The organism is Bacillus tequilensis KCTC 13622 (assembly GCF_000507145.1).
Classification (GTDB): Bacteria; Bacillota; Bacilli; order Bacillales; family Bacillaceae; genus Bacillus; species Bacillus tequilensis.
In genome coordinates, this window is the sequence record NZ_AYTO01000034.1 from 401,363 (window position 1) to 514,439 (window position 113,077).

131 protein-coding genes, 1 pseudogene and 2 riboswitches (1 of these 134 only partly in view) are annotated in these 113,077 nt (G+C 44.0%); of the genes and pseudogenes, 111 read left to right on the plus strand and 21 right to left on the minus strand.

The window, feature by feature from the left end; genetic code table 11:
* The first annotated feature begins 40 nt into the window (after positions 1-40).
* Genes mce through V756_RS0113640 form a run of 3 tightly spaced genes read left to right on the plus strand, consistent with a single transcriptional unit; the run spans position 41 to position 3,112 of the window.
* A complete protein-coding gene (mce, locus tag V756_RS0113630) occupies positions 41-463 on the plus strand; it encodes a methylmalonyl-CoA epimerase (RefSeq protein WP_024715136.1) in 423 nt (140 codons plus the stop codon).
* Positions 456-1,979: an acyl-CoA carboxylase subunit beta gene (locus V756_RS0113635; protein WP_081719883.1), complete on the plus strand. Its 1,524-nt coding sequence runs from the start codon at positions 456-458 to the stop codon at positions 1,977-1,979. Before mce ends, V756_RS0113635 begins: the two co-directional genes overlap by 8 nt.
* Positions 1,980-1,996: 17 nt before the next feature.
* Positions 1,997-3,112, plus strand: coding sequence for a M20/M25/M40 family metallo-hydrolase (locus tag V756_RS0113640; protein ID WP_024715138.1), 1,116 nt, complete (start codon positions 1,997-1,999; stop codon positions 3,110-3,112).
* A gap of 48 nt (positions 3,113-3,160) precedes the next feature.
* Here V756_RS0113640 and V756_RS0113645 read toward each other — a convergent pair whose 3' ends face one another.
* The 3 genes from V756_RS0113645 to mifM all read right to left on the minus strand — a co-directional run bounded on the left by V756_RS0113645 (position 3,161) and on the right by mifM (position 5,173).
* Complete coding sequence (locus V756_RS0113645; RefSeq protein ID WP_024715139.1) at positions 3,161-3,889, minus strand: YqjF family protein; 729 nt, start codon at positions 3,887-3,889, stop codon at positions 3,161-3,163.
* Positions 3,890-4,028: 139 nt separating this feature from the next.
* On the minus strand, positions 4,029-4,856 hold the full coding sequence (locus V756_RS0113650) for a membrane protein insertase YidC (RefSeq protein ID WP_024715140.1): 828 nt from the start codon (positions 4,854-4,856) through the stop codon (positions 4,029-4,031).
* A 29-nt stretch (positions 4,857-4,885) separates the two neighbouring features.
* On the minus strand, positions 4,886-5,173 hold the full coding sequence (mifM, locus tag V756_RS0113655) for a membrane protein insertion/folding monitor MifM (protein ID WP_081719884.1): 288 nt from the start codon (positions 5,171-5,173) through the stop codon (positions 4,886-4,888).
* Positions 5,174-5,245: 72 nt separating this feature from the next.
* Here mifM and V756_RS0113660 point away from each other — a divergent pair, with 72 nt between their 5' ends.
* Together V756_RS0113660 and gnd are read left to right on the plus strand one after the other, a co-directional pair.
* Positions 5,246-6,490, plus strand: a complete 1,245-nt coding sequence (locus tag V756_RS0113660) for a DNA polymerase IV (protein WP_024715142.1) — start codon at positions 5,246-5,248, stop codon at positions 6,488-6,490.
* Positions 6,491-6,599: 109 nt separating this feature from the next.
* A complete protein-coding gene (gnd, locus tag V756_RS0113665; protein WP_003230365.1) occupies positions 6,600-8,009 on the plus strand; it encodes an NADP-dependent phosphogluconate dehydrogenase in 1,410 nt (469 codons plus the stop codon).
* Positions 8,010-8,109: 100 nt separating this feature from the next.
* On the opposite strand, the gene zwf is transcribed toward gnd, so the two are convergent.
* Positions 8,110-9,579, minus strand: coding sequence for a glucose-6-phosphate dehydrogenase (gene zwf, locus V756_RS0113670; protein WP_024715143.1), 1,470 nt, complete (start codon positions 9,577-9,579; stop codon positions 8,110-8,112).
* Between the two features lie 225 nt (positions 9,580-9,804).
* Here zwf and rnz point away from each other — a divergent pair, with 225 nt between their 5' ends.
* Both rnz and rpmG read left to right on the plus strand, forming a co-directional pair.
* A complete protein-coding gene (gene rnz / locus V756_RS0113675; protein WP_024715144.1) occupies positions 9,805-10,728 on the plus strand; it encodes a ribonuclease Z in 924 nt (307 codons plus the stop codon).
* Positions 10,729-10,809: 81 nt separating this feature from the next.
* The gene (gene rpmG, locus V756_RS0113680; protein ID WP_003226511.1) at positions 10,810-10,959 is read left to right on the plus strand and encodes a 50S ribosomal protein L33; all 150 of its coding nucleotides are present in this window, start codon (positions 10,810-10,812) and stop codon (positions 10,957-10,959) included.
* Positions 10,960-11,000: 41 nt separating this feature from the next.
* Here rpmG and V756_RS0113685 read toward each other — a convergent pair whose 3' ends face one another.
* Both V756_RS0113685 and namA read right to left on the minus strand, forming a co-directional pair.
* The gene (locus tag V756_RS0113685; protein ID WP_024715145.1) at positions 11,001-11,762 is read right to left on the minus strand and encodes an alpha/beta fold hydrolase; all 762 of its coding nucleotides are present in this window, start codon (positions 11,760-11,762) and stop codon (positions 11,001-11,003) included.
* A gap of 109 nt (positions 11,763-11,871) precedes the next feature.
* Positions 11,872-12,888, minus strand: coding sequence for an NADPH dehydrogenase NamA (namA, locus tag V756_RS0113690; RefSeq protein WP_024715146.1), 1,017 nt, complete (start codon positions 12,886-12,888; stop codon positions 11,872-11,874).
* A 172-nt stretch (positions 12,889-13,060) separates the two neighbouring features.
* Between namA and V756_RS0113695 the strand changes: the two genes are divergently transcribed.
* Positions 13,061-14,695, plus strand: coding sequence for a M20/M25/M40 family metallo-hydrolase (locus V756_RS0113695; RefSeq protein ID WP_024715147.1), 1,635 nt, complete (start codon positions 13,061-13,063; stop codon positions 14,693-14,695).
* Between the two features lie 35 nt (positions 14,696-14,730).
* Here V756_RS0113695 and proC read toward each other — a convergent pair whose 3' ends face one another.
* Positions 14,731-15,564 (minus strand): pyrroline-5-carboxylate reductase, encoded by an 834-nt coding sequence (gene proC / locus V756_RS0113700; protein ID WP_024715148.1) that lies wholly within the window; start codon positions 15,562-15,564, stop codon positions 14,731-14,733.
* A gap of 400 nt (positions 15,565-15,964) precedes the next feature.
* Between proC and V756_RS0113705 the strand changes: the two genes are divergently transcribed.
* From V756_RS0113705 to V756_RS0113725, 5 genes are all read left to right on the plus strand, one after another.
* On the plus strand, positions 15,965-16,924 hold the full coding sequence (locus tag V756_RS0113705) for an MBL fold metallo-hydrolase (protein ID WP_024715149.1): 960 nt from the start codon (positions 15,965-15,967) through the stop codon (positions 16,922-16,924).
* 5 nt (positions 16,925-16,929) lie between these two features.
* Positions 16,930-17,709, plus strand: coding sequence for an SDR family NAD(P)-dependent oxidoreductase (locus tag V756_RS0113710; protein ID WP_024715150.1), 780 nt, complete (start codon positions 16,930-16,932; stop codon positions 17,707-17,709).
* A gap of 78 nt (positions 17,710-17,787) precedes the next feature.
* The gene (gene dsdA, locus V756_RS0113715) at positions 17,788-19,134 is read left to right on the plus strand and encodes a D-serine ammonia-lyase (RefSeq protein ID WP_024715151.1); all 1,347 of its coding nucleotides are present in this window, start codon (positions 17,788-17,790) and stop codon (positions 19,132-19,134) included.
* Between the two features lie 71 nt (positions 19,135-19,205).
* Positions 19,206-20,165, plus strand: coding sequence for a type I pantothenate kinase (coaA, locus tag V756_RS0113720; protein ID WP_024715152.1), 960 nt, complete (start codon positions 19,206-19,208; stop codon positions 20,163-20,165).
* 4 nt (positions 20,166-20,169) lie between these two features.
* On the plus strand, positions 20,170-20,556 hold the full coding sequence (locus V756_RS0113725; protein ID WP_024715153.1) for a VOC family protein: 387 nt from the start codon (positions 20,170-20,172) through the stop codon (positions 20,554-20,556).
* Between the two features lie 143 nt (positions 20,557-20,699).
* Here the strand turns inward: V756_RS0113725 and V756_RS0113730 are convergent, their stop codons facing one another.
* Both V756_RS0113730 and V756_RS0113740 read right to left on the minus strand, forming a co-directional pair.
* Positions 20,700-21,932: an MDR family MFS transporter gene (locus V756_RS0113730; protein ID WP_024715154.1), complete on the minus strand. Its 1,233-nt coding sequence runs from the start codon at positions 21,930-21,932 to the stop codon at positions 20,700-20,702.
* Between the two features lie 648 nt (positions 21,933-22,580).
* Complete coding sequence (locus tag V756_RS0113740; RefSeq protein WP_024715155.1) at positions 22,581-22,787, minus strand: YqzH family protein; 207 nt, start codon at positions 22,785-22,787, stop codon at positions 22,581-22,583.
* A 167-nt stretch (positions 22,788-22,954) separates the two neighbouring features.
* Between V756_RS0113740 and V756_RS0113745 the strand changes: the two genes are divergently transcribed.
* The 7 genes from V756_RS0113745 (at position 22,955) to V756_RS0113775 (ending at position 27,122) form a co-directional block, all read left to right on the plus strand.
* Positions 22,955-24,193: a DNA polymerase IV gene (locus V756_RS0113745; RefSeq protein WP_081719862.1), complete on the plus strand. Its 1,239-nt coding sequence runs from the start codon at positions 22,955-22,957 to the stop codon at positions 24,191-24,193.
* Entirely contained in the window at positions 24,190-24,528 is a 339-nt protein-coding gene (locus V756_RS0113750; protein ID WP_024715157.1) for a YolD-like family protein, read from the plus strand. Before V756_RS0113745 ends, V756_RS0113750 begins: the two co-directional genes overlap by 4 nt.
* Positions 24,529-24,701: 173 nt before the next feature.
* Positions 24,702-25,172: a GNAT family N-acetyltransferase gene (locus tag V756_RS0113755; protein WP_024715158.1), complete on the plus strand. Its 471-nt coding sequence runs from the start codon at positions 24,702-24,704 to the stop codon at positions 25,170-25,172.
* Positions 25,173-25,181: 9 nt separating this feature from the next.
* Positions 25,182-25,526: an antibiotic biosynthesis monooxygenase family protein gene (locus V756_RS0113760; protein ID WP_032682107.1), complete on the plus strand. Its 345-nt coding sequence runs from the start codon at positions 25,182-25,184 to the stop codon at positions 25,524-25,526.
* The gene (locus tag V756_RS0113765) at positions 25,519-26,550 is read left to right on the plus strand and encodes a GNAT family N-acetyltransferase (protein WP_024715160.1); all 1,032 of its coding nucleotides are present in this window, start codon (positions 25,519-25,521) and stop codon (positions 26,548-26,550) included. Before V756_RS0113760 ends, V756_RS0113765 begins: the two co-directional genes overlap by 8 nt.
* Positions 26,547-26,870, plus strand: a complete 324-nt coding sequence (locus V756_RS0113770) for an iron-sulfur cluster biosynthesis family protein (RefSeq protein ID WP_024715161.1) — start codon at positions 26,547-26,549, stop codon at positions 26,868-26,870. Before V756_RS0113765 ends, V756_RS0113770 begins: the two co-directional genes overlap by 4 nt.
* Positions 26,871-26,882: 12 nt before the next feature.
* Positions 26,883-27,122: a YqkC family protein gene (locus tag V756_RS0113775; RefSeq protein WP_024715162.1), complete on the plus strand. Its 240-nt coding sequence runs from the start codon at positions 26,883-26,885 to the stop codon at positions 27,120-27,122.
* Positions 27,123-27,161: 39 nt separating this feature from the next.
* Here V756_RS0113775 and V756_RS0113780 read toward each other — a convergent pair whose 3' ends face one another.
* On the minus strand, positions 27,162-28,079 hold the full coding sequence (locus tag V756_RS0113780) for an alpha/beta hydrolase (RefSeq protein ID WP_024715163.1): 918 nt from the start codon (positions 28,077-28,079) through the stop codon (positions 27,162-27,164).
* Positions 28,080-28,225: 146 nt separating this feature from the next.
* Here V756_RS0113780 and V756_RS0113785 point away from each other — a divergent pair, with 146 nt between their 5' ends.
* Entirely contained in the window at positions 28,226-28,450 is a 225-nt protein-coding gene (locus tag V756_RS0113785) for a YqkE family protein (RefSeq protein ID WP_024715164.1), read from the plus strand.
* 31 nt (positions 28,451-28,481) lie between these two features.
* On the opposite strand, the gene V756_RS0113790 is transcribed toward V756_RS0113785, so the two are convergent.
* On the minus strand, positions 28,482-29,402 hold the full coding sequence (locus tag V756_RS0113790; RefSeq protein WP_024715165.1) for an aldo/keto reductase: 921 nt from the start codon (positions 29,400-29,402) through the stop codon (positions 28,482-28,484).
* Between the two features lie 63 nt (positions 29,403-29,465).
* Complete coding sequence (gene mciZ, locus V756_RS0113795) at positions 29,466-29,588, minus strand: Z-ring formation inhibitor MciZ (protein ID WP_024715166.1); 123 nt, start codon at positions 29,586-29,588, stop codon at positions 29,466-29,468.
* Between the two features lie 74 nt (positions 29,589-29,662).
* On the opposite strand from mciZ, the gene nudF reads away from it, so the two are divergent.
* Entirely contained in the window at positions 29,663-30,220 is a 558-nt protein-coding gene (gene nudF / locus V756_RS0113800; RefSeq protein ID WP_024715167.1) for an ADP-ribose pyrophosphatase, read from the plus strand.
* Positions 30,217-31,380, plus strand: coding sequence for a TIGR00375 family protein (locus V756_RS0113805; protein ID WP_024715168.1), 1,164 nt, complete (start codon positions 30,217-30,219; stop codon positions 31,378-31,380). Before nudF ends, V756_RS0113805 begins: the two co-directional genes overlap by 4 nt.
* An 8-nt stretch (positions 31,381-31,388) precedes the next feature.
* Here the strand turns inward: V756_RS0113805 and V756_RS0113810 are convergent, their stop codons facing one another.
* Entirely contained in the window at positions 31,389-31,739 is a 351-nt protein-coding gene (locus V756_RS0113810; protein ID WP_024715169.1) for a helix-turn-helix domain-containing protein, read from the minus strand.
* A 181-nt stretch (positions 31,740-31,920) separates the two neighbouring features.
* Here V756_RS0113810 and ansA point away from each other — a divergent pair, with 181 nt between their 5' ends.
* The 23 genes from ansA (at position 31,921) to lysA (ending at position 51,795) form a co-directional block, all read left to right on the plus strand.
* Positions 31,921-32,910, plus strand: a complete 990-nt coding sequence (gene ansA / locus V756_RS0113815; protein WP_024715170.1) for an asparaginase — start codon at positions 31,921-31,923, stop codon at positions 32,908-32,910.
* Positions 32,911-32,955: 45 nt separating this feature from the next.
* Entirely contained in the window at positions 32,956-34,383 is a 1,428-nt protein-coding gene (gene aspA, locus V756_RS0113820; RefSeq protein ID WP_024715171.1) for an aspartate ammonia-lyase, read from the plus strand.
* A gap of 142 nt (positions 34,384-34,525) precedes the next feature.
* Complete coding sequence (gene mleN / locus V756_RS0113825; protein ID WP_024715172.1) at positions 34,526-35,932, plus strand: malate-H+/Na+-lactate antiporter MleN; 1,407 nt, start codon at positions 34,526-34,528, stop codon at positions 35,930-35,932.
* Positions 35,933-35,949: 17 nt separating this feature from the next.
* Positions 35,950-37,269 (plus strand): NAD-dependent malic enzyme, encoded by a 1,320-nt coding sequence (locus V756_RS0113830; protein WP_024715173.1) that lies wholly within the window; start codon positions 35,950-35,952, stop codon positions 37,267-37,269.
* 102 nt (positions 37,270-37,371) lie between these two features.
* Positions 37,372-37,587, plus strand: a complete 216-nt coding sequence (gene brfA / locus V756_RS0113835; protein ID WP_024715174.1) for a ribosome rescue factor BrfA — start codon at positions 37,372-37,374, stop codon at positions 37,585-37,587.
* A gap of 100 nt (positions 37,588-37,687) precedes the next feature.
* The gene (spoIIM, locus tag V756_RS0113840) at positions 37,688-38,332 is read left to right on the plus strand and encodes a stage II sporulation protein M (RefSeq protein ID WP_024715175.1); all 645 of its coding nucleotides are present in this window, start codon (positions 37,688-37,690) and stop codon (positions 38,330-38,332) included.
* Between the two features lie 112 nt (positions 38,333-38,444).
* Positions 38,445-38,894, plus strand: a complete 450-nt coding sequence (gene fur, locus V756_RS0113845) for a ferric iron uptake transcriptional regulator (protein WP_003223972.1) — start codon at positions 38,445-38,447, stop codon at positions 38,892-38,894.
* 124 nt (positions 38,895-39,018) lie between these two features.
* Positions 39,019-39,246, plus strand: a complete 228-nt coding sequence (locus V756_RS0113850; protein ID WP_024715176.1) for a YqzK family protein — start codon at positions 39,019-39,021, stop codon at positions 39,244-39,246.
* 7 nt (positions 39,247-39,253) lie between these two features.
* Entirely contained in the window at positions 39,254-40,144 is an 891-nt protein-coding gene (xerD, locus tag V756_RS0113855) for a site-specific tyrosine recombinase XerD (protein WP_024715177.1), read from the plus strand.
* Positions 40,145-40,303: 159 nt separating this feature from the next.
* Positions 40,304-41,488 (plus strand): phosphopentomutase, encoded by a 1,185-nt coding sequence (gene deoB / locus V756_RS0113860; protein ID WP_024715178.1) that lies wholly within the window; start codon positions 40,304-40,306, stop codon positions 41,486-41,488.
* 12 nt (positions 41,489-41,500) lie between these two features.
* Positions 41,501-42,316, plus strand: a complete 816-nt coding sequence (locus V756_RS0113865; RefSeq protein WP_024715179.1) for a purine nucleoside phosphorylase I, inosine and guanosine-specific — start codon at positions 41,501-41,503, stop codon at positions 42,314-42,316.
* 158 nt (positions 42,317-42,474) lie between these two features.
* On the plus strand, positions 42,475-43,644 hold the full coding sequence (gene dacF / locus V756_RS0113875; RefSeq protein ID WP_024715180.1) for a D-alanyl-D-alanine carboxypeptidase DacF: 1,170 nt from the start codon (positions 42,475-42,477) through the stop codon (positions 43,642-43,644).
* A 95-nt stretch (positions 43,645-43,739) separates the two neighbouring features.
* Complete coding sequence (gene spoIIAA, locus V756_RS0113880) at positions 43,740-44,093, plus strand: anti-sigma F factor antagonist (protein WP_024715181.1); 354 nt, start codon at positions 43,740-43,742, stop codon at positions 44,091-44,093.
* Positions 44,090-44,530 carry an anti-sigma F factor gene (gene spoIIAB, locus V756_RS0113885; protein ID WP_003223955.1) on the plus strand — a complete coding sequence of 147 codons (441 nt, stop codon included), beginning with the start codon at positions 44,090-44,092 and terminating at the stop codon, positions 44,528-44,530. Before spoIIAA ends, spoIIAB begins: the two co-directional genes overlap by 4 nt.
* Positions 44,531-44,541: 11 nt before the next feature.
* Positions 44,542-45,309 (plus strand): RNA polymerase sporulation sigma factor SigF, encoded by a 768-nt coding sequence (gene sigF / locus V756_RS0113890; protein ID WP_024715182.1) that lies wholly within the window; start codon positions 44,542-44,544, stop codon positions 45,307-45,309.
* Positions 45,310-45,436: 127 nt separating this feature from the next.
* Positions 45,437-46,057, plus strand: a complete 621-nt coding sequence (gene spoVAA / locus V756_RS0113895) for a stage V sporulation protein SpoVAA (protein WP_024715183.1) — start codon at positions 45,437-45,439, stop codon at positions 46,055-46,057.
* The gene (gene spoVAB / locus V756_RS0113900) at positions 46,047-46,472 is read left to right on the plus strand and encodes a stage V sporulation protein SpoVAB (RefSeq protein ID WP_024715184.1); all 426 of its coding nucleotides are present in this window, start codon (positions 46,047-46,049) and stop codon (positions 46,470-46,472) included. Before spoVAA ends, spoVAB begins: the two co-directional genes overlap by 11 nt.
* A 13-nt stretch (positions 46,473-46,485) precedes the next feature.
* Positions 46,486-46,938, plus strand: coding sequence for a stage V sporulation protein AC (gene spoVAC / locus V756_RS0113905; RefSeq protein WP_019714841.1), 453 nt, complete (start codon positions 46,486-46,488; stop codon positions 46,936-46,938).
* A gap of 12 nt (positions 46,939-46,950) precedes the next feature.
* A complete protein-coding gene (spoVAD, locus tag V756_RS0113910; protein ID WP_024715185.1) occupies positions 46,951-47,967 on the plus strand; it encodes a stage V sporulation protein AD in 1,017 nt (338 codons plus the stop codon).
* A gap of 1 nt (position 47,968) precedes the next feature.
* Positions 47,969-48,319: a stage V sporulation protein AE gene (spoVAE, locus tag V756_RS0113915; RefSeq protein WP_014664475.1), complete on the plus strand. Its 351-nt coding sequence runs from the start codon at positions 47,969-47,971 to the stop codon at positions 48,317-48,319.
* 7 nt (positions 48,320-48,326) lie between these two features.
* A complete protein-coding gene (gene spoVAEA / locus V756_RS0113920; protein WP_024715186.1) occupies positions 48,327-48,938 on the plus strand; it encodes a stage V sporulation protein SpoVABEA in 612 nt (203 codons plus the stop codon).
* Positions 48,889-50,370 (plus strand): spore germination protein SpoVAF, encoded by a 1,482-nt coding sequence (gene spoVAF, locus V756_RS0113925; RefSeq protein WP_024715187.1) that lies wholly within the window; start codon positions 48,889-48,891, stop codon positions 50,368-50,370. Before spoVAEA ends, spoVAF begins: the two co-directional genes overlap by 50 nt.
* 105 nt (positions 50,371-50,475) lie before the next feature.
* Positions 50,476-51,795 carry a diaminopimelate decarboxylase gene (gene lysA / locus V756_RS0113930; RefSeq protein ID WP_024715188.1) on the plus strand — a complete coding sequence of 440 codons (1,320 nt, stop codon included), beginning with the start codon at positions 50,476-50,478 and terminating at the stop codon, positions 51,793-51,795.
* Between the two features lie 29 nt (positions 51,796-51,824).
* Here lysA and V756_RS0113935 read toward each other — a convergent pair whose 3' ends face one another.
* Positions 51,825-52,697 carry a DUF1002 domain-containing protein gene (locus tag V756_RS0113935; RefSeq protein WP_024715189.1) on the minus strand — a complete coding sequence of 291 codons (873 nt, stop codon included), beginning with the start codon at positions 52,695-52,697 and terminating at the stop codon, positions 51,825-51,827.
* A 256-nt stretch (positions 52,698-52,953) separates the two neighbouring features.
* Between V756_RS0113935 and V756_RS0113940 the strand changes: the two genes are divergently transcribed.
* A complete protein-coding gene (locus tag V756_RS0113940; protein WP_024715190.1) occupies positions 52,954-53,385 on the plus strand; it encodes a peptidylprolyl isomerase in 432 nt (143 codons plus the stop codon).
* A gap of 160 nt (positions 53,386-53,545) precedes the next feature.
* Here the strand turns inward: V756_RS0113940 and V756_RS0113945 are convergent, their stop codons facing one another.
* Both V756_RS0113945 and V756_RS1000000123940 read right to left on the minus strand, forming a co-directional pair.
* Positions 53,546-53,758, minus strand: coding sequence for a spore germination protein (locus V756_RS0113945; RefSeq protein ID WP_024715191.1), 213 nt, complete (start codon positions 53,756-53,758; stop codon positions 53,546-53,548).
* Positions 53,759-53,827: 69 nt separating this feature from the next.
* Positions 53,828-54,001, minus strand: a complete 174-nt coding sequence (locus V756_RS1000000123940) for a hypothetical protein (RefSeq protein WP_155906216.1) — start codon at positions 53,999-54,001, stop codon at positions 53,828-53,830.
* A gap of 423 nt (positions 54,002-54,424) precedes the next feature.
* Between V756_RS1000000123940 and V756_RS1000000124470 the strand changes: the two genes are divergently transcribed.
* The 3 genes from V756_RS1000000124470 to V756_RS01000000122420 all read left to right on the plus strand — a co-directional run bounded on the left by V756_RS1000000124470 (position 54,425) and on the right by V756_RS01000000122420 (position 56,052).
* On the plus strand, positions 54,425-55,111 hold the full coding sequence (locus V756_RS1000000124470) for a DedA family protein (protein WP_081719863.1): 687 nt from the start codon (positions 54,425-54,427) through the stop codon (positions 55,109-55,111).
* A gap of 14 nt (positions 55,112-55,125) precedes the next feature.
* Positions 55,126-55,734 (plus strand): phosphatase PAP2 family protein, encoded by a 609-nt coding sequence (locus V756_RS1000000124475; RefSeq protein ID WP_255210033.1) that lies wholly within the window; start codon positions 55,126-55,128, stop codon positions 55,732-55,734.
* 117 nt (positions 55,735-55,851) lie between these two features.
* On the plus strand, positions 55,852-56,052 hold the full coding sequence (locus tag V756_RS01000000122420) for a zinc ribbon domain-containing protein (RefSeq protein WP_032682108.1): 201 nt from the start codon (positions 55,852-55,854) through the stop codon (positions 56,050-56,052).
* Here V756_RS01000000122420 and V756_RS1000000123545 read toward each other — a convergent pair.
* A pseudogene (locus V756_RS1000000123545) lies at positions 55,995-56,232 on the minus strand (hypothetical protein). The gene V756_RS01000000122420 and the pseudogene V756_RS1000000123545 sit on opposite strands and share 58 nt — an antisense overlap.
* A 123-nt stretch (positions 56,233-56,355) precedes the next feature.
* Here V756_RS1000000123545 and V756_RS1000000123950 point away from each other — a divergent pair.
* The 8 genes from V756_RS1000000123950 to ribT all read left to right on the plus strand — a co-directional run bounded on the left by V756_RS1000000123950 (position 56,356) and on the right by ribT (position 62,069).
* Positions 56,356-56,505 carry a hypothetical protein gene (locus V756_RS1000000123950; protein ID WP_155906219.1) on the plus strand — a complete coding sequence of 50 codons (150 nt, stop codon included), beginning with the start codon at positions 56,356-56,358 and terminating at the stop codon, positions 56,503-56,505.
* 94 nt (positions 56,506-56,599) lie between these two features.
* Positions 56,600-57,151 (plus strand): signal peptidase I sipS, encoded by a 552-nt coding sequence (sipS, locus tag V756_RS0113970; protein WP_024715193.1) that lies wholly within the window; start codon positions 56,600-56,602, stop codon positions 57,149-57,151.
* Positions 57,152-57,390: 239 nt separating this feature from the next.
* Positions 57,391-57,735 carry a hypothetical protein gene (locus V756_RS0113975; protein WP_024715194.1) on the plus strand — a complete coding sequence of 115 codons (345 nt, stop codon included), beginning with the start codon at positions 57,391-57,393 and terminating at the stop codon, positions 57,733-57,735.
* 120 nt (positions 57,736-57,855) lie between these two features.
* Positions 57,856-58,001: riboswitch (FMN riboswitch) on the plus strand.
* Positions 58,002-58,130: 129 nt separating this feature from the next.
* Positions 58,131-59,216, plus strand: a complete 1,086-nt coding sequence (gene ribD / locus V756_RS0113980; protein ID WP_024715195.1) for a bifunctional diaminohydroxyphosphoribosylaminopyrimidine deaminase/5-amino-6-(5-phosphoribosylamino)uracil reductase RibD — start codon at positions 58,131-58,133, stop codon at positions 59,214-59,216.
* Positions 59,217-59,226: 10 nt separating this feature from the next.
* Complete coding sequence (gene ribE / locus V756_RS0113985) at positions 59,227-59,874, plus strand: riboflavin synthase subunit alpha (protein WP_024715196.1); 648 nt, start codon at positions 59,227-59,229, stop codon at positions 59,872-59,874.
* A 14-nt stretch (positions 59,875-59,888) separates the two neighbouring features.
* The gene (locus V756_RS0113990; protein WP_024715197.1) at positions 59,889-61,085 is read left to right on the plus strand and encodes a bifunctional 3,4-dihydroxy-2-butanone-4-phosphate synthase/GTP cyclohydrolase II; all 1,197 of its coding nucleotides are present in this window, start codon (positions 59,889-59,891) and stop codon (positions 61,083-61,085) included.
* A gap of 32 nt (positions 61,086-61,117) precedes the next feature.
* Entirely contained in the window at positions 61,118-61,582 is a 465-nt protein-coding gene (gene ribH / locus V756_RS0113995) for a 6,7-dimethyl-8-ribityllumazine synthase (RefSeq protein ID WP_003223915.1), read from the plus strand.
* Between the two features lie 112 nt (positions 61,583-61,694).
* Positions 61,695-62,069 carry a GNAT family N-acetyltransferase RibT gene (gene ribT / locus V756_RS0114000; protein WP_024715198.1) on the plus strand — a complete coding sequence of 125 codons (375 nt, stop codon included), beginning with the start codon at positions 61,695-61,697 and terminating at the stop codon, positions 62,067-62,069.
* A 13-nt stretch (positions 62,070-62,082) separates the two neighbouring features.
* Here the strand turns inward: ribT and V756_RS0114005 are convergent, their stop codons facing one another.
* The gene (locus tag V756_RS0114005) at positions 62,083-62,607 is read right to left on the minus strand and encodes a DUF309 domain-containing protein (RefSeq protein ID WP_024715199.1); all 525 of its coding nucleotides are present in this window, start codon (positions 62,605-62,607) and stop codon (positions 62,083-62,085) included.
* Between the two features lie 292 nt (positions 62,608-62,899).
* Between V756_RS0114005 and V756_RS0114010 the strand changes: the two genes are divergently transcribed.
* From V756_RS0114010 to aroD, 15 genes are all read left to right on the plus strand, one after another.
* On the plus strand, positions 62,900-63,655 hold the full coding sequence (locus V756_RS0114010; RefSeq protein WP_024715200.1) for a segregation/condensation protein A: 756 nt from the start codon (positions 62,900-62,902) through the stop codon (positions 63,653-63,655).
* The gene (gene scpB, locus V756_RS0114015) at positions 63,645-64,238 is read left to right on the plus strand and encodes an SMC-Scp complex subunit ScpB (RefSeq protein ID WP_024715201.1); all 594 of its coding nucleotides are present in this window, start codon (positions 63,645-63,647) and stop codon (positions 64,236-64,238) included. Before V756_RS0114010 ends, scpB begins: the two co-directional genes overlap by 11 nt.
* Positions 64,239-64,292: 54 nt before the next feature.
* Positions 64,293-64,832, plus strand: a complete 540-nt coding sequence (locus tag V756_RS0114020; RefSeq protein ID WP_024715202.1) for a YpuI family protein — start codon at positions 64,293-64,295, stop codon at positions 64,830-64,832.
* Between the two features lie 124 nt (positions 64,833-64,956).
* On the plus strand, positions 64,957-66,105 hold the full coding sequence (locus V756_RS0114025) for a D-alanyl-D-alanine carboxypeptidase family protein (RefSeq protein WP_024715203.1): 1,149 nt from the start codon (positions 64,957-64,959) through the stop codon (positions 66,103-66,105).
* Complete coding sequence (gene spmA / locus V756_RS0114030; RefSeq protein WP_024715204.1) at positions 66,093-66,683, plus strand: spore maturation protein SpmA; 591 nt, start codon at positions 66,093-66,095, stop codon at positions 66,681-66,683. The genes V756_RS0114025 and spmA overlap by 13 nt, the downstream gene beginning before the upstream one ends.
* Positions 66,684-66,687: 4 nt before the next feature.
* Positions 66,688-67,224, plus strand: a complete 537-nt coding sequence (gene spmB, locus V756_RS0114035; RefSeq protein WP_024715205.1) for a spore maturation protein SpmB — start codon at positions 66,688-66,690, stop codon at positions 67,222-67,224.
* Between the two features lie 90 nt (positions 67,225-67,314).
* The gene (gene rluB / locus V756_RS0114040; RefSeq protein WP_024715206.1) at positions 67,315-68,049 is read left to right on the plus strand and encodes a 23S rRNA pseudouridine(2605) synthase RluB; all 735 of its coding nucleotides are present in this window, start codon (positions 67,315-67,317) and stop codon (positions 68,047-68,049) included.
* A 94-nt stretch (positions 68,050-68,143) separates the two neighbouring features.
* On the plus strand, positions 68,144-68,683 hold the full coding sequence (gene resA, locus V756_RS0114045) for a thiol-disulfide oxidoreductase ResA (protein WP_024715207.1): 540 nt from the start codon (positions 68,144-68,146) through the stop codon (positions 68,681-68,683).
* Positions 68,680-70,308 carry a cytochrome c biogenesis protein ResB gene (gene resB / locus V756_RS0114050; protein ID WP_024715208.1) on the plus strand — a complete coding sequence of 543 codons (1,629 nt, stop codon included), beginning with the start codon at positions 68,680-68,682 and terminating at the stop codon, positions 70,306-70,308. The genes resA and resB overlap by 4 nt, the downstream gene beginning before the upstream one ends.
* A 19-nt stretch (positions 70,309-70,327) precedes the next feature.
* Complete coding sequence (gene resC / locus V756_RS0114055; RefSeq protein ID WP_024715209.1) at positions 70,328-71,503, plus strand: cytochrome c biogenesis protein ResC; 1,176 nt, start codon at positions 70,328-70,330, stop codon at positions 71,501-71,503.
* Between the two features lie 80 nt (positions 71,504-71,583).
* Positions 71,584-72,306, plus strand: coding sequence for a DNA-binding response regulator ResD (resD, locus tag V756_RS0114060; RefSeq protein WP_024715210.1), 723 nt, complete (start codon positions 71,584-71,586; stop codon positions 72,304-72,306).
* Positions 72,303-74,072: a sensor histidine kinase ResE gene (gene resE, locus V756_RS0114065; RefSeq protein ID WP_024715211.1), complete on the plus strand. Its 1,770-nt coding sequence runs from the start codon at positions 72,303-72,305 to the stop codon at positions 74,070-74,072. The genes resD and resE overlap by 4 nt, the downstream gene beginning before the upstream one ends.
* A gap of 205 nt (positions 74,073-74,277) precedes the next feature.
* Positions 74,278-74,862 carry an RNA polymerase sigma factor SigX gene (gene sigX / locus V756_RS0114070; RefSeq protein WP_024715212.1) on the plus strand — a complete coding sequence of 195 codons (585 nt, stop codon included), beginning with the start codon at positions 74,278-74,280 and terminating at the stop codon, positions 74,860-74,862.
* Positions 74,798-75,904, plus strand: a complete 1,107-nt coding sequence (locus V756_RS0114075) for an RsiX family anti-sigma factor (RefSeq protein ID WP_032682109.1) — start codon at positions 74,798-74,800, stop codon at positions 75,902-75,904. The genes sigX and V756_RS0114075 overlap by 65 nt, the downstream gene beginning before the upstream one ends.
* A 111-nt stretch (positions 75,905-76,015) precedes the next feature.
* Positions 76,016-76,783: a type I 3-dehydroquinate dehydratase gene (aroD, locus tag V756_RS0114080; RefSeq protein WP_024715214.1), complete on the plus strand. Its 768-nt coding sequence runs from the start codon at positions 76,016-76,018 to the stop codon at positions 76,781-76,783.
* 45 nt (positions 76,784-76,828) lie between these two features.
* Here the strand turns inward: aroD and serA are convergent, their stop codons facing one another.
* The gene (gene serA / locus V756_RS0114085; protein ID WP_024715215.1) at positions 76,829-78,406 is read right to left on the minus strand and encodes a phosphoglycerate dehydrogenase; all 1,578 of its coding nucleotides are present in this window, start codon (positions 78,404-78,406) and stop codon (positions 76,829-76,831) included.
* Between the two features lie 203 nt (positions 78,407-78,609).
* Positions 78,610-78,744: riboswitch (FMN riboswitch) on the plus strand.
* 152 nt (positions 78,745-78,896) lie between these two features.
* On the opposite strand from serA, the gene fmnP reads away from it, so the two are divergent.
* Positions 78,897-79,469 (plus strand): riboflavin transporter FmnP, encoded by a 573-nt coding sequence (fmnP, locus tag V756_RS0114095; protein WP_024715217.1) that lies wholly within the window; start codon positions 78,897-78,899, stop codon positions 79,467-79,469.
* Positions 79,470-79,507: 38 nt separating this feature from the next.
* Here fmnP and V756_RS0114100 read toward each other — a convergent pair whose 3' ends face one another.
* Entirely contained in the window at positions 79,508-79,756 is a 249-nt protein-coding gene (locus V756_RS0114100) for a ferredoxin (protein WP_003225461.1), read from the minus strand.
* 265 nt (positions 79,757-80,021) lie between these two features.
* On the opposite strand from V756_RS0114100, the gene V756_RS0114105 reads away from it, so the two are divergent.
* The 17 genes from V756_RS0114105 (at position 80,022) to fni (ending at position 95,940) form a co-directional block, all read left to right on the plus strand.
* The gene (locus tag V756_RS0114105) at positions 80,022-81,080 is read left to right on the plus strand and encodes a YpbB family protein (RefSeq protein ID WP_024715218.1); all 1,059 of its coding nucleotides are present in this window, start codon (positions 80,022-80,024) and stop codon (positions 81,078-81,080) included.
* Complete coding sequence (locus V756_RS0114110) at positions 81,073-82,563, plus strand: RecQ family ATP-dependent DNA helicase (RefSeq protein WP_024715219.1); 1,491 nt, start codon at positions 81,073-81,075, stop codon at positions 82,561-82,563. Before V756_RS0114105 ends, V756_RS0114110 begins: the two co-directional genes overlap by 8 nt.
* Before the next feature lie 26 nt (positions 82,564-82,589).
* A complete protein-coding gene (locus tag V756_RS0114115) occupies positions 82,590-83,192 on the plus strand; it encodes a CPBP family intramembrane glutamic endopeptidase (RefSeq protein WP_024715220.1) in 603 nt (200 codons plus the stop codon).
* The gene (locus tag V756_RS0114120; RefSeq protein WP_024715221.1) at positions 83,143-83,871 is read left to right on the plus strand and encodes a LysM peptidoglycan-binding domain-containing protein; all 729 of its coding nucleotides are present in this window, start codon (positions 83,143-83,145) and stop codon (positions 83,869-83,871) included. The genes V756_RS0114115 and V756_RS0114120 overlap by 50 nt, the downstream gene beginning before the upstream one ends.
* 61 nt (positions 83,872-83,932) lie before the next feature.
* Positions 83,933-84,376 carry a YpbF family protein gene (locus tag V756_RS0114125; RefSeq protein WP_024715222.1) on the plus strand — a complete coding sequence of 148 codons (444 nt, stop codon included), beginning with the start codon at positions 83,933-83,935 and terminating at the stop codon, positions 84,374-84,376.
* Between the two features lie 86 nt (positions 84,377-84,462).
* Positions 84,463-85,242: a metallophosphoesterase gene (locus V756_RS0114130; RefSeq protein WP_024715223.1), complete on the plus strand. Its 780-nt coding sequence runs from the start codon at positions 84,463-84,465 to the stop codon at positions 85,240-85,242.
* Between the two features lie 158 nt (positions 85,243-85,400).
* A complete protein-coding gene (locus V756_RS0114135; protein ID WP_024715224.1) occupies positions 85,401-85,985 on the plus strand; it encodes a genetic competence negative regulator in 585 nt (194 codons plus the stop codon).
* Positions 85,986-86,142: 157 nt separating this feature from the next.
* On the plus strand, positions 86,143-87,417 hold the full coding sequence (gene gudB, locus V756_RS0114140) for an NAD-specific glutamate dehydrogenase (RefSeq protein ID WP_024715225.1): 1,275 nt from the start codon (positions 86,143-86,145) through the stop codon (positions 87,415-87,417).
* Between the two features lie 109 nt (positions 87,418-87,526).
* Entirely contained in the window at positions 87,527-88,501 is a 975-nt protein-coding gene (locus V756_RS0114145) for a YpdA family putative bacillithiol disulfide reductase (RefSeq protein WP_024715226.1), read from the plus strand.
* A gap of 119 nt (positions 88,502-88,620) precedes the next feature.
* On the plus strand, positions 88,621-89,277 hold the full coding sequence (gene prsW, locus V756_RS0114150; protein WP_024715227.1) for a glutamic-type intramembrane protease PrsW: 657 nt from the start codon (positions 88,621-88,623) through the stop codon (positions 89,275-89,277).
* Positions 89,278-89,429: 152 nt separating this feature from the next.
* Positions 89,430-90,386, plus strand: a complete 957-nt coding sequence (gene sleB / locus V756_RS0114155) for a spore cortex-lytic enzyme (protein ID WP_024715228.1) — start codon at positions 89,430-89,432, stop codon at positions 90,384-90,386.
* Positions 90,387-90,423: 37 nt separating this feature from the next.
* Positions 90,424-91,776: a germination protein YpeB gene (gene ypeB / locus V756_RS0114160; RefSeq protein ID WP_024715229.1), complete on the plus strand. Its 1,353-nt coding sequence runs from the start codon at positions 90,424-90,426 to the stop codon at positions 91,774-91,776.
* A gap of 91 nt (positions 91,777-91,867) precedes the next feature.
* On the plus strand, positions 91,868-92,524 hold the full coding sequence (dgrA, locus tag V756_RS0114165) for a cyclic di-GMP receptor DgrA (protein WP_024715230.1): 657 nt from the start codon (positions 91,868-91,870) through the stop codon (positions 92,522-92,524).
* A gap of 44 nt (positions 92,525-92,568) precedes the next feature.
* Complete coding sequence (locus V756_RS01000000122425; RefSeq protein WP_032682111.1) at positions 92,569-92,745, plus strand: YpfB family protein; 177 nt, start codon at positions 92,569-92,571, stop codon at positions 92,743-92,745.
* Between the two features lie 78 nt (positions 92,746-92,823).
* Entirely contained in the window at positions 92,824-93,498 is a 675-nt protein-coding gene (gene cmk, locus V756_RS0114175; RefSeq protein WP_024715231.1) for a (d)CMP kinase, read from the plus strand.
* Positions 93,499-93,729: 231 nt separating this feature from the next.
* A complete protein-coding gene (gene rpsA / locus V756_RS0114180; RefSeq protein WP_024715232.1) occupies positions 93,730-94,878 on the plus strand; it encodes a 30S ribosomal protein S1 in 1,149 nt (382 codons plus the stop codon).
* Between the two features lie 12 nt (positions 94,879-94,890).
* Complete coding sequence (gene fni / locus V756_RS0114185) at positions 94,891-95,940, plus strand: type 2 isopentenyl-diphosphate Delta-isomerase (RefSeq protein ID WP_024715233.1); 1,050 nt, start codon at positions 94,891-94,893, stop codon at positions 95,938-95,940.
* A 43-nt stretch (positions 95,941-95,983) separates the two neighbouring features.
* Here the strand turns inward: fni and V756_RS01000000122430 are convergent, their stop codons facing one another.
* Positions 95,984-96,115: a YpzI family protein gene (locus tag V756_RS01000000122430; RefSeq protein ID WP_032682112.1), complete on the minus strand. Its 132-nt coding sequence runs from the start codon at positions 96,113-96,115 to the stop codon at positions 95,984-95,986.
* Between the two features lie 77 nt (positions 96,116-96,192).
* Here V756_RS01000000122430 and V756_RS0114195 point away from each other — a divergent pair, with 77 nt between their 5' ends.
* The 20 genes from V756_RS0114195 to trpE form a co-directional block, all read left to right on the plus strand.
* Complete coding sequence (locus V756_RS0114195) at positions 96,193-96,792, plus strand: YphA family membrane protein (RefSeq protein WP_024715234.1); 600 nt, start codon at positions 96,193-96,195, stop codon at positions 96,790-96,792.
* Positions 96,789-97,682, plus strand: coding sequence for a YIEGIA family protein (locus V756_RS0114200; RefSeq protein ID WP_024715235.1), 894 nt, complete (start codon positions 96,789-96,791; stop codon positions 97,680-97,682). The genes V756_RS0114195 and V756_RS0114200 overlap by 4 nt, the downstream gene beginning before the upstream one ends.
* A complete protein-coding gene (locus V756_RS0114205) occupies positions 97,679-97,873 on the plus strand; it encodes a capping complex subunit for YIEGIA (protein WP_024715236.1) in 195 nt (64 codons plus the stop codon). Before V756_RS0114200 ends, V756_RS0114205 begins: the two co-directional genes overlap by 4 nt.
* 153 nt (positions 97,874-98,026) lie before the next feature.
* Complete coding sequence (gene der / locus V756_RS0114210) at positions 98,027-99,337, plus strand: ribosome biogenesis GTPase Der (protein ID WP_024715237.1); 1,311 nt, start codon at positions 98,027-98,029, stop codon at positions 99,335-99,337.
* A 17-nt stretch (positions 99,338-99,354) separates the two neighbouring features.
* Positions 99,355-100,392, plus strand: coding sequence for an NAD(P)H-dependent glycerol-3-phosphate dehydrogenase (locus V756_RS0114215; protein ID WP_024715238.1), 1,038 nt, complete (start codon positions 99,355-99,357; stop codon positions 100,390-100,392).
* Between the two features lie 340 nt (positions 100,393-100,732).
* Positions 100,733-100,936: a DUF2768 domain-containing protein gene (locus tag V756_RS0114220; protein WP_024715239.1), complete on the plus strand. Its 204-nt coding sequence runs from the start codon at positions 100,733-100,735 to the stop codon at positions 100,934-100,936.
* Between the two features lie 21 nt (positions 100,937-100,957).
* Entirely contained in the window at positions 100,958-101,692 is a 735-nt protein-coding gene (locus V756_RS0114225; RefSeq protein WP_024715240.1) for a YphF family lipoprotein, read from the plus strand.
* Between the two features lie 182 nt (positions 101,693-101,874).
* Positions 101,875-103,353 carry a stage IV sporulation protein A gene (gene spoIVA / locus V756_RS0114230; protein WP_024715241.1) on the plus strand — a complete coding sequence of 493 codons (1,479 nt, stop codon included), beginning with the start codon at positions 101,875-101,877 and terminating at the stop codon, positions 103,351-103,353.
* Between the two features lie 371 nt (positions 103,354-103,724).
* Positions 103,725-104,003, plus strand: coding sequence for a non-specific DNA-binding protein Hbs (gene hbs / locus V756_RS0114235; RefSeq protein WP_003153447.1), 279 nt, complete (start codon positions 103,725-103,727; stop codon positions 104,001-104,003).
* A gap of 187 nt (positions 104,004-104,190) precedes the next feature.
* Entirely contained in the window at positions 104,191-104,763 is a 573-nt protein-coding gene (gene folE / locus V756_RS0114240; protein ID WP_024715242.1) for a GTP cyclohydrolase I FolE, read from the plus strand.
* A gap of 21 nt (positions 104,764-104,784) precedes the next feature.
* The gene (gene mtrB / locus V756_RS0114245; protein WP_003225517.1) at positions 104,785-105,012 is read left to right on the plus strand and encodes a trp RNA-binding attenuation protein MtrB; all 228 of its coding nucleotides are present in this window, start codon (positions 104,785-104,787) and stop codon (positions 105,010-105,012) included.
* Positions 105,013-105,175: 163 nt separating this feature from the next.
* Complete coding sequence (gene hepS, locus V756_RS0114250; protein ID WP_024715243.1) at positions 105,176-105,931, plus strand: heptaprenyl diphosphate synthase component 1; 756 nt, start codon at positions 105,176-105,178, stop codon at positions 105,929-105,931.
* A gap of 6 nt (positions 105,932-105,937) precedes the next feature.
* Positions 105,938-106,639, plus strand: coding sequence for a demethylmenaquinone methyltransferase (menG, locus tag V756_RS0114255; protein ID WP_024715244.1), 702 nt, complete (start codon positions 105,938-105,940; stop codon positions 106,637-106,639).
* Positions 106,640-106,664: 25 nt separating this feature from the next.
* The gene (gene hepT / locus V756_RS0114260) at positions 106,665-107,627 is read left to right on the plus strand and encodes a heptaprenyl diphosphate synthase component II (protein WP_024715245.1); all 963 of its coding nucleotides are present in this window, start codon (positions 106,665-106,667) and stop codon (positions 107,625-107,627) included.
* Between the two features lie 114 nt (positions 107,628-107,741).
* Positions 107,742-108,191, plus strand: coding sequence for a nucleoside-diphosphate kinase (ndk, locus tag V756_RS0114265; protein ID WP_081719866.1), 450 nt, complete (start codon positions 107,742-107,744; stop codon positions 108,189-108,191).
* Between the two features lie 238 nt (positions 108,192-108,429).
* Positions 108,430-109,200, plus strand: a complete 771-nt coding sequence (gene cheR, locus V756_RS0114270) for a protein-glutamate O-methyltransferase CheR (RefSeq protein WP_024715247.1) — start codon at positions 108,430-108,432, stop codon at positions 109,198-109,200.
* Positions 109,201-109,274: 74 nt separating this feature from the next.
* Positions 109,275-110,447 (plus strand): chorismate synthase, encoded by a 1,173-nt coding sequence (aroC, locus tag V756_RS0114275; protein ID WP_024715248.1) that lies wholly within the window; start codon positions 109,275-109,277, stop codon positions 110,445-110,447.
* Entirely contained in the window at positions 110,447-111,535 is a 1,089-nt protein-coding gene (gene aroB / locus V756_RS0114280; RefSeq protein ID WP_024715249.1) for a 3-dehydroquinate synthase, read from the plus strand. Before aroC ends, aroB begins: the two co-directional genes overlap by 1 nt.
* Complete coding sequence (gene aroH / locus V756_RS0114285) at positions 111,532-111,915, plus strand: chorismate mutase (RefSeq protein ID WP_024715250.1); 384 nt, start codon at positions 111,532-111,534, stop codon at positions 111,913-111,915. Before aroB ends, aroH begins: the two co-directional genes overlap by 4 nt.
* Positions 111,916-112,130: 215 nt before the next feature.
* Positions 112,131-113,077 carry the 5' portion of an anthranilate synthase component I gene (trpE, locus tag V756_RS0114290; protein ID WP_024715251.1) on the plus strand. It continues 601 nt past the right edge of the window, so the window shows 947 of its 1,548 coding nt (coding positions 1-947); it begins with the start codon at positions 112,131-112,133; the stop codon falls past the right edge of the window.

The window sequence follows — 113,077 nt, forward strand, 5'->3', positions numbered from 1 at the left end:
GGGCGGACAAGCGATATCTATTTGGAAAGCAGGGATGAAAATGAACAGGCTTGACCATATTGGGATAGCTGTTTTTTCGATAGAGGAAGCAAGAAACTTTTATGAGAATATACTGGGGCTTACATTTCTTCATCAAGAAACGGTGGAAGAGCAAAAGGTGAATGTCGCTTTTTTTCAAGCAGGAAGAGTCAAACTGGAGCTGATAGAGCCGCTGACAGCTGACAGCCCCGTCTGTTTATTTTTAGAGAGGAAAGGGCAGGGGCTGCATCATATTGCGTTTTTGTGCAACGGCCTATCTGAACAGCTTCAAGCATTGTCTGACCGGAAAGTTCAATTGGTCGACCGGTATCCGAGGCAGGGAGCAAACGGGAAAAAGATCGCTTTTCTTTCTCCGCGGGAAACAAACGGCGTTCTTGTAGAGCTTTGTGAACCGAAAGGAGACCAGCACAATGAACATGAATGAGCATATTGATCATTTATACACGAAACGCAGGCAGGCAGAAGAAGGCGGAGGACAGGAAAAGATGGCCCAGCAGCGGCAAAAAGGAAAGCTTGCTGCTCGGGAAAGGATTGCATTTCTTCTGGATCAGGACAGCTTTATCGAGTTGCATCCCTTCATGGAAAGTCAAGTGTTAACAAGAGAGCAGCGCATATTAGGGGATGGAGTCGTGACAGGATACGGTACAATTGACGGCCGCCCAGTTTATGTATTTGCGCAAGACTTCACAGTGTTCGGCGGAGCGCTTGGCGAAACCCATGCCAAGAAAATCTGCGCTCTGATGGATCTGGCGGCAAAAAATAAGGCGCCGATTATCGGACTGAATGACTCAGGTGGTGCGAGAATTCAAGAGGGTGTGGTATCATTAGATGGATACGGTCACATATTTTACCGAAACGTCTTATATTCCGGAGTCATTCCGCAGATCTCGGTTATTTTAGGACCGTGTGCTGGAGGCGCTGTATATTCTCCGGCACTCACAGATTTTATTTTTATGGCTGAGCAGACCGGCCGAATGTTTATTACAGGGCCGAAAGTGATTGAAAAAGTGACAGGAGAACAGGTTGATGCGGAGAGCTTAGGCGGAGCGGGAATACATAATGCCGTCAGCGGAAACGCCCACTTTTCCGGACATACGGAGAAGGAGGTTCTGACAGGGGTGAGAAAACTGCTGTCTTATTTGCCGCTGAATGGCCGGAAAACAGCGCCAAAGCCAGAGAAAGAGGCCTCCAGACCGTTATTCAACCGTCTCGTGCCCGCTGACACAACAAAGCCGTATGATGTTCGGACGGTGATTAAGGAGCTGGCTGATCCGCAGTCTTTTTTTGAGATTCAGCCGTTTTTTGCGAAAAACATTGTCATCGGATTTGCCAAGCTGGGTGAAAAAACGATCGGCATTATTGCGAGCCAGCCGAAGCATCTGGCGGGCAGCCTGACGATTGACGCTGCTGATAAAGCGGCAAGATTCATCCGTTTTTGCGACGCCTTTGATATACCGCTGCTGACTGTCGAGGATGTTCCGGGATTTCTGCCCGGTGTACAGCAGGAGCATAACGGAATTATCAGGCACGGAGCAAAATTATTGTTCGCCTATGCAGAAGCGACCGTCCCAAAAGTCACGCTCATTATCAGAAAAGCGTACGGCGGCGCCTATGTCGCTATGAACAGCAAAGCAATCGGAGCGGATTTTGTGTTTGCGTGGCCGAATGCTGAAATCGCAGTGATGGGTTCAGAAGGCGCGGCATCTATTTTGTATGAAAAGGAAATAAAAGCTTCGGCAGACCCGCAAAAGACAAAGCGCGAAAAATCAGCTGAATACAAAAAGCAAAACGCCGGCCCATACAAAGCGGCGGCCTGCGGAATGGTCGATGACATCATTTTGCCGGAAGAATCAAGGAAAAGACTGATTCAAGCTTTCCACATGCTTGCACATAAGACAGAAGAGAGACCGAAAAAAAAGCACGGTAACATACCGCTTTAATATGGAGGGACTTACAAATGGTGAATGAAAAACGCCTGCTGGAAGAATTTTTAGAACTTGTCCAAATTGACTCAGAAACAAAACACGAAGCAGAAATCTGCAAAGTGCTGAAACAAAAATTTTCTGATTTAGGTGTGGACGTAAAAGAAGACGATACAATGGATATCACTGGCCACGGAGCCGGTAACCTGATCTGTACATTAAAAGGGACAGCACAAACAGATACGATCTATTTTACATCTCACATGGACACAGTTGTACCCGGAAACGGCGTAAAACCGGTTGTTGAGGAAGGTTATGTCAAAACAGACGGCACGACGATTTTAGGCGCTGATGATAAAGCGGGACTGGCTGCAATGTTTGAAGCGATTAAAGTGCTGAAAGAAGAAAACATTGCACACGGCACCATTGAATTCATCATCACAGTAGGGGAAGAATCAGGTCTGATCGGAGCAAAGGCGCTTGACCGTTCTCTGATTACTGCATCCTACGGCTATGCCCTTGATTCAGACGGAAAAGTCGGAAATATCATTGTAGCCGCACCGACACAGGCGAAAGTAAGAGCGGCAATTTTCGGGAAAACCGCACACGCCGGGGTTGAACCTGAAAAAGGCATTTCAGCCATTACAATCGCTAGCAAAGCAATTTCAAAAATGCCATTGGGCCGCATCGATGAAGAAACAACAGCAAATATCGGCCGGTTCGAAGGCGGCACACAAACAAACATTGTGTGTGACGAAGTCCATATTCTTGCTGAAGCTCGTTCTTTAGTTCCTGAGAAAATGGAAGCTCAGACCCAAAAAATGAAAGCTGCTTTTGAAGAGGCCGCTGCCGAGATGGGCGGACGCGCAGAAGTCGAAATTGAAGTCATGTACCCGGGCTTCAAATATCAGGACGGCGACCAAGTTGTTGAAATCGCGAAAAAAGCGGCTGCTAAAATCGGCCGTCCGAGCGAACTGCAAACAAGCGGCGGAGGAAGCGACGCGAACGTGATTGCAGGTCATGGCATCCCGACGGTTAACCTTGCTGTTGGTTACGAGCAAATTCATACAAAGAATGAAAAAATGCCTGTCGAGGAACTCGTTAAAACGGCAGAAATGGTTGTCGCCATTATTGAAGAGGCGGCAAAATAAAAAAGGAAAACCCGAGTGCGCTCGCGCGCATCGGGTTTTTTCTTGCATTCAGTGCCGTTGTCTAAGCGGCCAAAATAACACGTCCTGTTTTTTAGCGAAATGAAGCAAGGGGTCTGCCTCTGGCAACGTAATGCCGTGAGCATCTGTCACCGTATTGACTGAAATTTCCGCTTCGGCATGCTGCAGCAGCCAAGGATGATGATGAATGTCTTCGTAAAAGAGCTTGCTGCGGTAAGTGGTGTAGAGTCTGTATCGTTCCGTCAGCCAATAATCGAGCGAATCCTGTTCTGCTGTAAAAGGAGCAGAAACAGGCCGGTACGCGGCGCAGAAAGCTGCTTCTCCGCCGTCTCTCCGCTTGCTGACATAGTCAATGCCATCACCGTTTTTGTCAGCTTTCATATCCGCGTAAAAATAAGGTAAATGAAAGAACGTACGAGCGCCCAGAACCGCCAGCCGATGATCAGCATCTAAACTGAAAAAATAAATGCCGGGCTTGCCTTTATACGTGACATAGGTGCGGAGGTTAAGCTCGGGAAACGTACGCGCACCGGGAATGGCAGGAAGATAACGCGCTCTCAGGTTTGTGAGCATAAAGGGAAGCATGCTTATCCAAGCTTGTCCGTTATATGTATCTAATTCTAAAACCGGCGGAATCATAGCCCGAAGGATCGAAACATCAACAGGCCAGTGGGCAAATAAGACATCGTTCCATGTTTGTCTCATGATCCAGATTCCCTCAGGCACAGAAATATTTTTTTGCTGAAAGCTTTCCGTCACGTATATCTTCCTTTCAGTTGGATGTGAATAAAGGTATTCCCTATTTTCTTCTTTTTAAAACGATACGTCTTTTAGCCGCGACAGAAAAGGGTGCGATGAAACAAAAAAACACCCCCGGCTTTTCATCGGGGGTGTTTCATTATTTCACCGGCTCAGTAAGAGCGGCGTCTTTTTTACTTTTATGGTGGGTCAGCTGCAGGACAACATTTTGCACTGTCAGAAACAGTCCGCTTGTGAACCAGTACAGCGGAAGCGCTGCGGGAACATTAAGCGAGAAAATCGTCATCATCACAGGGAAGATGAACACCATTAGTTTTGCAGATTGCTGTGCCGCAGGGTTTTGCGGGACAGCGGAATATTTCGCGCTCAGTTTTTGAGCGACATAGGCTTGAATAAAGTACATTGCACCCGCACTAAGAGACACGAGAATGTCAGATTGTCCTAAACTGAACCATAGAAACGAGTGTGACGCAATTTCGGGTGTGGAGCGAATCGCATAATAAAACCCAATCACAATAGGAAACTGAATCAGCATTGGGAGACATCCCATGGCAAGCGGATTAATGTTGTGCTCCTGATACAGCTTCATCATTTCCATTTGCAGTTCTTTTTGCTTTTCAGGGTCCTTCGTCTTTTTCAACTTGGCCTGAATGCTGTCAACCTGAGGTTTAATAACGGCCATTTTCTCTTGGAACATGCGCTGTTTTTTAAACTGATTGACAAACAAAGGCAGTACAACCACACGCACAATAATAGTGACGAGAATAATAGAGAGTCCGTATTCTCCGTGAAAGAACCCGGCAACCCCCTTAAGCAGAGCAGAAAACGGTTCGATTAAATAGTCGTGGAAAAAACCAACGTTGCTGAGGCCTCCCACCTGATTTGTCGCCGCAAACGCAGCATTACCCGAGCATAATACGATGAAAAAGACACCCATAGCCAAAAGTTTTTGATATGTTTTTATCAATTTGTTCTCCTCCTTTTTATAAATGCGGTTTATAAAAGAAGAGGACTGGCGTCTTCATCATCGTTCACAGGTGAATTCATGCGGAAGACTTTACGTATCCAAGTTGTAATGCGATGATATATAATAATAAGAAAGTCTGTTCGGTTAATATGAAAGACCGTCTGATGTTCATCAGTTCGTTTAGATTTCCATTGCTCGCCGGCACGGCACTCGCGTAAGAGGAATGCAATCCCGATTGCCGTCAGAGCAGGAAGAATAATTGTGAAAAAATCGACTAAGAATAAAACGTCATTTATCGATTCCACAAACATTGTAATCACATCCATTCAATACCTTCATTTTACTATATGTACAAGCCGTTGTCTAATGAACGAAAAGGAGATTTATTTATGCCGGGAAAGGGCCGAATTATTTTCCATATTGATATGAATAGCTTCTACGCATCGGTGGAAATGGCATATGATCCGGCTCTCCGGGGGAAGCCGGTCGCAGTAGCGGGAAACGTAAAGGAGCGCAAGGGAATCGTGGTGACATGCAGCTACGAAGCGAGAGCGCGCGGCGTGAAAACAACGATGCCGGTTTGGGAAGCGAAACGCAATTGTCCGGAGCTTATTGTTCTTCCGCCGAACTTTGACCGCTATAGAAGCTCTTCAAGAGCGATGTTTAACATCCTCCGTGAATACACTGAGCTGGTTGAGCCTGTCTCCATCGACGAAGGCTATATGGACATGACTGATACACCATACAGCAGCCGCGCGTTGGAGACGGCAAAAGAAATCCAAAGCAGGCTGCAAAAAGAGCTGCTGCTTCCGTCAAGCATAGGGATCGCGCCGAATAAATTTCTCGCTAAGATGGCGTCTGACATGAAAAAGCCGCTTGGCATCACAGTTTTAAGAAAGAGACAGGTGCCTGATATCCTTTGGCCGCTTCCGGTGGGAGAGATGCACGGAGTTGGCAAAAAGACAGCGGAAAAGCTGAAGGGACTCGGTATTCATACGATTGGAGAGTTAGCGGCCGCTGATGAGAACTCGCTGAAACGCCTGCTTGGCATCAACGGTCCGCGCCTTAAAAATAAAGCAAACGGCATCCACCATGCGCCGGTTGATCCTGAGCGCATTTACGAATTTAAAAGCGTCGGCAACTCATCGACACTTTCGCATGATTCCAGTGATGAAGAAGAGCTGCTAGGCGTTTTCAGAAAGCTTGCCGCTTCCGTTAGCGACCGCTTACAGCGCAAGGAAGTCATGGCTTCGAAGCTTTTTATCATGATTAGATATGCAGATTGGAAAACCATCACAAGAAGTATAACGCTGAAAAATCCGATCGATCAAAAAAATGACATTATGAATGAAGCGGAGAATCTCTTTTTTAAGCATTGGAATAAAAATCCCGTCAGGCTGCTCGGCATTACCGGAACGGATTTAGTAGAAAAAGAGCAGGCCTATAAGCAGCTCGATTTGTTCAGCTTTAATGAAGATGCGAAGGATGAGCCCATTCAGCAGATGATGGAAAAGCTGAATGAAAAATACGGCTCCAAGCTGATCAGAAAAGGGGCAAGGATCAAAAAAGAGGAAAGCAAAACGAAAGGAACAAGCTTTAACAAAGATTTCTTTCAGGATGAAAAGAAAAGCTGAATCGCTTGAAAAAAAGGGTCAAAGTATGGTAATTTCTTTATTATAAATATCATTTTATTTTAATTTAAATTTTAAAATGATGAAACGTTTTCAGAAGGGACGTTAGAATATGTCAAAACAACAAATCGGCGTTATCGGGCTTGCGGTCATGGGTAAAAATCTGGCTTTAAATATCGAAAGCCGGGGATTTTCTGTTTCTGTTTACAACAGATCAAGCAGTAAGACTGAGGAGTTTTTGCAGGAGGCAAAAGGAAAAAATGTTGTTGGCACATACAGCATTGAAGAGTTTGTCCAATCCTTGGAAACACCGCGCAAAATCTTATTAATGGTTAAAGCGGGAACTGCAACAGATGCGACAATTCAATCTCTTCTTCCTCATCTAGAGAAGGATGATATTTTAATTGACGGCGGAAATACATACTATAAAGATACACAGCGCCGTAACAAAGAACTCGCTGAAAGCGGCATTCATTTTATTGGTACAGGCGTTTCCGGCGGAGAAGAAGGAGCGCTTAAAGGGCCTTCTATCATGCCTGGCGGACAAAAAGAAGCACATGAGCTTGTGAAGCCGATTCTTGAAGCGATTTCTGCAAAAGTTGACGGAGAACCTTGTACGACATATATCGGTCCAGACGGTGCAGGCCATTATGTAAAAATGGTCCACAACGGCATTGAATACGGAGACATGCAGCTGATTTCTGAATCTTACTTCATTTTGAAACAAGTGTTAGGGCTTTCAGCTGATGAGCTTCATGAAGTCTTCGCTGAATGGAATAAAGGCGAGCTTGACAGCTATCTGATTGAGATTACGGCGGATATCTTCACGAAAAAAGACGAAGAGACAGGCAAACCGCTTGTTGATGTGATTCTTGACAAAGCAGGACAAAAAGGAACAGGAAAATGGACAAGCCAAAGCGCGCTTGATTTAGGTGTTCCGCTGCCAATTATTACAGAGTCGGTTTTCGCGCGCTTTATCTCAGCTATGAAGGAAGAGCGTGTGAAAGCGAGCGGCCTTCTTTCAGGACCGGAAGTGAAGCCTGTTACAGAAAATAAAGAAGAGCTGATTGAGGCAGTCAGAAAAGCGCTGTTCATGAGTAAAATCTGTTCTTACGCGCAAGGATTTGCCCAAATGAAAGCTGCTTCTGAAGAATATAACTGGGATCTGAAATATGGCGAAATCGCTATGATCTTCCGCGGCGGCTGTATCATCCGTGCGGCGTTCCTTCAAAAGATTAAAGAAGCTTACGATCGCGAACCTGAGCTTGATAATCTTCTTCTTGACAGCTACTTCAAAAATATTGTAGAAAGCTATCAAGGAGCGCTTCGCCAAGTGATTTCACTTGCAGTAGCGCAAGGTGTGCCGGTGCCGTCGTTCTCAAGCGCATTGGCTTACTATGACAGCTACCGCACAGCCGTGCTTCCAGCAAATTTAATTCAAGCGCAGCGTGACTATTTTGGCGCCCATACTTATGAGCGTACTGATAAAGAAGGCATCTTCCATACTGAATGGATGAAGTAATGAATAGAAATCCCCGAAGCCTTAGGGCGTCGGGGATTTTGTTTTTAAATGTTCCTATGAAAAAAGCGGGAAATGCTCATGAGCATTTCCCGCTTCCGTCTTATATATTCCACCAGTGCAAGCCGTCTTTTGCCAAAAGATCATCAGATGCTTTCGGTCCCATAGAGCCTGATTCATAGTTAGGAGATAAGGTTTTGTTTGCTGCCCATGATTCAGAGATGGAGTCGACAAAGCTCCAAGAAAGGGCAACCTCATCCCAGTGTGCAAAGTTTGTTGCATCGCCAAGTAGACAATCGTGAATTAATTTTTCATATGCTTCAGGTGTATTCATCTCGTCATTGCAATTGCTGCAGTAATCCAGTTTGATTGGCTGCGCGTGTGCTGCTCCGCCAAGCTTTTTGGCATTTAAGTAAAGTGTAATGCCTTCGTCAGGCTGAATATGGATGACGAGCAAGTTCGGATTCATGTTATTTTCATTGCCGTAGTACAGGTTCATCGGAATGTCCTTAAATTGGACGACGATTTTTGTGGACTTTTCTTTCATTCGTTTTCCGGTGCGGATATAGAATGGAACACCAGCCCATCTGAAGTTATCGATCAAAAGCTTTCCTGAAACAAAGGTCTCTGTATTGGAGTCAGGATCTACATTGTCCTCGTCCGTATAAGCAGGAACCGGCAAACCGTCAATTTCACCGGCTTGATATTGCCCGCGAACAAAATACTCATCCACTTCGTGTTTTTCAATAGGGCGCAGCGCTCTCAGAACCTTCACTTTTTCGCTGCGAATTTCTTCTGTGCTTAATTTGATCGGCGGCTCCATTGCAAGCAGGGCAACCATCTGCATCATGTGGTTTTGCACCATGTCGCGCAGGGCGCCTGATTTTTCATAATATCTCGCACGGTCCTCGACGCCAAGTGATTCGCTTGATGTAATTTGAATGTTTGAGATGTAGCGGTTTGTCCAAAGCGGTTCGAAAATCGCATTGGCAAATCGAATCACTTCAATGTTTTGAACCATTTGTTTGCCTAGATAATGGTCGATTCTGTAAATTTGGTCTTCTGTAAACGCTTGGCGGATCTCCTTGTTCAATGCCTGTGCGCTTGGCAGGTCATGGCCAAACGGCTTTTCAATGACAAGGCGCGACCAGCCTGTTGTTGCTGTAACACCTTCTGATTTTAGTGTTTTTGCAATTGTCCCGAAGAATTCAGGAGCCATTGCCAGGTAGAACATTCTATTGTTTGGAATTTGATATGTATCTTCCAGCTGATTAAGCAATACGTTAAGCTCTTGATAAGAGCTTGGGTTTGTCACGTCAAACGGGTGATAGTAAAAATGGGACGTGAAATCATCTATATGTTTATCTGCAGATGAGGAGATGGATGTTTTAACGGTTTGGCGAAGTTCCTCATTAGACCAAGGTCTTCTTCCAACTCCTACGACTGCAAACTCTTCTCCGATTTGTCCGTTTTGGTATAAACGGTGGATAGACGGATACAGTTTTCGTTTTGCTAAATCTCCAGTTGCACCGAATATGACAATTACTGCTTTTGGCTGTTGGCTTGTTTTCACTAAAAGTACCTCACTTTATTCGAAGCTTTATTTTAGTACACCCCGTATATTTCCTTCATTTTAAATCTAAAATTCGACGAAAGCAAACATTTCAGCCCATTTTTTGCTGAACGACGTAAAAATGTTTCTAGAACAAAAGGATTGTTCCTTTCAAGGGTAAGATTCACATTTTGCGCATGATCCTGTATTCTTGTAGGTAACTAGTTCTAGTAGGAGGAAGGAAACGTGGAATTACTTTTTTTAGGGACGGGAGCCGGCATTCCCGCTAAGGCGAGAAATGTAACGTCGGTGGCATTAAAATTGCTTGAAGAAAGGCGTTCGGTATGGCTGTTTGACTGCGGGGAAGCCACACAGCATCAAATTTTACATACAACGATTAAACCTCGTAAAATTGAAAAAATCTTCATTACCCACATGCACGGCGATCATGTATACGGGCTTCCGGGACTTCTGGGGAGCCGTTCTTTTCAAGGCGGAGAGGACGAGCTGACAGTGTACGGCCCTAAAGGGATTAAGGCGTTTATTGAAACAAGCCTTGCTGTCACGAAAACCCATTTGACATATCCGCTTGTGATCAAGGAAATCGAAGAAGGCATCGTGTTTGAAGACGATCAGTTTATGGTCACAGCAGCATCTGTTATTCATGGAGTAGAAGCGTTCGGGTATCGTGTGCAGGAAAAAGACGTACAAGGCTCCTTAAAGGCGGAGTTATTGAAAGAAATGAACATCCCGCCCGGGCCTGTGTACCAAAGAATCAAAAAAGGCGGAACGGTAACGCTTGAAGACGGGCGCATCATCAATGGGAATGATTTTCTGGAGCCTCCTAAAAAGGGAAGGGCTGTAGTGTTTTCCGGAGATACGAGAGTAAGTGACAAACTAAAAGAGCTTGCGAGAGATTGTGATGTGCTTGTTCATGAAGCGACCTTTGCTAAGGAAGATCGGAAACTTGCTTATGCTTATTTTCACAGTACAACAGAACAGGCGGCTGTAACAGCGAAGGAAGCCGGGGCGAAGCAGCTTATTTTAACCCATATCAGCGCCAGATATCAGGGGGATGCCTCTTTGGAGCTTCAAAAAGAAGCAGCTGAGGTTTTCCCAAACTGCGTGGCGGCTTATGATTTCTTAGAGGTAAACGTCCCGCGAAGCTGAAGGAAAAGCTCTTATTTGACAATTTGTGTTGACGTTGTATAATAAAACGTAATTATTACGCTTTGTGAGAGGATGTTCATGATGAGAGTTAATGTTACTTTAGCTTGTACTGAAACGGGAGACCGAAATTACATCACAACAAAAAACAAACGCACCAATCCAGACCGTTTAGAGCTGAAAAAATATTCACCGCGCTTAAAGAAATATACCCTTCATCGCGAAACAAAATAACATAAAAGGAGACCGGGCGATGTACACCCGGTCTTTTTATGTTAATTCACTGCCTGATAAAGAGGAGCGGCCTGCTGGCACGCTGCGCACCATACATCATAAATAGCCAAATGAACGATGTGTGGTTCATCATGATGGATGTTATGCGAGCTGTTTTTAGCTTGAATCCAGCCGCTTTGGTTAGAGAGAGACAATATGCTGCTGTGCAGGTTTTGCCACTCCTGTTCAGCAGCGAATTTTTCAGTTCGTTCACCTGATGACAACACAAGGAGAGGCATGTTTCCTAAATGGACTTGCCGCTGTTTGAGAACCTGCAGGCTTTTTGAAAACTCCGCATGTGTGCCCTCAAGCATCTTCTTTCTTGTGTATGCTTTGTGCATTTCTTCAGGAATAAAGGAGAAGTTTGCGCAATCTCCCAAAGCTGGGTCAAGGAGGACCATGCCGATAATATCACACCTGTTTTTGCAGGCCCATAAACCGGTGATCACAGCTCCGTATGAATGTGAAACAGCCAGATAAGGAGGTTTTACATCTGCTGCTTTAAGCAGACACTCCAGTTCCTTCACCTGTTGTTCAGCTGTTCGTTTAGCGCTGCTTTGTCCGCTTTTCCCTATTCCTGCGCGATCATATGTAAAGATGCCAAATTCATCATCAATGTCCGCCATTAATGGTCTCCACGTTTCAGAAGAAGTACCGTAGCCGGCCTCAAAGACAATCGTTACACCATTTGATCCTTTCCGGTGTTGCGTATGAAACGCACACCCGTCAATCGTATATGTCTTTTCCATCCAAGCTGAGTTCATTGGAGTCATCTCCTCTAATTGGTTCTACTAGGGAGACGGAGAACCTGCGCAGATCGTTTCTCTAAAATTCAAAAAAGAGATATCCGGTTGGGGATATCTCTTTTTTGGCTTACCAGCCTCTTTCGTATTGAACAGGGGCCGGAATCTCTGTATTCAGCTGTTTCGCAGCAGTTCTTGCAAAGAATGGATCCCGTAAAAGCTCTCTGCCGATGAAGATCAGATCGGCACGTTCGTTTTGCAGAATTTCTTCAGCCATTGAACCGTCTGTAATCATGCCGACAGCGCCAGTTGCCAATTCAGCCTGTTCTCGGATTTTTTCAGCAAAGCTGACCTGATAGCCAGGAAACACGTTAATGTCCGCATGAACAAGAGCGCCTGAACTGCAGTCAATTAAATCAACACCCTGCTCCTTCATCCATTTTGCAAAACCGATGTGGTCGGCGATGTCTAAGCCTTTGTCTGTATAGTCAGAAGCAGATACTCGAACAAATAGAGGGCCGTCCCACACCTGTTTAACTTCATCAATAATCTCTCTTAAGAAACGATAGCGGTTTTCTGGTGAGCCGCCGTATTCATCTGTGCGGTGGTTGGAAAGCGGAGATAAAAATTCGTGAATTAAATATCCGTGCGCCGCGTGAATTTCAATCATATCAAAGCCGGCTTCTTTTGCGCGCAGGGCCGCTTGTTTGAACTCCTGGATCGTTTCTTTTACTTTTTCTGCTGACATTTCCACAGGCGTTGCTGATTGTTCGTCAAACGCAATCGCCGATGGAGCGAAAATATCTCCTTCAAGCTCGGCTTTACGTCCGGCATGGGCAAGCTGAATGCCGATTTTTGAACCTTGTTCTTTGACCTGCTCAGTCAGTTTCGCAAAGCCTTCAATATGCTCGTCGCTCCAAATCCCTAAGTCTTGGTCAGTGATTCGTCCTTGAGGGTGAACCGCTGATGCCTCCACAATAATCAGTCCGACCTGGCCGATTGCGCGCGATATGTAATGCGCCATGTGGAACGGTGTCAATTTTCCGTCCTTTTCATGAGAAGAGTACATGCACATCGGCGACATGACAATGCGGTTTTTTAACGTCATATCTTTGATTGTAATTGGCGTGAATAATTTTCTGGCCATTTCTTTCGCCTCCCGTAAGGTTTTTAGAGGTTGATTATATCAAGTTATTTCCTTCCCGTCATATAAACTGCTCAAACGATCTATTTTTGTCAAACTTTTCTGTATAATAGACGGGGAATCATCTTATTTTTCAGATGAGAAGCGTTTTTATACATAGGAGGGGCGGAGATCGATGAATTGGCAGACGAAGGACGAATTACTGACTCTTTTAACTTCTCTTGTGCAATACGAAAGCATCACAGGCTCGAAGGGCGAGCTTGCCCTTGCAGAATATCTTTATTTCATTTTGAAGGATAAGCCTTATTTTCAAAAACATCCTGATGATGTAATACTTCATCCGATGGACGATGGCAGATTCTTTCTTACGGCTCTTGTTAAAAAGAAGAATGTCAAAAAAACAGTGCTTTTGCTGAGTCATTTTGATGTCGTGGATATAGAGGATTACGGTGAATTCAAACATATGGCTTGTAAGCCTGCTGAGCTTTTGAGCTCTTTTTTAGAGAAAAAAGAGCTGCTTCCGGAACAGGTGAAAAGAGACGCTGAAAGCGGAGACTGGCTGTTCGGGAGAGGAACGATGGATATGAAAGCGGGGCTTGCGGTTCAGCTGTCGATGCTTGAGCGGGCGATGAACGGCGAATTTGAGGGCAATTTGCTGCTGGTTACGGTTCCTGATGAGGAGGTAAATTCCAGAGGCATGATTGAAGCTGTCCCTGTATTGAAGGAGATGGAGAAAACGCATGATATTACATTAACCGCTTGCTTAAATGCTGAACCGATGTTTGAAAAATTTCCCGGCGACCAGCAGCAATATTTTTATTCGGGAAGCATTGGCAAGGTGCTAGCCGGATTTTTCTGCAAGGGGATTGAAACCCATGTCGGAGAGCCGTTTTCGGGCATCAACGCAAATTTAATGGTATCTGAGATTAACCGCTTGCTTGAACTGAATGCGGCTTATTGCGAAAAGGTTGATGGTGAAGTCACTCCGCCGCCGGTAAACTTGATGCAAAAGGACTTGAAAGAGTTGTATTCGGTTCAGACACCGCATACAGCTGTCACGTTATTTAATATGTTGTCCATGAAACGCTCGGCCAGTGAGCTGCATCAGATGCTGCTGAAAACCGCAGAACAGGCGGCCGAGGAAATCATTGCGAACATTCGGAAGAAAACACAGGATTTTCAGCAATTTGAGGCATTTACGCCGATAGAGCGCTCCGTCACTGTTTTGACATTTGCTGAGCTGATCGCGCGTGCGAAAAAGCGCGCTGGAAACTCGGAAACAGAGCGGGTTATGAATGATGCCTTTGCCGACAGGGGAGATCTTGGAGACAGGGATTTTTCGACCAAAATGGTGTCTGAGCTTGCTTCGCTTTGTAAGGAGGATGCGCCGCTCATTGTTCTTTTTTACAGCCCGCCGTTTTATCCGGCCGTTTCTTCAAAGGAGGATCAATTGATTAGAAATACAGCTGAGCAGCTTATGCATTATGCGGCTGACAGATATGGCATTGCGCTGCGGGAGGTTCAGTACTTCCCTGGACTTTCAGACTTAAGCTATCTTCAGCTGGAAAAGCAGGAGGTCGACGCGTACACAAGCAATATGCCGCTCTTTAACAGAGGATATTCACTGCCAAGCGGCAAAGGCCAGACTTTATATGTCCCGGTTTTAAATGTAGGTCCGGCTGGAAAAGACCCGCACAAATGGACGGAAAGACTGTATGTGCCTTATTCCTTTGAAGTGCTTCCCGACCTGCTTTCATTTACGATCTCTGCGCTATTCAAACAATCAGAAACAGCGGATCAGCTGTTGTAGGAAAAAGAAAAGACAGAAGACCCTGTGCCTTCTGTCTAACGCCTCTCTAATGCCGCTCCGGCAAACTGCTCTTTGATTTCCGCGCTCCGTTTAGCGGTTTCTTCAATACAGTGAATAATCGCTTCTTCAAAGCGGGAGTCCTGTAAAGCCCGAAGGCCTGCCTCTGTGGTGCCCCCCGGACTCGTGATTTCCTTGCGAAGCTGTGCGGGCTGTTTGCCGCTTTGAAGGAGCATATCTGTTGCCCCTGCCATTGTCTGCAAAATGAGTGCTTTTGCCGTTTCCTGATCCAAACCTACTTTTTGCGCCGCTTTTTCCATTGCCTCAATATAACGGTACACGTAGGCTGGACCGCTTCCGGCGATCGCCGTGACTGCATCAAGCTGTCGTTCCTCAACCAGTGTGGCATCACCGATTGTTTCCAATAAAGCTGTTGCGTCGAGAATATCATCCTGGCTTGCTTCCGTGCTTACGGAAAAACCGGTTGCTGATTTTCTGATCGCTGCTGATGTATTAGGCATGACGCGAATAACCGCGAGCTTTTTGCCAAAATAATGCTGAATTGTTTCAATGGTAAGACCTGCAAGCACTGAAATCACAAGCTGGTTCTTGATATACGGACGGATGCTGTCAATGCTTTCCGCCGCGTCCTTAGGCTTAAAAGCGAGAATAATAATGTCGGTTTGAGAGAAAAACTCATGTTTATCTCTGCATGGACGCACGCCGTACGTTCCCTTTAATTCAAGCAGACGCTCGTCATTTGAGCGGTTTGTGATATAGATATGTTCCGGCTTTGTAATGCCGCTTTGCAAAAAACCGTTAATCATTGCTTCTGCCATGGACCCGGCGCCGACAAATCCTATTTTTTTCATTGATATCCTCCTTTATCAGAACAACAAAAAACCCTTTCATCTCGTAAAGGACGAAAAGGTTCGCGGTACCACCCTTATTAACACAGATTGTGCTCAGTCAAATCCCTTAACGCGGGAAACGTTTAGGTTTTCCTAACCGCGACTTGAAGGCAGGTTCACAAACAAGCGGGCCGCCATACCTTTCAGCCGGGGATATCGCTCTCTTTGGCCATTGCCTCGTATCCTATTCCTCGTCATAGCGTTCCAATTGTTCTCGTTTTAGTTTGTTGTTCATTATGCAATGGCGGACAAGCTAATGTCAATAGCTTTTTTAAAAAGGGCCGTTCTCATTCAGCAATAATGACACAAGACTGAGAAAAAGCTAAAATATGAATAATGAATGAAGACAAGGAGCGAAAGGATGACAACTGCAGATGTAATTGCGATCCGCGTCCCGACCCCATTTGCGGTCGGTGATGTTCTCGTTTATCTAGTAAAAGGCGAGGCGCTGACATTGATCGATGCCGGGCCGAATACAAAGGAGGCTGTCAAAGCCCTTCAAGAGCAGCTTGCCGCTGTAGATGTGGAATTGTCAGATATCGAGCAGGTTGTACTGACTCACCATCACGCTGATCATGCAGGCTTGCTTGATGTCTTTTCTGATGAAATCGAAGTGATTGGACATCCGTTCAACGAACCTTATATCAGCCGAAACCAAGCTTTTATGGATTGGCAAAAACGTTTTTTTCAAAAACTGCTGCCCGAATTAGGCGTTCCTTTTGATGCGGGTAAGGAGGAAAAGCTCATTCGGTCTGCGTACGCATTTTCGTGTACAAGATCCTTGACGAAAACAGTCAGAGAAGGCATGAGCATTGATGGGCTTCAGGGCTGGTCTGTTTTGGAGATGCCCGGGCATGCCGAATCGCATATCGTGCTTTTCCATGAAAAAAGCGGGCGAATGCTTGGCGGCGATCTTCTGCTTGCCAACAGCTCATCTAATCCGATTCTGGAAGCGCCGAAAACAGGAGACATAAGGTCAAGGCCTTTAGTGGATTATCAGCGGTCATTGAAAAGACTGTCTGAACTTGATCCGGCAATTGTGTTTCCGGGTCACGGTGAGATCATCACCAGCGTACAGGAGCTGATTGAGAAGCGGGTTGACAAGCAGAGAAACAGGACGGAGGATGTGCGGCGCATGCTGGAAGAAAAGCCGATGACTGCTTTTCAAGTCTGCCAGCAGCTTTTTCCAGCTGTGTATGAAAAGGAATTATTTTTAACGATGTCAGAAACGGCGGGGCATCTTGATGTGCTGGAGAGTGAAGGAGCCATCACATCATATCAGGAAGGAAATACTGCATACTTTAAAACAATGAAGAGGTGAAATGGGTGAAACAATTAGCGGGAAAGCGAATTTGGATAACCGGTGCTTCCGGAGGGCTCGGTGAAAGAATCGCATACTTATGCGCGGCTGAAGGAGCCCATGTCCTGCTGTCAGCAAGACGTGAGGACCGTTTGGCAGAAATCAAAAGGAAAATAACCGAGGAATGGAGCGGACAGTGTGAGATTTTCCCGCTGGATGTTGGACGTCTAGAGGAGGTTGCTTTTGTCCGCGATCAGATCGGACCGGTTGATGTGCTGATCAACAATGCGGGCTTCGGTATATTTGAAACGGTTTTAGACTCGACACTGGATGACATGAAAGCGATGTTTGATGTGAATGTCTTCGGCCTGATCGCCTGTACAAAAGCTGTGCTTCCGCAAATGCTTGAGAAAAAAAGGGGCCATATCATCAATATCGCTTCTCAAGCAGGGAAAATTGCAACACCGAAGTCGAGCCTTTATTCCGCGACAAAACATGCCGTGCTCGGCTACTCAAACGCTTTGCGGATGGAGCTTTCGGGAACAGGCATTTATGTGACAACAGTCAATCCGGGACCGATTCAGACGGACTTTTTTTCCATTGCTGATAAAGGCGGGGACTACGTCGATAATATCAGCCGCTGGATGCTTGATCCCGATGACGTGGCAGCTCACATTACAGCTGCAATTTTCACCAACAAACGGGAAATCAACCTTCCGCGCTTAATGAATGCCGGCACCAAGCTGTATCAGCTGTTCCCTGCTCTCGTTGAAAAGCTGGCAGGACGCGTATTTATGAAAAAATAACGCTGGAACTGCCTGCGACGTGATGGCTTGTTGGCATGCTCACAGGCAGTTTGATAGAGAAAGGGAGAAATCATTAAGATGTCGATCAATCAAGAAGCCCTTCATGCTCTGCTCAAAGATCCGTTCATTCAGAAATTGATTGACGCAGAGCCTGTTTTCTGGGCAAACCCTGGGAAGAAAGAGGGACCGTTATTCCATGCGGATGAGTGGGAACGGGAGATAGCTGAGGCGGAAAAAAGGCTGCGGCGGTTTGCTCCTTACATTGCCGAGGTGTTTCCTGAGACGAAAGATGCCAAAGGAATGATTGAGTCTCCGCTTTTAGAAATGCAGTATATGAAGGAAAAGCTGGAAGCGGCATATCAGCAGCGATTGCCGGGAAAATGGCTTTTAAAGTGCGACCACGAGCTTCCGATTTCAGGCTCGATTAAAGCGCGGGGCGGGATTTATGAAGTATTAAAGCATGCAGAAATGCTGGCGCTTCAGGAAGGAATGCTTCAGGAAACTGATGATTACCGCATTTTACAGGAAGAGCGGTTTGCCGCGTTTTTCTCTCGCTATTCGATCGCTGTCGGTTCGACTGGAAACTTGGGGTTAAGCATCGGCATGATCGGCGCCGCACTCGGATTTCGCGTGACAGTGCATATGTCTGCTGACGCTAAGCAGTGGAAAAAGGATCTCCTTCGCCAAAAGGGTGTCACTGTCATGGAGTATGAATCGGATTACAGTGAAGCGGTGAAAGAAGGCAGACGGCAGGCGGAACAAAATCCATTCTGTTATTTCATTGATGATGAACATTCCCGCCAGCTGTTTTTAGGATATGCTGTGGCAGCCAGCCGATTAAAAACGCAGCTTGACTGTATGAATATACAACCTAGTCTTGAGACGCCGCTGTTTGTCTATCTGCCGTGCGGTGTCGGCGGAGGACCGGGCGGTGTGGCATTTGGGCTGAAGCTTTTATATGGAGACCATGTTCATGTGTTTTTTGCAGAGCCGACTCATTCACCGTGTATGCTGCTGGGGCTTTATTCCGGCCTTCACGAGCAGATTTCTGTCCAGGATATCGGCCTTGATAATCGGACGGCTGCTGACGGGCTTGCAGTCGGGAGGCCGTCAGGATTTGTCGGCAAGCTCATTGAACCTCTTCTGAGCGGCTGTTATACGGTAGAGGACGATACGCTTTATACCTTGCTTCATATGCTGGCTGTATCTGAAAATCAATATTTAGAGCCCTCTGCTCTTGCGGGCATGTTCGGACCCGTTCAGCTTTTTTCGACAGAAGAGGGAAGGCGCTGCATTCGGAAACATCACATGGAACATGCCATACATGTCGTCTGGGGAACGGGAGGAAGCATGGTTCCGCCAGAAGAAATGGCCGCGTATCACCGAATCGGCGCGGATTTGCTGGAAAACGAAATAAAAAAATAAGCAGACAGTGAAAGGGTTTTCCGTTACAATCTTTGTAAGGGTTTTAACCTACAGAGAGTCAGGTGTAAACAGTGAAAAATAAAGAGCTTAATTTACATACTTTATATACACAGCACAATCGTGAGTCTTGGTCTGGTTTTGGGGGACATTTGTCGATTGCAGTTTCTGAAGAAGAAGCAAAAGCTGTGGAAGGGCTGAATGATTATCTTTCTGTCGAGGAAGTGGAGACGATTTATATCCCGCTTGTTCGCTTACTTCATTTGCATGTCAAGTCTGCCGCTGAACGCAATAAGCATGTGAATGTGTTTTTGAAGCATCCTCATTCAGCCAAAATTCCGTTTATTATCGGGATCGCCGGAAGTGTGGCCGTCGGAAAAAGCACGACGGCGCGGATCTTGCAGAAGCTGCTTTCGCGTTTGCCGGACCGCCCTAAAGTGAGCCTTATCACGACAGATGGTTTTTTATTTCCTACAGCCGAGCTGAAAAAGAAAAATATGCTGTCTAGAAAAGGGTTTCCCGAGAGCTATGACGTAAAGGCGTTGCTCGAATTTTTGAATGACTTAAAATCAGGTAAAGCCAGCGTAAAGGCCCCGGTGTATTCTCATCTTACCTATGACCGTGAGGAAGGTGTGTTCGAGGTTGTAGAACAGGCGGATATTGTGATTATTGAAGGCATTAATGTTCTTCAGTCGCCCACTTTGGAGGATGACCGGGAAAATCCGCGCATTTTTGTTTCCGATTTCTTTGATTTTTCGATTTATGTGGATGCGGAGGAAAGCCGGATTTTCACTTGGTATTTAGAGCGTTTTCGTCTGCTCCGGGAAACAGCTTTTCAAAATCCCGATTCTTATTTTCATAAATTTAAAGACTTGTCTGATCAGGAGGCTGATGAAATGGCAGCCTCGATTTGGGAGAGTGTCAACCGGCCGAACTTATATGAAAATATCCTGCCGACTAAATTCAGGTCGGATCTCATTTTGCGTAAGGGAGAGGGGCATAAGGTTGAAGAAGTGCTGGTAAGGAGAGTGTGATATCGTGCATCATATCGAACTGTATGTCTCTGATTTGGAAGTGTCTCGACGATTTTGGGGCTGGTTCTTAAAAGAACTTGGCTATAAAGAATATCAAAAATGGGACTCAGGCATCAGCTGGAAGAAAGACCGTTTTTACCTTGTGATTGTACAGGCGAAAGAGCGATTTCTAGAACCGGAATACCACAGATGCCGTGTCGGGCTGAACCATCTCGCATTTCACGCTGAATCCAAGCTTCAAGTTGACCTGATGACCGAAAAATTGATGGCAAAAGGCTATTGTGTGTTGTACCGAGACAGGCACCCTTTTGCCGGAGGAGGCGGGCATTATGCGGTCTATTGTGAGGATCCGGATCGGATAAAGGTAGAGCTCGTTGCCCCAAGCGATTGATCATGATTTTTGCCAGCTTCGCTTTTCGGTTCTCCGCGTACTTGAAGCTTGTCACAGCTGCAAAGGTAACAGCGGCGAACACGATACATCATATTCATCACCTCATTTTTAACGGGAGAGATTGGTTCTCTCCCGTTTTTTGGTTAAAGCGATTTTTCCAGAGCGGACCGGTGTTTTGTCATTTCCGTTTTCATCTGCCGATAGGCGAACGCTAAAAATGGCAGGCCGAGCAGGGTCATGCCGCTCAGGACAGAAAAAATAAAAATCGGCCGGCCTGCGCCAAACAGGTCTATACATATGCCGCCGACCCAGGGGCCGATGACGTTTCCGAGCTGTGAAAACCCGATTGCCCCGAAATAAGTGCCTTTTAAACCCGGTTTTGCAATCTGGTCTACAAACAAATCCATCATTGAGAATAAAAGCACTTCGCCGATTGTGAATGTGACCACAATCATCACAAGCGATGAAACACCGTGTGATATGGTGAAAATGGCCATGCTGATACTCACCATCACATTGCCGAGCATTAGGGAGCAAAGCGGCGAAAACCGTTTTGCGAAATGAACGATGGGAAATTGCGTGGCCAGCACAACGATTGCGTTTAATGTCAGCATCAACCCATACAGCTTCGTTCCATTGCTGATCAAGGGGTTCTGCGCCATATACTGCGGGAATGTCGAACTGAATTGTGAGTAGCCGAAGGTGCATAGCGCGATGCCGACCAGAGCAATTGTAAAAAGATGATCCTTTTGCGTCACCATAAACGCTTCCCGCACGCTCATATTTCGGGATTGGCCTGAGCCTGATGAAGATGGATGCTTTTTAAATTGGGCGACGAGCACTAGGCCGTATAGCCCGTAAATAATGGCAGGAACCAAAAAGGGTGCGGTCGATTGCGACGAGCCAAAATACAGGCCGAGCACCGGTCCGAAGACAACGCCGATATTAATGGCTGCGTAGCGCAAATTAAATACGAGCAGTCTCGTTTTTTCTTCTGTCATATCAGACAGCAGCGCCTTTGAAGCGGGCTCAAACAATGATTTGCAAAGGCCGTTTAATGCGTTGACCACAAAAAACATCCACAAATGAGAGGCCGCCGCAAATCCTGCAAATACCAGCATCCAGCCGAAAATGGACACAAGCATCATGTTTTTTCTGCCGAATTTGTCCGAGATATATCCGCCGTAAAAGCTTGCAAGAATGCCGACTGACGAGCTTGCGGCGATGACCAGCCCTGCGTAGGATGCTGATGCGCCTTGGACGGCTGTTAAATAAATCGCTAAAAATGGGATACTCATCGATGTGGCCATTCTGCCGAAAATAGTACCGATTATAATTGTCCAGCTGATGGGGTGGATATCTTTCCATTTCTTCATGAATCTGATTCTCTCCTATATGTAAGATCATTTTCTATCATATATGAAATTATTTCCTTATCCAATGGGAATTCAAAATATTTTGTCATTGACATTTACTATAAAACATGTCTGATGTATGGATTGGAATAAACCGTGTGTGGAGGATGGGGTGACATCGTTTAAAGCATTCGAAGGGAGAGTGCCGATACGTTCGACTCTTATCTATGTGTGGAAACACAATATGAATTGATGCTGAATGCCGGGCATTTTCAAGCAACTAGTCAGAGTATGGAAGGATACGAATGTCTTTTGATGCATGAAAGTCAGTCGGTGTAACACGTCAGGATACGGATTGGGTTTCGGTAATGCTCAGTGATGACAGACCTGAAATCAAGATTTACGCGCGCGAACCGACTAGAGCCGCGTGACAGAAGGAGAGGCCGGGGCTTTCCAAACGTTTTGAGGGAGCATTCTCCGCAGGGACATTGGCAAGCCGTATGAATCTATAGCGTGAACACATCCAGCTTTGTTTTCTCGGCAAGATTTTCTGCCGTAGGCCGCCTGAAACTGTTATTTGTGATCCCGGCGGTGTTTTTCAAAGGCAAGCCGCATCAGCTGCTGAAAAACTGACAGTCAGATTCGGGGCGCTATGCGGTGTGCCTGCTTTTAAGAGAACAGTCCTTGGTTTGTGACATAGTCATAAATGATATCTTCTATATGCGCATACAGATCTTCATCGGGTTCTTCATTCTGTCTTTCTTTTAAGGCGGCTATCAGGCTTTGTTTTTCATACGGACTTAACGGATCTATGGCAACATTTCTCCCATATTGGCGCAGGGCCTGTCCCAGCATTTTTTCGACAAATTTCTCCATCATGACTCTCCTATCTTTATGCTTCACTTTTATTCTACTAAATGTTTCTCTTCTCTCAAACCCTAGGATCATATTTTCTGTCAGACAAGAATCATTTACCAGTATAAAACGAACATACTTTCGCATATAATAGAAAAACGAACATAAGTTCTTTTTTAGAGGTGTGTATGATGAAAGAAAAAGTGATTTTTCTCGTTGACATGCAATCGTTTTATGCATCTGTAGAGAAAGCGGAAAATCCACATTTGAAAAATAGGCCCGTCATTGTTTCGGGTGATCCTGAAAAAAGGGGCGGAGTCGTATTGGCTGCCTGCCCGCTGGCGAAACAAAAGGGCGTCACGAATGCCTCTCGGCTGTGGGAGGCGCAAGAAAAGTGCCCTGAAGCTGTTGTGCTCCGGCCCCGCATGCAGCGGTATATTGATGTATCACTGCAAATCACGGCCATTTTAGAGGAATATACGGACCTTGTAGAACCGTATTCCATCGATGAACAGTTCATGGACATTACAGGCAGCCAGAAGCTGTTTGGGACGCCGGAAGAGATCGCAAAAAGCATTCAGGGCAGAATCATGCGGGAGATCGGCATTTATGCGCGGGTCGGAATCGGTCCTAATAAAGCGCTAGCCAAAATCGCGTGCGACAATTTTGCCAAAAAGAATAAGAACGGTATTTTTACCTTAACGAAAGAAAATATAAAAACCGATATGTGGCCGCTTCCGGTGGGCAGCATGTTTGGCGTCGGGAGCCGCATGAAGCATCATTTAACCCGAATGGGCATCAGCACGATTGGCGGGCTTGCGGATTTTCCGCTTGATCTTTTAAAAAAGAAATGGGGCATTAACGGCCACGTGCTGTGGATGACGGCGAACGGGATCGACTATTCCCCTGTGTCAACTTCATCTCTGGACGGACAAAAAGCGATCGGCCATGGAATGACTCTCCCGAGAGACTATGAACACTTTGACAAAGAAATCAAAGTCGTGCTGCTGGAGCTGAGTGAAGAAGTGTGCAGGCGAAGCCGAAACGCCGGAGTAATGGGACAGACGGTGTCCGTGAGCTGCCGGGGGGCTGATTTTGACTGGCCGACGGGCTTCAACCGGCAAGTGAAGCTGGCGGAGCCGACGAATTCAACACAGGACGTATATGAGGCTGTATGCGGGCTGTTTCTTAGATTTTGGGACGGGAAGCCTGTCCGCCGCCTCGGAGTCAATCTGTCTCAGCTCTCATCTGATGACGTATGGCAGCTTAATTTATTTCAGGATTATGCAAAAAAAATGAGCCTCGGCTATGTGATGGACGGCATTAAAAACCGATTCGGCGACACAGCAATCGTCAGAGCGGCATCACTGACAGCGGCAGGCCAGGCATTTGAACGTGCGGCTAAAATAGGAGGGCACTATAAATGAACGACCATTTAAAAAGAGGCAACCTGCTGTGGGAAGGGAGCAGGATGTTTCTGCCGGAACATAAGCAAAGCCTGCTTGAGAGAAAGCGACATAAACAGAAGCTGCAAAAGTCGATTCTTGATCCTGATAAGCTGGAGGAAATGAATCAAACGCTTTGTGCCGCGATGGAGTTCGCTCAGAATATCACTGTCAGCTGCTTTCAGGACGGTGAAATTGTCCGCTGCACCGGGAAAATCTGCCGGTATGAAGAGTTTGAAAAAACAGTATGGATAAAAGGAGACGAAGATCGGCTTTATAAACTGAAGCTTGATCAGGTGCTTGATATTGTGCTGTAAAGTCTCTCCCTCCTGCACAGGAGGGAGAAATATGTGTAAAAATAAACAAATCTGCAGATGTATGATAAAGGAAAGAAGGCATTTACAATTCCAGCCGGGCAAAATATAATTTTTATATTGTGAGAAAAAAGAGCTGACATTCGTTTTGCCAGACGGAGGGAGATCAAAGCGTAATGGATATTCGAACAATCACGTCTTCAGATTATGAAATGGTAACGTCTGTATTGAATGAATGGTGGGGCGGCAGGCAGATGAAAGAAAAATTGCCGAGACTATTTTTTGAGCACTTTCAGGACACAAGCTTTATTACATCTGAATATAACAGTATGACCGGATTTTTAATCGGATTTCAATCGCAATCAGACCCTGAAACGGCATACATTCATTTTTCCGGTGTGCATCCGGATTTCAGAAAAATGCAAATTGGAAAACAATTATATGATGTCTTTATTGAAAAAGTAAAGCAAAGAGGCTGCACCCGGGTCAAGTGCGTCACTTCACCGATGAATAAGGTATCAATCGCGTATCACACCAAATTGGGTTTTAACATTGAAAAGGGCAACAAAACGATAAACGGCATCTCAGTATTCGCAAACTACGATGGCCCGGGCCAAGACAGGGTACTGTTTGTCAAAAACATATGAGGGGGAAATATGATGGATTTTTTTTCAAAAACACCTGAGCCTCCTTACTATGCAGTTATTTTTTCATCTGTCAAAAGCGAAAATGACACAGGTTATGGAGAGACAGCAAAGCGGATGGTATCGCTTGCGGCGGATCAGCCGGGATTTTTAGGCGTCGAAAGCGTTCGTGCAGCGGATGGAAGAAGCATAACAGTTTCCTATTGGGACAGTATGGACGCCATTAACAACTGGAAGCATCACACTGAACATCAAGCGGCAAAAGAAAAAGGAAAAAGCGTTTGGTATGAGTCGTATGCAATCCGCATCGCAAACGTCGAGAAGCAGCGGCTGTTTTCAGGAGAAGGAAATGATTGAATGTCTTCAGCATAAGGAGGACATCACAGCGCGTGAGATTATTGCCGTACAGCAGCCTGCCTACACAAAAGAAGCAGAGCTTATCGGTTTTGACGGCATTCCAGCCTTACAAGAGAAGGCGAGGGATATTCAAGCATCTCTTGAACAGTTTGCGGGATATCGGAAAGACGGCAAATTGATCGGTGTCATTTCCTATGAGAAAAACATGCATCAACTCACCATTTGCAGGCTTGTTGTGCACCCCGACGGTTTCAGAAAAGGGATTGGACGAGCACTTCTGCAATTCGTCATTGAGCAGAACGAAGACGCTGAGAAATTCGAAGCCGTCACAGCTGAGAAAAATACACCTGCCGTATCGCTCTATACACAGGCGGGGTTTCAAAAGACAAAAACCGTCAAAGCAGAGGAGGATCTATTGCTGTCGGTCTTTCATTTATATCCGAAACGAAACGTGAAAGTCGTTCACTACAACGAAAAATGGGCGAACCTTTTCGAGAAAGAAAAAGAACGGCTGAAGCTTGTGTTCGGACCGGAGATCATCGCAGTTCATCATATCGGAAGCACATCGATACCGAACATGGCGGCAAAGCCAATCATTGATATTCTGATTGAAGTCAGAAGCATTGAAGCTGTGAACCGGTATGATGCAGAAATGAAGGCAATCGGCTATACACCGAAAGGAGAAAACGGCATAGCGGGCAGGCGTTACTTCCAAAAGGGCGGAAATAAGCGCACCCATCATGTCCATATGTACGAAAAAGGGGACCCTGCTATTGAAAGGCACCTGTTATTCAGAGATTATCTCAGAGCCCATCCAAAAACAGCGGAGGAATACGCCATTCTTAAAAAACGGCTGGCGGCACGGTATCCGGACAGCATCAATCAGTACATACAAGGGAAAGATGAGTGGATCAAGACTGCAGAAGAAGATGCGAAGCGGTGGGAAGAAGGCAGAAACAATGCGAATGGAAGCGTTGTATGCTACAATAGCGAAAATGATGAAAACGGGGGTCTCACCTTATGAACATCCATGTGACAGATGCAGCAAAACAGGCACTGCAGCAGGCGTTTGACGCCAACCCGGGAAAAAAAGCCCAGCTGCGTTACGATTCAGAAGGATGCGGCTGCGCGGTAAGCGGTGTACCGACAATCTGGCTGGCAGAAGAGTTAACGGGACAGTGTGAGCAGCTGGAAACGAACGGCGTCCCGCTGTATATCCAATCGTCGCAAAAAGTGTTTTTTGACGATCAAATGACGATCGATTACAATGAAAAAGCCAAAACGCTGGCGCTGAAAAGCCCGGCTGAAATGCTCAGTCCCAGAATGAGCATATTAGTAAAGTAGGGAGACACGAACGTGGAACAAAAGCTGAAGTCAATAAAGAACACAGCACAGAATAAAACGTGGGTATCCTTCTTGAATCAAAACCATCCCTATACCTTGCTCCACTGGTCAATTGGGGGAGCAGAATCCGTCAAGAAAGACGTTTGGCTATTGCAGGATGAAATGACATTCGAAACGCAGGAGTTTACAACGATAGATCTTGCGATTGAATGGATCAGAGAAAATATGGATGGCATTACCGACGTTTTATAAAATGGAAAAGCGAAAGAGCCGAAGAGGCCTTTCGCTTTTTTATTCTGTTGAATCCCTTATTTTATCTAAAAACTCCTTCACTGTTCTTCGATATGTGTCGCGATTTTTTGTATACGACATGGCATGTTCTCCGTTTTCAGCAATGTACAGCGCCTTCGGTCCGGGTTTCTTTTCATAAAGCCGCTCGGTTGAAGAAACCGGAATGTAATCATCATCCTTGCTGTGAATAAAGAGGACCGGATTTTCGATTTTATCAATAACAGCAAGCGGAGATACTTCGCGCGCACGGTAGCCGTCCCGCCGCTTCAAAAAGAAGTCGGTGATGGGAAGCAGCGGCCAAGACGGGAGCCTGTATTCCACTTTCAGCCGATAGGCAAGCTGTTCATCAAAACGAGCGAACGGGCAATCGGCAATATAAAAATCAGCGCCATCATCACAGTGTTCGCCAGCGTAGAGCAGGGCAGTCGCAGCACCCATTGATTCTCCGTGAATGCCGATCAATCCGCGATGGCCTGTTTTGTTCTTGACCCAGCTGACAACCTCGTTCAGATCATCTTTTTCATAAAACCCGTAGCTAGTTGTCTTACCGCCGCTTTGTCCGTGCCGGCGGTGGTCGTAAACAAGCACATTCCAGCCGAGATCGAGAAATAAATGCATATATTTAAGAGAATTCAGGACATTCATCGTCACTCCATGGCAGATGATCATGGTGTTTGATGTGTCGTGCGGCGCGACATAGTAGCCTTTTATATCATAGCCGTAAGCGGATGGAACGACAAAAGCGGTTTTTTCCATTCGTTCAAATGATTCAAACACATCATGCCCGTCGTCTGTCTCTCTTTTTATAATATCTTCATCCGTTTTTTTCTTGATGAACATAATGATATTTGAAAAAACCATTCCGATTGCGGTTGCAGCAGCTAAGAAAGCGCCAATGGCCAAAAGGATTTTCTTCAAAAGTCACAGCACCTTTCAACTAAATATAGATATCATTATATCAAACCCTGCTCGCTGGCCGAAAAAGTTCACACAAGCGAGTCCGCTTGTTCAGTCTGCATGCTCCGTGATAAACTGGCTTCAAAACAAACATGGGGGAAGCCTAAATGAAAAAACAAAAATCAGCTGATAAACATCAGTTAAAAGATGACCTTCAATCCGACATCAAAGCAAAGCTTCTGGAGATGAAGAGTCAGTTGAAGGAAGAGGATGAAAAGAGGCAGGAAAGAGAAAAGGCGGAACAGATCAGAAAGAAAAAAGAGATCGAAAAAAACAAAAGCTTTGAAGAACTCTTTAATGAAAGCCAAATGGATTGGCACAAATATAAATAAACCAGCACCCAAAAAGGGGCTGGTTTTTCTGTTATGAGCGGTGAGCCTCGTAAATGTCTTGTTTCGTATAAGATTGGAGCGCTTTGATTTCTTCTTCTTGTAAACGCCGCGCGTTTGCAGCCTCAACATTTTCCCGTAACTGCTCCATTTTACTGGCGCCTGTAATCACAGAGGCGACAGCGGGCTGGGCTAACAGATATTGCAGCGATTTTTCAGTCATGGAAAGATCGGGCGCAACATTCTCTATCGACGTGCGGGCATTTGCCAACTCCTCGAACGAATAGGACAAGTACCCGTTTTGTTTGATGCTGTCTGCCGCTTGATCAAGCAGTTTTTCAGTTAATAGCCCTTTGGCAACAGGTCCTCTGGCGACGACGCTGATTTGATGTTCTTCTAAGAGCGGAAGCCATTCCTCAGGGCGTCGGTCAAACAAGCTGAATTGCATCATAATACTGACGATATTTGATTTTTTCACATACTCTTTGATCACATTCGGGCGGATGGAAGAAATGCCATAGTAACGGATGACACCTTCTTGTTTTAATTCTTCAAACGCTTCGATCGTTTCCTCAATGTTGTCCTCTATCGTGCCGCCGTGAAGCTGATAGAGATCGATATAATCTGTTTTCAGACGCGCAAGGCTCTTTTTTACGGCTTCTTTTATGTACGCTTTTGAAGGGTCCCAATACCAGCCCTCGGTTTCCTCATTCCAGCGGTTTCCCGCTTTCGTTGCTAAAATAATGTCTTGGCGTCGGTTTTGAATCGCATCACCGACGATTTCTTCGTTTCGTCCGCGGTCGTACAAATCCGCTGTGTCCAAATAGTTGATGCCAAGCTCGATCGCTTCATCCAGAATGGACAATGCTTTGTTTTTTTCTGTCCCAAGAGACATACAGCCGAGTCCGACTTCGCTTATTTCTAAATCAGATGTACCCAGTTTGCGCTTTCTCATGTGCACACTCCTTTTTTTAGGATTTGTATTGACCGTAATATAAAGGAGCTAAAGTTTCAACTTTTACGGCTCAGAGATCCAATCTTTCACATATTGGAATGTGCGGCCGTATTCCCTTAGTTTCGCCCGAATCTCCCATGCTTTTCCGACTAAGACAACACCTTTTGGCATGCGGTGTACTTTCACGAAAAAGCCCCCCTTTTCTCTAGTATGATAAAATGTATGGGGCATCATATAGAGACAGAACGGGAGATGAAGAAATGAAGTCATTAGAAGAAAAAACAATTACCAAAGAACAGATCTTTTCAGGAAAAGTCATTGATCTATATGTAGAGGACGTTGAACTGCCAAACGGAAAAACAAGTAAACGTGAAATTGTGAAGCACCCTGGAGCTGTAGCTATATTAGCTGTTACAGATGAAGGGAAAATCATCTTGGTGAAACAATTCCGTAAGCCGCTTGAGCGGACGATCGTTGAAATCCCGGCCGGAAAGCTGGAAAAAGGTGAGGAGCCGGAGTACACGGCGCTTCGGGAGCTTGAAGAGGAAACCGGTTATACAGCGAAAAAACTGACAAAAATCACGGCGTTTTATACATCGCCAGGCTTTGCAGATGAAATTGTTCACCTATTTCTGGCTGAAGAGCTGGCTGTACTCGAAGAAAAACGAGAGCTTGATGAGGACGAGTTTGTTGAAGTGATGGAGGTGACGCTTGAAGATGCGCTGAAGCTGGTTGAATCGCGCGAAGTCTATGATGCTAAAACAGCCTATGCGATTCAGTATCTTCAGCTGAAAGAAACGCTCCAAGCACAAAAATGAAAAAGATTTACGCGGATTTGCACATTCATATCGGCCGGACCTTTACAGGAAGGGCTGTCAAAATCACAGGCGCCAAAACATTAACGCTGGACCGAATTTTGGTTGAAGCCAGTGAACATAAAGGAATTGAACTTCTTGGCATTATCGACTGTCATTCGCCGGAAGTCATTTTAGAGCTTGAGGAAGGCATTTCATCTGGGAAATATCACGAGCTTGACGGCGGGGGGATTCGCTACCGCAGCACGACGCTTTTATTGGGAAGCGAGCTTGAGATTTATGATGAAGCCTGCAGCGGGCCGATTCATGTGCTCGTGTTTATGCGGACGCTGGCAGATATGAAGCGGTTTTCTAACTGGCTGTCAGCACGGCTGAAAAATATTCATTTAAGCTCGCAGCGGATATATGAAACGGGCTTGAACCTGCAAAAAAAAGTGAAAGAAATGGGCGGGCTGTTTATTCCTGCCCATATCTTTACACCCCATAAAAGCTTATATGGAAAAGGGGTTAAAAACAGCTTAACCGAGGTTTTTGATCCCTCTATGATAGATGCGGTGGAACTTGGATTAAGCTGTGATACAGACATGGCTTCACACGTATCTGAATTGAATCAGTATCCTTTTTTAACAAATTCTGATGCGCATTCGTTAGGGAAAATCGGCAGAGAATATAATGAACTATATGTACAGTCAGCTGATTTTACCGAATTTGCTCTTGCATTAAGGGGACAGGGTAAAAGGACAATTGCCGCAAATTACGGCTTGGATCCGTTATTGGGGAAATATTATCAGACGGCCTGTGAAGCGTGCGGAGAACCTGCTGTGAACGGGGAAACGACGTGCGCGAATTGCGGAAACACCAGATTTACAAAGGGAGTCAGCGAAAGATTGCGTGAATTGAGTGATCAGGCTGAAGTTCGCGTCTCGCGTCCGCGGTATGTTCATCAGATCCCGCTGCAATTTGTTCCGGGTGTCGGTCCGAAAACACTGGACAAACTAAAAAAAGCCTTCGGAACAGAAATGGCTGTTCTTCATGAGGCTGCAGAAGAAGATTTGGCTCGCGTTGTTCCGACGAAAACAGCGGGGCTTATTGTAAAAGCGAGATCCGGAAAGCTAAAAGTGAAAGCCGGAGGAGGGGGAACCTACGGAAAAGTGAAACCGTGAGTTAAAGATTAACTCAGTTCCTCCTGTACTTTTCTTTTTGTCCGGATAAAGGTGATCAGCTGGATGATTTCATCTTCATTCAGCGGCTTGTCATCAACAGAAATGTGAAAGTCAAGGCTGCTCCACGTGGTCAATTCAATGGTCTGAGGGGCAGTCTGTTTTGGTTTTTCGCGGCCCAAAAGTTCATCGCAGGTTGTGTCAAAGAGGTCTGCCAGCATGGCCAGCGCTTCAAGTGAAGGCCGGCGGTAGCCAGACTCGTAGCCGGCATATGTGCTTTTTGCGATACCCAGAAGGTCTGCTGTATATTGAAGCGACCAATTTTTCTTTTTTCTCAATTCAGTTAAACGATCTAGATTCATGAACTTCCGCTCCTTTTTCACCTTGAGCTGATTATATCATATAGGTATTAGGAAGTGTACGCGAATTGAATAATAATCTCTTGCGTATTTTATTTTCCGTGTCTATAATTGCATTAAAAGTATGCGAAAAGCGAATACCTTCTCGCAACCCATCTTTAGATACAGTGAAGAGGTGCATGGTATGAAAAAATTATTGATGTTGACAACTGGGGGAACGATTGCTTCAGTTGAAGGGGAAAATGGGCTGGCTCCCGGAGTTAAAGCTGATGAATTATTAAGTTACGTATCAAAACTTGATAACGATTACACGATGGAAACTCAGTCGCTTATGAATATAGACAGCACCAATATGCAGCCTGAATACTGGGTGGAAATAGCGGAAGCCGTTAAGGAAAATTATGATGCCTATGACGGTTTTGTTATTACACACGGTACGGATACAATGGCCTATACATCTGCCGCACTATCGTATATGCTGCAGCATGCTAAAAAGCCGATTGTCATCACCGGCTCGCAGATTCCGATCACGTTCCAAAAAACGGATGCCAAAAAAAATATTACAGACGCAATTCGCTTTGCATGTGAAGGGGTAGGCGGAGTATACGTCGTGTTTGACGGCAGAGTTATTCAAGGAACGCGTGCGATCAAATTAAGAACGAAAAGCTATGACGCATTTGAAAGCATCAATTACCCATATATCGCTTTTATCAATGAAGACGGGATCGAATACAACAAACAAGTAACGGAACCTGAGAACGACACCTTCACAGTTGACACTTCACTATGCACAGATGTATGTCTGCTGAAGCTGCATCCGGGCTTAAAGCCCGAAATGCTTGATGCCCTCAAAAGCATGTACAAAGGAGTTGTCATCGAGAGTTATGGCAGCGGAGGCGTGCCATTTGAAGGCAGAGACATTTTGACAAAAGTGAATGAGCTGATCGAAAGCGGCATTGTCGTCGTGATCACAACTCAATGTCTGGAAGAAGGGGAAGACATGAGCATTTACGAGGTCGGCCGCAGAGTCAACCAAGATTTAATTATCCGATCCAGAAATATGAACACAGAAGCGATTGTGCCAAAATTGATGTGGGCACTCGGCCAGTCTTCGGATCTTCCTGTCGTCAAGAGAATTATGGAAACACCGATCGCTGATGACGTTGTCCTTTAAAATATCAGAAACGATGACCAACAAAGAGAAAGTAGGTTAATGATTATGTTAAACGGCCAAAAAGAATACCGCGTGGAAAAAGACTTCCTCGGAGAAAAACAAATTGAAGCAGATGTTTATTACGGAATTCAGACGCTCCGTGCTTCTGAAAACTTTCCAATTACGGGATACAAGATCCATGAAGAAATGATTAACGCGCTGGCGATTGTAAAAAAAGCTGCGGCTCTTGCCAACATGGACGTGAAACGGCTGTATGAAGGAATTGGCCAAGCTATCGTACAAGCCGCTGACGAGATTTTGGAAGGCAAATGGCATGATCAGTTTATCGTCGATCCGATTCAGGGCGGTGCCGGAACTTCTATGAACATGAATGCGAATGAGGTTATCGGAAACCGGGCGCTTGAAATCATGGGTCATAAAAAGGGAGATTACATCCATTTAAGTCCAAACACACATGTGAATATGTCACAGTCGACAAACGATGTGTTCCCGACTGCGATTCATATTTCCACATTGAATCTTTTGGAAAAACTGCTGAAGACAATGGAAGACATGCATAGTGTGTTCCAACAAAAAGCACAGGAATTTGATTCAGTTATCAAAATGGGACGGACACACCTTCAAGACGCTGTTCCGATTCGTCTCGGCCAGGAGTTCGAAGCGTACAGCCGTGTTCTTGAGCGTGATATCAAACGGATCAAACAATCACGCCAGCACCTGTATGAAGTCAATATGGGCGCAACCGCTGTCGGTACAGGCCTAAACGCAGATCCTGAATATATCAAACAGGTTGTAAAGCACCTTGCAGATATTAGCGGTCTTCCGCTTGTCGGCGCAGATCATCTTGTTGATGCCACACAAAACACAGATGCCTATACAGAGGTATCAGCAGCATTAAAAGTCTGCATGATGAACATGTCGAAGATCGCCAACGATCTCCGTTTAATGGCATCAGGCCCGCGCGCCGGACTTGCGGAAATATCTCTGCCTGCCCGCCAGCCGGGATCATCCATTATGCCGGGGAAAGTCAATCCGGTTATGGCGGAGCTGATCAACCAAATTGCGTTCCAGGTTATTGGAAACGACAATACAATCTGTCTTGCTTCAGAAGCCGGCCAGCTTGAATTGAACGTTATGGAGCCAGTGCTTGTTTTCAACTTGCTTCAATCCATCAGCATCATGAACAATGGCTTCCGTTCGTTCACTGACAATTGCCTTAAAGGCATTGAAGCCAACGAAAAACGCTTGAAGCAATACGTGGAAAAAAGCGCAGGCGTAATTACCGCTGTCAATCCGCATCTTGGATATGAAGCGGCTGCACGAATCGCCCGGGAAGCGATTATGACAGGCCAATCAGTCCGTGATCTTTGCCTGCAGCATGATGTGCTGACAGAAGAAGAGTTGGATATTATTTTGAATCCATTTGAAATGACAAAACCTGGGATTGCTGGGAAAGAACTATTAGAAAAATAAAATTTGAACAAAAATACAGCTTATTCATCTCCGAATAGTCGGGTGAATAAGCTGTTTACAACATAGGGATGAGAAAGTATAGTATACGTGTTGCACTATTTATTGAAAGCGTTTTAGCTTTTTACATGAAGGGGGACTTCTTTTGAAGGATGTAAGATTGCCAACACTATTCGAAATTATTATTGTACTAGGATCATTTTTAGCACTTGTCATGTCGTTTACAGTCTTTTTAGACTTGCCGATACAGCTTGCGCTCTTCATTTCCTGGTTTATTGCTATGATTCTCGGAATCAGACTCGGTTATTCTTATAAAGATATGCAAAATGCGATTCTGTATGGAATATCAAATGGGCTTGAAGCCGTTCTGATTCTCGTTTCAGTCGGGGCGCTCATTGGGACATGGATCGCCGGAGGCGTTGTGCCGACACTGATTTATTACGGATTAGAATTTATTCACCCTAGTATCTTTTTACTGGCAACATTGATTATTTGTTCTATTATGTCTGTGGCAACAGGAACGTCATGGGGAACAGTCGGAACTGCCGGCATCGCCATGATCGCAATTGGAGAAGGTTTAGGTATCCCGCTTCCTCTCGTAGCAGGAGCTATTCTTTCAGGCGCTTATTTCGGGGACAAGCTTTCTCCTTTGTCTGACAGTACAGTTCTGGCTTCCTCACTATCCAAAGTCGATGTATTAGACCACGTGAGAGCAATGCTTTATTTATCAATACCTGCATATGTGATTACGGCCATTTTATTTACTATTACCGGCTTTATGTATGGCGGAAAAAATATTGATCTTGATAAAGTTGAATTCTTAAAATCTTCTTTGCAAAATACGTTTGACATCCATATTTGGATGCTGATCCCGGCTGTAGTGGTCATTGTCTTATTGGCGATGAGAAAGCCGTCTATGCCGGTTATCGTGATCGGTGCTTTACTCGGCGCAATCTGGGCTGCTGTTTTCCAAGGCATGAATATTGCGGATGCGATTGCTACAGCGTACAATGGATTTTCTATTAAAACAGATGTTGAATTTTTGAATGGCCTGTTAAACCGCGGCGGGATTGTCGGAATGCTCAGTTCCCTTGTCGTGATTATCTTTGGTCTTGGTTTTGGCGGTTTGCTTGAGAAACTCGGCGTGCTGAAAGTCATCGTCTCACTATTTGAAAAGAAATTAACATCTGCCGGCAATGTCACTTTATCTACGCTGATTGTAGCGTTTTTAGCAAACATCTTCGGCTGCGCGATGTATGTATCTCTTATTTTGACTCCGAAAATTATGGAAGACAGCTATGATCGCCTGCATCTGGACCGAAGAGTGCTATCACGTAACTCGGAGGTCGGGGGAACATTAACTTCAGGTATGGTTCCTTGGTCTGATAACGGGATTTACATGGCGGGAATCCTCGGGGTTTCTACCTTCTCTTATTTGCCGTTTATGTGGCTTAGTTTTGTTGCAATAGGTCTTGCCATTATCTATGGTTATACAGGAAAGTGTATATGGTACACGAAAAACAATACAGTCAAAGCCGAAAAACTAGGCTAATAGGGGAGGGTCACTGAATGATAGCGAAACACATGATTCGGACACTGATGATCGAAACGCCGTCGGTTCCCGGAAATCTTGGAAGGGTTGCTACGGCAATCGGTCTTCTGGGCGGGGATATTGGTGAAGTGGAGACGGTAAAAGTCGGCCCCAATTACACAATGCGGAATATTACCGTTCAAGTGGAGAATGAAGAACAGCTTCAGGAAGTGATCACGGCCGTACAGGATCTTGGAGAAGGGATCAGGCTTCACACCGTATCCGATGAAGTCCTGTCCGCACATGAAGGCGGAAAAATCCAAATGAAAAGCAAAATGCCGATCCACTCGCTTGCAGAGCTTGGGCGTGTCTATACACCAGGTGTTGCAGACGTATGCAGGCTGATCGAAAAAGAACCAGAAAAAGCGTCTATTTATACAACGATCAGCAATTCTGTTGCGATTGTAACGGATGGAACGGCAATTCTCGGTCTTGGGAATATCGGCTCCGTGGCAGGCATGCCTGTCATGGAAGGAAAGGCTGCTCTGTTTGATCAGCTGGCGGGTATCAGCGGCATTCCGATATTGCTTGATACGAGTGATCCTGAAGAAATCATCAAAACGGTAAAGCATATTTCTCCGGGTTTTAACGGCATCCTGCTTGAAGATATCGGCTCGCCGCATTGCTTCGAAATCGAAGACCGCCTAAAAGAGGAGCTGAACATCCCTGTTATGCACGATGATCAGCATGGTACTGCTGTTGTGACGCTGGCAGCTGCGATCTCGGCATGCAAGAGTGCGGGGGTTGATCTGAAGGAAGCGAAAGTGGGGCAAATCGGTTTGGGCGCAGCAGGTGTTGCTATTTGCCGGATGTTTATGGCCTACGGTGTGAAAGCTGTGTACGGAACAGACAAATCAGAGGCAGCCATGGACCGTCTTGAACAATACGGCGGACAGGCAGTAGCCAGCATCGAGGAGCTCATGGAATCTTGTGACATTGTCATTGCCACAACGGGCGTTCCAGGTTTAATTAAACCGGCGTTTGTACGTTCCGGCCATGTGATTTTGGCTTTATCGAATCCGAAGCCTGAAATCGAGCCGGAGGCTGCGCTGCAGGCCGGCGCAGCATATGCAGCTGACGGACGTTCTGTTAATAATGTGCTTGGCTTCCCGGGTATTTTCAGAGGAGCGCTCAACGCAAAAAGCAAGGAGATCAATCATGATATGCTTGTCGCAGCAGCTGAGGCTATCGCAGCCTGTACAAAACAAGGCGATGTAGTTCCTCAGCCGCTTGATTCGAAAGTTCATCATGAGGTAGCAGCTGCGGTCGAGCACGCGGCTCTTAATCCAGTGAAATAAATCTGCGTAAAAACAGCACCTGACATAAACAGGTGCTGTTTTTTCTCATCGTATGATGATTTTTGCTATAATGGCTGTGAATCATTAAAGGGAGTGATCAGCATGGCGAAGAGCCGAGCGAAAAAGAAGCGGGAACATCTGTTGAGAAACGGCGGGCGTGACGTTTTATTATCAAGAGGAAGTTCACCATCTTTCAGCACACATGAAAGAAAGACAAAAAGCAAAAAAGAGATTTTGAATAAAAGAAATGGTAAGAATCCTTATGATCATACGGCATTTGATGATAAGGATTTTTTTGTGCCCGCAAAAGCCGCCTAGTATCTTTCTCTATCGTTTCTTTTTGAAAAAGGGCATGTTTTTCCGTTTCTTTCATACAATCTATTAAATCAAATCACTAGATCGTGCGGGAGGAAACGGTATGCGAAAAATCTCTTATAAGGACATGTTTCTCGGACATGTCAAAGATCATCTCTCTCTTTATATATTTGTCTCAGTGCTGTTTTTCATGGGTGTCATCTTTGGGGCGATTATTGTCAACAGCATGACCATCAGCCAGAAAGAAGATTTATATTACTACTTAAGCCGATTTTTCGGACAGCTTTCGGATGGAAAACAAGCAAGTGCATCTGATATGTTTGGGCAAAGCATCTTCCATAACGCAAAATATTTAGGGCTGATGTGGATATTGGGCATTTCCGTCATCGGGATGCCGATTATTTTTATCATGATCTTTCTGAAAGGCATCGTCGTCGGCTTTACTGTCGGGTTCCTTGTCAATCAGATGGGCATCAGCGGTTTTTTCTTATCCTTTGTCTCCGTTTTGCCGCAAAATGTGCTGCTGATTCCGGCATATCTCATTATGGGTACGTGTGCGATCGCATTTTCTTTAAAACTAATCAGGCAGCTGTTCGTGAAACGCAGCCTGCATGACGCGCCGATTCAGTGGTTCGGGCGGTATGCTTTCGTGCTTCTGGTCATCCTGTTTTTAGCGCTGATCTCCTCTCTTTTTGAAGCATATTTATCTCCGGCTTTAATGGAAAAGCTTACATCGAGACTTTTTTAAAATCATTATTAAAAGGAAATCGTTTTATTTATCAGTTTATAATAATTATAGTTGGAACTATGCGCGTATTTTGTTATAATGAGTCATGGAATGCGGCGTAGGAGGGAAAGACATGGAAAACCGTATCGATCGAATTAAGAAACAGCTGCACTCATCCAGCTACAAACTTACGCCTCAGCGTGAAGCGACAGTAAGAGTGCTGCTTGAAAACGAAGAAGACCATTTAAGCGCAGAAGATGTATACCTCCTCGTAAAAGAGAAATCTCCTGAGATCGGTCTCGCTACAGTATACCGTACGCTTGAATTATTAACTGAATTAAAAGTCGTTGATAAAATTAACTTTGGAGACGGCGTGTCCCGTTACGACCTTCGGAAAGAGGGCGCAGCTCACTTTCATCACCACTTGGTGTGCATGGAGTGCGGAGCCGTTGATGAAATTGAAGAAGATTTGCTTGAAGACGTGGAAGAAATCATTGAACGTGATTGGAAATTTAAGATTAAAGATCATAGATTGACATTTCACGGCATTTGCCACCGCTGTAACGGAAAAGAAACTGAATAGACGGTGCCGAGCGCGAACCTTTTCTCATGGGGAAAGGGTTTTTTGCTGTTTCTATGTATAAAACCTTTCTGATTTGGCATATGGTTTAAATAACTGGAACCATAGGGAAAGGATCGATTAGGACATGGGAAGATTCCTAAAAACAGCTCTTGATGCATTGAAAGTTTTCATCCTGTTTACCGGTTTTACCGCTTTGTTCTATTATGCTATGATATGGGTGAATCAAGAGTATGAAAACTATCATCGGTACGATAAACCGGAAGGCTCCGCTGTAAAAGTTGTTGAAATGGACCAGAATGAAAAAGGCGGATGGTTCGACCGGTTAATCTTTTTTTACCAAAACGGGGAGTAGATCAAGAGTGAAAGATCAAATAAAGGATTTCATCCACTACGTTGTTGTAGAGAGAGGGCTTTCCCAAAACACGGTGGTATCCTATGAACGTGACTTGAAAAGCTATTCTCTCTATTTAACAGAAACCCTTCACGTTACGAATTGGAATCACGTAACTCGCATACATATAATCCAATATTTAAAGCACTTGAAGGACTCTGGGAAATCCGGCAAAACATCAGCGCGGCATTTGGCATCCATTCGCTCTTTTCACCAATTTCTCCTCAGGGAAAAAATAACGGACAAGGACCCTTCTGTTCATATCGAAACACAAAAAACTGAACGGGCGCTTCCGAAGGTGCTCGCACTCAATGAGGTCGAGCGATTATTGGACACGCCTAAACTGACAAGCCCTTTTGGCTATCGGGATAAAGCGATGCTGGAGCTGCTTTATGCGACAGGCATACGAGTCAGTGAAATGATTGAATTGACAACAGCTGATGTTCATTTGTCCATGGGTTTTGTCCGCTGCTTCGGGAAAGGAAGAAAAGAACGGATTGTGCCAATCGGTGAAGCCGCCGCTTCCGCCATTGAAGAATATATCACAAAAGCCAGGGGGAAACTGCTGAAGAATAATGTGTCTGACGCTCTCTTTTTAAATCATCACGGCAAACAGATCAGCCGTCAGGGTTTTTGGAAGAACCTGAAGAAAATTGCGCTGGAAGCCGGGATCAAAAAAGAGCTGACCCCGCATACGCTCAGGCATTCCTTTGCAACTCATCTGCTTGAGAATGGGGCGGATTTAAGAGCGGTGCAGGAAATGCTCGGTCATGCGGATATATCCACAACGCAAATCTATACGCATGTGACGAAAACAAGGCTGAAGGATGTGTACAAGCAGTTTCATCCGCGGGCCTAGCCGCAGGGGGTGCGGCTTTTTTGTTTAGAAAGGCAGAAAATAATGAAGTTTCTCATTATTTCCAAATGCATTGTCAACGGGAATGAAAACGATTTATACTTGAGTTGTCAGACCTCTTAGCGATACAATAGACGTATAGAAAAAAAGGAGGCTTTCAAGATGCCTGCATACAAATATAATCGTGTGTTTTTAATTGTAATGGATTCAGTCGGAATCGGCGAAGCGCCGGATGCCGCTGACTTTAATGACGAAGGCGCTAATACGCTCGGACATATAGCCGAGCATATGAATGGATTACATATGCCGAATATGGCAAAACTCGGCCTTGGTCTCATCGAGGATATTAAAGGTGTAGAAAAAACGGAACAACCGCTTGCATATTATGGGAAAATGCAAGAGGCGTCAAACGGCAAAGATACAATGACCGGCCATTGGGAAATCATGGGCTTATACATTGATAAACCGTTTAAAGTGTTTCCAGAGGGTTTTCCTGATGAATTGCTTCAGGAACTGGAAAAGAGATCCGGACGCAAAATTATCGGAAACAAGCCGGCTTCCGGCACAGCGATCTTGGACGAGCTTGGCCAAGAGCACATGGAGACGGGAGCTTTAATTGTATACACATCTGCTGACTCTGTGCTGCAAATTGCCGCTCACGAAGAGGTTGTGCCGCTTGAGGAGCTGTACCGTATTTGTGAAACGGCGAGAGAGCTGACGCTTGATCCGAAATATATGGTTGGCCGCATTATCGCACGGCCGTTCGTCGGAGAGCCGGGACAATTCAAACGGACGCCAAACCGCCATGATTATGCGCTGAAGCCGTTTGACCGAACTGTCATGAATGAATTGAAAGACAGCGGCTTAGATGTGATCTCAATCGGTAAGATCTCTGATATTTACGACGGAGAAGGCATTACTTCTTCACGGAGGACGGTTTCCAATATGGACGGAATGGACAAGGTGATTGATACGCTGGGTGAAGACTTTACGGGTTTGAGCTTTGCGAACCTTGTTGATTTTGACGCTTTATTCGGACACCGCCGTGACCCGGAAGGCTACGGACGCGCGCTTGAAGAATTCGATGCGCGGCTTCCGGAAGTATTTGAGAAAATGAAAGAAGACGATCTGTTACTCATTACAGCCGACCACGGCAATGATCCGATTCATCATGGAACCGACCATACACGCGAGTACGTGCCGATCCTCGCTTACAGCAAAAAACATAAGAAAGCGCAAATGCTGCCGCTTGCAGATACATTTGCCGATATCGGCGCAACAATCGCTGATAATTTCCAGACGAATCAACCGAAATACGGGAAAAGCTTTTTATCTTTATTACAATAGGGGGACTGTTTCTTGAAAGACAGAATCGAACGCGCAGCCGCTTTTATTAAGCAAAACCTGCCGGAATCTCCGAAGATCGGCCTTATTTTAGGCTCAGGTCTTGGCATTTTGGCGGACGAAATCGAGAATCCGGTAAAGCTGAAATATGAAGACATACCTGAATTCCCCGTATCTACTGTTGAAGGCCATGCGGGACAGCTTGTGCTTGGCACACTTGAAGGAGTTTCCGTTATTGCGATGCAGGGCCGTTTTCATTTTTATGAAGGCTATTCAATGGAGAAGGTCACTTTCCCTGTACGCGTGATGAAAGCGCTTGGCGTGGAAGCGTTGATCGTCACAAATGCCGCTGGCGGTGTCAATACTGAATTCCGTGCGGGTGACTTAATGATCATTACCGATCATATCAACTTTATGGGAACTAACCCTTTAATCGGGCCAAACGAAGCCAAGTTTGGCGCCAGATTTCCAGATATGTCTCAAGCCTATGACAAAGACCTTTCCAGCCTGGCTGAAAAGGTTGCGAAAGACCTTAACATTCCAATTCAAAAAGGCGTGTATACCGCTGTGACAGGGCCTTCTTACGAAACACCGGCTGAAGTCCGTTTCTTAAGAACGATGGGCTCTGACGCAGTCGGCATGTCTACTGTACCGGAAGTCATTGTAGCGAATCATGCGGGAATGCGGGTCCTTGGCATTTCCTGCATCTCTAACGCGGCAGCCGGAATTCTGGATCAGCCTCTAAGTCATGATGAAGTAATGGAAGTGACCGAAAAGGTAAAAGCAGGATTCTTGCAGCTTGTTAAAGCGGTCGTCGCTCAGTACGAATAAAAATTGAATGAATGCAAGATCAAAAGACAGCTGTGTCTGATATGACGCAGCTGTCTTTTTTATGCCCAAAAAAGATACGAAACATTTTCCATCAGTGGCGTATAAAACCATCTCGCTTGGAAAAAATAAAAAAGATTATGAAATGGAGGGCTTTTGAGATGAAACGTCTTTTATCCACTTTGTTGATTGGTATCATGCTGCTTACATTTGCACCGTCTGCATTTGCAAAACAAGACGGAAAACGTACATCGGAGCTTGCTCATGAAGCGAAGTCTGCGGTGCTGATAGAACGTGACACAGGAAAAGTGCTTTACAACAAAAACAGCAATGAGAGACTGGCGCCTGCAAGCATGACGAAAATCATGACGATGCTTTTAATTATGGAAGCTTTAGATGAAGGCAAAATCAAAATGAGTGATAAGGTTCGTACAAGCGAGCATGCTGCTTCAATGGGCGGCTCACAGATTTTCCTTGAGCCCGGAGAGGAAATGACTGTAAAAGAAATGCTGAAAGGCATCGCAATCGCATCGGGAAATGATGCTTCCGTAGCGATGGCTGAATTCATTTCCGGCTCTGAAGAAGAATTTGTGAAGAAAATGAACAAAAAAGCAAAAGAGCTGGGTTTGAAAAACACATCCTTCAAAAATCCGACCGGACTGACTGAGGAAGGGCATTACAGTTCTGCATATGACATGGCTATCATGGCTAAGGAATTATTGAAGTACGAATCAATCACGAAGTTTACCGGCACATATGAAGATTATCTTCGTGAAAATACAGATAAAAAGTTTTGGCTGGTGAATACGAATCGGCTGATCAAGTTTTATCCTGGCGTAGACGGTGTAAAAACAGGCTATACAGGTGAAGCGAAATATTGTCTGACAGCTTCGGCTAAAAAAGGAAACATGCGGGCCATTGCGGTTGTATTCGGAGCGAGCACGCCTAAAGAACGAAATGCACAAGTGACAAAGATGCTTGATTTCGCCTTTAGTCAATATGAAACGCATCCTTTATATAAACGAAATGAAATAGTAGCAAAAATAAAGGTCAAAAAAGGCAAACAAAAATTTGTTGAACTCACTACATCTGAGCCGATTTCAATCTTGACGAAAAAAGGCGAGGATATGAACAATGTGAAAAAAGAAATTAAAATGAAAGACAATGTAAGCGCTCCGATTCAAAAAGGCCAAGAGCTTGGCACGCTCATTTTAAAAAAGGACGGAGAAGTACTCGCTGAAAGTCCTGTTGCTGCGAAAGATGATATGAAGAAAGCCGGGTTTATCACATTCTTGAAGCGGACGATGGGAGACTGGACAAAATTTAAGTAATTATGCCGAATGCCCACTAGTTTTGTCACGGTGAAGGAATTCATTCCGTCGAAATCGAAACACTCATTATCCGATCATATCAAGGAGGAATGAGCATGAGCCTTGGAATTGACATGCATGTCAAAGAATCTGTGCTTTGTATTCGATTAACAGGCGAACTCGATCACCATACGGCAGAAACCCTGAAGCAAAACGTGACCCAATCATTAGAAAAGGATGATATCCGCCATATCGTGCTGAACTTGGAGGACCTTTCCTTTATGGACAGCTCGGGGCTTGGCGTTATTTTAGGAAGATACAAGCAAATTAAGCAAATTGGCGGGGAAATGGTCGTTTGCGCCATCTCTCCTGCGGTGAAGCGGCTGTTTGATATGTCGGGTCTGTTTAAAATCATCCGATTTGAACAATCTGAGCAGCAGGCGCTGCTGACACTGGGGGTGGCATCATGAAAAACGAAATGCACCTTGAATTTTCTGCCCTCAGCCAAAATGAATCATTTGCCCGTGTGACAGTTGCTTCATTTATAGCTCAGCTGGACCCGACAATGGATGAACTGACCGAAATCAAGACAGTTGTGTCAGAGGCTGTCACGAATGCTATTATCCACGGATATGAAGAGAACTGCGACGGAAAGGTTTACATTTCAGTGACGCTGGAAGATCATGTCGTATATATGACCATTCGTGATGAAGGCAGGGGCATTACAGATCTCGAAGAAGCCCGTCAGCCCTTATTCACGACGAAGCCTGAGCTTGAGCGCTCTGGAATGGGCTTTACCATTATGGAGAATTTCATGGATGATGTCAGCATCGACTCATCGCCTGAGATGGGAACGACGATTCGCTTAACAAAGCACTTATCAAAAAGCAAAGCGCTTTGTAATTAAGGAGATTTGTTATGGATGTGGAGGTTAAGAAAAACGGCAAGAACGCTCAGCTGAAGGATCATGAAGTAAAGGAATTAATCAAACAAAGCCAAAATGGCGACCAGCAGGCAAGAGACCTCCTCATAGAAAAAAACATGCGTCTTGTTTGGTCTGTCGTACAGCGGTTTTTAAACAGAGGATACGAGCCTGACGATCTCTTCCAGATCGGCTGCATCGGGCTGTTAAAATCTGTTGACAAATTTGATTTATCCTATGATGTGCGCTTTTCAACGTATGCAGTGCCGATGATTATCGGTGAAATCCAGCGTTTTATCCGAGATGACGGGACCGTAAAGGTGTCAAGGTCATTAAAAGAGCTCGGAAACAAAATCCGTCGCGCGAAGGATGAACTTTCAAAAACACTGGGCAGAGTGCCGACGGTGCAGGAGATCGCCGACCATTTGGAGATTGAGGCAGAAGATGTCGTACTCGCCCAAGAGGCGGTAAGGGCTCCGTCATCGATTCACGAAACTGTTTATGAGAATGACGGAGATCCGATTACCCTTCTTGATCAAATTGCTGACAACTCGGAAGAAAAATGGTTTGACAAGATTGCGCTGAAAGAAGCGATCAGCGATTTGGAGGAAAGAGAAAAACTAATCGTCTATCTCAGGTATTATAAAGACCAGACGCAGTCCGAGGTGGCTGAGCGGCTTGGGATCTCTCAAGTTCAGGTTTCGAGGCTTGAAAAGAAAATATTAAAACAGATCAAGGTTCAAATGGATCATACGGATAGCTAGTCTGCGATGCAGGCTGGCTTTTTTTGTGCGTGAAAGCGTGGTAATTTATGGTCTTTTCAAGCGGATGAATGAGAACAACATCGAACCACATACTACATATATAACCACCGAAAGATGGTGATCAATGATGGAACGACGTATATTTATCCGACTTCGCCACCGGGTGCTGGCTCATCCGGGGGATATCATCACAGTTGGAGATGCCGCACAAATTGAAGGACAGCTTCAGCTGAAAAACAAACTTTCAGCTATGCCGCTTTACCAGGTGAGCGAAAAAGATAAAAATATCGTAATTTTGGATATCATACAAGTCCTCAAAGCCATTCATTTACAGGATCCGACACTTGATGTTCAAACGGTAGGCGGAGCAGAAACCATTGTTGAAATTCAGTACCGGAAACGGCAATTATCAACAGTTCTGTTTGTCGGTGTTTGGCTGCTTTTGTTTATCGGATCGTGTCTGGCTATCATGAACTTTCATGAAGATGTAAGCATGAGAGATGTTCATATCGCACTGTATGAAATCATAACCGGAGAGAAGAATGACTATCCATATTTGCTCCAAATCCCATACAGCATCGGTTTGGGACTGGGAATGATCGTGTTTTTTAACCACATATTTAAAAAACGTCTTAATGAAGAGCCCAGCCCGCTGGAGGTCGAGATGTTTAACTATCAGCTCGATCTCGATCAATATGTGGCCATGCATGAGAATCGAGAAACATTAAAGGACCTGCATGATCGTTAGTGTATTGTTCATTATTTTTGTCGGGCTCGGCGGAGGCATCACGGTGGGGGCGGGCTTCGTTGCTTTTTTAACCGTAATGGGAATCATTCCGCGGCTGATGCAGCTCACCAAAACGATGAGATTTGTTCAGGCTTATGAAGCGGCTGTTATACTAGGCGCGGTTTGCGGGGGATGGGAGACGCTCCATATGCACCATCTTTTTTTGACAAAATGGATTGCCGTGCCGGTCGGGCTGTTGGCAGGTTTGTTTGTCGGGATGCTTGCGGCCGCTCTTACAGAGGTTTTGAATGTGCTGCCGATTTTAGCAAAACGAATCGGGCTCAGAAGTAAAATTATTATTCTGTTGATGGCCATCGTGATTGGGAAAATCGCGGGATCTTTATTTCACTGGCTGTATTTTATTGATCATTCATAGGGAGGCTTTTAAGATGACAAACATAAAAGAAAACTACAAATCAAAAGTGAAAACATATCAGCCTAAGCCGCCTTACGTCTGGAACTGTGTAAAAGCTTTTCTGGTAGGCGGTCTGATCTGCGCGATCGGGCAAGGTCTGCAAAATTTTTATATCCATTTCTTTAATTTTAATGAAAAAACAGCGGGAAATCCGACTGCGGCAACATTGATATTAATTTCAGCTTTGCTTACCGGATTCGGCATCTATGACAGAATCGGACAGTTTGCAGGAGCCGGTTCAGCCGTACCGGTCACAGGTTTTGCCAACAGTATGGCCAGTGCTGCTCTTGAATATAAAAGCGAAGGGTTAGTGCTCGGAGTAGCGACAAACATGTTTAAACTGGCGGGGAATGTCATTGTTTTCGGTGTTGTGGCCGCGTATATTGTCGGAATGATACGGTTTGCTTTTGAGAAACTGATGTCATAGGAGGAGAAGAAAATGAAATTAACAGGAAAGCAAACCTGGGTGTTTGAACATCCCTTATTTGTCAACTCAGCGGGAACGGCAGCGGGTCCAAAGGAAAAAGACGGACCGCTCGGGTCTTTATATGATAAAACCTACGACGATATGCACTGTAATCAAAAAAGCTGGGAAATGGCTGAACGCCAGCTGATGGAAGATGCGATTACGTCAGCGCTTCAAAAAAATAATCTGACAAAAGATGATATTGATCTATTGCTGGCAGGTGACTTGCTGAATCAAAACGTGACCGCCAATTATGTGGCAAGACACTTGAAAATTCCGTTTCTTTGTATGTTTGGCGCCTGTTCAACATCAATGGAAACAGTGGCTGTCGCATCGGCCTTGGTTGACGGCGGGTTTGCCAAAAGGGCCCTCGCTGCTACCAGCAGTCATAATGCCACAGCGGAAAGGCAGTTTCGCTATCCCACAGAATATGGAGGCCAAAAACCGGACACTGCCACCTCTACTGTAACCGGAAGCGGTGCAGTTGTCATCAGTCAGACACCGGGTGATATCCAAATCACAAGCGCGACAGTCGGAAAGGTTTCTGACTTGGGGATAACAGATCCGTTTGATATGGGATCGGCCATGGCTCCGGCTGCAGCTGATACGATTAAACAGCATTTTAAAGATCTCAACCGGACAGCGGATGACTATGATCTTATCCTGACAGGTGACCTGTCAGGCGTCGGCTCTCCCATCGTAAAAGATATCTTAAAGGAAGATGGCTATCCGGTCGGCACAAAGCATGATGATTGCGGTCTTCTGATTTACACTCCGGATCAGCAGGTCTTTGCCGGAGGGAGCGGCTGCGCTTGTTCAGCGGTTGTCACCTACTCTCACATTTTTAAGCAGCTGAGAGAAGGGAACTTAAACCGTGTATTTGTCGTGGCAACCGGGGCGCTGTTAAGCCCGACGATGATCCAGCAAAAAGAAACCATCCCAACCATCGCCCATGGGGTTGTATTTGAGCGTGCAGGAGGTGCATCTTAACATGGACTACCTTTTGGCTTTTGTATGCGGCGGGGCCATTTGTATTGTCGGCCAGCTGCTTTTGGACATTTTTAAGTTGACGCCAGCCCACGTCATGACAACCTTTGTAGTGATTGGCGCGATCTTAGATGGATTTGGCATTTACGATAAATTTATTGAATTTGCCGGAGGAGGAGCCACCGTTCCGATCGTCAGCTTCGGCCATAGCCTTCTCCACGGTGCCATGCACCAGGCTCACATACACGGATTTATCGGAATCGGCATGGGGATTTTTGAGCTGACCTCCGCAGGTATTTCAGCAGCCATTCTCTTCGCTTTTATCGTAGCTGTTATTTTCAAACCGAAAGGATAATGCCGACATGACGACAAAACGCAAGGTCATACTGGTAACAGACGGGGATGTGTACGCCGCTAAAACAATTGAATACGCCGCAAGCAAGGTGGGCGGGCGATGTATTTCACAATCAAAAGGAAATCCTTCCATCCGCAGCGGCACGGAGCTTGTCAAGCTGATCACCTCAACTCCGTATGATCCTGTATTTGTCATGTTTGACGACTCCGGCCTGCAAGGAGAAGGTCCGGGAGAAACCGCTTTGATCTATGTCGCCACCCATCCGTCAATTGAAGTGCTCGGAGTGATTGCAGTTGCGTCAAAAACCCATCAGGCTGAATGGACCAGAGTTGACGTAAGCATTGACCGCAATGGAGACATAACTGAATACGGCGTGGATAAAGTCGGTGAAAGAGAATTTGATGAACACAGAATGAGCGGAGATACAGTCTATTGCCTTGATAAACTTGATCTCCCGCTTATTGTCGGCATCGGGGATATCGGCAAAATGGGCAGAAAAGACGATATTTCAAAAGGATCGCCGATCACGATGAAAGCGGTCGAGTTTATTTTAGAAAGGAGCGGATATCATGCCGGATCACAAGGAAGAAAAAATTCGGGTTTATCGGAATCCAGCTAAAAATGAAGCGTACTTCAAAAATCGCGTCGGGATGGGGACAAGCTATGATGTAGGGGTTCGAAAGCTCACCATTTTAGACCAAGAAATTCAGCTTTACTACTTAAATGGATTATGCGATACGGCCTATATCATTCATTTAATGAGAGAGCTTGTGGCCATTAACAATCGGAAAGAAGATCCTGATGAACTGGTCGATATCGTCGAAAACAGGCTGTTAAACGCCCAGGTCGAAAAAGTAAAAACCTTGGATGAAACGACTGACCAAGTTCTGTCTGGGCTGGTCGCGGTCATTGTTGAAGGCGCAGGCTTCGCATTTATTATTGATGTCAGAAGCTATCCGGGCAGAAATCCGGAAGAACCCGATACAGAAAAGGTGGTCAGAGGGGCCAGAGACGGTTTTGTTGAAAATATCGTCGTCAATACGGCTCTTCTCAGAAGGCGGATCAGAGACGAACGACTTCGCGTCAAGATGACAAAGGTAGGCGAGCGGTCAAAAACGGATCTGAGTATTTGTTATATAGAAGATATTGCAGATCCGGATCTGGTTGACATCGTGGAAAAAGAAATCGCTGCCATTGATGTCGATGGATTAACAATGGCTGACAAAACAGTCGAAGAATTTATCATTAAACAAGGCTACAACCCGTATCCTCTCGTCCGCTATACAGAAAGGCCGGATGTGGCTGCTAATCATGTGCTTGAAGGCCATGTCATTATTATGGTTGATACATCGCCAAGTGTGATTATCACCCCGACGACTTTGTTTCACCATGTTCAGCATGCCGAGGAATACAGACAGGCGCCTTCAGTCGGCACTTTTTTAAGATGGGTAAGATTTTTCGGCATCATTGCTTCCACTTTACTTCTCCCGATCTGGTTTCTATTTGTTCTTCAACCGGACCTGCTGCCCGAGAATATGAAATTTATCGGTTTAAATAAAGATACACATATCCCGATCATTCTGCAGATTTTCTTAGCTGACTTAGGGATTGAGTTTCTCAGAATGGCGGCCATTCACACACCGACCGCTTTATCGACAGCAATGGGACTCATTGCCGCTGTTCTGATCGGCCAGATCGCCATTCAAGTCGGCCTGTTTTCGCCAGAGGTGATTTTGTACGTCTCACTTGCAGCAATTGGAACCTTTACGACGCCTAGTTATGAATTAAGCTTGGCTAACAAGATGGGCCGTCTTGCTATTATGGTACTTGTTGCCTTATTTCATATAAAAGGGCTCGTAATCGGATTAACATTGCTGATTATCGCCATGGCAAGCATCAAATCCCTCCGTACACCGTACTTATGGCCGATGATTCCCTTTAACGGCAAGGCGCTGTGGCAGGTGCTGGTCCGCACAGCGAAGCCTGGCGCAAAAGTAAGGCCTAGTATCGTTCACCCTAGAAATCGCTTAAGACAGCCTACCAATTCATAATCGCATTGAAACTGACTGAAGAGTATGATAATGTATGTCTTAATTATGAAAGGACAGTCTCTAAAACTGTCCTTTCATCCATAAGCGGAGAAAGAGGGAATGACATTGTTCTTACATGGCACAAGCAGGCAAAATCAACATGGGCATTTAGAAATCGGAGGTGTGGATGCTCTCTATTTAGCGGAAAAATATGGCACACCTCTTTACGTATATGATGTAGCTTTAATACGTGAGCGTGCTAAAAGCTTTAAGCAGGCATTTATGACTGCAGGCCTGAGAGCACAGGTGGCATATGCGAGCAAAGCATTCTCATCAGTCGCGATGATTCAGCTTGCTGAGGAGGAGGGGCTTTCTTTAGATGTTGTGTCAGGGGGAGAGCTTTATACAGCTGTTGCGGCAGGCTTTCCGGCAGAACGCATTCACTTTCATGGGAATAACAAGAGCAGGGAAGAACTGCGCATGGCGCTTGAGCACCGCATCGGCTGCATTGTGGTGGATAATTTCTATGAAATTTCCCTGTTGGAAAACTTATGCAAAGAAACGGGACACTCTATTGATGTTCTTCTTCGGATCACACCAGGGGTAGAAGCGCATACGCATGACTACATTACAACCGGTCAGGAAGATTCAAAGTTTGGTTTCGACCTTCATAACGGACAAACTGAACGGGCGATTGAGCAAGTATTACAATCAGAGCATATTCAGCTGCTCGGTGTCCATTGCCATATTGGCTCGCAAATTTTTGATACGGCCGGATTCGTGTTAGCGGCGGAAAAAATCTTCAAAAAACTGGACGAGTGGAGAGCGTCATACTCGTTTGTATCCAAGGTATTGAATCTTGGAGGGGGGTTCGGCATCCGTTATACGGAAGATGATGAACCGCTTCATGCTACTGAATACGTTGAAAAAATTATTGAAGCTGTGAAAGAAAATGCTGCCCGTTACGGTTTTGCCATTCCGGAAATTTGGATCGAACCGGGCCGTTCTCTCGTGGGAGACGCAGGCACAACTCTTTATACGGTCGGCTCTCAAAAAGAGGTGCCGGGTGTCCGCCAATATGTGGCTGTAGACGGAGGCATGAATGATAATATTCGTCCCGCGCTTTATCAGGCTAAATATGAAGCTGCAACAGCCAATCGTATCGGAGAAGCGCATGATAATACGGTATCGATTGCCGGAAAATGCTGTGAAAGCGGTGATATGCTGATTTGGGATATTGACCTGCCGGAAGTAAAAGAAGGTGATCTTCTTGCCGTTTTTTGTACAGGCGCATACGGATACAGCATGGCCAACAATTACAATCGAATCCCGAGACCTGCCGTTGTATTTGTAGAAAATGGCGAGGATCACTTAGTCGTAAAGCGAGAAACATACGAAGATATTGTAAAACTTGATCTGCCTTTTAAAACGGGTGTAAAGCAATAAAGAAAGCGCCGATTTCTCGGCGCTTTTTCTTATTTAAATATAGAAACGATCGCGTTCCAGATGGATACGAAGAAATCAATCACTTTTTGGATGAAGTTTTTGCCATCATCGGATTCTATGAATTTCGTAATCTTATCTTTCGCTTTATCAAGCTGGTCGCTGACCTGTCCCCAGTCAATGTGAGCGTTTTTCATCTTATTGAATAGGGAGACAAGCTGATCTTTTTGGCTGTCTGTAAGTGTAACGTTTAGATCAGAAGCTGCATCGTCCACTTGTTTTTCAATGTCAGCCTTATTGTCAGGCACTCCGTTTTTAGCAAATTTTTCTTTGATTTTTGCAATGAGAGCTGCCGCATTTTCGTTACCGATTTTGTCCCCAAGCTCTGATGTCGTGACAAGCTCTTGGTTGGCTACTTGCTTCACATCTTCCGAGATTGCTTCGTCAGACGAAACCTCATACGCCTTAATCAATCCGGTTAAAGCAGCAGTCCCGGAGACCTCAAACGGTGCTGTAACATACACCTTCGCATCTTTAACACCGGCTGTCATCAGCGCATTCAGGTACATTTCATCTGTAATGCCGCTGATATTATGTGTCTCAACATTCAGTCCGGAGCCTTTTTTGGCAATCGTTATCGACGATGAAGAAATCGCTCTTGATCCGATTTGAGCGTTCGATATATATTTTCCTAAATATTCATGTTCTTCCTTATTGGTCACAGTTACCGTTGTTGCATTGTCAGGGACATTCATTTCATCAAGCACTTTTTGTTTATCAGATTCTGATAAATCTGCACCAAGTGTTACAATGACATCTCCAACTGCGGCATCCGCGAGACTGACTTTCGGAACCGTCAGCAGCAAAACGGCCGCTGCCAGCATTCCAATCCATATTTTTTTCAAAGCAGTTTGACCTCCTTCAATTTCACAAGCAGCTGGATAGAGCTGCTTTGCGAGGACCTGAATCGTGATGGAAATACAGCTCCGTTAGGTTAGACGGAGATAAAGTGATCCGGGTTTCATTTTTATTTTTTGTAAAGCCGGGAGATTCGTTTTCCCCTGAAAGGTGTGGTATAATAGCCGCGACAAGGAGAGGCAGGCTATAACCTATCATACATAATCTCCTTTGAAAATTAAAATAAAGAAAGTAGGCATACAATTGAAAACAGGTTACTTTTTATTAGAAGACGGCAACAAAATTGAATTTGAACTTTACCCTGAAGCTGCACCGGGTACTGTCGCAAACTTTGAAAAGCTTGCGAACGAAGGCTTTTATAACGGCCTTACATTCCACCGAGTGATTCCAGGCTTCGTCAGCCAAGGCGGATGCCCGCATGGAACTGGCACAGGCGGTCCGGGATACACAATCAAATGTGAAACAGAAGGAAACCCTCATACACATGAAGCGGGTTCTCTTTCGATGGCACATGCTGGAAAAGACACAGGCGGCAGCCAATTTTTCATAGTCCATGAGCCGCAGCCACATTTGAACGGTGTTCACACTGTGTTCGGTAAAGTAACAAGCGGATTAGAGTTCGCAAAAAATATGTCTAACGGTGACGTCATGAAAGAAGTTCGTGTAGAAGGCTAATAGGCAGGCAGAAGGCTTCCTCGTATCGGGGGGCCTTTTTTATTTAGCAAAAATGTTCAATAAAAAAACCGCCCGAGTATGGATGGCGGTTGGCAAACCAGTCGTTTAGTTAGTGGTAAGTAGGGTGACATCTTAAGTGGTCTCTCCTGTAATGAATAGACTAAAATGTTTTGGTCACGTTCTGATCCGTAAATTGATGATTAATCATTTTAGCCTTGCTTATAAAGTTATTTTCAAAGACAATTCCTGTGTTTAAACCTCCGGAACCATACACCGATTTGGACAAAGTTAATGGCCTGATCATAAATGCGCCGCCTACGTTTACTACGCCGTTCCCGGAAATGTTGTTTATATTAATAGGATAATCAATCATACTATCAAGTCTCCTTTCATCGTATTCTATTTTTTATATGTATTACTGCTAGAGTCAATCAGCATAAACTTATTGGCAAAAATATTTTAAAGACGGCTGTTTTAATTGATTTATAAAAAATTGCTCAAGAAGAGCTTTCTTTAAAAACTTTCCTAGCTGTGCTTTAAATACGCTGAATGCGGCAACTGCTTTTCTGGCAAATATAATAGGATCACCCTTCGTTGACTCAAGGTGCATAACCATTGTCCGCGGCTCTTCGATCACCAATAGTTATGCGATGCTGTATCGGTGATGTTCCGATTGCGAACTGCTTCTCCTAAGTTAAATACTCTGTCGTGGGCGACCTCAAACGAGAAAAATTGGAGCATGAACAAAGGAGATGAGGCAGGCACTCTCTTAATATGAAATGTTGAACCGAATAAACATCTGACTCTGGGACCGCCCAACAATTTAGCAAACTCCCTGCACGTATCTTTTGTTTCTTCGCATTTCATCCTGTTTTGCCTTCTCTTTCATAGGCAGTTTATGTCAAAAAAGAATGTCTGTCTGAAGGGACGAGTATAGGAAGGAAACAGCCCTTTTGTCTCCGTTTGAGAGCGTGGTGTGCTGATTATAAAAAAAGCGGATAGGGAATAATAAGAAAATAAAAAATTCAAGGAGAGTCTCATGCATGTTTTAACGAGTTTGCTCGAACAGTATGGATATATCGTCTTGTTCATTGCCTTGATGTTAGAGCTTATTGCTGTACCCGGGCCGGGGGAATTTCTGATGGGCTATGCCGGTGTTCTTGTGTTTCAAGGGAAGTTAAACTGGATGTTAAGCATATTAGCGGCTGGATTGGGAAGCTGTGCGGGAGTGAGCATTTCGTATTGGATCGGATACACACTTGGCCCCGCTACAGTGCAAAAATATGGAGAACGAATTCATTTTGGAAAGGACAGGCTGGAAAAAACATCACGCTGGTTTAAGCATTACGGTAATAAATTATTGCTCATTGCTTATTTTCTACCAGGCGTGCGCCATATTGCCGGCTATGCTGCAGGCATCACGCGAATCCCTTATAGACTGTATGCCATCTATGCGTATTGCGGTGCTTTTCTGTGGGCAGGCACGTTTATTTCCCTTGGAAAGCTACTCGGACCAGAGTGGGAGCAGTTTCATGCCTCAATCAAAAAGTATTTATTAATCGGGAGCTTGTTTGCTATCATTGTGTTTCTTCTGTTTTATCTGATCAAGACCCAAAAAAGCAAGGTCAGAGAGTTGATGATAGCGGGATTGGTGAAGGGGGCAAGACAATTTCACACCCTACGCCGTTTAAGGCTGCTGATCGTGTTCACAGCGTTATTTTTTTGATTTTTTTGCTGGTAATGGGAAGTTTAGTTGAAAATTACATCAATGATGAATTTAAGCCGTTTGACACGATCGTTACACTCGTGGTGACAGTTCTTTTTAACTCACAGTGGAAGTATGGGATGGAAGTATTCGGGGCTTTTGCGTCGAGAGATGTTCTATTAGCCGTTATGGTTGTCACTTTTCTATGGATAGTATTCAAAGGGCAAGACCGTAAAATCGAACTCTCTTTCTTATTTTTCTTAGTCATTGGCGGAGAGCTCTATGAAGAGGGAATCAGACGGCTCTTTCATTCCCTTCATCCTGTTCACGCGCCTTTGGCAAGTCATGCATTATATTCATTTCCAAGTGAACAAACGTTAACGGCATTTGTCATTTTTGGTTTCTGTGCTTATCTTTTTGTTCGGCATTCACATAAGGCGCGTCTGCAAGCTGTTGCATTTTTCTTGTTTATGATCGTTTTATTTCTCATAGGGCTGAGCCGTGTGTATTTTAATGAGCAGTATCCGAGTGATGTTGCTGCCGGGTACGCCTTCGGCGGTGTTTGGCTGAGTTTGAACGTTTTGGTCATGGAACTCTTCCGTTTCTCCAGAAGATTTAGCAAGCTGAGAAATGAATCAAATTAGCATATAAAGTACCGGTGAAAAAAGAAGCAAACTTTAAAATTGGTCAATTGATCATAAATGGAATTTTGTAGCAAAATAAATTGATAAAAAAGAAACATTTTGAGAAGGAGCTGCGATTTGACGAATAGTAAAGGCTGTATAAAATGCGGCAGCACTGAAGCGGGCCAAAAAGAAATAGCTACAACCGGCACGGGATTGTCGAAGTTGCAGCATAACCGTTTTCTAGTCGTGTACTGTAAAAATTGTGGGTATTCCGAGTTTTATAATAAAGAGTCCTCAACTGCCGGCAATGTATTGGATTTGTTTTTTGGAGGCTGATCCATGATTTCGAACTTCGATGATTTTAAACATATAATGAAAGCAAAACGGGATGCTGGCTATGTCACCTGTGAAATAGGCTGCCGCAAACATTCCAGTAACCTTCATGAAGTGAATCGTTTCGTTAAGCACCATGGGTATCATGGACTTGAAGATCAATGGAATGCAGTAAATGAACAGACCGCCCGTAACCTCATGACCTATATACTATCTAAAGATTTAGCATACGAGAGCTCTCTTTCTTCTGAGCCCATCGCTTTTGAATGATGCGATTATTTCTTTCATTGCTTTTCGGATGATCCTATGTATTATACAAACGCTGATGTTGATGTTCAGTCCGGTGATGTTAGATTAAGCAGCTGGAGTCCTATTACCCAAGCGACATTTGATGAAGGGCTGGTTGTGATCGACAAGAAAAAGATAGGCATGTTTTGGGTGGAAGATGAAGATTAACCCAGACTGTAAAGCACTTCAATGGTCCTGATGGGATTTCTTTTCGATTCGTGATAACATAAATTGAAGATTGTTGTTTATTGGAGGAAATCAGTTGAAAGCAGAAAATCATTCAAAGAAAAAAACAATAGTAGAATGGACAAAAGCAATTGTGATTGCTGGCGTTCTCGTTTTGCTCATCCGTCATTTTATTTTTTCGCCGTATATCGTTGATGGTGAGTCCATGGAGCCTACTCTGCATAACCGTGAGAGGGTCTTTGTCAATATGACTGTCAAATACATCGGCGAGTTTGATAGAGGAGACATCATCGTATTAAACGGAGATGATGTTCACTATGTCAAGCGTATTATCGGCCTGCCCGGAGATACAGTTGAGGTGAAAAGCGACCAGCTTTATATCAACGGGAAAAAGGTAGCTGAGCCTTATTTAGCTGCTTACAAAAAGATAGCGAATCAGAATGGTGAACATTTGACCGATGATTTCGGGCCGGTGAAAGTGCCTGATGACAAATATTTTGTGATGGGCGATAACCGGCAGAAATCAATGGACAGCCGCAACGGCCTTGGTCTCTTCACGAAAAAACAAATTGCGGGCACGTCAAAGTTTGTCTTCTTCCCATTTAACGAAATGCGCAAAACAAATTAGAATCATGCAGCTTCCTGAACAGGAGGCTGCTTTTTTTATTTGTTTTTTTCGTTCATCCCCCAAAAACAGAACATAAATTCGTATAACTATAGAAAAGAAATTTTTGCAGAAATGTGAAACATATTCCCGTAATGCATCGTTATATTAATAATTTACGAGAATTAACGGTTTTTTATTCATGAAAAAAAGGAATAACTCATATGAATGAAAATACATTCATATTGGCTGGAGGTTTAAATATGGGAAGAATAAAAACCAAGATTACCATTCTGTTAGTGCTTTTGCTTTTACTTGCAGGCGGTTATATGTACATAAATGATCTTGAACTGAAGGATGTTCCGACAGCAATTGGACAAACCTTGTCCTCGGAAGAAGAGGAATACACCATTCAGGAATATAAAGTGACGGAAATTGACGGCTCAGAGTATCACGGAGAAGCGGAAAACGGCACAAAAATCATCTTCAACGGAAAAAATTTAAATCAGGATTTGTCTGATATAAAAGAAGGCGACAAGATTAAGGCATACTTCAGCAAATCAAAGCGGATCGATGGATTAATCAAGGTTGCAAAAGTAAATGATTAACGGAACATCACCTTTCGGATCGAAGGGTGATGTTTTGCTTTTCTCAAATTGTGAGTTTATTTCATTGCACACTTCAAAAAGGATCGCTATAATAGCCAATAAGGACAAATGAATAAAGATTGTATCCTTCGGGGCAGGGTGGAAATCCCGACCGGCGGTAGTAAAGCGAATGTGCTTTAGAGCCCGTGACCCGTGTGCATAAGCGCGCGGTGGATTCAGTTTTAAGCTGAAGCCGACAGTGAAAGTCTGGATGGGAGAAGGATGATGAGCCGCTATGCAAATGTTCAAAAATGCATAGTGTTATTTCCTATTGCATAAAATGCCTAAAGCCCCGGATTTTTTATTAAATTCGGGGCTTTTTTGACGGTAAATAACATAAGAGGGGAGGGAAATAAATGGAAGAGTATTATATGAAGCTGGCATTAGATCTTGCCAAGCAGGGCGAAGGACAGACCGAATCCAATCCGCTCGTCGGCGCTGTTGTCGTAAAGGATGGACAAATCGTCGGAATGGGCGCCCATTTAAAATATGGCGAAGCTCATGCGGAAGTTCATGCCATCCAAATGGCCGGATCACATGCAATGGGTGCTGATATTTACGTTACACTCGAACCGTGCAGCCATTACGGAAAAACGCCGCCATGCGCAGAACTCATTATCAACTCAGGAATCAAAAGAGTGTTCGTGGCGATGAGAGATCCAAACCCGCTTGTAGCTGGAAAAGGGATCAGCATAATTGAAGAAGCCGGTATAGAAGTAAAGGAAGGCATCTTGGCAGACCAGGCAGAGAAGCTGAATGAAAAATTTCTGCACTTCATGAGGACAGGCCTCCCTTACGTCACACTAAAAGCTGCCGCAAGCCTTGACGGGAAAACGGCTACCAGCACAGGCGACAGCAAATGGATCACGTCAGAGGCCGCAAGACAGGATGCTCAGCAATACAGGAAAAATCACCAAAGCATTCTAGTCGGAGTCGGCACGGTGAAAGCGGACGATCCAAAATTAACCTGCAGGCTGCCGAATGTGATAAAACAGCCCGTTCGGGTGATACTTGATACCGAACTCTCGATTCCTGAGGACGCCCAAGTGATTTGCGATCAGGCAGCGCCGACATGGGTTTTTACAACGGCACGTGCAGACGAGGAAAAGAAAAAACGGCTTTCAGCTTTTGGAGTGAACATATTTACGCTTGAAACGGAGCGTATTCAAGTTCCCGATGTTCTGAAAATCCTTGCGCGGGAAGGCATCATGTCGGTGTATGTGGAAGGCGGATCAGCTGTTCACGGAAGCTTTGTCAAAGAAGGCTGTTTTCAAGAAATCATCTTCTATTTTGCCCCTAAACTAATCGGAGGAACGCATGCTCCCAGCTTAATCTCCGGTGAAGGTTTTCAATCAATGAAAGATGTCCCCTTATTACAATTCACAGATATAACCCAAATCGGCCGTGATATCAAACTGACGGCAAAACCGACAAACGAGTAGGATGGTGACCATGTTTACAGGAATAATTGAAGAAACAGGCACAATCGAATCCATGAAAAAAGCAGGGCATTCCATGGCCTTAACGATTACATGTTCAAAGATTCTAGAAGATGTTCATCTTGGCGACAGCATTGCAGTAAACGGCATTTGCCTGACAGTCACTGATTTCACAAAAAATCAATTTACAGTAGATGTGATGCCTGAGACAGTCAAAGCGACGTCACTGAATGATTTATCAAAAGGAAGCAAAGTAAATCTGGAAAGAGCGATGGCGGCAAACGGCCGTTTTGGAGGCCATTTCGTCTCAGGTCATGTCGACGGAACTGCGGAAATCACCCGAATAGAAGAGAAAAGCAACGCTGTTTACTATGATTTAAAGATGGAGCCGTCTTTAACAAAAACATTGGTTTTAAAGGGATCCATCACCGTGGACGGCGTCAGTTTAACCATATTTGGCCTGACAGAAGATACAGTGACCATTTCTTTAATACCGCATACGATCAGCGAAACAATTTTTTCTGAAAAAACGATCGGCTCTAAAGTGAATATCGAATGCGATATGATCGGAAAATATATGTATCGCTTTTTGCATAAAGCCAATGAAAATAAGACCCAACAAAACATTACAGAAGCCTTCTTAAGCGAAAACGGCTTTTAGAGAGGAAGATTTGCATGTTTCATCCGATAGAAGAAGCACTAGACGCTTTAAAAAAAGGCGAAGTCATTATCGTTGTAGATGATGAAGACAGAGAAAATGAAGGAGACTTTGTGGCTCTAGCCGAGCATGCATCGCCGGAAGTCATTAACTTTATGGCGACACACGGAAGAGGACTGATTTGCACGCCGCTTAGTGAGGAGATCGCAGACAGGCTTGATCTTCACCCTATGGTTGAGCATAATACAGATTCTCACCATACTGCCTTTACGGTAAGTATTGACCATCGTAAAACGAAAACGGGCATCAGCGCCCAAGAAAGATCTTTTACCGTTCAGGCATTGCTGGACAGCAAATCCGTCCCATCTGATTTTCAGCGTCCGGGACACATTTTTCCGCTGATTGCGAAAAAAGGAGGTGTCCTGAAAAGAGCGGGCCATACAGAAGCCGCTGTTGATCTTGCTGAAGCTTGCGGGTCTCAAGGAGCCGGCGTCATTTGTGAAATTATGAATGAAGACGGAACGATGGCGAGAGTGCCTGAGCTCATTGAAATTGCGAAAAAACATCAATTAAAAATGATCACCATTAAAGATTTAATTCAATACCGTTACAACCTAACAACACTTGTCGAGCGTGAAGTCGACATTACGCTGCCCACTGATTTTGGCACATTTAAAGTTTACGGATACACAAATGAGGTAGATGGTAAAGAACATGTCGCATTTGTGATGGGGGATGTGCCGTTCGGAGAAGAACCGGTATTGGTCCGGGTGCATTCAGAATGTCTCACAGGTGACGTGTTTGCATCTCATCGCTGTGACTGCGGCCCGCAGCTGCATGCTGCGCTGACACAAATTGCAGCAGAAGGCCGCGGAGTGCTCTTGTACCTGCGCCAAGAAGGCCGGGGAATCGGTTTAATCAATAAATTAAAAGCTTATAAGCTTCAGGAACAAGGCTATGATACCGTAGAAGCCAACGAGGCGCTCGGGTTCTTGCCTGACCTTCGCAACTATGGCATCGGCGCACAAATGTTACGTGACCTCGGTGTGCGGAATATGAAGCTTTTGACGAATAATCCGCGCAAAATCGCCGGCCTTGAAGGCTATGGACTCAGTATTTCAGAACGAGTGCCGCTTCAAATGGAGGCGAAAGAGCACAATAAAAAATATTTGCAAACCAAAATGAACAAGCTAGGTCATTTGCTTCATTTCTAAACACAAATATCACAAAAAAGGATGGGAATCATATGAATATCATACAAGGAAATTTAGTTGGTACAGGTCTTAAAATCGGAATCGTAGTAGGAAGATTTAATGATTTTATTACAAGCAAACTGCTGAGCGGTGCAGAAGATGCGCTGCTCAGACACGGCGTAGACACAAATGATATCGATGTGGCTTGGGTTCCAGGCGCATTTGAAATTCCGTTTGCTGCGAAAAAAATGGCGGAAACAAAAAAATATGATGCTATTATCACATTAGGCACTGTCATCAGAGGCGCGACGACACACTACGATTATGTCTGCAACGAAGCTGCAAAAGGCATTGCGCAAGCAGCAAACACTACTGGCGTGCCTGTCATCTTTGGAATTGTGACAACTGAAAACATCGAACAGGCAATCGAGCGTGCCGGCACAAAAGCGGGCAACAAAGGTGTAGATTGTGCTGTTTCTGCCATAGAAATGGCAAATCTAAACCGGTCATTTGAATAATTTGCTGAAAACAGTTTAAAAATATGGCGAAAATGATATAATGTGAGAAAACGGATCACCTATTCGTATCCGTTATTAGCAGGCTGGACATTTTGGATATAGAGGGGTTTTTATGTTAATTCGTTATAAAAAATCGTTTGAAAAGATTGCGATGGGGCTTCTTTCGTTTATGCCGAGTGAAAAAGACCTTAAGCAGCTTCAGCAGACAATTAAGGACTATGAAACGGATACAGACCGCCAGCTCTTTCTTTGGAAAGAGGACGAGGATATCGTCGGAGCAATCGGAGTCGAAAAAAAGGATTCCGAGGTTGAAATCCGGCATATCAGTGTGAATCCTTCTCATCGCCATCAAGGAATCGGAAAACAGATGATGGATGCTTTAAAGCATTTATTCAAAACGCAGGTACTGGTTCCGAATGAATTAACGCAGAGCTTTTTCGAACGTTGTCAAGGTCAGCAGGATCAAGACATTTCATACAATAATTAAACAGAGGCTGTGATCAGCCTCTGTTTTTTTTTCTCCGTTCTATTTCTTTTTCGCGTTCCAGAATGACATCAGTCCGATCCCGCAAACGGTGTTTGTCGATCAGAAATGTGTCGGTGAGTGTGCTTGGCTGTCCCCATGTGTACTCTTTTTTCTTGCATTCGAAGCGGCATGCTTCCTCGAGCTTCTCATCTTTGATCGGCAGCATAACGCTTCGATAGGAAGAGCCCATTACGATTTGTTCATAAACCGACTGCATAAGCTCGAGCAAACGGCCATGATCAAGCCCCAAGCCTTCGACCGCTTGTTTTTCTGTTTGAAGAATCCGGATGCTGTTCGCCATCAGTCTGTTTGCCCCGGCCATATTTTGCCTTCTGTGATGATACAATGCAACCGCAAGCTGAATAAAGCCGACCCAATGGCGTTTTCGTTTCTTTGGCGGATCTTCTTTCCAATATTCTTCTAATATTTCATGGCATTCAAAATAATCCCGTGTCGCGTGAAATTCAACGAGATAATCAATATAAGCTTTCGGATACAAGGTGCTTCCTCCTTTAATCTGCCTTTAGTGTAACACAGGAAGGTTAAAAGGAAAAAAGAACGCTGAGCGCCGGTTGCTTCTTTGTGTCAGCACAACAAGGGGAAATCACCGATAACACTGTTTCCTCTCATCTCTATTGTTATGAACGGATGCCTTTGTTGTTTTGAATATTCTGTACAAATTGCTTGAAACGGGAAATGAAATAGTATTGGACGAGAGCTTTTTGGTGGCTTATACTAAAGGGTAGCCAGTTTATCCGGCAATGAGAGTGATACTTGAAAATGGTGAGATGATGGAAGAATATCAAGTGAAAATTGATACGTTTGAGGGCCCATTGGACCTGCTGCTTCATTTAATCAATCGTCTTGAAATTGACATATATGATATACCTGTGGCGAAGATCACTGAACAATATTTATTATATGTACATACGATGCGTGTGCTTGAGCTCGATATTGCCAGCGAGTATTTGGTCATGGCTGCCACGCTGCTCAGCATAAAAAGCAGAATGCTGCTCCCGAAGCAAGACGAGGAGCTTTTTGAAGATGAATTACTTGAAGAAGAAGATCCGCGGGAAGAACTGATTGAAAAGCTGATTGAGTATAGAAAATATAAAGATGCGGCGAAGGATTTAAAAGAACGGGAAGAAGAAAGACAAAAATCGTTCACGAAACCGCCGAGTGATTTGAGCGAATTTGCAAAAGAAGTAAAACAGTCTGAGCAAAAGCTCTCTGTCACTGTTTATGATATGATCGGGGCTTTTCAAAAAGTGCTGAAACGCAAAAAAATAACTAGACCGATGGAAACAACAATTACCAGACAGGAAATACCAATTGAAGACAGAATGAACGAAATTGTGCACAGCCTGAAATCAAGAGGAACGAGAATCAACTTTATGGATCTGTTTCCCTATGAGCAAAAAGACCATTTGGTTGTCACGTTTTTAGCCGTTCTCGAGCTGATGAAAAATCAGCTGGTTCTCATTGAACAGGAGCACAATTTCTCAGATATTTACATTACGGGGAGTGAATCCATTCATGGGGCTTGATATCGTGAATTGGAAAGCTATAGTGGAGGCCCTTCTTTATGCGGCAGGCGATGAAGGGCTCACAAAAAAGCAGCTGTTAACAGTGCTGGAGATCGAAGAACCTGAACTAAACACCATCATGGCCGAGGTGGCGGAAGAATACCGCGGGGATACAAGAGGCATTGAACTGATTGAATATGCAGATACGTATATGCTTTCTACCAAAAAAGACTTTGCGCCGTACTTGAAAAAACTGATTGAAGTGCCGTCAAAGGGCCTTTCTCAAGCATCTTTAGAAGTGCTGGCCATTGTTTCATATAAACAGCCGATTACAAGAGCAGAAATTGAAGAAATCAGAGGCGTGAAATCAGAGCGGATTTTACACAGCCTCGTCGCGAAGGCGCTATTGTGTGAAGTCGGTCGGGCTGACGGTCCGGGCCGAGCTATTTTATACGGCACAACACCGACTTTTCTTGAGCAATTCGGACTGAAAACGCTGGACGAGCTTCCGCCGCTGCCTGAAAATGCGGAAGAAGACGTCCTTCAAGAAGAAGCAGATTTATTTTTTGAAAACTTTAACCAAACCTTCGAAGATATAAAATAGAAGTTTAATGAATCGCGCTTTTTCATCATCATAAGATATAAGGAATAAGCTATCATGAAAGAAGCAAAATGTGAGAAACAAAGACATGAGAGGAAGATACCAAGCGAAATGGGACATTCGATTGTGCGAGCGCAGACTCAAAAAACAGGCGAATTCTTATCAATGGTTGTCAATACCGTTAACGATTACTTAAATCAAACGACCCTGGAATCCTTACAGGCTGAATTGCCTATTGAGAAAGGATACTGCTGTGATGTACTGAGCACTCTGCGAAGAATAACAGTAGTTTGTGAAGGAGGCGCAGAAGCGTGCCGCCGTCTCCTCATGCAGGAGCCTTTTCAGGACGCCAGAGCGGAAAAAACACTTTACAATGTGTATCACCAATGCATTGAAGAGTTCTTTATGCCGAAAAAAGACACGTGGTGTGAAAATAGCCGGGCGTCTTATACGGGAGTCAGCGCAATTGAGTTTTACCATACTGTTCCTGCGTCGCTTGAGCAATTATTATTGCCGCTGAGCGCAGCCTTTCTGAAGATGAGGGAAGAGCTGGCTCATTACGAAGCGTCCGGATCAAACATGGCGTCAATCAGATAACCTTTACTCTCCCTTTTCAGGGGGAGTTTTTTTATGTTTGATGCGTGCAGATCAATAATTGTTATTCATAACTGGTGGACATGCGCATAAACTTGTACAAACCACCACAAGGACGTGAGCAAACATGCGCAATTTCAAAAAAGCAGTCTTCATGGTCATGATTTTTTTTCTATTTGCAAATGTAAATGTGAACGCAGCACATGCGGCTATAGATGTTAGTGCGAAAAGCGCGATCGTGATTGACGGAGCGTCAGGCAGAGTGTTATTTGCCAAGGATGAGCATGCAAAAAGGCGGATTGCAAGCATCACAAAAATCATGACAGCCGTACTCGCCATTGAATCCGGCAAAATGGATGAAACGGTGACGGTTTCGGCAAATGCTGTCAAAACAGAAGGCTCTGCCATTTATTTAACAGAAGGGCAAAAAGTGAAATTAAAAGATCTTGTGTATGGCCTGATGCTGAGATCAGGAAACGACTCCGCTGTAGCAATTGCCGAGCATGTCGGGGGCAGCCTCGATGGCTTTGTTTATATGATGAATCAAAAAGCGGAGCAGCTTGGCATGGAGAATACCCGTTTTCAAAACCCGCACGGCTTGGACGACCATGAAAACCATTATTCAACAGCTTATGACATGGCCATTTTAACGAAATACGCTATGAAGCTGAAAGAGTATCAAAAGATTTCCGGCACAAAAATATACAAAGCAGAAACGATGGAAAGTGTCTGGAAAAACAAAAATAAACTGCTGACCATGCTTTATCCATACAGCACAGGAGGGAAAACAGGCTATACAAAACTTGCAAAACGGACATTGGTTTCAACAGCTTCAAAAGACGGCATTGATCTTATTGCCGTCACAATAAATGACCCTGACGATTGGGATGACCATATGAATATGTTTAACTATGTATTTGATCATTATCAAACTTATTTAATCGCAAAAAAAGGGGATATTCCAAAGCTGAAAGGCACATTTTATGAATCGAAGGCTTTTATTAACAGAGATGTCACCTATTTGCTAACCGAAGAGGAAAAGGAAGACGTCAAAATTAAAACCACGCTGCTTAAACCGAAAAAAGCATGGGAAAAAGACGTCTCGAAGATTCCCGACATCGTAGGACACATGAACATCATGTTCAACAATGTAATGATCGCAAAAGTGCCGATCTATTATGAAAACGAACGACACCCAAAACCGAAAAAACAATTTTTTGAAACGTTTAAATCAATCTTTCTGAATGCGGCTGGCGGGGCAAAATGGTCAATATAATTTGGGTCTGCTTAACTGTGATTGGACTTGTTTTTGCGATGTGCAATGGAACGCTGCAAGATGTAAATGAAGCTGTATTTAAAGGGGCAAAAGAAGCTGTTACGATTTCATTCGGACTGATGAGCGTGCTTGTTTTCTGGCTTGGTTTAATGAAAATAGCCGAGCAGTCAGGGCTTTTGGATATTTTCAGCCGGATGTGCAGACCCTTTATATCTAAGCTGTTCCCTGATATACCACCGGATCATCCGGCGATGGGCTACATTTTATCTAATCTTATGGCGAACTTCTTCGGCCTCGGAAATGCGGCAACTCCGCTTGGCATAAAAGCAATGGAGCAAATGAAAAAGCTGAATGGAAACCGATCGGAAGCAAGCCGGTCGATGATTACTTTTTTAGCTGTCAATACGTCCTGCATCACGCTCATTCCGACAACGGTGATCGCTGTTCGAATGGCCTATTCCTCCAAAACGCCTACAGATATCGTCGGACCAAGCATTTTAGCGACACTCATTTCTGGAATCGGCGCTATTATCATTGACCGGTATTTTTATTACCGCCGCAAAAAGAAGGGAAGGTGAGCGGGTGGAAATCATCAATTGGCTGTCTTTAGCCATGATTCCGATCATTATTGCCGGAATTCTTCTTTATGGAACAATCAAAAAGGTTCCCACATATGAATCGTTTGTCGAAGGCGGAAAAGAAGGGATAGAAATCGCCTTTTCCATTATCCCCTACTTAGTCGGAATGCTTGTCGCCATAACGGTTTTCAGATCATCGGGTGCGCTTGATTTTATCATGGACCATTTAAAGCCGGTTTTCGCCGCTGTAGGCATCCCCGCTGAAGTGGTTCCGCTTGCACTGATCCGTCCGATCTCCGGGACGGCCGCACTCGGCATGACGACAGATTTAATTGCATTATACGGGCCGGATTCCTTTATCGGCAGGCTGGCTTCTGTCATGCAGGGATCAACAGATACAACGCTTTACGTACTGACTGTGTATTTCGGAGCGGTCGGCATTAAAAAAATGGGTGATGCATTAAAGGTGGGACTTCTTGCTGATTTTATCGGCGTAGTTGCATCTATCATCATCGTTACGTTATTATTTGGGAGCGCCTGAAAAAGGCGCTTTTTTGGATTTGGCATAGGAATTTGAAAAAGCTTGTTTGTTCAGGTTGAAAAAAGTAAGATAATACTTGAGGTGAAAGACATGGAAAGACTGCAAAAAGTAATTGCTCATGCCGGTGTTGCATCGCGCAGAAAGGCAGAAGAGCTGATTAAAGAAGGAAAAGTAAGGGTGAACGGCAAAGTAGTAACAGAGCTTGGTGTAAAGGTCACCGGTTCTGATCAGATTGAGGTAAACGGATTAAAGGTGGAACGCGAAGAGCCGGTTTACTTTCTCTTATATAAGCCAAGAGGCGTTATTTCCGCAGCGCAAGATGATAAAGGACGTAAAGTCGTGACGGACTTTTTTCAAAATATTCCGCAGCGCATTTACCCGATTGGGCGTCTGGACTATGATACGAGCGGTCTTTTGCTTTTAACCAATGACGGTGAGTTTGCCAATAAGCTGATGCACCCTAAGTATGAAATAGACAAAACATACGTAGCAAAGGTGAAAGGCATTCCGCCTAAAGAACTGCTCAGAAAGCTGGAGCGCGGCATTAGGCTGGAGGAAGGCAAAACGGCGCCTGCTAAAGCGAAGCTGCTGTCTCTGGATAAGAGAAAGCAAACAAGTATTATTCAGCTTACGATTCATGAAGGACGCAACAGACAGGTGCGCCGCATGTTCGAAGCGATCGGGCACGAGGTCATCAAGCTGAAGCGTGAAGAATACGCGTTTTTGAACCTGAGAGGCCTGCACACGGGAGATGCCAGAGAGCTTACGCCGCATGAAGTGAAAAGACTCAGAGCACTGGCGGAACACGGTAAAAACGCTTTCTAAATTTCACATAACCTTCAAAAAGTACGAAATGTGAAATGAATGTGAAATGATATAATTGAATGGATCTGCAATAGGGGGAAGGGGGCAGTGGACAATGAAGAAAAAAAGGCGTTTATTCATTCGGACCGGCATCCTTCTCGTTTTAATCTGCGCACTTGGCTATACCGTTTACAATGCTGTATTTGCCGGCAAAGAGAGTATATCCGAAGGGTCCGCCGCACCGAATTTTGTTCTGGAGGATACGAATGGGAAACGTATCGAACTCAGTGACTTAAAAGGAAAAGGTGTTTTTTTGAATTTCTGGGGAACATGGTGTGAACCGTGCAAAAAAGAATTTCCTTATATGGCGAACCAATATAAGCATTTTAAAGACCAAGGCGTTGAAGTTGTCGCAGTAAATGTTGGGGAGTCAAAGATAGCAGTACATAATTTTATGAAATCCTACGGAGTCAATTTCCCGGTTGTTCTGGATACCGATCGTCAAGTGCTTGATGCTTATGACGTATCTCTGCTTCCGGCAACCTTTCTCATCGATCCGGAAGGAAAAGTTGTCAAGGTGGTGACCGGCACTATGACTGAAAGCATGATACACGATTATATGAATCTGATAAAACCCGGAGAGACTTCGGGATGAAGCAAGTCAAATGCGAATGCGGACATGTAAACCCGGTCGGAACCGTTCTATGTGAATCATGCGGAAGAGCGCTCCAGGAAACTCAGCCGCCGCTTGCTGATATGAGATATGACGGAAGCGCGAGACGTTCTCAAACCTATAATAAGACAATCATTGATAAAGTTTGGAATTTCTTTTCTTCGGTCAAGGTGGGCATATGGCTTATCGTCATCACCCTTGCCGCATCAGCGTTCGGCACCATTTTCCCCCAAGAAGCCTATTTGCCGCCGGGCGCACAGGCTGATACTTATTACAAAGAGCAGTACGGCACGTTCGGACAGCTTTATTATTTGCTGGGATTTCATCATTTATATGGTTCCTGGTGGTATTTGCTGCTCATAGCCTCGATTGGCATTTCACTCGTGATTTGCAGCCTCGACCGGGTCATTCCGTTATATAGGGCATTAAAAAATCAAGGTGTCAGAAGGAGCCCTGCTTTTTTAAGAAGGCAGCGCTTGTTCAGTGAAACCGGTACGATACTGAACGGGGAAGCAAAAGAAAAGATTGTTGTGCTCTTAAAGAAAAAGCATTATAGAGTCAGAGAAAAAGAGGGAAGCATTCTTGCGGAGAAAGGGCGATTTTCCCGCTGGGGACCATATGTCAACCACATTGGGTTGATTATCTTTCTGATCGGTGCGATGCTGAGATTTGTGCCTGGCATGTACGTCGATGAGACGCTTTGGGTCAGAGAAGGCGAAATCGCCGCAATTCCGGGAACAGACGGAACATATTATTTGAAAAACAATCAATTCAGCGTAGAGACCTATAACAGCAAAACGGAAAAAAAGGTATTTGCAGATGCCATTGACAGAGTCGGGGACGGAAGAGTGGCAAAGAACTTTCAAACAGATGCCGTACTCTACAAGAGAGAAGGAAAAATCGTTTATGGCGAGAAGCCGAAGCTGAAAAAAGTAACAGAAGAGGACATCCGTGTCAATCAGCCGCTGCGTTTTGATTCTTTTTCCGTTTACCAGGTGGATTATAAAGAGAATCAGCTTGATCAAATGGTGTTTCAGCTGATCGATAAAAAAACAAAAAAATCCTTTGGGAGCTTAAAGATCAACCTTCTGGATCCAGATTCGGTTTATGATCTTGGTAACGGTTACAAAGTTGAAATCGCCAGCTATCTGCCAGACTTCTATTTTAATCAGGACGGAGAGCCGAGCACGAAAACAAAGGTCCCTAACAATCCGGCTTTTGTCTTTAATATCATAACACCCGACAAACCGAAGGGTGAAAAAAGCTTTGTCGCCATTCAAGAAACAATCGAAGGTTCCGGCAGCAATAAATACAAGCTGAAATTTGACCATGTCGAAACGAAAAACATTACCGGACTCACAGTCAGAAAGGATCTGACGCTCTGGGTGCTTGCCGTCGGCGGAGCCATTTTTATGATCGGTGTCATTCAGGGTATGTACTGGCAGCACCGAAGAATCTGGCTTCATTCACAGGACGGCGCTGTCTTAGTGGCAGGGCATACAAATAAAAACTGGTATGGCCTAAAGAAGGATCTAACCTTTGTATTGGCTGATTCCGGTCTGACTGAACCAGAGGACCAAAAAGAATTAATGAAAACACAGAAATAGGCGAAGAGGGAGTGATGTCATGGCAGAGCTGAGCGGAAATTTTCTTTATGCGGCCTTTCTTGTGTATTTAATCGCTGTCCCGATTTTTGGCGGGGCCATACGCGGAAATAAAGATAAAAAGGGCAAGCCAAACCGGTGGGCCAATATCGGGATCACCCTATCTATTGTTGGTTTTCTCTGCCACCTGGGATATTTCATCACGAGGTGGGCTGTCAGCGGCCATGCGCCTGTCAGCAATATGTTTGAATTCACCACCGCCTTTGGCATGATGCTTGTTTTGGCGTTTATTATTCTATATTTTATCTACAGATTGCCTTCATTAGGCCTGTTCACGCTGTCAATCGCTTTATTGCTGATTGCTTACGCAAGCATGTTTCCGACGGATATATCGCCCTTAATTCCATCGCTGCAAAGCAATTGGCTGTATATTCACGTTACAACAGCCGCGCTTGGGCAAGCTATACTTGCTATCAGCTTTGTCGCCGGTGTTATCTTTCTTTTGAAGCATGTAGACCAGACCAAACCTAGCAAAAAAACGTTCTGGCTTGAAGGGATTATGTTTATCCTGGTCACAACCGTCGCCTTTATTGCGATCACATCTGCATTTCGTCTCGCAGGCTATGAAGCAGAGTTTAACTGGGTGGATAAAAATAAAGAAAAAAGCGTGATGGTGTATGAAATGCCTGCGCTTGTCGGCCCGCATGAGGGAGAGCTTTTGACCGAAGGAAGAATGGAGCCGCTTGCTGAGCTTCCCGCTCTTTTCTCAGGCAGAAAGGTGAACACTGTCATTTGGTCATTTGGAGCAGGTCTTGTTTTGTACGGGGCCCTTCGTCTGATCATCAGAAAAAGAATCAGCGCTCTATTCCATCCGCTGGTGAAAAACGTCAATCTTGATCTGGTGGATGAGGTTGGGTACAGGGCCGTATCCATCGGGTTTCCGATCTTTACGCTCGGCGCGCTGATCTTTGCGATGATTTGGGCTCAGCTCGCGTGGACCAGGTTTTGGGGCTGGGACCCTAAGGAAGTATGGGCGCTGATCACGTTTTTGTTTTATGCCGCTTACTTGCATTTAAGACTGTCAAGAGGCTGGCACGGTGAGAAGTCAGCATGGCTGGCCGTAATCGGTTTTGCTATTATTATGTTTAATTTAATATTCGTAAATCTTGTGCTTGCCGGACTTCATTCTTATGCATAGTCCTTTGAAAGCGACACAGTTCTCAAACTTTCTCATGATTTGATAAAATGAAAGTAACAGAAGGAAAGCAGGGGGAAAACATGGACCAAACGAACGAAACAAAAATATTAGTAGTTGATGACGAAGCCAGAATTCGCCGCCTTTTAAGAATGTATCTTGAACGTGAAAATTATGTCATAGACGAAGCGGAAAATGGTGATGAAGCCATTGCCAAAGGGCTTGAAGCCAATTATGACTTGATTTTGCTTGATCTGATGATGCCGGGGACAGACGGAATTGAAGTGTGCCGGCAAGTTCGAGAAAAAAAAGCGACGCCAATCATCATGCTGACTGCAAAAGGAGAAGAAGCAAACCGGGTGCAGGGGTTTGAAGCGGGAACAGACGATTATATTGTCAAGCCGTTCAGCCCGAGAGAAGTTGTGCTGCGGGTAAAGGCTCTTTTGAGAAGAGCATCTCAAACCTCTTATTTCAATGCCAATACACCGACGAAAAATGTGCTCGTGTTTTCACATCTGTCCATTGACCATGATGCCCACCGCGTAACGGCTGACGGAACTGAAGTAAGCCTGACGCCGAAAGAGTATGAGCTTCTTCACTTCTTAGCGAAAACACCAGACAAAGTATATGATCGGGAAAAGCTTCTGAAAGAAGTGTGGCAGTATGAGTTTTTTGGTGATCTGCGGACAGTGGACACTCACGTCAAACGTTTGAGAGAGAAGCTGAACAAGGTATCACCGGAAGCTGCGAAGAAAATAGTCACCGTATGGGGTGTAGGCTATAAATTTGAGGTAGGCGCTGAATGAAATTTTGGAAAAGCGTAGTAGGCAAGCTGTGGTTTACGATCCTTTCACTCGTCTTGATCGTATTGTTCATTTTAACGGTTCTTTTGCTGGAATTCATTGAAAATTACCATGTGGAAGAAGCTGAGAATGATTTAACACAGCTTGCGAATAAAGTTGCTGTCATCATAGAAGATCACGAGGACCAGGCACTGGCAAGATCAATCACATGGGAACTTGCTGATAACTTAACAAGCATTGCCATCATTCAGAATGAGAAAAAATACTGGTATTCTCCGAATGATAAAAATCGCCTGTCGTCCATTACAGTTGAGCAAATACAGCATGACAAAGACTTGAATAAAGCTCTTCAAGAACATAAAAAAGTAAGCAAACGTACGGTGCTGAGCGATACGGACACGGATAATGAACGTCTGATTGTAGGTGTCCCGTATGAGAAAGACGGAAAGAAAGGCATGGTCTTTTTATCTCAGTCTTTGCTTGCCGTTAAAGATACAACAAAACATACAACCCGCTATATTTATCTGGCCGCGGGGATTGCGATTGTGCTGACCACGTTTTTCGCTTTCTTTTTATCAAGCAGGGTCACGTACCCGCTTCGAAAAATGAGAGAAGGCGCACAGGATTTGGCGAAGGGCAAGTTCGATACAAAAATTCCGATTTTAACCCAGGATGAAATTGGTGAACTGGCAACCGCTTTTAATCAAATGGGGCGGCAGCTTAATTTTCATATTAATGCGCTCAATCAAGAAAAAGAGCAGCTCTCTAATATTTTGAGCAGTATGGCCGACGGGGTCATCACCATTAATATTGACGGTACGATCCTTGTGACAAACCCTCCGGCTGAACGCTTTCTTCAGGCATGGTATTATGAACAGAACATGAATATCAAAGAAGGCGATAACCTGCCGCCTGAAGCAAAAGAGCTGTTCCAAAACGCTGTTAGCACTGAAAAAGAACAAATGATTGAAATGACGCTGCAAGGGAGATCATGGGTGCTCTTGATGTCGCCGCTTTATGCGGAATCTCATGTCAGAGGAGCAGTTGCCGTGCTGCGCGACATGACTGAAGAACGCCGCCTTGATAAGCTGCGGGAGGATTTTATTGCAAATGTCAGCCATGAGCTGAGAACACCAATCTCCATGCTTCAGGGATATAGTGAAGCAATTGTTGATGACATTGCAAGCTCTGAAGAAGACCGGAAAGAAATTGCGCAAATCATTTATGACGAATCCCTGCGAATGGGCCGCTTAGTCAATGACTTGCTTGATTTAGCCCGAATGGAATCAGGTCATACAGGCTTGCATTATGAAAAAATCAATGTCAATGAATTTTTAGAGAAAATCATTCGGAAATTTTCCGGTGTTGCGAGAGAAAAACATATTGCTTTACATCAAGATATTTCTCTCACAGAAGAGGAATTTATGTTTGATGCAGACAAGATGGAGCAGGTATTTACCAATTTGATCGATAACGCGCTGCGGCATACTTCATCCGGCGGGAGTGTTTCCATTGCAGTCCATTCTGTGAAGGATGGATTGAAAATTGATATCAAAGACTCTGGATCAGGTATACCGGAAGAAGATCTGCCGTTTATCTTTGAACGTTTTTATAAGGCAGATAAAGCGCGGACAAGAGGCAGAGCAGGAACCGGGCTTGGGCTGGCTATTGTTAAAAATATTGTGGAAGCGCACAACGGAACAATTACAGTGCACAGCCGAATCGATAAAGGAACGACATTTACATTTTATATTCCGACAAAACGATAAAATGGAGTCTGAATTTGCCGAAGAATCTTGTTCCATAAGAAACACCCGCTCAATTGAGCGGGTGTTTTTTTAAAAAGCCAATATTAATAAAATTTAAGAATATGTTAATATAAATTCCCTTCCAAATTCCAGTTTATCGTAATATAGTTGTAATGTAACTTTTCAAGCTACTCATACGACAAAAAAGTGAACGGAGGGGTTTCAAATGGAAGAAACCTTTCAATTATTATATGATACATATCATCAAGATTTGTACCAATTTTTATTTTATATGGTAAAGGATAAAAGCCAGGCAGAAGATCTTCTTCAAGAGGTTTATATCCGTGTATTAAATTCTTATCATACGTTTGAAGGAAGAAGCAGTGAAAAAACATGGCTTTTGTCGATCGCGCGCCATGTTGCGATTGACTGGTTCCGTAAACAGCAGACGATCAGACAGCGTATACTCGGCACATTTGATTGGGACACACAGGATGTCAGAGATCAGGAATTGCTTCCGGACGAACTTGCGGTTCAACATGAAAATGTCCGGGAAATTTATGCTGCGCTTGACCAATGCACGATTGATCAAAGAGCTGTGATTATCTTGCGGTTTATTCAGGGATATTCAATTCAGGAAACAGCCAATGCTCTGCGCTTCTCGGAAAGCAAGGTGAAAACGACCCAACACAGGGGACTCAAAGTACTTCGGAAACATATGGAGCTTTTGAGGGAGGAGCTAATGGATGATGAAGTCAGAATGGAACGAAGAACAGATAAAGGAGTTGTTAAATCAACTTCCGGCAGTTAAAGACCATCGTTCGCCTCAGGATATTTACAAGCGGCTGACGATGGCAAGTAGCAAAAAAAAGCCCGCTGTCAGGTGGATTGGCCCCGCGTGCGCCGCTGCAATTGCGGTTTATATCGCCTTCATTATTTCTCCTCATTTCCTTGATCAGACACAACCTCAACAAAAAGAAGCGTCCCAAGAGAACGCTGTAACAAACGCTGAGACAGCAGACAGCCCAAAAGCTGCATCATCTCTGGATCAGACTTCGTTTGTTGTTCCTGAAAAGGAACGGAACAATTACGTCACTGTTGCGATTGCTGATGCTGAAACATCCGCCATTATACCCATCAGCATCAAAAAAACAAACGCAGACCAAACGATACAGGATATGCTGTCAGAAAGCAGTGAATTGGGGATCATTAATCATGCTATTACGATTCCGTCCTTCATAGATGAAGTAGAGGTAAAGGAAAAACCAAAGCAGAAGGAATTAAGTGTACGAGTTCATCAGCTCATTACGGCTTTTTCTGTAAAAGATGATACACTGTTAAAAAAACTGCTGAAAGAATCTTTAGAATGGAGTCCTTTTGAAAAAATAACATTTTTATCTGATGAAAATGAGAGCGGCGTTCGTATTGGCTCATATGGCACTTCTACTGAAATTTCGATTCCCAAACAGTCAAAAAGAGCCTTCTATTTATACCAAAATAAAGAAGGACAAGACCTTCTCGTTCCGTCAGAAAAAACATTTCATACAGTAAAAGAAGCCATTAAGAATATGGAATCGAGCAATCAAAAAGGTATAGCACCTCTTATTAAAACGGGTGCTGTCCAATCTGTAACGAAGAAACAGAAACACTTATATATCCGCTTCTCAAAAGACTCAGAAGTTGAGGATTCTATTGCCGGTATCTTAATGCTGGAGGGCCTTCTTTTAACAGCAAAAGAGTTTGGCTTTACAGAAGTGACCTTTACGGAAACCAGAACAAAAAAAATCGGCAGATATGACGTATCAGATGCAATTCCGGTACCGTCTGCCCCAAATCCGATCACTTTAAACTAAAAAGGGCCCTCTGAGGCTCTTTTTTAGTTGCTTTTCGTATTATAAAAATTTTCAAAAAAAAGTGACGCGTGTATAATAAAACAAGGTAACGATTGAAAGGATTTGAGACGAGTGAACGTACTAACAATCAAAGGAGTTTCCATCGGTGAAGGGATGCCGAAAATCATTGTTCCGCTGATGGGAAAAACAGAAAAACAAATTTTGAACGAAGCAAAAACCGTAAAAACATTAAACCCTGACATTGTCGAGTGGCGAGTCGACGTATTTGAAAAAGCAAATGACAGAGAAGCCGTCACAAAGATGATTTTTGAGCTTCGGGAGTCTTTAGCGGACAAGCCGTTTTTGTTTACATTCAGAACGCATAAAGAAGGCGGCAGGATGGAAATGGACGAAAGCTCTTATATTGCTTTGCTTGAAGCGGCAGTCCAAACAAAAGGCATCGATCTTATTGACATTGAATTATTTACAGGAGATGCAAATGTGGAAGCGTTAGTGTCGCTGGCGGAAAAAAACAATGTCTATGTGGTGATGTCAAATCATGATTTTGAGAAAACACCAGCGAAAGATGAAATTCTTTTGAGACTTCGGAAAATGCAGAATTTAGGGGCGCATATTCCCAAAATAGCTGTCATGCCGAATGATACAGGAGATCTCTTAACACTGCTTGATGCGACGTATACAATGAAAACAAAATATGCAGACCGTCCAATCATTACGATGTCAATGGCTGCAACAGGGCTGGTCAGCAGGCTGAGCGGTGAGGTTTTTGGATCAGCTTGTACGTTCGGCGCGGGAGAAGAGGCATCGGCCCCCGGTCAAATACCTGTTTCTGAGCTGAGAAATGTCTTAGAGGTTTTGCACAAAAACACACGAAAATAGAACAATAAAAAAACTCAAGCTTATAAAGCTTGAGTTTTTTTGAGGTTAGGGAAGATCAATGAGCTTTACAGACACAATATCAGGTATATCTGTTAGTTCTTTCACAATTTTATCTTCAAGATGTCTGTCAAAGGAAAGCATCATGATGGCTTCTCCGCCTTTTTCTTTACGGCCAACCTGCATGGTTGCAATGTTAATATCGTTATCACCGAGAATACGTCCAACTCGGCCGATGACACCCGTTGTATCCTGATGCTGGATATATACCAAGTGACCCGTCGGATAAAAATCGATATTAAAACCGTTGATCTCGACAATGCGCTCGCCGAAATGAGGAATATACGTAGCCGTTACAGTAAAGGTGCTGCGGTCTCCTGTCACTTTTACGCTGATGCAGTTATCGTATCCAGATTCAGAAGAGGAAATTTTTTCACTGAAGCTGATGCCGCGTTCTTTCGCGACACCTCCCGCATTGACCTCGTTAACAGTTGAGTCAACGCGCGGTTTTAAAAAGCCTGACAGAAGGCTTTTTGTAATGAACGATGTTTCAAGTTTGGCAATGGTGCCTTCGTATTGAATGGCAACATCCTGTACCGGCTCTTTCATGCATTGTGATACCAGGCTGCCGATTTTCCCTGCGATTTGATGGTAAGGTTTAATTTTAGCGAATTCATCTTTTGTCATGGCAGGAAGGTTGATAGCTGACATCACAGGAAGACCTTTTGCGAACTGCAGAACTTCTTCTGACACTTGGGCTGCGACATTTAACTGAGCTTCTTTAGTCGATGCCCCGAGGTGAGGAGTGGCAATGACTAATGGATGATCAACGAGTTTATTGTCAACTGGCGGTTCAACTTCAAAAACGTCAAGCGCCGCTCCGGCAACATGCCCGCTGTCCAAAGCTTCGAGAAGCGCTGCTTCATCGATAATACCGCCTCGCGCACAGTTAATTAAGCGAACGCCTTTTTTCGTTTTTGCAATCGTTTCTTTATTTAATAAGCCCTTTGTTTCTTTTGTTAAAGGCGTGTGAACGGTAATGATATCCGCGCTTTCAAGCACTTCTTCAAATGTACGGCTGTTTACGCCGATTTTTTTCGCTCTTTCTTCAGTTAAGAACGGATCGAAAACGTGAACAGTCATACCAAACGCTCGCGCACGCTGTGCAATTTCGCTTCCGATTCGGCCTAATCCGACAATCCCAAGCGTTTTTCCGTAAAGCTCTGAACCGACGTAAGCTGTGCGGTTCCACTCTCTGGATTTCACTGAGATATTAGCCTGAGGGATGTGTCTCATTAAAGAAGAGATCATCGCAAATGTATGCTCAGCTGTCGAAATGGTGTTGCCGTTTGGAGCGTTAATCACAATTACCCCGTGTTTAGTCGCCTCGTCAATATCGATATTATCTACACCGACACCCGCTCTTCCGACAATTTTTAAAGAAGTCATTTTTTTGAAAAGATCTTCTGTTACTTTTGTTGCGCTTCGCACCAAAAGAGCATCAAAAGTATGTAATTCATCTTCTGCATCTGCTGCGTTTTTTTGAACGATTTCAATAAAGTCTGATTCAATTAGTGGCTGCAAGCCGTCGTTGCTCATTTTGTCTGAGACCAATACTCGAAACATCGTTGATTTCCTCCTAAATTGGCAAACTAAATATCTGATAATTTAACATATTCTCAATAGAGTGTCAATGTGTATTGACGCAGTAAAGGATAAAAGAAAGCCTGAAAATCAATATTCTTACGACTTTATGGGATTATATATAATTTGAAGCAATTCTCTATACAGCCAACCAGTTATCGTTTATAATGAAACTAAATTCATAGATCAATCTTCGGGGCAGGGTGAAATTCCCTACCGGCGGTGATGAGCCGATGGCTCTAAGCCCGCGAGCTGTTTTTACAGCAGGATTCGGTGAGATTCCGGAGCCGACAGTACAGTCTGGATGGGAGAAGATGGAGGTTCATAAGCGTTTTGAAATTGGATTTTCAAACGTTTCTTTGCCTAGCCTAATTTTCAAAACCCCGCTTTTATACATGAAGCGGTTTTTTTATTGGCTGGAAAAGAACCTTTCCGTTTTCGAGTAAGATATGATCGAAAAGGAGAGAGTGAAGTGAAAGTAAAAAAATTAGTTGTGATTAGTATGCTGAGCAGTATTGCATTTGTTTTGATGCTGTTAAATTTTCCGTTTCCGGGTCTTCCGGATTATTTAAAAATTGATTTTAGCGACGTGCCCGCTATTATTGCCATTTTGATTTACGGGCCATTAGCTGGTATTGCTGTAGAAGCGATAAAAAATGTTCTTCAATATATCATTCAGGGAAGCATGGCCGGAGTTCCTGTAGGGCAATTGGCGAATTTCATCGCAGGATCACTCTTTATATTGCCGACCGCTTTCTTATTTAAAAAGCTCAACTCAGCAAAGGGATTAGCTGTCAGTCTGCTTCTGGGAACTGCAGCGATGACGGTCTTGATGAGTATTTTAAATTATGTTCTGATTCTTCCCGCCTACACATGGTTTTTACATTCACCGGCATTATCAGACAGCGCGCTGAAAACTGCGGTTGTCGCTGGTATTCTGCCGTTTAACATGATAAAAGGCATCATCATTACGGTTGTATTCTCACTTATTTTTATCAAGCTTAAGCCGTGGATTGAGCAGCAGCGAAGCGCGCAAATCCATTAAATAAAAAAGCTCCCGCAGGGGAGCTTTTTTTGTTGCTTCTATTCAAATTTAAGCGGGTCGCCTTCAAATGGCTCATCCGCCACTTTGATGGAATCAGTAGGGCATCCTTCAAATGCGTCAATCATATCTTCTTCCAGTACCTCAGGAACTTCGACAACACCTTTGTTTTCATCAAGCGTTACGAACGCGATGCCTTCATCATCGTAATCGTAAATGTCTGGTGCAGCAGCTCCGCAAGCGCCGCATGCAATACATGTATCTTTGTCTACGATTGTGTACTTTGCCATGAATAAAACCTCCCAGATTGTTCTTGGTGGAACAAATGGATCAATCTTTATAGTTAATCAATTTAACACCTATTCCTCTTACTTATTGTAATGATGTTCTTGCCACATTTCAACAGAAAAATGATTGAGAATGCTTATCACATAAGGGGTTATCTACATAACATCCCCCTTAATGATGACATTAAACGTCGATTTCTGTTTAAAATCTGTTAAAATAAAAAGAGCAAATCAACGATTTTTGTCAGGAAGAATGTGGGTGAATAGGTTGTCATTAAATTATTTCGATATTATGGCTCTCGATTGCCTTTGCAAAATAAATGGAGAACGTTCGGGAAGCGCTGTTTTTCACCTATTCAAAGGCAAAAGATCGTCACAAACCATTCAAGATGCCGGCTTATTTCAGCTTGCAAAATACTTTGGAATGGCAGCACAATGTTCAAGAAGCGATATTTCAGCGTCGCTCAAAAAGCTTGAACAGCATTCATATCTCAATCCGACGTCTGAAACAGATACGTACAAAGTAACAGCCAGCGGCAGAGCCGCTTTGAAGCATGCTTTCAGTGAGCGGCCTTGGCCCGTCCATTGTCACGGCGCTTATTATCAGCAGGCTGCCGGCGTGCTCTGGAAAAGGCTTTCACTGCTTGTGCAGGTCTTATCTCATAAACTGCGGGGGAGCCGGCAGTATTTCCCTGTTACAAAGGATCATAAAACACTTCACTGGGTAAAGAAGTACCTGTCCCGGCATTCGGATCATATAGAGATGGCAAGGAGCCTTTTTGTCATGCTGGAGTCCCATTTGTATAAGATTGATGACAAAGCAGCGCAAATTTTTGTCTACTCCTTAACCTCGCATGACAGGATCGGTTATACGAGCAGGCAGCTTGCTGATACGCTGAAAGATGATGAGTGGTATGTGTACATCATGTTTTGGGCTTCGGTCCATTATTTTATTCAATCTCTCCCGGAGTGTGAAGATGCTTTGTTAAAGGATCTCCTCTCTGATGTGCATGTAGATAATGCCCTCACAGAGTCAACGAGGAAAACTTGGCAGATGATTAAACGAGGGATTCCGATACATCGAATTGCTGAAATCAGAAAGCTGAAAACAGCGACGATCGAAGACCATATTGTTGAGATTTCTCTCCATGAGCCTGCGTTTATGATTAACGACTATGTATCAGCGGAAGAGCAGCTCCAAATCGCAGAGTTTGCCAAACGGATGAGAACGAACAAAATCAAACAAATTCGCGACGGGCTGGAGCAGCAGTTCAGCTACTTTCAAATCAGACTGGCATTGACAAAGCAGGTGCAGCAATATGACTAAATTACAGCAAACGTTACACCGGTTTTTTGGTTTTACTTCCTTTAAAAAGGGACAGGAAGACATTATTAGAAGTATACTCAGCGGGAAGGATACCATTGCGATGCTCCCGACTGGGGGAGGAAAATCGCTTTGCTACCAGCTGCCTGGCTATATGCTTGACGGGATGGTATTAATCGTTTCTCCATTGCTTTCTTTAATGGAAGATCAGGTACAGCAGCTGAAAGCACGGGGAGAAAAGCGTGCGGCGGCGTTGAACAGCATGCTTAGCAGGCAGGAAAGACAATTTGTTTTGGAGCATATTCATCGCTATAAATTTTTATACTTGTCCCCTGAGGCTTTGCAGTCGCCATATGTATTGGAAAAATTGAAAAGTGTCCCCATCAGCTTATTTGTTATTGATGAAGCGCATTGTATATCAGAATGGGGGCATGATTTCAGACCTGACTATTCAAAGCTCGGACAGCTGAGAAAAAAACTTGGGCACCCGCCGATTCTTGCATTGACCGCTACAGCTACAAAAGATACGCTGCTAGATGTCATGAACTTGCTGGAACTGCAGCACGCCGAACGGCATCTCAACTCAGTCAACCGCCCAAACATCGCACTTCGTGTTGAAACTGCGGCGGATACGTCCGAAAAAATAGATAGGGTTATTCAGCTGGTTGAAAACCTGCAAGGGCCGGGAATTGTTTATTGTCCGACACGGAAATGGGCTGAGGAATTAGCAGGTGAAATTAAAAGCAAAACGAGCAGCAGAGCTGACTTTTATCATGGCGGTATGGAGTCTGGCGACAGGATTTTAATTCAGCAGCAGTTTATTCATAACCAGCTTGATGTCATATGCTGTACGAATGCGTTTGGAATGGGTGTCGACAAACCTGATATCAGATATGTGATTCATTTTTACCTCCCGCAGACGGCTGAAGCATTTATGCAGGAAATTGGCAGAGCAGGCCGCGACGGAAAACCAAGCGTTAGTATTTTGCTTCGGGCGCCGGGAGATTTTGAATTGCAGGAGCAGATTATTCAAATGGAGAGTGTCACAGCTGAAGACATGGCCAATGTGATCCGTGTGCTTGAAAAGACAGATGAGCGGGATGAGAGAAGGCTGCGTGACGTAGTAATGCAGTATGGTGTCGGAGAGACACAAGCCCGTATGATGATTCACCTCTTTATGCAGGGAAAAACCTCCATTGAACTGATGAAGCAGGAGATTTCATATCGAATGGATCTGAAGATGGAAAAAATGCGCCGCGTATCTTTTCTGCTTCAGCGTGACGGCTGTTTAAGGGAATCACTGCTAAGCTATTTTGATGAATCATACGAGCCTGATGGCGGAAATCAGCCATGCTGTTCACAATGCGGTTTTGAACTGTCCTTGTATGAACAAAAAGGAGAACGGAGTAAAATGGCGCCACTAGACAGCTGGAGTTCGGAATTGCACCGCATATTCAGCATGCAGACTGTAGGTGAGCTGAACTGAAACAGCAAAAGGATTTCATTCAGCATATGTCTGACCGTGATATGCTGACGCAGTTATACTTGACGCAGTTTATCGTCATCATCGTAGCAGCTGGAGCGGGATTGTTCTTTTTTGAGGGTGTAAGAGACGTACTAAAGCTCTGGGATATTCGCGATATGCGAATCATATGGTATGGTGTTTCTCTTTCGGTTATTGTTATTTTAGCTGATCTGGCAGTGATGAAATGGTGCCCGCCTCATTTATATAATGACGGCGGAATTAATAAAAAAATATTCAGTAAGAGGTCAATCCCTCATATTATATTTTTAACGCTTCTGATTGCTTTCGCGGAAGAAATGTTATTCAGGGGAGTGCTGCAGACACATATCGGTTTATGGGCGGCCAGCCTAATATTTGCCGTTCTTCATTTTCGGTATTTGTCAAAATGGCTGTTGTTTATCATGGTGACAGCAATCAGCTTTTTGCTCGGTCTGATATATGAATGGACCGGTAATTTATTTGTTCCGGTGACGGCGCATTTTATCATTGATGCCGTGTTTGCCTGTCAGATTCGTTTTGAACATGTGAGGAGGGATATACATGACGAACATGTCAAGAGTAGAGAGAAGAAAAGCCCAAAATCTTTATGAAGATCAAAACGCTGCATCGGCGGAAGATTATTTCGATGATGATGGAGAAAGCCTTCCGACGAGACAATCTGTGAAAAATCAAAGAGAACAGAAAAAAAAGCAAGGCAAAACAAAAACGCCATTATTCACTGTCCTGGCTGTATTATTTGTATTTGTGCCGGTTATTGTTTTAGTCACCTTGTTTTATCTAAAAAGCCACCCGGATAATCATGATGATTATGAAGATGTGTTTTATGACAGCAGCCAAAGCAAATATGAGATTTTGCCCAAATCAGAGGACAAAAAAGATACAGCAGACACGGACAAAAACACCAAAGAGACCGCATTGCAAAAAGAGTCAAAAAAAAAGTCTGAAGATGCTAAGGCAAAAGGGCCTGCAAACACTACAACTGATAAGAAACAGCCTGCTGTAGCGGAAAAAGAAGACTCAGTAAATCAGGAGGAAGCAGCCGCCGCGGCTGCTTCCTCTTCCCAAGAACAGCAGCCGGCTGAGCCGGTTCAACCTGAGCCGAAACGCGTTGTCAAACACACTGTGCAAAAGAAAGAAACATTGTATCGCATTTCTATGAAATATTATAAAAGCCGAGTGGGGGAGGAAAAAATCCGCGCGTATAATCATTTGAATGGGAATGATGTTTACACCGGACAAGTTTTGGACATCCCCTTAATGGATGAGTAGGGCATTTTTTTTATTTTACGCTCATATATTGTAGCAATGAAATGGACAAGGTGTGAAGCGTATGGAATCCCTATGGAATCAGCTGGATCGGTTTACAGATGCGCCGACCAAACAGATGCTGCAAGCGCTGGTGAAACGAAAACAAAAATTTGAAAATTATGCGGCGCAATGCCGCAGGTGGCGATGGACTTCCCTCATTTGTTTGGGCTTATTTTGTCTTATGATCATGATCAAAAGCCCGGCGCCTCGGCTCGTTCTTCAAGAGATGCTGAGCCATACCTTTTATTTATTTTGGATGATGGCAACCGCTTTTGCATACTGCACTTCATATTATTTTAAGAAAAAGGAAGAAAAAGCTGAGGGTGATTTCCATAAACTGAGATGTGAAATTATTCAGAAAAGCACTGATCTTTGGCCGCAGCCGGATAAATGGAAGGCGAGAGAGTCTGTTTTTCACATGATGAAGCACAAATATGACATCAATCTATATTTTGAAAGTAAATAAATTCGGACGTTTTCTCAAACGATAGAAACGTCTTTTTTTATTGTCCGTCTTATTGATAAGTTCTAAAAAAAGAATGGAGAGTTTTTATGAAGCTATCAGTGAAAATTGCCGGTGTGCTGACTGTTGCGGCAGCGGCAATGACGGCAAAAATGTATTCAACTGCAAAAGGCAACCATTTAAAAACACATACGTTTCCTTTATCAAAAATGAAGGGCAAGCCGCCTCTTACCATTTTTTTTATTTCGGACATTCACAAACGTCTTATCGATCAAGACCTTTTGGAAAAAGCGAGAAGCCAAGCCCCTCACTTGGTTATCATCGGCGGTGATTTAGCTGAGGGCGGAGTGCCCAGTGCGAGAATCGAGGAAAACATCAAAAGGCTCGCTGATTTCGGGGTTCCAGTTGTATTTGTGTGGGGGAATAATGACTATGAAGTCAGGCAGCGTAAGCTTTATTCCATATTTAAAGCGCACGGCGTCATCTCTTTAAGGAATGAGTCAGTTCCGTTTTCGTACAACGGAAATACGGTTTCAATCGCTGGGGTTGATGATATCAGAATGGAGATGGATCATTATGAGGAAGCCATTAAAGAACTCGACAAAAGCCAGCTGAATATTCTGGTTTGCCATAACCCTGAGATTCACGAACAAATCGATGAAGCTGACGGCATTGATGCGATATTCAGCGGACACACCCACGGCGGTCAGATCAGGTTTGGGAAAATTGGTCCGTATGAACTTGGGAAAACAGGCATTGTTAAAAATGCAGCGTATCTCATCAGCAATGGATATGGCACGACAAAAGTGCCTCTTCGTTTAGGCGCTGAACCGGAAACACATATTGTGACTCTTTGCGCGCCAGAGTAACTTTTCAAAAGCAAAAATCCATAAGGCAATAAAAATTGCATTGTGCTTGTCTTACTTGTGAAGTCAGTGTAAACTGATAACAATTAAGAACCTATGACTCATCATCTCATATAATGTGTTATATGATTTGTGTGCAAGTAGAGGCAGGAGGGAACGTTATGCGGCTTGAGCGTCTGAATTATAATAAGATCAAAATCTTTTTAACCCTCGATGATTTGACAGACCGAGGATTGACAAAAGAAGACCTCTGGAAGGACTCATTTAAAGTCCACCAGTTATTTAAAGATATGATGAATGAAGCGAACACAGAGCTCGGCTTTGAAGCGAATGGACCGATTGCAGTGGAAGTGTATTCTCTCCAAGCACAAGGGATGGTTGTGATCGTAACAAAGAATCAAGACGCCGATTCAGAAGAAGATGAGTATGATGATGATTACATCGAAATGCAAGTCAAGCTTGATGAAAGTGCGGACATCATTTATCAATTCCATTCCTTTGAAGATATCATTCAGCTTTCAGAAAGCTTACAGCGAATCGGTATCACTGGGGGAACTGTCTACCACTATAACGGACAGTACTTTTTAAGCCTTGAAGACCTGGGGTCACATACGGCTGAGGGAGTTGTGGCGGTTCTGGCTGAATACGGCAATCCGACAACTTTAACGATTTATCGCTTGCAAGAGTATGGTAAGCTCATTATGGACGGTAATGCCGTTGAGACGATACAGACTCATTTTTCATAAGGATGCAACGGAAAACTGCTGATTTCACAGCAGTTTTTTTTCGTTAAAAAACATGGAAAAACATAGCGTTTATTCTATGCACAGATCATATGAAGGTGTATACTATTCTCTGAAAGGGAGCATGTGAGAAACAGAAGATTCTAGGAGGTTAACTCAAATGGCAGCCGATCGAAACACCGGTCATACAGAAGAGGACAAACTTGATGTATTAAAATCAACCCAAACCGTGATACATAAGGCTCTGGAAAAATTGGGATATCCAGAAGAAGTGTACGAATTGTTAAAGGAGCCAATGAGATTATTAACGGTAAAAATACCTGTTCGTATGGACGACGGTTCAGTAAAGATTTTTACAGGTTATCGTGCGCAGCACAATGACTCTGTCGGTCCGACGAAAGGCGGGATCCGTTTTCACCCGAACGTAACAGAAAAAGAGGTGAAGGCGCTTTCTATTTGGATGAGTTTAAAATGCGGCATAATTGATCTTCCATATGGCGGTGGTAAAGGCGGAATTGTTTGTGATCCAAGGGATATGTCGTTTAGAGAGCTGGAGCGTCTGAGCAGAGGATATGTCAGAGCAATCAGCCAAATTGTCGGCCCGACGAAAGACGTGCCGGCGCCGGATGTATTTACAAACTCACAAATCATGGCATGGATGATGGATGAGTATTCAAGAATTGATGAATTTAATTCGCCTGGATTTATTACAGGAAAACCGCTCGTGCTTGGCGGTTCTCACGGAAGAGAATCTGCGACGGCAAAAGGTGTCACTATCTGTATTAAAGAAGCGGCTAAGAAAAAAGGCATCGATATTCATGGTGCGCGTGTCGTAGTCCAAGGCTTTGGAAACGCGGGAAGCTATTTGGCGAAATTTATGCATGATGCGGGAGCGAAGGTTGTCGGCATCTCGGATGCGTATGGCGGACTTTATGATCCGGAAGGCCTCGATATCGATTACTTACTTGACCGCCGCGACAGCTTCGGTACTGTAACAAAGCTTTTCAACGATACCATTACGAACCAAGAGCTATTGGAACTGGATTGTGATATCCTTGTTCCAGCTGCGATTGAAAATCAAATTACAGAAGAAAATGCCCATAATATACGAGCTAAAATTGTCGTTGAAGCGGCAAACGGCCCAACAACGCTTGAAGGAACGAAAATTCTTTCAGATCGGGACATTTTACTTGTTCCAGACGTTCTGGCAAGTGCCGGCGGCGTAACAGTTTCATATTTTGAATGGGTTCAGAATAACCAAGGCTTCTATTGGAGTGAAGAAGAAGTAGAAGAAAAATTGGAAAAAATGATGGTCAAATCATTTAACAACATTTATGAGATGGCTAACAACCGAAGAATTGACATGAGACTCGCTGCTTATATGGTCGGCGTTCGCAAAATGGCTGAAGCTTCGCGTTTTAGAGGCTGGATATAAGTTGATGATTTGCATAAAAATAAAAAATCTCCTATGATAAAATAGGAGATTTTTTTATTCGGAAATAGAAAAATATGAATTGAAATGCCAATCGCAGGAGTTGACGGAAATGATTCAAGAAAAAGCAATAATTATAGGCGGAGGGCCTTGCGGACTATCTGCTGCCATTCACTTAAAACAAATTGGCATTGATGCCCTCGTCATCGAAAAAGGAAATGTCGTTAACAGCATTTACAATTATCCGACGCATCAAACCTTTTTCAGCTCAAGTGAAAAGCTTGAAATCGGAGACGTGGCATTTATTACGGAAAACAGAAAGCCTGTCAGAATTCAGGCGTTGTCGTATTACCGGGAAGTCGTCAAACGGAAAAACATCCGTGTAAATGCGTTTGAAATGGTGCGAAAAGTGACAAAGACGGAAAACAATACATTTGTTATAGAGACATCAAAAGGGACTTATACGGCGCCTTATTGCATTATTGCCACAGGCTACTATGATCATCCAAACTATATGAACGTACCCGGTGAGAATTTGCCGAAAGTATTTCATTATTTTAAAGAAGGCCACCCGTATTTTGATAAAGATGTCGCAGTCATCGGCGGGAAAAATTCAAGCGTAGACGCTGCACTTGAACTCGTGAAATCTGGCGCGCGCGTCACAGTTTTATACAGGGGCAATGAGTATTCGTCAAGCATTAAGCCGTGGATTTTGCCTGAATTTGAATCGCTCGTCAGAAATGGTACAATCCGTATGGAGTTTGGTGCCTGTGTCGAAAAAATCACCGAAGACGAAGTTGTCTTCCGCTCCGGTGAGAAGGAACTCATTACGATTAAAAATGATTTTGTATTTGCCATGACTGGCTATCATCCCGACCATCAATTTCTTGAAAAAATGGGTGTTGAAATTGATAAAGAAACAGGACGTCCATTTTTCAATGAAGAAACGATGGAAACAAACGTTGAAGGTATTTTTATTGCCGGGGTCATTGCTGCAGGGAACAACGCAAATGAAATATTTATTGAAAACGGCAGATTTCACGGGGGACATATCGCTGCAGAAATCGCAAAAAGAGAAAAACAGTAGAGATGGGGGAGCATATGATGAATTCGTATGCTCTTTTTGTTTTTTTATTTCAGACAGATGTAAAATTGTAAGCAACATGGTAGGATAGACTTAGGAATATAAAGGAAAGAGGTTGCCTGATGTTTGCAATCATCTCTGCAGGAATTGCTCCCGGCATCGCGCTGTTAAGTTACTTTTATTTAAAAGATCAGTATGATAATGAACCTGTACATATGGTGCTTCGGTCGTTTTTTCTAGGGGTTGTTCTTGTATTTCCCATCATGTTTATCCAATACGTGCTTGAAAAAGAGAATGTGGGAGGCGGAAGCTTTTTCGTTTCTTTTCTATCTTCAGGATTTTTGGAGGAATCACTAAAATGGTTTATTCTGATGGTCAGTGTATACCCGCACGCCCACTTTGATGAGCATTATGATGGGATTGTATACGGGGCAAGTGTTTCGCTCGGTTTTGCAACCCTCGAAAATATTCTTTACTTAATTGGCCACGGTGTGGAGCATGCGTTTGTCAGGGCGCTCCTGCCTGTTTCATGCCATGCCTTAATAGGCGTTATTATGGGATTTTACCTTGGGAAAGCCCGTTTTTCCGCTGAGAAGGCGCGTGTGAAGTGGCTTATTCTTTCTTTAGCTGTCCCGTCTCTGTTGCATGGATCGTATGATTTTATCCTGATGGCACTGAGTAATTGGATTTATTATATGTTTCCATTTATGTTATTTTTATGGTGGTTTGGTTTGCGCAAAGCGAAAAAAGCCCGTTCCGTCAATATGATGCAAGTATAGAAGCCGCACAGAAACCGTGCGGCTTTTTTTGTGCTGTTTTATCAATAGTGATTTTGTGTTTTGAGGGATAACAAGGAAAGTGTGTATAAAAATAACCTCGTGACAGAAAATACGATTACACTTAAAAAATTTGCTGTAGGAGGCTTGAAAAGATGAAGTCCAAAGGATCGATTATGGCATGTTTCATCCTTTTTTCCTTTATAATAACGACGTTTATCAATACTGAAACCATCTCTGCCTTTTCGAATCAGGTCATTCAAAGAGGGGCAACGGGAGACGATGTGGTCGAGCTCCAGGCGCGTCTTCAATACAATGGATATTATAACGGAAAAATTGACGGGGTTTATGGATGGGGAACGTACTGGGCAGTTCGAAATTTTCAGGATCAATTCGGGCTAAAAGAGATTGACGGCCTTGTTGGGGCTAAAACAAAGCAAACCTTAATATGTAAATCTAAATATTATCGTGAATATGTTATGGAACAACTCAATAAAGGAAACACATTCACGCATTACGGGAAAATTCCGCTCAAGTATCAGACGAAACCATCAAAAGCAGCAACACAAAAAGCAAGGCAGCAAGCAGAAGCGCGTCAGAAACAGCCAGCGGAAAAAATAGCGCAGCAGCCTAAAGCGAATCAACAGCAAAACAATAAACAGCAAAACAATCAAAAACAAAACAATCAACAGCAAAACAATACACCTGCAAAAACAAGAAAGCAGGATGCGGTCGCTGCTAACATGCCTGGCGGATTTTCCAACAACGATATCAGGCTGCTTTCACAAGCGGTTTATGGCGAAGCGCGAGGCGAGCCGTATGAAGGGCAGGTCGCCATTGCAGCAGTCATTTTGAACCGAATGAACAGCCCGTTATTTCCGAATTCTGTGGCGGGGGTTATTTTTGAGCCGCTTGCCTTCACAGCAGTAGCAGACGGGCAAATTTACATGCAGCCGAATGCAACGGCCAGAAAAGCAGTGCTGGATGCGATCAATGGCTGGGATCCATCAGAGGAAGCGCTGTACTACTTTAACCCGGATACGGCTACAAGTCCGTGGATTTGGGGGCGCCCGCAGATTAAAAGAATTGGTAAACACATTTTCTGTGAGTAGCAGAAATAATGAGAAAGCATAAAAAGAGGTGTGATAAATGATCAGAGGAATTTTAATTGCCGTGCTTGGTATTGCAATTGTCGGTACAGGCTACTGGGGATACAAAGAACACCAGGAAAAAGACGCAGTTCTTCTTCATGCTGAAAATAACTATCAGCGGGCGTTTCATGAGCTTACCTTTCAGATGGATCAGCTTCATGACAAAATTGGAACAACACTTGCAATGAACAGCCAAAAATCACTGTCGCCTGCATTGATCGATGTGTGGAGGCTTACATCTGAAGCACATAACAGTGTCAGTCAGCTTCCGCTAACATTAATGCCGTTTAATAAAACGGAAGAGCTATTATCAAAGATCGGCGATTTCAGCTATAAAACATCTGTCAGAGACTTGGACCAAAAGCCGCTTGATCAAAAAGAATATACATCACTGAATAAGCTATATCAGCAGTCCGAAGATATCCAAAATGAATTGCGTCATGTTCAGCACCTTGTCATGAGCAAAAACCTTCGATGGATGGACGTAGAGATGGCGCTGGCTTCTGACGAAAAACAAAGTGATAATACAATTATCAACAGCTTTAAAACGGTCGAAAAAAATGTCGGTGCATTCTCCACCGGAACTGATCTAGGCCCAAGCTTCACCAGCACGAAAAAAGAAGAAAAGGGCTTCAGCCACCTGAAAGGAAAACAAATTTCCGAACAAGAAGCAAAACAAATTGCTGAGCGCTTTGCCCCAGATGATAATTATTCAATTAAAGTGGTAAAGAGCGGAAAAAAAACAAATCGTGACGTATACAGCATCAGCATGAAAGACCCAGACCATAACGCAGCGATTTATATGGATATTACGAAAAAGGGCGGGCATCCGGTATATTTAATTCAAAACAGAGAAGTGAAAGATCAGAAAATCAGTCTGAATGACGGATCGAACCGCGCACTTGCCTTTTTAAAGAAAAACGGTTTTGAAACAGATGATTTGGAAATTGATGAAAGTGCCCAATATGATAAAATCGGCGTATTTTCATATGTTCCTGTTGAAAACAAAATCCGGATGTACCCGGAGGCAATCCGCATGAAAGTGGCCTTGGATGACGGTGAGGTTGTCGGCTTTTCAGCAAGAGACTTCCTAACATCCCACAGAAAAAGAGATATATCTAAGCCGGCTATTACAGAAGCGCAAGCGAAATCTAAATTAAATAAAAATGTACAAGTGAGAGAAACAAGGCTCGCTTTGATTACAAATGAACTTGGCCAAGAAGTGCTGTGCTATGAGATGCTCGGAACAATTGAAAATGATACATTTAGAATGTATATAAATGCTAATGATGGTTCGGAGGAAAAGGTTGAAAAACTAAAAAACGCCGAACCTGTATATAAAGACCTATAAAAACAGGAGGAAAGGACTAAATGTCTTTTCCTTTTTTTCATTACGTGCTTTAATAAAAAAGTGAGTATTTGAATACGAAAGAGTGAAGTCAATGATAGAAATTGGAGAAAATGTAATTTTAGAATATATAGAAGAAAATGAATTGAAAAAAGCAAAGAGCAAGGCAGTCAGCGTCGAAAACGATGAGCTTTTGATCGCGTATCCTGTCGATATTGTTACAGGACGAACGGTGATTTTACATAACGATATGGAAGTAACAGTGGAGTTTGTGGGCAAAGACGAAGTTCCTTACCGCTTTACAAGCCGTATAAAAGGCAAAGTGAAGGGCAAACTTCAAATGATTTGTCTAGAAGTGCCTCCCCGTGAAAAAATGAAACGAATCCAGCGCCGCCAGTATGTAAGAACTGATGCAGTATTGGATGTTCATATTCAGCCGGCAAATACAAAAGAGTTTCGCACGCTTTCCTATAATATCAGCGCAGGCGGCATCGCCGTGATTTTAGCTGAAGGCCAGTCTTTTCAATCCGGTGAATCATTGCGTCTCATCATCAATCTTTCTGCTGAAGAGGAACGCACACGCGAAATAGAAACAGAATCGGTTGTCAGACGAATCTTTGACGACCCCAAATCAGGAAAACGTAAAATGACGCTAGAGTATACGGCGATCTCAGCAAGTGACCAGCAGTTTTTGCTTCAATATTGCATCCGGCGCCAATTAAATAAGAGAAGAAAGGCCCGGATGGAATAAACATCGGCAAACACTTCCATACTATTTATGATGGAGGTGCTCCGATGAAAACATTTGAACGGCTGCTTGTTAAAATATTATTCATTCAGGCCATCATTTTACTTGGTGTCCAGGTTCTTTTTCACTATCAGCATATTGAACCTTATGTATCAAAAGTGATTCAATATGAAGGGGTGGATAAAATGGAAGAGAGCAACAGGATTGAAACCTTCAAACATTAATTATTCATCAATTTTTCACCCTTTTTCATAAAGTTCATGATACAATCCATAGAGGAGAAAAGAGCAAGGAGAGGAATTATGGAAAAGAAATTATCGATTGCAATCGACGGCCCGGCAGCTGCGGGGAAAAGCACCGTTGCTAAAATTGTGGCTGAGAAAAAATCGTACATATATATTGATACGGGAGCAATGTATCGGGCAATCACGTACGCAGCCTTACAAGAAACCGTTGATCTGACAAATGAAGAAAAACTGGCTGAACTGCTTAAGCGGACAAACATTGAACTGATTACAACAAAAGAAGGACAAAAAGTGCTCGTTAACGGTGCTGATGTGACTGAAGCGATCAGAACAGATGAAGTCAGCAACCAAGTTTCAATTGCGGCCAAGCACAGAAGCGTCAGAGAAGAAATGGTGAAACGCCAGCAGCAGCTTGGGGAAAAAGGCGGTGTCGTCATGGACGGGCGTGACATCGGAACTCACGTGCTTCCGAATGCAGAAGTGAAGATTTTTCTTTTGGCATCTGTTGAAGAGAGAGCGAAACGCCGTTATGAAGAAAACGTCAAAAAAGGCTACGACGTCAACTATGAAACATTGATCGAGGAAATTGCAAGAAGAGACAAGCTTGATTCAGAACGAGAAGTATCACCGCTTCGTAAAGCAGAAGATGCTCTTGAGATCGACACGACGTCCCTTTCCATTCAAGAGGTGGCTGATAAAATCCTCGAGGCAGTGGAGCAAAAGTCCCGCTGATTAGACGAATGCCACTTTTTTTGAATTTTTCAACGAAGAAAGAATGTTATTGCTTGACAAACCTGTCCTTTTATTAGAAGTTAATACTAATAAAACTTTTTATTGATCATTCAAAAAACTCTTTTGGATGATTCTTTAATACATATTCGGCTAAAAAGCGGACAGTTTAATGTTCAGCTTTCAAACCGTTTTAATTAAGCTGTGTAGGTTTGGACCAAGGAGGTTATTCAAATGACAGAGGAAATGAATCAAATTGATGTTCAAGTACCAGAGGTTGGAGATGTAGTGAAAGGGATTGTGACAAAGGTAGAAGACAAGCATGTGGATGTTGAAATTATCAATGTCAAACAGTCCGGCATTATTCCAATCAGTGAATTATCAAGTCTTCATGTAGAGAAAGCATCGGATGTTGTAAAAGTAGACGACGAGCTTGACCTGAAAGTAACAAAAGTGGAAGACGATGCTTTGATTTTATCTAAACGTGCTGTTGATGCAGACCGCGCTTGGGAAGACCTTGAGAAAAAATTTGAAACAAAAGAAGTGTTTGAAGCTGAAGTGAAAGATGTCGTGAAAGGCGGCCTTGTCGTTGATATCGGCGTTCGCGGTTTTATTCCGGCATCACTTGTCGAAGCGCATTTCGTTGAAGATTTTACTGACTATAAAGGAAAAACACTGTCTCTGCTCGTTGTAGAGCTTGACCGTGACAAAAACCGCGTAATCCTTTCACATCGTGCAGTTGTTGAAAGTGAACAAGCGAATAAAAAACAAGAACTTCTTCAGTCTCTTGAAGCTGGAAGTGTGCTTGATGGCAAAGTGCAGCGCCTGACTGATTTTGGTGCGTTTGTTGATATCGGCGGTATCGACGGACTTGTACACATTTCACAGCTTTCCCACTCTCATGTGGAAAAGCCGTCAGATGTTGTTGAAGAGGGACAAGAAGTAAAAGTGAAAGTGTTATCGGTTGACCGTGATAATGAACGTATCTCTTTATCGATCAAAGATACACTGCCTGGACCGTGGAGCCAAATCGGCGAGAAAGTGAAATCGGGTGATGTGCTTGAAGGAACAGTGCAGCGTCTCGTTAGCTTCGGTGCTTTTGTAGAAATCCTTCCGGGTGTTGAAGGTCTCGTTCATATTTCTCAAATTTCCAATAAACACATCGGCACGCCGCATGAAGTCCTTGAAGAAGGGCAGACCGTAAAAGTGAAGGTTCTTGATGTGAATGAAAATGAGGAACGCATCTCATTAAGCATGCGTGAACTTGAAGAAGCACCTAAAGCCGATCAGGAGGATTACCGTCAATATCAGGCGAAAGAAGAAACTAGCACTGGCTTCCAGCTTGGAGATCTGATCGGAGATAAGCTGAATAAACTAAAATAATTGGTGATAAACGTGACTCGAGCAGAACGGAAAAGACAACACATTAATCATGCCCTGTCAACCGGCCAAAAACGGGAAACAGGTCTTGATGATATTACGTTAGTTCATGTCAGTCTGCCCGATCTTGCATTAGAACAAGTAGATATTTCCACTAAAATCGGCGAACTTTCAAGCAGTTCGCCGATTTTTATCAATGCAATGACTGGCGGCGGCGGACAACATACATATGAAATTAATAAATCGCTTGCACGAGCGGCTCGTCAGGCCGGAATACCTCTTGCTGTCGGATCGCAAATGTCAGCATTAAAAGATCCCTCAGAGCGTTTTTCGTATGAAATCGTTCGAAAGGAAAATCCAACTGGACTGATTTTTGCCAACCTTGGAAGTGAGGCGACAGCAGATCAGGCAAAGGAAGCAGTTGATATGATTGAAGCAGATGCCCTGCAGATTCACTTGAATGTGATTCAGGAAATTGTGATGCCTGAAGGGGACAGAAGCTTTAGCGGCGCTCTGGACCGCATTGAGCAGATTTGCAGCGAGGTCAGTGTGCCAGTCATTGTGAAAGAAGTCGGCTTTGGTATGAGCAAAGAATCGGCAGGGAAGCTGTATGAAGCTGGTGCAGCAGCGGTTGATATTGGCGGTTACGGAGGGACAAATTTCTCGAAAATCGAAAATCTCCGAAGGCAGCGGCACATCAGCTTTTTTAACTCGTGGGGCATTTCGACAGCTGCGAGTTTGGCGGAAATCCGCTATGTGTTTCCCGGCAATGCAATGATCGCGTCTGGCGGCCTGCAGGATGCTCTTGATGTGGCAAAGGCAATTGCGCTTGGGGCATGCTGCACCGGAATGGCAGGACATTTTTTAAAAGCGCTGACTGGCAGCGGGGAGGAAGGACTGCTTGAGGAAATTCAGCTGATCCTTGAGGAATTAAAAATGATTATGACCGTGCTGGGGGCCAGAACGATTGCTGATTTGCAAAAGGCGCCTCTTGTGATCAAAGGTGAAACCCATCACTGGCTCACAGAAAGAGGGATCGCTACGTCCAGCTATAGCGTGCGATAAATAAAAAAGCCCAAAACCATATGAGTTTTGGGCTTTTTGTGTATTAAGATTTCCGCTTTTTGAACCTTCCGTTTTGTTCAAGGCTTGTCGCACCGTCATAGTGAATGGATTGATCGCGATCTGATTCGACTCTGCGTGAAGCTTTGAGTTTTTTCTCCTGCCTGTCTTTTCCCATGATCATGCTCCTTTATGTGAGATGGATTGTTTAAAAAATAAGCTTAGGCTCCATACTGGGGGTATGGAGGAAGCGAAATGGAACAATTTTATTACTATTGGTCAATGTGGTTTCTATGGGTTCTGACAACCTTTATTTTTGAAAAAACGAAAAGACGATTTGCCGTCTCTGTCTTTATTTTGACTAATATCATTCTAAGCATACATGACATTCCTTTATATTTTTCCCTGAATGCTGCTTTTTTGATGTTTTTCATCTTCGTGTGTGTCTATGCCGGGTATTTAGGGATGTATCGTTTTCGATATCTCATGGTCTTTCTGACGCTTGTTGGCGGGTATGCGTTTGTCTATCTGTTTGCATTATATGATCCGGTTTGGTTCATCATAAAACCTGAGTGGGCTGCCGTTATATTATTAGCGCTTTTGACCGCCTCGGTGGAAAGGGATTTCGAGAAGCAGCTTGCCTTATTTGTCCTAGGGATGTGCCAAGGCGAACTGGTGTATTCAATTGTGATTCAGAAGTTGGCCGGGACTTTGGCTGTCGGCGGTTTTCAATGGCTGAATACGTGTTCCGCGGGAATGATATTGTTATTCGGCATATCCAAATACGAACAGCTCGCAAGCCAAATCGGTCAAAAAAGCAAGAGATCTAATAAAGGAGCTACCAAAATGTCATGAGTGATTACATCTATCCGATTATCGCCGGAGTGATTGCCGGAGTTGCGACAAGGCTTTATATGCTGAAAACGGATTACCGGCAGTATCCCACCTATATTCATGGAAAAGTCATTCACGTCGCTTTAGGATTGATAGCGGCTGGTTTAGGGGCCATTATTATGCCGGCGCTTTTGCAAGAGGAATTTACGGCTATCACATTTTTAACATTGGCAGCGACGCAATTTAGAGATGTCCGAAATATGGAGAGAAACACGCTGACGCAAATGGATTCGAATGAACTTGTCTCAAGGGGAAGCACATATATTGAGGGGATTGCCATTGCGTTTGAAAGCAGAAATTACATAGTGATTTTCACATCGCTTTTGACAACCTCTGCGTATGTGTTTTTATCTATTTGGGCTGCGGTCATAGCAGCTGTTGTTTGTTTTTTGCTGGCGATGAAATTTATGTCGGGCAGTGTATTGAAGGATATTGTAGACATCAAGTACATACAGCCTCACTTTGACGGTCCGGGTTTGTTCGTTGATAATATTTATATGATGAATATCGGGCTTTCTGAGAAACAGGAGCTGATTTTAAAGTATGGCATGGGCTTTATTTTAACGCCAAAAAATTTTAATTCAGCAGCCACGATTGCCAACTTAGGGCAGCGCCAAGCTATTCTATTTGACGTTTCCAATGTGCTCGGGGTTTATCGTGACTCAGGCGAGCCGTCATTGACACCGATTGCAAAACGGGATTTAAATGATGGGAGAGTGGCAGTCTTTGTTCTGCCGCAAATTCATCACCCCGACACGGCAGTTCAGATCATCAGCAATGTTCCTACCTTGGAAAACGCAATCAGAATGCCGACGGAATTTATCAAGGACCAGGATAAGGTGATAGGATGAGTGAATCTCTCACGAATGTGATTTTGTCTGTGATCACGACGAACAGGAACCGGGCTGCAGGAGGAGCACCTGTCTTTTTTTGCAATGACCAAAAGGAGATGGAGCTTTTCGCCAAAAATCTAGAAGCGATCCTTGATGGAATCGCGCATAGAATTGGAGATGACGTGTATTTGATCGTGAAACATTTTTAAGAATAGTTGTGATCCCAGTAAAAACTGATATAATAAATGAGTTAAGCCCTTCCTCTGAAGGGTTTCTTTTCATAAAAGTGAATGAAATGATTTTAATAACCGGTTGAAAATTTATGTAAAAATGAAAGCGGCTGGATCGAAAGGAAGGGTACTATGGGTAAACCTGTCGTAGCCATTGTCGGGAGACCAAATGTAGGAAAATCCACAATCTTTAACCGGATTGCGGGAGAAAGAATTTCAATAGTAGAAGATACCCCTGGAGTGACAAGGGATCGGATATACAGCTCGGCTGAGTGGCTGAATTATGATTTTAATTTGATTGATACTGGCGGTATTGATATCGGTGATGAGCCGTTCTTAGCGCAAATTCGCCAGCAGGCAGAAATCGCCATGGATGAAGCGGACGTCATTATTTTTATGGTGAACGGCCGTGAAGGCGTGACAGCTGCTGATGAAGAAGTAGCGAAAATTTTGTACCGCACGAAAAAGCCAGTTGTTTTGGCGGTTAATAAACTGGATAACACAGAAATGAGAGCGAATATTTATGATTTTTATTCGCTTGGCTTTGGCGAGCCGTATCCTATTTCGGGAACACACGGACTCGGACTGGGTGATTTACTGGATGCCGCTGCAGAGCATTTTAAAAACATTCCTGAAACGAAATACGATGAAGAAGTGATTCAATTTTGTCTCATCGGGCGTCCGAATGTCGGAAAGTCGTCACTTGTGAATGCGATGCTCGGCGAAGAGCGCGTCATTGTGAGCAATGTGGCAGGAACGACAAGAGATGCTGTTGATACGTCGTTTACGTACAATCAGCAGGAGTTTGTCATTGTCGATACTGCCGGTATGCGAAAAAAAGGGAAAGTCTATGAAACGACTGAAAAGTACAGTGTGCTGCGCGCGCTGAAAGCAATCGACCGCTCAGAAGTCGTTGCGGTTGTTCTGGATGGCGAAGAAGGCATTATTGAACAGGACAAGCGCATCGCCGGTTATGCGCACGAAGCGGGCAAGGCTGTCGTGATCGTCGTAAACAAATGGGATGCCGTTGACAAAGATGAAAGCACGATGAAAGAATTTGAAGAAAATATTCGTGACCATTTTCAATTTCTTGATTATGCGCCAATCCTGTTCATGTCAGCCTTAACGACAAAACGGATCCATACGCTGATGCCTGCGATTATCAAAGCAAGCGAAAACCATTCGCTTCGAGTGCAGACGAATGTCTTAAACGATGTCATCATGGATGCGGTGGCAATGAATCCGACGCCGACTCATAACGGTTCTCGTTTGAAAATTTATTATGCGACTCAAGTGGCTGTGAAGCCCCCGAGTTTCGTTGTGTTTGTAAACGATCCGGAATTGATGCATTTTTCGTACGAACGCTTTTTAGAAAACCGAATCAGAGATGCGTTCGGTTTTGAGGGGACACCAATTAAAATATTTGCAAGAGCTAGAAAATAAAAAGGTGTGAAGCAAATATGAAAAGAGTCACTATGCTCGGAGCGGGAAGCTGGGGAACGGCATTGGCTTTAGTGTTAGCCGATAATCATCACCATGTAACCATGTGGGGCCACCGTGCAGATCTGATTCATCAAATCAATGATCAGCATGAGAATAAGGACTATTTGCCGAACGTCAAGCTTCCAGAATCAATAGAGGCAACAACGGATATCGATAAAGCTGTTTCGGATGCAGATTTCATTATCGTTGCGGTTCCGACAAAAGCAATTCGGGAAGTGCTGAGACAGGCCGTGCCTTTTTTAACGAAAAAGGCAGTCTTTGTTCATGTCAGCAAGGGGATAGAGCCTGATTCGCTTCTGCGGATTTCTGAGATTATGGAAATTGAGCTCCCGAGCGATGTCAGAAAAGATATTGTTGTCCTTTCTGGTCCGAGCCATGCGGAAGAAGTTGGGCTGCGGCATCCGACGACCGTTACTTCATCTTCAAAAAGCATACGGGCTGCAGAAGAGGTGCAGGATTTATTTATTAATCACAATTTCCGTGTGTACACAAATCCTGACATTATCGGAGTTGAAATCGGTGGGGCTTTAAAAAATATTATTGCCCTTGCCGCAGGAATCACAGACGGTTTAGGGTATGGCGACAATGCCAAAGCTGCCTTGATTACGCGCGGACTTGCTGAAATTGCGAGACTCGGAACGAAAATGGGCGGGAATCCTTTAACGTTTTCTGGATTGACTGGAGTAGGCGATCTGATTGTGACGTGCACAAGCGTCCATTCCAGAAACTGGCGTGCCGGCAATTTGCTCGGAAAAGGGTACAAGCTTGAAGATGTTCTTGAAGAGATGGGAATGGTAGTCGAAGGCGTCCGGACGACAAAAGCGGCTTACCAGCTTTCGAAGAAATATGATGTGAAAATGCCAATTACAGAAGCGCTCCATCAAGTTCTATTTAATGGACAAAAAGTAGAAACTGCTGTTGAATCTTTAATGGCGAGAGTTAAAACCCACGAGATGGAGGATCTGGTCAATACGTTTGGAAATCAAGTGAAGTAAATGTATCAATCGTATGGAAGACCGCATATCTTAATTGAACGAAAGCCCGAAAAAACAGAGGAACACCCAAGTCTTGGGATCTCCTGAAACATTTTGCCGATTTAGGCAATAGAGGATGCATCTGTATGCCAAATCGCATACTATAGCATCGAAGTCCAAGAGAGTGTTTCTTAAACGTGCAGGTGAATATAGTCAAGTTGACTGAAGCGAAGGTCCCCCTCTTTGCTTCAGTTTTTTTTGTTCTATCAAAGGCTGGAAAATTTGGTTGATCTTTTCTGGGGCTGTATATTAAAATTAAAATATAACGCTTACATCATACATATCGGGGAGGCGCAGGTCATTGAGTCTGGCATTGATGAAAATGTGGTTTGCACTAGGGTCTATGGGTCTGATGTTTTTGGCTGTAGCTTCCATCTATTTGAGCCGCTTTAAGTTCCGAAGCCGTTTTCTGAAGATTGCGGTTTCGTCATTCGCTTACATGTGTATGCTCATATCCGGAATTATTGTGTTTGTCGTGGTCTTCAGCGGCCCTGTCAATGAATAAAGCTGTAAAAGGAAGTGCTGTATGGGTAAACTGAAGTGCGCTATGATTTTTGCAGCCGTCGTGTTTTTATCCGGCTGTCTATATCCAAATGAGCGGAAAAGCAGTGGGCACGCTATTCCTTATCAGGACCAGCTAAAGCAGGTTCAGTCTGCTGTTGATGAATTTCAAAAGGCAAATGGGGGGCTGCTTCCCATTCAAACAAAAGATATGTCGACACCGATTTATCAAAAATATCCGATTGACTTTAAACGTTTAGCACCGAGATATATGGCCGAGCCCCCAAGCACGGCATATGAAAGCGGGGGAGACTATCAATACGTGCTTGTTGACGTAGAGAACGATCCGACTGTTAAATTGATTGATCTCAAGATGGCTGAACAAATCCGCGACGTAAAATTACGTGTCCAAATGTACCGCCAGAAACATCAATATCCGCCTTACAAAGAGGTGCTGTCACGCGATTTGTTTACACTTGATGGGAAGAAGCTCGGGGATGGAAGCTCTCTTACAGTGACAAGCCCAATCTCAGGAAATTCCTTGCCGCTCATGATTGACGGAAACGGAGAAATATATGCCGATTACCGGACTGAGCTCGCTTCTTGCCTCAAAAAAAACAAAAAAACGTTTAAACCCGGGGCGGAAATTCAGGATATGATCTGGCAAGAAACCCCCTTTGTCCCCGCATTTTCTGTGAATTATACGGTAAATGACAAACAGGAACCTGTTTTTTTAGAAAATGATATGAAAAAGGAATGAACCTTTCTCCGGTGCATACAAATAGGGAGAAAGGTTTTTTTATACTTTGATAGATTGAGGATGGGAAATTTTCTAAAACTGTCATATTGAAATAGGACAACGTCATACACATATAGTGTCCTGTGTTTGATTGAAAGAGCTTAATAAAATTGATAAGGATAGGAAGTCCGGGAGGGGATCACTTGGAAAAGGTCGATATTTTCAAGGATATCGCTGAACGAACAGGAGGCGATATATACTTAGGAGTGGTAGGTGCTGTCCGTACAGGGAAATCCACGTTCATTAAAAAATTTATGGAGCTTGTGGTGCTCCCGAATATCAGTAACGAAGCAGACCGGGCCCGTGCGCAGGATGAACTGCCGCAGAGCGCGGCCGGCAAAACGATTATGACTACAGAGCCTAAATTTGTTCCGAATCAGGCGATGTCTGTTCACGTGTCAGACGGACTCGATGTCAATATAAGATTAGTAGATTGTGTAGGTTACACAGTGCCCGGCGCAAAAGGATATGAAGATGAAAACGGGCCGCGGATGATCAACACGCCTTGGTACGAAGAACCGATCCCATTTCATGAGGCTGCTGAAATCGGCACGCGAAAAGTCATTCAGGAACACTCGACCATCGGGGTTGTCATTACGACAGACGGCACCATTGGAGATATCGCCAGAAGTGACTATATAGAGGCTGAAGAAAGGGTCATTGAAGAGCTGAAAGAGGTTGGCAAACCCTTTATTATGGTCATCAACTCGGTCAGGCCATATCACCCGGAAACAGAAGCCATGCGCCAGGATTTAAGCGGAAAATATGATATCCCGGTATTGGCAATGAGCGTGGAAAGCATGCGGGAAACAGATGTGCTGAGTGTGCTCAGAGAGGCTCTCTACGAGTTTCCGGTGCTTGAAGTGAATGTCAATCTTCCAAGCTGGGTAATGGTGCTGAAAGAAAACCATTGGCTGCGTGAAAGCTACCAGGAATCCGTGAAGGAGACCGTTAAGGATATTAAGCGTCTCCGAGACGTTGACAGGGTTGTCGGCCAATTCAGCGAGTTTGAGTTCATTGAAAGTGCGGGATTAGCCGGAATTGAACTGGGCCAAGGGGTGGCTGAAATTGATTTATACGCGCCGGACCATTTATATGATCAAATCCTGAAAGAAGTGGTCGGGGTTGAAATCAGGGGAAGAGATCACCTGCTTGAGCTCATGCAGGACTTCGCACATGCGAAAACAGAGTATGATCAAGTGCAAGATGCCTTAAAAATGGTCAAACAGACTGGATACGGTATTGCAGCACCTGCTTTAACTGATATGAGTCTCGATGAGCCGGAAATTATACGGCAGGGCTCACGATTCGGTGTGAGGCTGAAAGCTGTCGCTCCGTCGATCCATATGATCAAAGTAGACGTCGAAAGCGAATTTGCGCCGATTATCGGAACGGAAAAACAAAGCGAAGAGCTTGTACGCTATTTAATGCAGGACTTTGAAGATGATCCGCTCTCCATCTGGAACTCCGATATCTTCGGAAGATCACTGAGCTCAATTGTGAGGGAAGGAATTCAGGCAAAGCTGTCATTAATGCCTGAGAACGCACGGTACAAATTAAAAGAAACGTTAGAAAGAATCATAAATGAAGGCTCAGGCGGTTTAATCGCCATCATCCTGTAATGCCGGAAGACCTCTTTATAGAATGGGAGGTCTTTTTTCTTTGCTCTTAATAATGGAAAAGGATCAAGGAATAGGATGAAAAAAGGAAAAAAAGGAATATTTGTTCGGTAAATCACGTTAAATCCTTGACGAGCAAGGGATTGACGCTTTAAAATGCTTGATATGGCTTTTTATATGTGTTACTCTACATACAGAAATTCTTCACTTTGTTGGACAAACATTCCTTAGAGTGCAGTTTTTCTTAAAAAGCCGTTTTATTGTCTTTCTCTTGCCTGCTCTGATTTTTTCTGAGACAGGTTTAGAATCAGACTGAACTGTGAAGAAATGATGATAAACGAACTTAACTTTCCTTTTGGGAGGAGGTGAAAGGCATGAACAAAACAGAACTTATCAATGCGGTTGCAGAAGCAAGCGAATTGTCTAAAAAAGACGCTACAAAAGCAGTTGACTCTGTTTTTGATACGATCTTAGATGCACTTAAAAACGGTGATAAAATCCAACTGATCGGTTTTGGTAACTTCGAGGTGCGTGAACGTTCTGCACGTAAAGGACGCAACCCTCAAACAGGTGAAGAAATCGAAATTCCAGCAAGCAAAGTACCTGCTTTCAAACCAGGTAAAGCGCTTAAAGACGCAGTTGCCGGAAAATAATTGTGAATATAGATCGTGTATGCATCTAGCTTACATACACTTTATTTCTTCACAAAAAAGCCCCTTTCTAAGGGGCTTTTCATATTTCAAGGGCCTGGGCTTTCTGGCAGGGCATTCACTTTGCTTTTAGCGGGGCATGTGTGCTAGAATCGAAATTAAATGTATTCATTGGTGGAGGACATAGAACATGAAAGAAGTTAATAAAGAGCAAATCGAACAAGCTGTTCGTCAAATTTTAGAAGCGATCGGAGAAGACCCAAATAGAGAAGGGCTTCTTGATACTCCGAAAAGAGTCGCAAAGATGTATGCCGAGGTATTCTCCGGCTTGAATGAAGATCCAAAAGAACATTTCCAGACTGTCTTCGGTGAAAACCATGAGGAGCTTGTTCTTGTAAAAGATATCGCGTTTCATTCTATGTGTGAGCATCACCTTGTTCCCTTTTATGGAAAAGCACACGTTGCATATATACCGCGAGGCGGGAAGGTCACAGGACTCAGCAAACTGGCACGTGCCGTTGAAGCCGTTGCAAAGCGTCCGCAGCTTCAGGAACGTATCACGTCTACAATTGCGGAAAGCATTGTAGAAACGCTTGACCCCCATGGCGTAATGGTGGTGGTTGAAGCAGAACACATGTGCATGACGATGCGCGGTGTAAGAAAACCGGGTGCAAAAACTGTCACTTCAGCAGTCAGAGGCGTTTTTAAAGATGATGCCGCTGCCCGTGCGGAAGTATTGGAACACATTAAACGCCAGGACTAATAAAGATAGAGGGTGCTATAAATGAACGAAAAGCATTCAAGTGATTTTGTCGTCATTAAAGCGGTTGAGGACGGAGTGAACGTGATCGGCCTGACAAGGGGAACAGACACAAAGTTTCACCATTCCGAAAAACTCGACAAGGGAGAAGTGATCATCGCTCAGTTTACAGAGCATACTTCTGCCATTAAAGTCAGAGGAGAAGCACTCATTCAAACCGCATACGGAGAAATGAAAAGCGAAAAAAAATAAGCTGGCTGTCCCCGCTGTTAAAAGCAAAATGCTCGCAAACAGCGGGACGATACAGCCAATTTCTTTTTTTTATGCTATAATGATACCTGCGTAAGTGAATGAAAAGATAAAACTCATACATAGATTAGAAATAAATGTGAATTTGGGGACAAGGGTGATATTTTTGCAAGACATCTACGGAACTTTAGCCAATTTGAACACGAAATTAAAACAAAAGCTGTCTCATCCTTATTTAGCGAAGCATATTTCCGCGCCGAAAATTGATGAGGATAAGCTTCTTCTTTTTCATGCTTTATTTGAAGAAGCTGACATAAAAAACAACGATAGAGAAAATTATATTGTAACAGCGATGCTTGTACAAAGCGCCCTTGATACCCATGATGAAGTGACGACAGCCAGAGTCATAAAACGAGACGAAAACAAAAACCGCCAATTGACTGTTCTCGCAGGCGATTATTTTAGCGGGCTGTACTACTCTTTACTATCTGAAATGAAGGATATCTACATGATTAGGACGCTTGCTACAGCCATCAAAGAAATCAATGAACATAAAATTCGTCTGTATGACCGTTCTTTTAAGGACGAACATGATTTTTTTGAAAGTGTCGGCATCGTTGAATCAGCTTTATTCCATCGGGTGGCAGAACACTTCAATCTCCCTCGCTGGAAAAAGCTGTCGAGTGATTTTTTTGTATTGAAGCGGCTTATGAACGGGAATGATACATTTCTGGATGTGATCGGCAGTTTTATACAGCTTGGAAAAACAAAAGAAGAGATACTGGAAGATTGTTTTAAAAAAGCGAAAAACAGCATTGAGTCACTTTTGCCTCTAAATTCACCTATTCAGCATATTTTATTAAACCGTCTGAAGACAATCAGCCAAGATCAAACCTATCATCAGAAAGTGGAAGAAGGGTAAACCATTATGCAGGACTCAAAAGAACAGCGCGTACACGGAGTATTTGAAAAGATATACAAAAACTACGACCAAATGAACTCTGTCATCAGTTTTCAGCAGCATAAAAAATGGCGCGACAAAACGATGCGCATCATGGATGTCAAAGAAGGCGCCAAGGCACTTGATGTCTGCTGCGGAACAGCTGACTGGACGATCGCTCTTGCAAAAGCAGCCGGCAAAACCGGCGAGGTCAAGGGCTTAGACTTCAGTGAAAATATGCTGAGTGTCGGCCAGCAGAAAGTAAAAGCTGGCGGATTCAGCCAAATTGAACTGCTGCACGGCAATGCGATGGAGCTTCCTTTTGATGATGATACATTTGATTATGTCACGATTGGCTTCGGTCTCCGCAATGTCCCTGATTACTTGACTGTACTGAAAGAGATGAGACGTGTGGTAAAGCCGGGCGGCCAGGTGGTATGTCTGGAAACATCCCAGCCGGAAATGTTCGGATTCAGACAGGCTTACTTTATGTACTTTAAGTATATTATGCCGTTTTTCGGTAAACTGTTTGCCAAAAGCTATAAAGAATATTCTTGGCTTCAAGAATCAGCCAGTGAATTTCCTGGAATGAAGGAACTGGCAGGCCTGTTTGAAGAGGCGGGCTTAAAAAATGTCAAATATCATTCGTTTACTGGCGGAGTCGCTGCCACGCATATCGGATGGAAATGAAAACACAGATGTTTGGGTGAATGATATGAAATTTAAAATGGCCTACTCTTTTTTAAATGACGATATTGATGTGATCGAACGAGAGCTTGAACAAACCGTACGTTCTGACTACCCGCTTTTAAGCGAGGCGGGTCTTCATCTGCTGCAGGCAGGAGGAAAACGCATTCGGCCTGTTTTCGTGCTGCTTTCCGGCATGTTTGGCGATTACGATATTAATAAGATTAAATATGTCGCCGTCACTCTGGAAATGATTCACATGGCCTCTTTGGTACATGATGATGTCATTGATGATGCTGAGCTTCGCAGAGGAAAGCCGACAATCAAAGCAAAATGGGACAATCGCATTGCGATGTACACAGGCGATTATATGCTGGCGGGATCTCTTGAAATGATGACGAGAATTAACGAGCCGAAAGCCCATCGGATTTTGTCACAAACGATTGTTGAAGTGTGTCTTGGAGAAATTGAGCAAATCAAAGACAAATACAACATGGAACAAAATCTCAGAACATATCTCCGCCGGATCAAACGTAAAACGGCCCTCCTGATTGCAGTCAGCTGCCAGCTTGGTGCTATTGCGTCCGGAGCAGATGAAAAGGTTCATAAGGCACTGTACTGGTTTGGGTATTATGTCGGCATGTCTTATCAAATCATTGATGATATTCTGGATTTCACCTCAACTGAAGAAGAGCTGGGAAAACCCGTTGGAGGAGATTTGCTTCAAGGGAATGTCACATTGCCAGTGCTGTACGCCTTGAAAAATCCAGCACTAAAGAACCAGCTTAAATTGATTAACAGTGAGACAACGCAGGAACAGCTCGAACCGATCATTGAAGAAATCAAAAAAACAGATGCGATTGAAGCATCTATGGCAGTAAGCGAAATGTATTTGCAGAAAGCCTTCCAGAAATTAAACACGCTTCCTAGAGGGCGCGCACGTTCATCTCTTGCAGCCATCGCGAAATATATTGGTAAAAGAAAATTTTAATTTTTGTAGATATTAAGAATTTTCTCCGCCCCGGATTGATTAATAATCAGAAAGATGTTACGATTTCGGTGTGCAGTGTAAAGCCTATACATACATAATGATGGGGTGGAGAATATGATGGAAAAGACTTTTATCATGGTGAAACCAGACGGTGTCCAACGTCAGCTCATTGGTGACATTTTATCCAGATTCGAACGTAAGGGCTTACAATTAGCTGGCGCCAAGCTAATGAGAGTGACTGAACAAATGGCTGAGAGACACTACGCTGAACATCAAGGGAAGCCTTTCTTCGGAGAGCTCGTTGAGTTTATTACTTCAGGACCTGTATTCGCAATGGTGTGGGAAGGCGAAAATGTCATTGAAGTGACGAGACAGCTGATCGGAAAGACAAATCCTAAAGAAGCTCTACCTGGCACGATTCGGGGAGATTATGGCATGTTTGTCGGAAAAAACATCATCCACGGCTCTGATTCTCTCGAAAGTGCAGAACGTGAGATTAACATTTTCTTTAAGAATGAAGAATTAGTATCATATCAGCAGCTCATGGCAGGCTGGATCTATTAATCATTGTGAAAATAAGCTACAGAGCCGGCATCATGTAACACCGCCGGTTTTTTTGATTTTTCTTGTAAAGGTTTACATTGAAGTGAATAAAGGGTTCCATCGCAGTGTGCATCAGACCGCTGTTGTCCCCAAGCATCTAAAATCAGCTGAAAAGCTGATTTTTTTATTGAAATAATACAATTTCCTGATAAAACAAGCTATACTAGGACAAAAAGACAGCGAGATTGGGAGAGTAGAGATGGATACATACAGCGTATTTACAGCGAAATGGAAACAATTAACCGGAGTCGATTTGACACTATATAAAGAAGCACAAATGAAGAGAAGGCTAACGTCACTTTATGAGAAAAAGGGATTTCAAAACTTTAAGGACTTTGCGGCGGCGTTGGAAAAGGATCAGGCTCTTTTAAATGAAACATTGGACAGAATGACAATCAATGTTTCAGAATTTTATCGTAATTATAAAAGATGGGAAGTTCTTGAGACTGCTATTCTGCCGTTAATCAAGACTTCTAAGCCTTTAAAGATTTGGAGTGCCGCCTGCTCAACGGGTGAGGAGCCATACACGCTTGCCATGCTTTTGGATCAGCAAAAAGGTCTGTCAGGCTATCATATTATGGCGACTGATATTGATGAAAAGGCATTGGAAAAAGCGCAAAAAGGCGTCTATCAGGAGCGGTCTTTACAGGAAGTCCCGTCCTCAGTGAAGGATCGTTATTTTACTCAAAACGTAAATAGAAGCTATGAGGTAAGACCGGAAATCAAAAAGAATATTACATTCAAAAAACACAATCTGCTGGCGGATCGTTATGAACTAGATTTTGACTTAATTGTGTGCCGCAATGTATTTATCTATTTCACTGAAAGCGCGAAGGAAGAGCTTTATTTTAAAATGGCACATAGCTTGAAAAAGAATGGAGTTCTTTTTGTCGGCAGCACCGAGCAAATTTTTAATCCTGAGAAGTTTGGACTTGTGCCAGCCGATACATTCTTTTATCAAAAAAGATAGACTGACTTTTTGCTGAAAAATATGTTATAGTAGTTTTACTTAAAAGCGTTAATGTGATGAAGGGAGAAGGAGTCATGAGATATTTAACAGCCGGAGAATCACACGGCCCGCAACTGACAGCCATTATTGAAGGAGTGCCTGCCGGGCTTTACATAACGGAGGAAGATATCAATTTTGAGCTTGCCAGACGCCAAAAAGGCCATGGGCGCGGCCGCCGTATGCAGATCGAAAAAGACCAGGCCAAAATTATGAGCGGGGTGCGCCATGCCCGTACGCTCGGCTCACCCATTGCTCTTGTGGTAGAAAATAACGACTGGAAACATTGGACAAAAATTATGGGTGCGGCTCCGATTACAGAGGATGAAGAAAAGGAAATGAAGCGCCAAATTTCCAGACCGAGACCTGGGCATGCTGACTTAAACGGTGCGATTAAATATAATCATCGTGACATGAGAAATGTACTTGAGCGCTCTTCAGCAAGGGAAACAACTGTCAGAGTGGCGGCAGGCGCTGTTGCTAAAAAGATTCTTTCCGAACTCGGCATTAAGGTGGCGGGTCATGTGTTGCAAATTGGTGCAGTTAAAGCTGAAAAAACAGAATATACGTCAATTGAAGATCTGCAGCGTGTAACGGAAGAGTCTCCAGTCAGATGCTACGATGAAGAGGCAGGCAAAAAAATGATGGATGCCATTGATGAAGCGAAGGCAAACGGAGATTCCATCGGCGGAATTGTAGAAGTCATTGTCGAAGGAATGCCGGTAGGCGTTGGCAGCTATGTCCATTATGACCGCAAGCTGGACAGTAAGCTTGCTGCTGCTGTGCTGTCAATTAATGCATTTAAAGGTGTGGAATTCGGCATTGGATTTGAAGCGGCGGGCCGAAATGGAAGCGAAGTCCATGACGAGATCATTTGGGATGAGGAAAAAGGGTATACACGCGCTACCAACAGACTTGGGGGCTTGGAAGGCGGCATGACGACAGGAATGCCGATAGTCGTCCGCGGAGTCATGAAGCCGATTCCGACTTTATATAAACCGCTGAAAAGTGTGGATATTGAAACGAAAGAACCGTTTTCTGCCAGCATTGAACGTTCAGACAGCTGTGCAGTGCCTGCGGCAAGTGTTGTAGCTGAAGCGGCTGTAGCGTGGGAAATTGCGAACGCAGTCGTTGAACAATTCGGCTTAGATCAAATCGACCGCATTAGAGAAAATGTGGAGAATATGAGAAAACTGTCGAGGGAATTTTAATGAAAACACTGCATGTTCAAACCGCTTCCTCGTCGTATCCTGTTTTTATCGGAAAAGGCATCAGAAAAGAGGCTTGCGAACTATTAACCTCTTTAAACAGGCCTTTAACACGGATCATGCTTGTCACGGATGAAGAGGTAGACCGCTTGTATGGTGATGAAATGCTTCATTTGCTGCAAGAAAAATGGCCCGTGAAAAAAGTGACCGTGCCGAGCGGAGAGCAGGCGAAATCCATGGACATGTACACAGACCTGCAGAGTGAAGCGATTCGTTTTCAGATGGATCGCTCCTCATGCATCATCGCTTTTGGTGGCGGTGTTGTTGGAGATCTTGCCGGTTTTGTGGCGGCCACTTTTATGCGCGGCATCGATTTCATCCAAATGCCGACAACTCTCTTGGCGCATGACAGCGCAGTCGGAGGAAAAGTAGCTGTGAATCATTCGCTCGGAAAAAATTTAATCGGTGCGTTTTATCAGCCGAAGGCAGTGCTATATGATACAGACTTCCTGCGTTCTCTGCCTGAAAAAGAGCTTCGGTCCGGTATGGCAGAAGTGATTAAGCACGCTTTTATCTATGACAGAGCGTTTCTGGAAGAGCTGCTGAATATCCGCTCGCTGCACGATATCACCAGTGATCGGCTGAATAACATGATATTTAAAGGTATTTCAATTAAAGCCTCTGTCGTTCAGCAGGATGAAAAAGAAGAGGGAATCAGAGCTTACTTAAACTTTGGACATACGCTCGGCCATGCCGTTGAGGCGGAATATGGATACGGGCAGATCACTCATGGTGATGCTGTAGCCCTCGGAATGCAGTTTGCTTTATATATAAGCGAAAAGACCGCGGGCTGTAAAATGGACAGAAAGCGTTTGGTCAGCTGGCTGAAAAGCCTGGGCTATCCGAGTTCAATTAAAAAAGAGACGGAAACATCGGTTTTATTGGACCGTATGATGAATGATAAGAAAACCCGCGGCGGGAAGATTCAGTTTATCGTGCTCAACGAATTAGGAAAAGTTGCTGATCACACATTTTCCAGAAAAGAACTTGAGAGCTGGCTGAACAAATGGCGATTGGAGGAGACAGCATGATGATTCGCGGAATTCGCGGAGCGACTACAGTGGAACAGGATACTGAAGAAGAAATCTTACAAAAAACAAAACAGCTGTTAGAGAAAATCATAGAAGAAAACAAAACAAAACCGGAAGATGTTGTTCAAATACTTCTTTCAGCGACACCTGATTTGCATTCTGTTTTCCCGGCAAAAGCTGTTCGTGAGCTTTCAGGGTGGCAGTATGTGCCGGTAACCTGTATGCAGGAAATGGATGTAGCCGGCGGTCTGAAAAAGTGCATAAGAGTGATGATGACCGTCCAGACTGATGTTCCTCAGGATCAGATCAGACATGTATATTTAGAAAAAGCCGTCGTATTAAGACCCGATTTATCATTGACAAAAAATACTGAATTGTAATACGATAGGAATAGCTTAGAAATACACAAGAGTGTGTATAAAGCGATTGAATGAGTTGAGTTAGAGAATAGGGTAGCAGAGAATGAGTGTAGTTGAGCTGAGACATGTATGTTTATTCTACCCAAAAGAAGCCTTTCTTTTGGGTTTATTTGTTATATTATCGTTTATCCTCTCATGCCATCTTCTCATTCTCCTTGCCATAAGGAGTGAGAGCAATGAATTTCCAATCAAACATTTCTGCATTTTTACAGGACAGCTTGTCCTGCCACACGATACCGATTGTGGAGACCTTCACAGTCGATACACTGACACCCATTCAAATGATAGAGAAGCTCGACAGGGAGATTACGTATCTTCTTGAAAGCAGGGATGATACCTCCAACTGGTCAAGATATTCGTTTATCGGTCTGAATCCATTTCTGACAATTAAGGAAGAACAGAGCCGCTTTACAGCCGTTGATCAGGACGGCAGATCTCTTTACACAGGAAATAACCTAAAAGAAGTACTGAATTGGATGAATACAACGTACAACATCAAAACGCCAGAGCTGGGGATTCCTTTTGTCGGCGGAGCTGTCGGGTACTTAAGCTATGATATGATCCCGCTGATTGAACCTTCTGTTCCTTCGCATACAAAAGAAACAGAAATGGAAAAGTGTATGCTGTTTGTTTGCCGGACATTAATCGCGTATGATCATGAAACCAAAAACGTCCACTTTATCCAATACGCAAGCCTCAATGGACGGGAAACAGAAAAAGAAAAAATCGATGTGTTTCATCAAAATCATCAAGAGCTTCAAGATCTCATAGAAAAAATGATGAATCAAAAAAACATAAAAGAGCTGTTTCTCTCTGCTGATTCATATAAAACGCCCAGCTTTGAGAATGTATCTTCCAACTATGAAAAATCTGCTTTTATGGCTGATGTAGGAAAAATCAAAGAATATATAAAAGCGGGAGATATCTTCCAAGGCGTGCTGTCACAAAAATTTGAGGTTCCGATAACAGTAAATGCCTTTGAGTTATACAGAGTGCTTAGGATCGTCAATCCTTCTCCGTATATGTATTATATGAAACTCCAAGACAGAGAAATAGTCGGCAGCTCTCCGGAACGGTTAATCCGCGTTCAGGACAGACACCTGGAAATCCATCCGATTGCGGG

Coding starts and splice junctions, on each gene's coding strand:
- V756_RS0113640 (WP_024715138.1), top strand. CDS start 1,997: ATGGTGAATGAAAAACGCCTGCTGGAAGAATTTTTAGAACTTGTCCAA.
- resC (WP_024715209.1), top strand. CDS start 70,328: ATGGCAGAGCTGAGCGGAAATTTTCTTTATGCGGCCTTTCTTGTGTAT.
- serA (WP_024715215.1), bottom strand. CDS start 78,406: ATGTTTCGAGTATTGGTCTCAGACAAAATGAGCAACGACGGCTTGCAG.
- V756_RS0114135 (WP_024715224.1), top strand. CDS start 85,401: ATGCGGCTTGAGCGTCTGAATTATAATAAGATCAAAATCTTTTTAACC.
- V756_RS0114195 (WP_024715234.1), top strand. CDS start 96,193: ATGGAACAATTTTATTACTATTGGTCAATGTGGTTTCTATGGGTTCTG.
- ribE (WP_024715196.1), top strand. CDS start 59,227: ATGTTTACAGGAATAATTGAAGAAACAGGCACAATCGAATCCATGAAA.
- V756_RS0114225 (WP_024715240.1), top strand. CDS start 100,958: ATGGGTAAACTGAAGTGCGCTATGATTTTTGCAGCCGTCGTGTTTTTA.
- folE (WP_024715242.1), top strand. CDS start 104,191: ATGAAAGAAGTTAATAAAGAGCAAATCGAACAAGCTGTTCGTCAAATT.
- V756_RS0113975 (WP_024715194.1), top strand. CDS start 57,391: ATGGGAAGAATAAAAACCAAGATTACCATTCTGTTAGTGCTTTTGCTT.
- aspA (WP_024715171.1), top strand. CDS start 32,956: ATGTTAAACGGCCAAAAAGAATACCGCGTGGAAAAAGACTTCCTCGGA.
- prsW (WP_024715227.1), top strand. CDS start 88,621: ATGTTTGCAATCATCTCTGCAGGAATTGCTCCCGGCATCGCGCTGTTA.
- aroB (WP_024715249.1), top strand. CDS start 110,447: ATGAAAACACTGCATGTTCAAACCGCTTCCTCGTCGTATCCTGTTTTT.
- ribH (WP_003223915.1), top strand. CDS start 61,118: ATGAATATCATACAAGGAAATTTAGTTGGTACAGGTCTTAAAATCGGA.
- V756_RS0113805 (WP_024715168.1), top strand. CDS start 30,217: ATGAAAAAGATTTACGCGGATTTGCACATTCATATCGGCCGGACCTTT.
- V756_RS0114125 (WP_024715222.1), top strand. CDS start 83,933: ATGGAATCCCTATGGAATCAGCTGGATCGGTTTACAGATGCGCCGACC.
- hbs (WP_003153447.1), top strand. CDS start 103,725: ATGAACAAAACAGAACTTATCAATGCGGTTGCAGAAGCAAGCGAATTG.
- nudF (WP_024715167.1), top strand. CDS start 29,663: ATGAAGTCATTAGAAGAAAAAACAATTACCAAAGAACAGATCTTTTCA.
- ribT (WP_024715198.1), top strand. CDS start 61,695: ATGTTAATTCGTTATAAAAAATCGTTTGAAAAGATTGCGATGGGGCTT.
- resE (WP_024715211.1), top strand. CDS start 72,303: ATGAAATTTTGGAAAAGCGTAGTAGGCAAGCTGTGGTTTACGATCCTT.
- hepT (WP_024715245.1), top strand. CDS start 106,665: ATGAAATTTAAAATGGCCTACTCTTTTTTAAATGACGATATTGATGTG.
- V756_RS0113810 (WP_024715169.1), bottom strand. CDS start 31,739: ATGAATCTAGATCGTTTAACTGAATTGAGAAAAAAGAAAAATTGGTCG.
- V756_RS0113745 (WP_081719862.1), top strand. CDS start 22,955: ATGATGAAAGAAAAAGTGATTTTTCTCGTTGACATGCAATCGTTTTAT.
- deoB (WP_024715178.1), top strand. CDS start 40,304: ATGCCTGCATACAAATATAATCGTGTGTTTTTAATTGTAATGGATTCA.
- gnd (WP_003230365.1), top strand. CDS start 6,600: ATGTCAAAACAACAAATCGGCGTTATCGGGCTTGCGGTCATGGGTAAA.
- V756_RS0114010 (WP_024715200.1), top strand. CDS start 62,900: ATGGAAGAATATCAAGTGAAAATTGATACGTTTGAGGGCCCATTGGAC.
- spoIIAB (WP_003223955.1), top strand. CDS start 44,090: ATGAAAAACGAAATGCACCTTGAATTTTCTGCCCTCAGCCAAAATGAA.
- namA (WP_024715146.1), bottom strand. CDS start 12,888: ATGGCCAGAAAATTATTCACGCCAATTACAATCAAAGATATGACGTTA.
- V756_RS0113790 (WP_024715165.1), bottom strand. CDS start 29,402: ATGAGAAAGCGCAAACTGGGTACATCTGATTTAGAAATAAGCGAAGTC.
- V756_RS0114025 (WP_024715203.1), top strand. CDS start 64,957: ATGCGCAATTTCAAAAAAGCAGTCTTCATGGTCATGATTTTTTTTCTA.
- V756_RS0114110 (WP_024715219.1), top strand. CDS start 81,073: ATGACTAAATTACAGCAAACGTTACACCGGTTTTTTGGTTTTACTTCC.
- V756_RS0114075 (WP_032682109.1), top strand. CDS start 74,798: ATGATGAAGTCAGAATGGAACGAAGAACAGATAAAGGAGTTGTTAAAT.
- ansA (WP_024715170.1), top strand. CDS start 31,921: ATGAAAAAATTATTGATGTTGACAACTGGGGGAACGATTGCTTCAGTT.
- spoVAA (WP_024715183.1), top strand. CDS start 45,437: ATGGAACGACGTATATTTATCCGACTTCGCCACCGGGTGCTGGCTCAT.
- V756_RS0114205 (WP_024715236.1), top strand. CDS start 97,679: ATGAGTGAATCTCTCACGAATGTGATTTTGTCTGTGATCACGACGAAC.
- spoVAF (WP_024715187.1), top strand. CDS start 48,889: ATGCCGGATCACAAGGAAGAAAAAATTCGGGTTTATCGGAATCCAGCT.
- fur (WP_003223972.1), top strand. CDS start 38,445: ATGGAAAACCGTATCGATCGAATTAAGAAACAGCTGCACTCATCCAGC.
- der (WP_024715237.1), top strand. CDS start 98,027: ATGGGTAAACCTGTCGTAGCCATTGTCGGGAGACCAAATGTAGGAAAA.
- V756_RS0114215 (WP_024715238.1), top strand. CDS start 99,355: ATGAAAAGAGTCACTATGCTCGGAGCGGGAAGCTGGGGAACGGCATTG.
- resB (WP_024715208.1), top strand. CDS start 68,680: ATGAAGCAAGTCAAATGCGAATGCGGACATGTAAACCCGGTCGGAACC.
- scpB (WP_024715201.1), top strand. CDS start 63,645: ATGGGGCTTGATATCGTGAATTGGAAAGCTATAGTGGAGGCCCTTCTT.
- ribD (WP_024715195.1), top strand. CDS start 58,131: ATGGAAGAGTATTATATGAAGCTGGCATTAGATCTTGCCAAGCAGGGC.
- spoVAD (WP_024715185.1), top strand. CDS start 46,951: ATGAAATTAACAGGAAAGCAAACCTGGGTGTTTGAACATCCCTTATTT.
- brfA (WP_024715174.1), top strand. CDS start 37,372: ATGGCGAAGAGCCGAGCGAAAAAGAAGCGGGAACATCTGTTGAGAAAC.
- spoVAC (WP_019714841.1), top strand. CDS start 46,486: ATGACAAACATAAAAGAAAACTACAAATCAAAAGTGAAAACATATCAG.
- sigF (WP_024715182.1), top strand. CDS start 44,542: ATGGATGTGGAGGTTAAGAAAAACGGCAAGAACGCTCAGCTGAAGGAT.
- V756_RS01000000122430 (WP_032682112.1), bottom strand. CDS start 96,115: ATGGGAAAAGACAGGCAGGAGAAAAAACTCAAAGCTTCACGCAGAGTC.
- rluB (WP_024715206.1), top strand. CDS start 67,315: ATGGAAAGACTGCAAAAAGTAATTGCTCATGCCGGTGTTGCATCGCGC.
- cheR (WP_024715247.1), top strand. CDS start 108,430: ATGGATACATACAGCGTATTTACAGCGAAATGGAAACAATTAACCGGA.
- V756_RS0113765 (WP_024715160.1), top strand. CDS start 25,519: ATGATTGAATGTCTTCAGCATAAGGAGGACATCACAGCGCGTGAGATT.
- V756_RS0113830 (WP_024715173.1), top strand. CDS start 35,950: ATGATAGCGAAACACATGATTCGGACACTGATGATCGAAACGCCGTCG.
- V756_RS0113760 (WP_032682107.1), top strand. CDS start 25,182: ATGATGGATTTTTTTTCAAAAACACCTGAGCCTCCTTACTATGCAGTT.
- V756_RS0113660 (WP_024715142.1), top strand. CDS start 5,246: ATGCCGGGAAAGGGCCGAATTATTTTCCATATTGATATGAATAGCTTC.
- cmk (WP_024715231.1), top strand. CDS start 92,824: ATGGAAAAGAAATTATCGATTGCAATCGACGGCCCGGCAGCTGCGGGG.
- ypeB (WP_024715229.1), top strand. CDS start 90,424: ATGATCAGAGGAATTTTAATTGCCGTGCTTGGTATTGCAATTGTCGGT.
- sigX (WP_024715212.1), top strand. CDS start 74,278: ATGGAAGAAACCTTTCAATTATTATATGATACATATCATCAAGATTTG.
- V756_RS0114145 (WP_024715226.1), top strand. CDS start 87,527: ATGATTCAAGAAAAAGCAATAATTATAGGCGGAGGGCCTTGCGGACTA.
- spoVAB (WP_024715184.1), top strand. CDS start 46,047: ATGATCGTTAGTGTATTGTTCATTATTTTTGTCGGGCTCGGCGGAGGC.
- V756_RS1000000124475 (WP_255210033.1), top strand. CDS start 55,126: ATGGGAAGTTTAGTTGAAAATTACATCAATGATGAATTTAAGCCGTTT.
- V756_RS01000000122425 (WP_032682111.1), top strand. CDS start 92,569: ATGAAAACATTTGAACGGCTGCTTGTTAAAATATTATTCATTCAGGCC.
- V756_RS0113990 (WP_024715197.1), top strand. CDS start 59,889: ATGTTTCATCCGATAGAAGAAGCACTAGACGCTTTAAAAAAAGGCGAA.
- resA (WP_024715207.1), top strand. CDS start 68,144: ATGAAGAAAAAAAGGCGTTTATTCATTCGGACCGGCATCCTTCTCGTT.
- V756_RS0113945 (WP_024715191.1), bottom strand. CDS start 53,758: ATGATTGATTATCCTATTAATATAAACAACATTTCCGGGAACGGCGTA.
- sleB (WP_024715228.1), top strand. CDS start 89,430: ATGAAGTCCAAAGGATCGATTATGGCATGTTTCATCCTTTTTTCCTTT.
- V756_RS0113740 (WP_024715155.1), bottom strand. CDS start 22,787: ATGGAGAAATTTGTCGAAAAAATGCTGGGACAGGCCCTGCGCCAATAT.
- aroH (WP_024715250.1), top strand. CDS start 111,532: ATGATGATTCGCGGAATTCGCGGAGCGACTACAGTGGAACAGGATACT.
- V756_RS0113695 (WP_024715147.1), top strand. CDS start 13,061: ATGAATTGGCAGACGAAGGACGAATTACTGACTCTTTTAACTTCTCTT.
- V756_RS1000000124470 (WP_081719863.1), top strand. CDS start 54,425: ATGCATGTTTTAACGAGTTTGCTCGAACAGTATGGATATATCGTCTTG.
- V756_RS0113785 (WP_024715164.1), top strand. CDS start 28,226: ATGAAAAAACAAAAATCAGCTGATAAACATCAGTTAAAAGATGACCTT.
- V756_RS0113850 (WP_024715176.1), top strand. CDS start 39,019: ATGGGAAGATTCCTAAAAACAGCTCTTGATGCATTGAAAGTTTTCATC.
- V756_RS0114130 (WP_024715223.1), top strand. CDS start 84,463: ATGAAGCTATCAGTGAAAATTGCCGGTGTGCTGACTGTTGCGGCAGCG.
- V756_RS0113685 (WP_024715145.1), bottom strand. CDS start 11,762: ATGAACTCAGCTTGGATGGAAAAGACATATACGATTGACGGGTGTGCG.
- V756_RS0113755 (WP_024715158.1), top strand. CDS start 24,702: ATGGATATTCGAACAATCACGTCTTCAGATTATGAAATGGTAACGTCT.
- spoVAEA (WP_024715186.1), top strand. CDS start 48,327: ATGACGACAAAACGCAAGGTCATACTGGTAACAGACGGGGATGTGTAC.
- mtrB (WP_003225517.1), top strand. CDS start 104,785: ATGAACGAAAAGCATTCAAGTGATTTTGTCGTCATTAAAGCGGTTGAG.
- spmA (WP_024715204.1), top strand. CDS start 66,093: ATGGTCAATATAATTTGGGTCTGCTTAACTGTGATTGGACTTGTTTTT.
- V756_RS0114200 (WP_024715235.1), top strand. CDS start 96,789: ATGAGTGATTACATCTATCCGATTATCGCCGGAGTGATTGCCGGAGTT.
- V756_RS0113635 (WP_081719883.1), top strand. CDS start 456: ATGAATGAGCATATTGATCATTTATACACGAAACGCAGGCAGGCAGAA.
- V756_RS0113730 (WP_024715154.1), bottom strand. CDS start 21,932: ATGAAGAAATGGAAAGATATCCACCCCATCAGCTGGACAATTATAATC.
- aroC (WP_024715248.1), top strand. CDS start 109,275: ATGAGATATTTAACAGCCGGAGAATCACACGGCCCGCAACTGACAGCC.
- ndk (WP_081719866.1), top strand. CDS start 107,742: ATGATGGAAAAGACTTTTATCATGGTGAAACCAGACGGTGTCCAACGT.
- dsdA (WP_024715151.1), top strand. CDS start 17,788: ATGTCGATCAATCAAGAAGCCCTTCATGCTCTGCTCAAAGATCCGTTC.
- spoIIAA (WP_024715181.1), top strand. CDS start 43,740: ATGAGCCTTGGAATTGACATGCATGTCAAAGAATCTGTGCTTTGTATT.
- spoIIM (WP_024715175.1), top strand. CDS start 37,688: ATGCGAAAAATCTCTTATAAGGACATGTTTCTCGGACATGTCAAAGAT.
- proC (WP_024715148.1), bottom strand. CDS start 15,564: ATGAAAAAAATAGGATTTGTCGGCGCCGGGTCCATGGCAGAAGCAATG.
- V756_RS0114120 (WP_024715221.1), top strand. CDS start 83,143: ATGACGAACATGTCAAGAGTAGAGAGAAGAAAAGCCCAAAATCTTTAT.
- V756_RS0113705 (WP_024715149.1), top strand. CDS start 15,965: ATGACAACTGCAGATGTAATTGCGATCCGCGTCCCGACCCCATTTGCG.
- V756_RS0113770 (WP_024715161.1), top strand. CDS start 26,547: ATGAACATCCATGTGACAGATGCAGCAAAACAGGCACTGCAGCAGGCG.
- spoVAE (WP_014664475.1), top strand. CDS start 47,969: ATGGACTACCTTTTGGCTTTTGTATGCGGCGGGGCCATTTGTATTGTC.
- V756_RS0114100 (WP_003225461.1), bottom strand. CDS start 79,756: ATGGCAAAGTACACAATCGTAGACAAAGATACATGTATTGCATGCGGC.
- resD (WP_024715210.1), top strand. CDS start 71,584: ATGGACCAAACGAACGAAACAAAAATATTAGTAGTTGATGACGAAGCC.
- V756_RS0114020 (WP_024715202.1), top strand. CDS start 64,293: ATGAAAGAAGCAAAATGTGAGAAACAAAGACATGAGAGGAAGATACCA.
- mce (WP_024715136.1), top strand. CDS start 41: ATGAACAGGCTTGACCATATTGGGATAGCTGTTTTTTCGATAGAGGAA.
- V756_RS0114115 (WP_024715220.1), top strand. CDS start 82,590: ATGTCTGACCGTGATATGCTGACGCAGTTATACTTGACGCAGTTTATC.
- dacF (WP_024715180.1), top strand. CDS start 42,475: ATGAAACGTCTTTTATCCACTTTGTTGATTGGTATCATGCTGCTTACA.
- V756_RS1000000123940 (WP_155906216.1), bottom strand. CDS start 54,001: ATGGTTATGCACCTTGAGTCAACGAAGGGTGATCCTATTATATTTGCC.
- rpsA (WP_024715232.1), top strand. CDS start 93,730: ATGACAGAGGAAATGAATCAAATTGATGTTCAAGTACCAGAGGTTGGA.
- V756_RS0113750 (WP_024715157.1), top strand. CDS start 24,190: ATGAACGACCATTTAAAAAGAGGCAACCTGCTGTGGGAAGGGAGCAGG.
- rpmG (WP_003226511.1), top strand. CDS start 10,810: ATGAGAGTTAATGTTACTTTAGCTTGTACTGAAACGGGAGACCGAAAT.
- menG (WP_024715244.1), top strand. CDS start 105,938: ATGCAGGACTCAAAAGAACAGCGCGTACACGGAGTATTTGAAAAGATA.
- V756_RS1000000123950 (WP_155906219.1), top strand. CDS start 56,356: ATGTATTATACAAACGCTGATGTTGATGTTCAGTCCGGTGATGTTAGA.
- gudB (WP_024715225.1), top strand. CDS start 86,143: ATGGCAGCCGATCGAAACACCGGTCATACAGAAGAGGACAAACTTGAT.
- dgrA (WP_024715230.1), top strand. CDS start 91,868: ATGATAGAAATTGGAGAAAATGTAATTTTAGAATATATAGAAGAAAAT.